Annotated in this window: 116 protein-coding genes, 1 pseudogene and 5 riboswitches (2 of these 122 cut by a window edge); of the genes and pseudogenes, 40 read left to right on the forward strand and 77 right to left on the reverse strand. The window is 40.8% G+C overall.

The window, feature by feature from the left end; genetic code table 11:
* The 4 genes from cydD to IEW76_RS05960 form a co-directional block, all read right to left on the reverse strand.
* Window positions 1-799, reverse strand: the 5' end (the start) of a protein-coding gene (gene cydD / locus IEW76_RS05945; protein WP_188651850.1) for a thiol reductant ABC exporter subunit CydD. Its footprint begins 935 nt before the window's first position; only the first 799 of its 1734 coding nucleotides appear in the window; the start codon lies at window positions 797-799; its stop codon lies beyond the left edge, outside the window.
* Window positions 800-1085: 286 nt separating this feature from the next.
* Window positions 1086-1295: a helix-turn-helix transcriptional regulator gene (locus IEW76_RS05950; RefSeq protein WP_188651852.1), complete on the reverse strand. Its 210-nt coding sequence runs from the start codon at window positions 1293-1295 to the stop codon at window positions 1086-1088.
* Window positions 1296-1463: 168 nt separating this feature from the next.
* Complete coding sequence (locus tag IEW76_RS05955) at window positions 1464-2372, reverse strand: ketopantoate reductase family protein (RefSeq protein ID WP_188651854.1); 909 nt, start codon at window positions 2370-2372, stop codon at window positions 1464-1466.
* Between the two features lie 18 nt (window positions 2373-2390).
* Entirely contained in the window at window positions 2391-3383 is a 993-nt protein-coding gene (locus IEW76_RS05960) for a zinc-binding dehydrogenase (protein ID WP_188651856.1), read from the reverse strand.
* 130 nt (window positions 3384-3513) lie between these two features.
* On the opposite strand from IEW76_RS05960, the gene IEW76_RS05965 reads away from it, so the two are divergent.
* The 4 genes from IEW76_RS05965 (at window position 3514) to IEW76_RS05980 (ending at window position 7793) form a co-directional block, all read left to right on the forward strand.
* A complete protein-coding gene (locus IEW76_RS05965; protein WP_188651858.1) occupies window positions 3514-3651 on the forward strand; it encodes a hypothetical protein in 138 nt (45 codons plus the stop codon).
* 97 nt (window positions 3652-3748) lie between these two features.
* On the forward strand, window positions 3749-4708 hold the full coding sequence (locus IEW76_RS05970) for an MBL fold metallo-hydrolase (RefSeq protein WP_188651860.1): 960 nt from the start codon (window positions 3749-3751) through the stop codon (window positions 4706-4708).
* Window positions 4709-4723: 15 nt separating this feature from the next.
* On the forward strand, window positions 4724-5656 hold the full coding sequence (locus tag IEW76_RS05975; RefSeq protein ID WP_188651862.1) for an aldo/keto reductase: 933 nt from the start codon (window positions 4724-4726) through the stop codon (window positions 5654-5656).
* Between the two features lie 847 nt (window positions 5657-6503).
* The gene (locus IEW76_RS05980) at window positions 6504-7793 is read left to right on the forward strand and encodes a GntP family permease (RefSeq protein WP_188651864.1); all 1290 of its coding nucleotides are present in this window, start codon (window positions 6504-6506) and stop codon (window positions 7791-7793) included.
* A gap of 732 nt (window positions 7794-8525) precedes the next feature.
* Here the strand turns inward: IEW76_RS05980 and IEW76_RS05985 are convergent.
* Window positions 8526-9302 (reverse strand): 3-hydroxybutyrate dehydrogenase, encoded by a 777-nt coding sequence (locus IEW76_RS05985; RefSeq protein WP_188651866.1) that lies wholly within the window; start codon window positions 9300-9302, stop codon window positions 8526-8528.
* 172 nt (window positions 9303-9474) lie between these two features.
* Window positions 9475-10503, reverse strand: a complete 1029-nt coding sequence (locus tag IEW76_RS05990) for an LLM class flavin-dependent oxidoreductase (RefSeq protein WP_188651868.1) — start codon at window positions 10501-10503, stop codon at window positions 9475-9477.
* 344 nt (window positions 10504-10847) lie between these two features.
* Between IEW76_RS05990 and IEW76_RS05995 the strand changes: the two genes are divergently transcribed.
* Entirely contained in the window at window positions 10848-11423 is a 576-nt protein-coding gene (locus tag IEW76_RS05995) for a TetR/AcrR family transcriptional regulator (RefSeq protein ID WP_188651870.1), read from the forward strand.
* A 73-nt stretch (window positions 11424-11496) separates the two neighbouring features.
* A complete protein-coding gene (locus tag IEW76_RS06000; protein WP_188651872.1) occupies window positions 11497-13704 on the forward strand; it encodes a YhgE/Pip domain-containing protein in 2208 nt (735 codons plus the stop codon).
* Window positions 13705-14325: 621 nt separating this feature from the next.
* Here the strand turns inward: IEW76_RS06000 and IEW76_RS06005 are convergent.
* The 8 genes from IEW76_RS06005 to IEW76_RS06040 all read right to left on the reverse strand — a co-directional run bounded on the left by IEW76_RS06005 (window position 14326) and on the right by IEW76_RS06040 (window position 24387).
* On the reverse strand, window positions 14326-14733 hold the full coding sequence (locus tag IEW76_RS06005; protein ID WP_188651873.1) for a hypothetical protein: 408 nt from the start codon (window positions 14731-14733) through the stop codon (window positions 14326-14328).
* A gap of 184 nt (window positions 14734-14917) precedes the next feature.
* A complete protein-coding gene (locus IEW76_RS06010) occupies window positions 14918-16084 on the reverse strand; it encodes an iron-containing alcohol dehydrogenase (RefSeq protein WP_188651875.1) in 1167 nt (388 codons plus the stop codon).
* A gap of 261 nt (window positions 16085-16345) precedes the next feature.
* On the reverse strand, window positions 16346-17449 hold the full coding sequence (menC, locus tag IEW76_RS06015) for an o-succinylbenzoate synthase (RefSeq protein WP_188651877.1): 1104 nt from the start codon (window positions 17447-17449) through the stop codon (window positions 16346-16348).
* Window positions 17446-18939 carry an o-succinylbenzoate--CoA ligase gene (locus tag IEW76_RS06020; protein ID WP_188651879.1) on the reverse strand — a complete coding sequence of 498 codons (1494 nt, stop codon included), beginning with the start codon at window positions 18937-18939 and terminating at the stop codon, window positions 17446-17448. The genes menC and IEW76_RS06020 overlap by 4 nt, the downstream gene beginning before the upstream one ends.
* 657 nt (window positions 18940-19596) lie before the next feature.
* Entirely contained in the window at window positions 19597-20418 is an 822-nt protein-coding gene (gene menB / locus IEW76_RS06025) for a 1,4-dihydroxy-2-naphthoyl-CoA synthase (RefSeq protein WP_036782719.1), read from the reverse strand.
* Window positions 20419-20449: 31 nt separating this feature from the next.
* Window positions 20450-21259 carry a 2-succinyl-6-hydroxy-2,4-cyclohexadiene-1-carboxylate synthase gene (menH, locus tag IEW76_RS06030; RefSeq protein ID WP_188651881.1) on the reverse strand — a complete coding sequence of 270 codons (810 nt, stop codon included), beginning with the start codon at window positions 21257-21259 and terminating at the stop codon, window positions 20450-20452.
* Window positions 21260-21268: 9 nt separating this feature from the next.
* Window positions 21269-23002 (reverse strand): 2-succinyl-5-enolpyruvyl-6-hydroxy-3-cyclohexene-1-carboxylic-acid synthase, encoded by a 1734-nt coding sequence (gene menD, locus IEW76_RS06035; RefSeq protein WP_188651883.1) that lies wholly within the window; start codon window positions 23000-23002, stop codon window positions 21269-21271.
* Complete coding sequence (locus IEW76_RS06040; protein WP_188651884.1) at window positions 22999-24387, reverse strand: isochorismate synthase; 1389 nt, start codon at window positions 24385-24387, stop codon at window positions 22999-23001. The genes menD and IEW76_RS06040 overlap by 4 nt, the downstream gene beginning before the upstream one ends.
* A gap of 940 nt (window positions 24388-25327) precedes the next feature.
* Here IEW76_RS06040 and IEW76_RS06045 point away from each other — a divergent pair.
* From IEW76_RS06045 to IEW76_RS06065, 5 genes are all read left to right on the forward strand, one after another.
* Window positions 25328-26275, forward strand: coding sequence for a 1,4-dihydroxy-2-naphthoate polyprenyltransferase (locus IEW76_RS06045; protein ID WP_188651886.1), 948 nt, complete (start codon window positions 25328-25330; stop codon window positions 26273-26275).
* A gap of 258 nt (window positions 26276-26533) precedes the next feature.
* The gene (locus tag IEW76_RS06050; RefSeq protein WP_036782707.1) at window positions 26534-26926 is read left to right on the forward strand and encodes a hotdog fold thioesterase; all 393 of its coding nucleotides are present in this window, start codon (window positions 26534-26536) and stop codon (window positions 26924-26926) included.
* Window positions 26927-26959: 33 nt separating this feature from the next.
* Window positions 26960-27334: a TraR/DksA C4-type zinc finger protein gene (locus tag IEW76_RS06055; RefSeq protein WP_229721136.1), complete on the forward strand. Its 375-nt coding sequence runs from the start codon at window positions 26960-26962 to the stop codon at window positions 27332-27334.
* Between the two features lie 94 nt (window positions 27335-27428).
* Window positions 27429-27917, forward strand: a complete 489-nt coding sequence (locus IEW76_RS06060; protein WP_188651888.1) for a TspO/MBR family protein — start codon at window positions 27429-27431, stop codon at window positions 27915-27917.
* A gap of 237 nt (window positions 27918-28154) precedes the next feature.
* Window positions 28155-28460: a YkvS family protein gene (locus IEW76_RS06065; RefSeq protein WP_229721137.1), complete on the forward strand. Its 306-nt coding sequence runs from the start codon at window positions 28155-28157 to the stop codon at window positions 28458-28460.
* Window positions 28461-28801: 341 nt separating this feature from the next.
* On the opposite strand, the gene IEW76_RS06070 is transcribed toward IEW76_RS06065, so the two are convergent.
* Both IEW76_RS06070 and IEW76_RS06075 read right to left on the reverse strand, forming a co-directional pair.
* A complete protein-coding gene (locus IEW76_RS06070) occupies window positions 28802-29389 on the reverse strand; it encodes an ECF transporter S component (protein WP_229721138.1) in 588 nt (195 codons plus the stop codon).
* Between the two features lie 163 nt (window positions 29390-29552).
* A riboswitch (FMN riboswitch) is annotated at window positions 29553-29707 on the reverse strand.
* A gap of 186 nt (window positions 29708-29893) precedes the next feature.
* On the reverse strand, window positions 29894-30277 hold the full coding sequence (locus tag IEW76_RS06075) for a YolD-like family protein (protein WP_188651890.1): 384 nt from the start codon (window positions 30275-30277) through the stop codon (window positions 29894-29896).
* Window positions 30278-30472: 195 nt separating this feature from the next.
* Here IEW76_RS06075 and IEW76_RS06080 point away from each other — a divergent pair.
* Window positions 30473-31234 (forward strand): annotated as a pseudogene (locus tag IEW76_RS06080) (SDR family oxidoreductase).
* Between the two features lie 50 nt (window positions 31235-31284).
* Here the strand turns inward: IEW76_RS06080 and IEW76_RS06085 are convergent.
* From IEW76_RS06085 to IEW76_RS06100, 4 genes are all read right to left on the reverse strand, one after another.
* On the reverse strand, window positions 31285-32343 hold the full coding sequence (locus IEW76_RS06085; protein ID WP_188651892.1) for a M20/M25/M40 family metallo-hydrolase: 1059 nt from the start codon (window positions 32341-32343) through the stop codon (window positions 31285-31287).
* A gap of 60 nt (window positions 32344-32403) precedes the next feature.
* Entirely contained in the window at window positions 32404-33261 is an 858-nt protein-coding gene (locus IEW76_RS06090) for a DMT family transporter (protein WP_188651894.1), read from the reverse strand.
* A 703-nt stretch (window positions 33262-33964) separates the two neighbouring features.
* Window positions 33965-35260 carry a nucleobase:cation symporter-2 family protein gene (locus IEW76_RS06095; protein ID WP_188651896.1) on the reverse strand — a complete coding sequence of 432 codons (1296 nt, stop codon included), beginning with the start codon at window positions 35258-35260 and terminating at the stop codon, window positions 33965-33967.
* On the reverse strand, window positions 35257-35847 hold the full coding sequence (locus IEW76_RS06100) for a xanthine phosphoribosyltransferase (RefSeq protein WP_188651898.1): 591 nt from the start codon (window positions 35845-35847) through the stop codon (window positions 35257-35259). The genes IEW76_RS06095 and IEW76_RS06100 overlap by 4 nt, the downstream gene beginning before the upstream one ends.
* A gap of 127 nt (window positions 35848-35974) precedes the next feature.
* Window positions 35975-36076: riboswitch (purine riboswitch) on the reverse strand.
* Between the two features lie 207 nt (window positions 36077-36283).
* Here IEW76_RS06100 and IEW76_RS06105 point away from each other — a divergent pair.
* The gene (locus tag IEW76_RS06105; RefSeq protein WP_188651900.1) at window positions 36284-36676 is read left to right on the forward strand and encodes a VOC family protein; all 393 of its coding nucleotides are present in this window, start codon (window positions 36284-36286) and stop codon (window positions 36674-36676) included.
* Between the two features lie 113 nt (window positions 36677-36789).
* Window positions 36790-37800, forward strand: a complete 1011-nt coding sequence (locus tag IEW76_RS06110) for a potassium channel family protein (RefSeq protein ID WP_188651903.1) — start codon at window positions 36790-36792, stop codon at window positions 37798-37800.
* Here the strand turns inward: IEW76_RS06110 and IEW76_RS06115 are convergent.
* Window positions 37789-38193 (reverse strand): YugN-like family protein, encoded by a 405-nt coding sequence (locus tag IEW76_RS06115; protein WP_188651905.1) that lies wholly within the window; start codon window positions 38191-38193, stop codon window positions 37789-37791. The two genes, IEW76_RS06110 and IEW76_RS06115, sit on opposite strands and share 12 nt — an antisense overlap.
* 118 nt (window positions 38194-38311) lie before the next feature.
* Window positions 38312-39592 carry a GntP family permease gene (locus tag IEW76_RS06120; RefSeq protein ID WP_188651906.1) on the reverse strand — a complete coding sequence of 427 codons (1281 nt, stop codon included), beginning with the start codon at window positions 39590-39592 and terminating at the stop codon, window positions 38312-38314.
* Between the two features lie 303 nt (window positions 39593-39895).
* On the opposite strand from IEW76_RS06120, the gene IEW76_RS06125 reads away from it, so the two are divergent.
* The gene (locus IEW76_RS06125; protein WP_188651908.1) at window positions 39896-40672 is read left to right on the forward strand and encodes a 3-hydroxybutyrate dehydrogenase; all 777 of its coding nucleotides are present in this window, start codon (window positions 39896-39898) and stop codon (window positions 40670-40672) included.
* A 480-nt stretch (window positions 40673-41152) separates the two neighbouring features.
* Here IEW76_RS06125 and IEW76_RS06130 read toward each other — a convergent pair whose 3' ends face one another.
* Window positions 41153-42505: a glucose-6-phosphate isomerase gene (locus IEW76_RS06130; protein WP_188651910.1), complete on the reverse strand. Its 1353-nt coding sequence runs from the start codon at window positions 42503-42505 to the stop codon at window positions 41153-41155.
* Window positions 42506-42668: 163 nt separating this feature from the next.
* Window positions 42669-43835, reverse strand: a complete 1167-nt coding sequence (locus IEW76_RS06135) for an iron-containing alcohol dehydrogenase (RefSeq protein WP_188651912.1) — start codon at window positions 43833-43835, stop codon at window positions 42669-42671.
* A 276-nt stretch (window positions 43836-44111) separates the two neighbouring features.
* Here IEW76_RS06135 and IEW76_RS06140 point away from each other — a divergent pair, with 276 nt between their 5' ends.
* Window positions 44112-44348, forward strand: coding sequence for a DUF378 domain-containing protein (locus tag IEW76_RS06140; protein ID WP_188651914.1), 237 nt, complete (start codon window positions 44112-44114; stop codon window positions 44346-44348).
* A gap of 109 nt (window positions 44349-44457) precedes the next feature.
* On the opposite strand, the gene yugI is transcribed toward IEW76_RS06140, so the two are convergent.
* The gene (gene yugI, locus IEW76_RS06145) at window positions 44458-44862 is read right to left on the reverse strand and encodes a S1 domain-containing post-transcriptional regulator GSP13 (RefSeq protein ID WP_036782662.1); all 405 of its coding nucleotides are present in this window, start codon (window positions 44860-44862) and stop codon (window positions 44458-44460) included.
* 293 nt (window positions 44863-45155) lie between these two features.
* On the opposite strand from yugI, the gene IEW76_RS06150 reads away from it, so the two are divergent.
* The 4 genes from IEW76_RS06150 to map all read left to right on the forward strand — a co-directional run bounded on the left by IEW76_RS06150 (window position 45156) and on the right by map (window position 48760).
* Entirely contained in the window at window positions 45156-45512 is a 357-nt protein-coding gene (locus IEW76_RS06150) for a helix-turn-helix domain-containing protein (RefSeq protein ID WP_188651916.1), read from the forward strand.
* A 259-nt stretch (window positions 45513-45771) separates the two neighbouring features.
* Window positions 45772-46632, forward strand: coding sequence for an alpha/beta fold hydrolase (locus IEW76_RS06155; RefSeq protein ID WP_188651918.1), 861 nt, complete (start codon window positions 45772-45774; stop codon window positions 46630-46632).
* 110 nt (window positions 46633-46742) lie between these two features.
* Window positions 46743-47924 carry a MalY/PatB family protein gene (locus IEW76_RS06160; protein ID WP_188651920.1) on the forward strand — a complete coding sequence of 394 codons (1182 nt, stop codon included), beginning with the start codon at window positions 46743-46745 and terminating at the stop codon, window positions 47922-47924.
* An 83-nt stretch (window positions 47925-48007) separates the two neighbouring features.
* Window positions 48008-48760 (forward strand): type I methionyl aminopeptidase, encoded by a 753-nt coding sequence (gene map, locus IEW76_RS06165; RefSeq protein WP_188651922.1) that lies wholly within the window; start codon window positions 48008-48010, stop codon window positions 48758-48760.
* Between the two features lie 48 nt (window positions 48761-48808).
* Here the strand turns inward: map and IEW76_RS06170 are convergent, their stop codons facing one another.
* A complete protein-coding gene (locus tag IEW76_RS06170) occupies window positions 48809-49393 on the reverse strand; it encodes a superoxide dismutase family protein (protein WP_188651925.1) in 585 nt (194 codons plus the stop codon).
* 177 nt (window positions 49394-49570) lie between these two features.
* On the opposite strand from IEW76_RS06170, the gene IEW76_RS06175 reads away from it, so the two are divergent.
* Window positions 49571-50053, forward strand: a complete 483-nt coding sequence (locus tag IEW76_RS06175; RefSeq protein WP_188651927.1) for a PCYCGC motif-containing (lipo)protein — start codon at window positions 49571-49573, stop codon at window positions 50051-50053.
* A gap of 459 nt (window positions 50054-50512) precedes the next feature.
* On the opposite strand, the gene IEW76_RS06180 is transcribed toward IEW76_RS06175, so the two are convergent.
* Window positions 50513-50728, reverse strand: coding sequence for a hypothetical protein (locus IEW76_RS06180; protein WP_188651929.1), 216 nt, complete (start codon window positions 50726-50728; stop codon window positions 50513-50515).
* A gap of 161 nt (window positions 50729-50889) precedes the next feature.
* Between IEW76_RS06180 and kapB the strand changes: the two genes are divergently transcribed.
* On the forward strand, window positions 50890-51270 hold the full coding sequence (gene kapB, locus IEW76_RS06185) for a kinase-associated lipoprotein KapB (RefSeq protein WP_188651931.1): 381 nt from the start codon (window positions 50890-50892) through the stop codon (window positions 51268-51270).
* Window positions 51271-51312: 42 nt separating this feature from the next.
* Here kapB and IEW76_RS06190 read toward each other — a convergent pair whose 3' ends face one another.
* Window positions 51313-52488 (reverse strand): cation:proton antiporter, encoded by a 1176-nt coding sequence (locus IEW76_RS06190; RefSeq protein ID WP_229721139.1) that lies wholly within the window; start codon window positions 52486-52488, stop codon window positions 51313-51315.
* Window positions 52489-52493: 5 nt separating this feature from the next.
* On the reverse strand, window positions 52494-52982 hold the full coding sequence (locus IEW76_RS06195) for a cation:proton antiporter regulatory subunit (RefSeq protein WP_188651935.1): 489 nt from the start codon (window positions 52980-52982) through the stop codon (window positions 52494-52496).
* A gap of 261 nt (window positions 52983-53243) precedes the next feature.
* Here IEW76_RS06195 and deoD point away from each other — a divergent pair, with 261 nt between their 5' ends.
* Window positions 53244-53951 carry a purine-nucleoside phosphorylase gene (deoD, locus tag IEW76_RS06200; RefSeq protein WP_188651937.1) on the forward strand — a complete coding sequence of 236 codons (708 nt, stop codon included), beginning with the start codon at window positions 53244-53246 and terminating at the stop codon, window positions 53949-53951.
* 680 nt (window positions 53952-54631) lie between these two features.
* Entirely contained in the window at window positions 54632-55006 is a 375-nt protein-coding gene (locus IEW76_RS06205) for a YuzC family spore coat inner layer protein (RefSeq protein WP_188651939.1), read from the forward strand.
* A gap of 158 nt (window positions 55007-55164) precedes the next feature.
* Here IEW76_RS06205 and IEW76_RS06210 read toward each other — a convergent pair whose 3' ends face one another.
* Complete coding sequence (locus IEW76_RS06210) at window positions 55165-56655, reverse strand: leucyl aminopeptidase (protein WP_188651941.1); 1491 nt, start codon at window positions 56653-56655, stop codon at window positions 55165-55167.
* A 325-nt stretch (window positions 56656-56980) separates the two neighbouring features.
* Here IEW76_RS06210 and IEW76_RS06215 point away from each other — a divergent pair, with 325 nt between their 5' ends.
* Window positions 56981-57457 (forward strand): divergent PAP2 family protein, encoded by a 477-nt coding sequence (locus tag IEW76_RS06215; RefSeq protein WP_188651943.1) that lies wholly within the window; start codon window positions 56981-56983, stop codon window positions 57455-57457.
* 199 nt (window positions 57458-57656) lie between these two features.
* Here IEW76_RS06215 and spsC read toward each other — a convergent pair whose 3' ends face one another.
* From spsC to IEW76_RS06230, 3 genes are all read right to left on the reverse strand, one after another.
* Window positions 57657-58343 (reverse strand): stationary phase survival protein SpsC, encoded by a 687-nt coding sequence (spsC, locus tag IEW76_RS06220; RefSeq protein WP_229721140.1) that lies wholly within the window; start codon window positions 58341-58343, stop codon window positions 57657-57659.
* A gap of 545 nt (window positions 58344-58888) precedes the next feature.
* Entirely contained in the window at window positions 58889-59206 is a 318-nt protein-coding gene (locus IEW76_RS06225) for a YuiB family protein (RefSeq protein WP_308422051.1), read from the reverse strand.
* Window positions 59207-59376: 170 nt separating this feature from the next.
* Window positions 59377-60600, reverse strand: coding sequence for an NAD(P)/FAD-dependent oxidoreductase (locus IEW76_RS06230; protein WP_188651947.1), 1224 nt, complete (start codon window positions 60598-60600; stop codon window positions 59377-59379).
* 321 nt (window positions 60601-60921) lie between these two features.
* On the opposite strand from IEW76_RS06230, the gene IEW76_RS06235 reads away from it, so the two are divergent.
* Window positions 60922-61911, forward strand: coding sequence for an NAD(P)/FAD-dependent oxidoreductase (locus IEW76_RS06235; protein WP_229721141.1), 990 nt, complete (start codon window positions 60922-60924; stop codon window positions 61909-61911).
* 39 nt (window positions 61912-61950) lie between these two features.
* Here IEW76_RS06235 and IEW76_RS06240 read toward each other — a convergent pair whose 3' ends face one another.
* Together IEW76_RS06240 and IEW76_RS06245 are read right to left on the reverse strand one after the other, a co-directional pair.
* Window positions 61951-62115 carry a hypothetical protein gene (locus IEW76_RS06240; protein ID WP_188651952.1) on the reverse strand — a complete coding sequence of 55 codons (165 nt, stop codon included), beginning with the start codon at window positions 62113-62115 and terminating at the stop codon, window positions 61951-61953.
* Window positions 62116-62337: 222 nt separating this feature from the next.
* Entirely contained in the window at window positions 62338-62700 is a 363-nt protein-coding gene (locus tag IEW76_RS06245; RefSeq protein ID WP_188651954.1) for a HesB/IscA family protein, read from the reverse strand.
* 171 nt (window positions 62701-62871) lie between these two features.
* Here IEW76_RS06245 and IEW76_RS06250 point away from each other — a divergent pair, with 171 nt between their 5' ends.
* Window positions 62872-63591, forward strand: coding sequence for a DUF2225 domain-containing protein (locus IEW76_RS06250; RefSeq protein ID WP_188651956.1), 720 nt, complete (start codon window positions 62872-62874; stop codon window positions 63589-63591).
* Between the two features lie 43 nt (window positions 63592-63634).
* On the opposite strand, the gene lipA is transcribed toward IEW76_RS06250, so the two are convergent.
* The 4 genes from lipA to IEW76_RS06270 form a co-directional block, all read right to left on the reverse strand.
* The gene (gene lipA, locus IEW76_RS06255; RefSeq protein ID WP_036782610.1) at window positions 63635-64582 is read right to left on the reverse strand and encodes a lipoyl synthase; all 948 of its coding nucleotides are present in this window, start codon (window positions 64580-64582) and stop codon (window positions 63635-63637) included.
* A gap of 39 nt (window positions 64583-64621) precedes the next feature.
* Window positions 64622-65440, reverse strand: coding sequence for an octanoyltransferase LipM (gene lipM, locus IEW76_RS06260; RefSeq protein ID WP_188651958.1), 819 nt, complete (start codon window positions 65438-65440; stop codon window positions 64622-64624).
* A gap of 165 nt (window positions 65441-65605) precedes the next feature.
* Window positions 65606-65902 (reverse strand): YuzB family protein, encoded by a 297-nt coding sequence (locus IEW76_RS06265; RefSeq protein ID WP_052114962.1) that lies wholly within the window; start codon window positions 65900-65902, stop codon window positions 65606-65608.
* Between the two features lie 104 nt (window positions 65903-66006).
* Window positions 66007-66336 carry a YuzD family protein gene (locus IEW76_RS06270; RefSeq protein ID WP_188651960.1) on the reverse strand — a complete coding sequence of 110 codons (330 nt, stop codon included), beginning with the start codon at window positions 66334-66336 and terminating at the stop codon, window positions 66007-66009.
* 245 nt (window positions 66337-66581) lie between these two features.
* Here IEW76_RS06270 and IEW76_RS06275 point away from each other — a divergent pair, with 245 nt between their 5' ends.
* On the forward strand, window positions 66582-66803 hold the full coding sequence (locus tag IEW76_RS06275) for a NifU family protein (RefSeq protein ID WP_036782805.1): 222 nt from the start codon (window positions 66582-66584) through the stop codon (window positions 66801-66803).
* Between the two features lie 636 nt (window positions 66804-67439).
* Here IEW76_RS06275 and IEW76_RS06280 read toward each other — a convergent pair.
* The 3 genes from IEW76_RS06280 to yutH all read right to left on the reverse strand — a co-directional run bounded on the left by IEW76_RS06280 (window position 67440) and on the right by yutH (window position 70989).
* On the reverse strand, window positions 67440-68684 hold the full coding sequence (locus IEW76_RS06280; protein ID WP_188651963.1) for a dicarboxylate/amino acid:cation symporter: 1245 nt from the start codon (window positions 68682-68684) through the stop codon (window positions 67440-67442).
* A gap of 291 nt (window positions 68685-68975) precedes the next feature.
* The gene (locus tag IEW76_RS06285; RefSeq protein WP_188651965.1) at window positions 68976-69947 is read right to left on the reverse strand and encodes a 2-hydroxyacid dehydrogenase; all 972 of its coding nucleotides are present in this window, start codon (window positions 69945-69947) and stop codon (window positions 68976-68978) included.
* 64 nt (window positions 69948-70011) lie between these two features.
* Window positions 70012-70989 (reverse strand): spore coat putative kinase YutH, encoded by a 978-nt coding sequence (gene yutH, locus IEW76_RS06290; RefSeq protein ID WP_188651967.1) that lies wholly within the window; start codon window positions 70987-70989, stop codon window positions 70012-70014.
* Between the two features lie 156 nt (window positions 70990-71145).
* On the opposite strand from yutH, the gene IEW76_RS06295 reads away from it, so the two are divergent.
* On the forward strand, window positions 71146-71643 hold the full coding sequence (locus IEW76_RS06295) for a phosphatidylglycerophosphatase A family protein (RefSeq protein ID WP_188651969.1): 498 nt from the start codon (window positions 71146-71148) through the stop codon (window positions 71641-71643).
* 87 nt (window positions 71644-71730) lie between these two features.
* Here IEW76_RS06295 and nucF read toward each other — a convergent pair whose 3' ends face one another.
* A complete protein-coding gene (gene nucF / locus IEW76_RS06300) occupies window positions 71731-72504 on the reverse strand; it encodes a 5' nucleotidase NucF (protein ID WP_188651971.1) in 774 nt (257 codons plus the stop codon).
* A 22-nt stretch (window positions 72505-72526) separates the two neighbouring features.
* On the reverse strand, window positions 72527-72964 hold the full coding sequence (locus tag IEW76_RS06305) for a DUF86 domain-containing protein (RefSeq protein WP_188651974.1): 438 nt from the start codon (window positions 72962-72964) through the stop codon (window positions 72527-72529).
* A 144-nt stretch (window positions 72965-73108) separates the two neighbouring features.
* Between IEW76_RS06305 and glpX the strand changes: the two genes are divergently transcribed.
* From glpX to IEW76_RS06320, 3 genes are read left to right on the forward strand one after another with little or no spacing between them, the layout of a single operon-like run.
* A complete protein-coding gene (gene glpX / locus IEW76_RS06310; RefSeq protein WP_188651976.1) occupies window positions 73109-74080 on the forward strand; it encodes a class II fructose-bisphosphatase in 972 nt (323 codons plus the stop codon).
* Window positions 74081-74111: 31 nt separating this feature from the next.
* Complete coding sequence (locus IEW76_RS06315; RefSeq protein WP_188651978.1) at window positions 74112-74381, forward strand: DUF3055 domain-containing protein; 270 nt, start codon at window positions 74112-74114, stop codon at window positions 74379-74381.
* Window positions 74382-74437: 56 nt separating this feature from the next.
* Window positions 74438-74722 (forward strand): cytosolic protein, encoded by a 285-nt coding sequence (locus IEW76_RS06320; RefSeq protein ID WP_188651981.1) that lies wholly within the window; start codon window positions 74438-74440, stop codon window positions 74720-74722.
* A gap of 48 nt (window positions 74723-74770) precedes the next feature.
* Here IEW76_RS06320 and IEW76_RS06325 read toward each other — a convergent pair whose 3' ends face one another.
* Window positions 74771-75046, reverse strand: a complete 276-nt coding sequence (locus tag IEW76_RS06325; protein WP_036782576.1) for a YutD family protein — start codon at window positions 75044-75046, stop codon at window positions 74771-74773.
* Window positions 75047-75202: 156 nt separating this feature from the next.
* On the opposite strand from IEW76_RS06325, the gene IEW76_RS06330 reads away from it, so the two are divergent.
* Together IEW76_RS06330 and IEW76_RS06335 are read left to right on the forward strand one after the other, a co-directional pair.
* Window positions 75203-75877 (forward strand): YhcN/YlaJ family sporulation lipoprotein, encoded by a 675-nt coding sequence (locus IEW76_RS06330; protein ID WP_188651983.1) that lies wholly within the window; start codon window positions 75203-75205, stop codon window positions 75875-75877.
* Between the two features lie 199 nt (window positions 75878-76076).
* Window positions 76077-77045 carry a M23 family metallopeptidase gene (locus IEW76_RS06335; RefSeq protein WP_188651985.1) on the forward strand — a complete coding sequence of 323 codons (969 nt, stop codon included), beginning with the start codon at window positions 76077-76079 and terminating at the stop codon, window positions 77043-77045.
* A gap of 43 nt (window positions 77046-77088) precedes the next feature.
* Here IEW76_RS06335 and IEW76_RS06340 read toward each other — a convergent pair whose 3' ends face one another.
* The 18 genes from IEW76_RS06340 to IEW76_RS06425 all read right to left on the reverse strand — a co-directional run bounded on the left by IEW76_RS06340 (window position 77089) and on the right by IEW76_RS06425 (window position 95566).
* Entirely contained in the window at window positions 77089-77184 is a 96-nt protein-coding gene (locus IEW76_RS06340) for a MetS family NSS transporter small subunit (protein WP_188651987.1), read from the reverse strand.
* 2 nt (window positions 77185-77186) lie between these two features.
* Window positions 77187-78701, reverse strand: a complete 1515-nt coding sequence (locus IEW76_RS06345; RefSeq protein WP_188651989.1) for a sodium-dependent transporter — start codon at window positions 78699-78701, stop codon at window positions 77187-77189.
* A gap of 611 nt (window positions 78702-79312) precedes the next feature.
* On the reverse strand, window positions 79313-80881 hold the full coding sequence (locus IEW76_RS06350) for a Na+/H+ antiporter NhaC family protein (protein ID WP_188651991.1): 1569 nt from the start codon (window positions 80879-80881) through the stop codon (window positions 79313-79315).
* A 235-nt stretch (window positions 80882-81116) separates the two neighbouring features.
* Window positions 81117-81300: riboswitch (Lysine riboswitch) on the reverse strand.
* A 61-nt stretch (window positions 81301-81361) separates the two neighbouring features.
* Entirely contained in the window at window positions 81362-82150 is a 789-nt protein-coding gene (yunB, locus tag IEW76_RS06355; RefSeq protein ID WP_188651993.1) for a sporulation protein YunB, read from the reverse strand.
* Between the two features lie 57 nt (window positions 82151-82207).
* Window positions 82208-83308: an HD-GYP domain-containing protein gene (locus IEW76_RS06360; protein WP_188651995.1), complete on the reverse strand. Its 1101-nt coding sequence runs from the start codon at window positions 83306-83308 to the stop codon at window positions 82208-82210.
* A gap of 102 nt (window positions 83309-83410) precedes the next feature.
* Window positions 83411-83725, reverse strand: coding sequence for a YunC family protein (locus IEW76_RS06365; RefSeq protein ID WP_188651996.1), 315 nt, complete (start codon window positions 83723-83725; stop codon window positions 83411-83413).
* A 56-nt stretch (window positions 83726-83781) separates the two neighbouring features.
* Window positions 83782-85173 carry a bifunctional metallophosphatase/5'-nucleotidase gene (locus IEW76_RS06370; RefSeq protein WP_188651998.1) on the reverse strand — a complete coding sequence of 464 codons (1392 nt, stop codon included), beginning with the start codon at window positions 85171-85173 and terminating at the stop codon, window positions 83782-83784.
* Window positions 85174-85185: 12 nt separating this feature from the next.
* Window positions 85186-86010 carry a sulfite exporter TauE/SafE family protein gene (locus IEW76_RS06375; RefSeq protein ID WP_188652000.1) on the reverse strand — a complete coding sequence of 275 codons (825 nt, stop codon included), beginning with the start codon at window positions 86008-86010 and terminating at the stop codon, window positions 85186-85188.
* 635 nt (window positions 86011-86645) lie between these two features.
* On the reverse strand, window positions 86646-88043 hold the full coding sequence (sufB, locus tag IEW76_RS06380; protein WP_188652002.1) for a Fe-S cluster assembly protein SufB: 1398 nt from the start codon (window positions 88041-88043) through the stop codon (window positions 86646-86648).
* A gap of 38 nt (window positions 88044-88081) precedes the next feature.
* Entirely contained in the window at window positions 88082-88522 is a 441-nt protein-coding gene (gene sufU, locus IEW76_RS06385) for a Fe-S cluster assembly sulfur transfer protein SufU (protein WP_188652004.1), read from the reverse strand.
* Complete coding sequence (locus tag IEW76_RS06390; protein ID WP_188652005.1) at window positions 88512-89732, reverse strand: cysteine desulfurase; 1221 nt, start codon at window positions 89730-89732, stop codon at window positions 88512-88514. Before IEW76_RS06390 ends, sufU begins: the two co-directional genes overlap by 11 nt.
* Window positions 89732-91042, reverse strand: coding sequence for a Fe-S cluster assembly protein SufD (sufD, locus tag IEW76_RS06395; RefSeq protein ID WP_188652008.1), 1311 nt, complete (start codon window positions 91040-91042; stop codon window positions 89732-89734). The genes IEW76_RS06390 and sufD overlap by 1 nt, the downstream gene beginning before the upstream one ends.
* 18 nt (window positions 91043-91060) lie before the next feature.
* Window positions 91061-91846, reverse strand: a complete 786-nt coding sequence (gene sufC / locus IEW76_RS06400) for a Fe-S cluster assembly ATPase SufC (protein ID WP_036782542.1) — start codon at window positions 91844-91846, stop codon at window positions 91061-91063.
* Between the two features lie 321 nt (window positions 91847-92167).
* Complete coding sequence (locus tag IEW76_RS06405; protein ID WP_188652317.1) at window positions 92168-92308, reverse strand: YuzK family famiily protein; 141 nt, start codon at window positions 92306-92308, stop codon at window positions 92168-92170.
* A gap of 236 nt (window positions 92309-92544) precedes the next feature.
* The gene (locus tag IEW76_RS06410) at window positions 92545-92904 is read right to left on the reverse strand and encodes a carboxymuconolactone decarboxylase family protein (protein ID WP_188652010.1); all 360 of its coding nucleotides are present in this window, start codon (window positions 92902-92904) and stop codon (window positions 92545-92547) included.
* An 87-nt stretch (window positions 92905-92991) separates the two neighbouring features.
* On the reverse strand, window positions 92992-93861 hold the full coding sequence (locus tag IEW76_RS06415; RefSeq protein ID WP_188652285.1) for a MetQ/NlpA family ABC transporter substrate-binding protein: 870 nt from the start codon (window positions 93859-93861) through the stop codon (window positions 92992-92994).
* A gap of 15 nt (window positions 93862-93876) precedes the next feature.
* Window positions 93877-94545 (reverse strand): methionine ABC transporter permease, encoded by a 669-nt coding sequence (locus tag IEW76_RS06420; protein WP_188652012.1) that lies wholly within the window; start codon window positions 94543-94545, stop codon window positions 93877-93879.
* Window positions 94535-95566, reverse strand: a complete 1032-nt coding sequence (locus tag IEW76_RS06425; protein ID WP_188652014.1) for a methionine ABC transporter ATP-binding protein — start codon at window positions 95564-95566, stop codon at window positions 94535-94537. The genes IEW76_RS06420 and IEW76_RS06425 overlap by 11 nt, the downstream gene beginning before the upstream one ends.
* 118 nt (window positions 95567-95684) lie before the next feature.
* A riboswitch (SAM riboswitch) is annotated at window positions 95685-95790 on the reverse strand.
* A gap of 198 nt (window positions 95791-95988) precedes the next feature.
* Window positions 95989-96092: riboswitch (SAM riboswitch) on the reverse strand.
* 83 nt (window positions 96093-96175) lie between these two features.
* On the opposite strand from IEW76_RS06425, the gene IEW76_RS06430 reads away from it, so the two are divergent.
* The gene (locus IEW76_RS06430; protein ID WP_188652016.1) at window positions 96176-96586 is read left to right on the forward strand and encodes a TlpA family protein disulfide reductase; all 411 of its coding nucleotides are present in this window, start codon (window positions 96176-96178) and stop codon (window positions 96584-96586) included.
* Between the two features lie 179 nt (window positions 96587-96765).
* Here the strand turns inward: IEW76_RS06430 and IEW76_RS20945 are convergent, their stop codons facing one another.
* From IEW76_RS20945 to IEW76_RS06475, 9 genes are all read right to left on the reverse strand, one after another.
* A complete protein-coding gene (locus tag IEW76_RS20945; protein WP_188652018.1) occupies window positions 96766-97077 on the reverse strand; it encodes a thioredoxin family protein in 312 nt (103 codons plus the stop codon).
* 14 nt (window positions 97078-97091) lie between these two features.
* Window positions 97092-97451 carry a ribonuclease M5 gene (locus tag IEW76_RS06440; protein ID WP_188652020.1) on the reverse strand — a complete coding sequence of 120 codons (360 nt, stop codon included), beginning with the start codon at window positions 97449-97451 and terminating at the stop codon, window positions 97092-97094.
* A gap of 185 nt (window positions 97452-97636) precedes the next feature.
* Window positions 97637-97810: a DUF2553 family protein gene (locus IEW76_RS06445; RefSeq protein WP_188652022.1), complete on the reverse strand. Its 174-nt coding sequence runs from the start codon at window positions 97808-97810 to the stop codon at window positions 97637-97639.
* A gap of 58 nt (window positions 97811-97868) precedes the next feature.
* Window positions 97869-98252: a glycine cleavage system protein GcvH gene (gcvH, locus tag IEW76_RS06450; protein WP_036782518.1), complete on the reverse strand. Its 384-nt coding sequence runs from the start codon at window positions 98250-98252 to the stop codon at window positions 97869-97871.
* 80 nt (window positions 98253-98332) lie between these two features.
* Complete coding sequence (locus IEW76_RS06455; protein ID WP_188652024.1) at window positions 98333-98689, reverse strand: arsenate reductase family protein; 357 nt, start codon at window positions 98687-98689, stop codon at window positions 98333-98335.
* Window positions 98690-98850: 161 nt separating this feature from the next.
* Window positions 98851-100635 carry an acyl-CoA dehydrogenase FadE gene (locus IEW76_RS06460; protein WP_188652026.1) on the reverse strand — a complete coding sequence of 595 codons (1785 nt, stop codon included), beginning with the start codon at window positions 100633-100635 and terminating at the stop codon, window positions 98851-98853.
* Between the two features lie 14 nt (window positions 100636-100649).
* On the reverse strand, window positions 100650-101825 hold the full coding sequence (locus IEW76_RS06465) for an acetyl-CoA C-acetyltransferase (protein WP_188652027.1): 1176 nt from the start codon (window positions 101823-101825) through the stop codon (window positions 100650-100652).
* A 19-nt stretch (window positions 101826-101844) separates the two neighbouring features.
* Window positions 101845-104244, reverse strand: coding sequence for a 3-hydroxyacyl-CoA dehydrogenase/enoyl-CoA hydratase family protein (locus IEW76_RS06470; RefSeq protein ID WP_188652029.1), 2400 nt, complete (start codon window positions 104242-104244; stop codon window positions 101845-101847).
* A 190-nt stretch (window positions 104245-104434) separates the two neighbouring features.
* Window positions 104435-105352, reverse strand: a complete 918-nt coding sequence (locus IEW76_RS06475; RefSeq protein ID WP_188652031.1) for a proline dehydrogenase family protein — start codon at window positions 105350-105352, stop codon at window positions 104435-104437.
* A 204-nt stretch (window positions 105353-105556) separates the two neighbouring features.
* Here IEW76_RS06475 and IEW76_RS06480 point away from each other — a divergent pair, with 204 nt between their 5' ends.
* From IEW76_RS06480 to IEW76_RS06490, 3 genes are all read left to right on the forward strand, one after another.
* Complete coding sequence (locus IEW76_RS06480) at window positions 105557-105838, forward strand: hypothetical protein (RefSeq protein ID WP_188652033.1); 282 nt, start codon at window positions 105557-105559, stop codon at window positions 105836-105838.
* A gap of 19 nt (window positions 105839-105857) precedes the next feature.
* Complete coding sequence (locus tag IEW76_RS06485; RefSeq protein WP_188652036.1) at window positions 105858-106187, forward strand: spore coat protein; 330 nt, start codon at window positions 105858-105860, stop codon at window positions 106185-106187.
* A gap of 432 nt (window positions 106188-106619) precedes the next feature.
* Window positions 106620-107222, forward strand: a complete 603-nt coding sequence (locus IEW76_RS06490) for a lytic transglycosylase domain-containing protein (protein ID WP_229721143.1) — start codon at window positions 106620-106622, stop codon at window positions 107220-107222.
* Window positions 107223-107270: 48 nt separating this feature from the next.
* On the opposite strand, the gene IEW76_RS06495 is transcribed toward IEW76_RS06490, so the two are convergent.
* The 5 genes from IEW76_RS06495 to IEW76_RS06515 all read right to left on the reverse strand — a co-directional run bounded on the left by IEW76_RS06495 (window position 107271) and on the right by IEW76_RS06515 (window position 112494).
* A complete protein-coding gene (locus IEW76_RS06495; RefSeq protein ID WP_268235052.1) occupies window positions 107271-108731 on the reverse strand; it encodes a catalase in 1461 nt (486 codons plus the stop codon).
* 273 nt (window positions 108732-109004) lie between these two features.
* A complete protein-coding gene (copZ, locus tag IEW76_RS06500) occupies window positions 109005-109211 on the reverse strand; it encodes a copper chaperone CopZ (RefSeq protein WP_036782491.1) in 207 nt (68 codons plus the stop codon).
* A gap of 26 nt (window positions 109212-109237) precedes the next feature.
* The gene (locus IEW76_RS06505; RefSeq protein ID WP_188652038.1) at window positions 109238-111625 is read right to left on the reverse strand and encodes a heavy metal translocating P-type ATPase; all 2388 of its coding nucleotides are present in this window, start codon (window positions 111623-111625) and stop codon (window positions 109238-109240) included.
* Window positions 111626-111637: 12 nt separating this feature from the next.
* A complete protein-coding gene (locus tag IEW76_RS06510) occupies window positions 111638-111958 on the reverse strand; it encodes a metal-sensing transcriptional repressor (RefSeq protein WP_188652040.1) in 321 nt (106 codons plus the stop codon).
* Window positions 111959-112107: 149 nt separating this feature from the next.
* On the reverse strand, window positions 112108-112494 hold the full coding sequence (locus tag IEW76_RS06515; protein ID WP_188652043.1) for a DUF302 domain-containing protein: 387 nt from the start codon (window positions 112492-112494) through the stop codon (window positions 112108-112110).
* A gap of 266 nt (window positions 112495-112760) precedes the next feature.
* On the opposite strand from IEW76_RS06515, the gene IEW76_RS06520 reads away from it, so the two are divergent.
* Together IEW76_RS06520 and IEW76_RS06525 are read left to right on the forward strand one after the other, a co-directional pair.
* On the forward strand, window positions 112761-114314 hold the full coding sequence (locus IEW76_RS06520) for an MFS transporter (protein WP_188652045.1): 1554 nt from the start codon (window positions 112761-112763) through the stop codon (window positions 114312-114314).
* Between the two features lie 520 nt (window positions 114315-114834).
* Window positions 114835-115343: the 5' portion of a metal ABC transporter solute-binding protein, Zn/Mn family gene (locus IEW76_RS06525; protein ID WP_229721144.1), read on the forward strand. The gene runs 442 nt beyond the window's last position; 509 of the gene's 951 nt are visible here — the first part of the coding sequence; the start codon lies at window positions 114835-114837; its stop codon lies off the right edge, out of view.

Raw genomic sequence — 115343 nt, forward strand, 5'->3', positions numbered from 1 at the left:
GAAATAACACAAGTCTTAAACCAATTTCTAATGCAATTAAACCGATACTAAGCATAGAAATGAGTTCTAGCATAAGAGAAGATACAAACGCGATTTTTAAAACTTCCATGGTTGAATCTCTAAAGTCTAAGCTGCTCTTCTCGATTAATTCTTTTTGCTTACGAGATTGACCGAACAGCTTCAGTGTTGATAATCCTTGAAGGGTATCTAGAAAGCGACCAGAGAAAACAGCCATTTTATCTAATTGTTCTTCAGACTTTTTCTTTGTCATAATACCAATAATGATATAAAAAAGGGGTATAAACGGAGCGGTAATCATCATGATAAGTCCTGAATAGATGTGCTCCATAGAAACCACAACAAGAATCATCACGGGTACAATGGATGTTTGAATAACTTGTGGAATGTATTGGCTGAAGTAGCCGTCAATTTCATCAACAGCGTCTAGTACGGTACTTACTTTCTGCCCTGATTGCCCTTCCATAGATGTTTGGAGTGGATTTTTAGAGAATTTATATACAAGTTGTGATCTAAAATATTCCTTTACTCTGGATGCCATCTTAACCCCGGCTCGACCGTTCCAATAGGTTAATGCCGAACGAGCAACTAAAACGAACAATAACCCAATAAGATCAGGGATAATGTCCTCAAAACTTGCACCTTTGAGAAAAATTTGATCAACAATGGATACAAAGAATAATGCTTGAGCAATAACCGTTATCCCTAACAGAAGAGAAGAAACAATAAGCAATAACCTGGTAGCCTTTTGTTTCTTAGCATGTTGTTTTAATACATTCATAGTGATCCCGTCTCCTTGCATCTCTCTTTCAGTTCTTTATGTGAATAATTTCACATTTCCTCTTTTGTATTATAAAAGAAATATCCTTACTATGCATGAATTTTGCCTATATTTATTGTAAAAATAGGAGTATTACTCCATTAGTGTTTATTAAGCCTCCCCGAACTATTCACCAAATAAAAAAAGCCCCCTTCGTTAGAAAAGATACTTTAACAAACTAAAGGGTGCCAGACACCCTTCAGTTCTTTATCGCAATAAAGGATTTAAGCAATAGATCTTGCGGGAGTTACTTTATATTCTCATCATCCTCAAAGATAAAGAGATCCTCGATCGTACAGCCGAATACTTGTGCTAGTTTATGAGCCAGTACAAGTGAAGGCTTATACTTCCCTTTCTCGAGTGATATTATGGTTTGCCTGGATACTTGAAGCTGTATAGAGAGGTGTTCCTGAGTGATCTGGTTAGCTTTTCTTTTTTCCTTAATCAAATTTTTCATTCCATCACCTTTAAGGTTTATCGTACTTTACGTAAAGTGTACGTGAAACCGCTCCCCTACGTCAAACTCACTTTACCTTTTCCATGCTCTTTTTTCCTGTACAAATATAAAAGGGTATTAAAAAATGAGCATTCTATTAAATGCCCATTTTTTAAGGATCTTTGCTATTTATGAACTATAAACCATTAAATTGCCATGGATGGCTGATAATAAAGGAGAATCTATGGAATGCGATTCCGCTGCTTCTAACAAATAACCATAGAAATGCTCTGCCTCGACTGGTTGCCCTTTTTCCATATCCCTTTGCATCGATGATTTCATACGATAATCCATTTGGTGCATCTTATCTAAAAGTGATGTTTCAACTTGATCTTTAATAGGTGCATTTAGATCTCTCATAATTGCAGATATATTATATAAAACGTCATTCATCACTTTTAATCCCTCTTCACTCTCGCGAATAGGTCCGATTGGGGAGCGAAATAGTGATGTCACACCCGACATCGTGGAAATAAACAAGTATTTATGCCACATTTCCTGTTCAATAGTAGAAGACAATCTAAAGTTCGCTTTAGTACCACTAAAAGCCTTCTCTAATTCCTCTATCCGTTCTGTTCTTTCTCCATTTCGCTCTCCAAAGACAAGGTCGTGAATGGGACTGGTTTGAACCACTTTTCCACTTGCATCTAATGTCGATTCAATAAAACATAGTCCTCCGAGAACATTGGTAGCACCAAATGCTTGGTCAAGCTTTTCCATATGCGCCATACCATTCAATAGTGGTAAGATCATTGTGTCGTTTGAAGCAAAAGGCAACAGATCTTCCATTACCGCTTCTAAATGATACGCTTTTGTAGATAATAGAATCACATCAAACGGCTCTACCTGTTCCTCTTTGGTAATGATTGAAGGATGGAGATCAACGTCACCATGCACACTTTCAATCTCTAATCCACTTCCAAGTATCTGCTCTTTCCTTCCCTTACGCACAAGAAAAGTAACATCTTCCCCCTTCTCAAGTAGCCGTCCTCCGAAATAACCCCCTACTGCTCCTGCTCCTACAACTAATATTCTCATACGATCCCCCTTGTCCTTTTAGCCTATTGTAAAACCAATCTTACCAAAGTTTTTCGAGTCTCTTATATACGCAAACGCCTCTTGATAATCAGATAGAGCAAACATTTTATCTACTTCCGGTGTTAAGCTATGATTGGTAATAAAGTCTAGCATGTCTTGAAATTCCTCTCGACTCCCCATGGTTGAACCAAGTAAATTATATTGTCCATAAAAGAATTTGCGAATATCAATCTCGACTTTATCTTCTGTCGTCGCACCAAATGTGACTACCGTACCGCCTCTTTTCACAACTCCAAGCGATTTCTCAAACGTCGCTTGTCCGATACTTTCGACTACCACATCCACTTGTTCCTCAGCTAACTCTTCTTCCCAATCAGAAAGGGTTGGAATAGCAAGGTCAGCTCCTAACTCTTTAGCGGTTTCAAGCTTCTCTTCGCTTCGTGACGTTACGATTACCTTAGCTCCTATTGCTTTGGCAAACTTTAAAGCAAACGTCAAAACACCACTTCCAATACCAGGAAGAAGCACGGTGTCCCCTTCTTTCACTTTCGCTCTTGTAAATAAAACCCGGTATGCTGTAAGTGCAGCAAGCGGTAGAACACCCGCTTCTTCCCAGGACAAATGTTGAGGTTTCTTTTCAATATTCTCTTCCGAAACTACGATATATTCTGCAAATGTACCGTCATCAGGCAGCCCTAAAATTTCAAATCCTTGTGGGGGCGCATCGCTATTATGCTTCCACCCTAAACCGGGGTTAATGACTACCTCATCCCCAATGCTCCATCCTGTTACACCTTCACCAAGCTCTTCAACTACACCAGCACCGTCTGAACCTAATATTAAAGGAGGCTGCTCGATCTTGTGGCGACTTGTTACTGCAAGATCTCGTCGGTTCAAGCCTGCTGTTTTAAGTCGCACCTTCACTTTCCCTTTATCTACGTGCGGCGCCTCACACTCTTCATAATGTAATCCGTCTAATCCTTCTATTTCTTTATGTATAATCGCTTTCATAAACTGTTCACTCCTTTTCGAATGTGTATGACTCTTTTTATCATAACAATTTTACTGAAATCTAGAAAAACATTTCCCTTCATACTTTTTGTAAAACAACAAAATCTATCCCTATACTGGAGGTGATACTATGAATAAGGATAAAGAAACGAAGAAACCTGCACGTAAAGAGCAGCCCACCTCTCTTCATGAACAATTTATTAATAAAGCAGAAAAAACCGATCGTAAAACCTTTGACCGTGAAGGATTTTTAGGAAAAGGGTATTAGCCAAGATAAGAACTCACCTCTCTTTGAAAGCGTTATACTGTTCAATAATCTGAATGTTTTGTAAAATGAAGATACTATTCAGAGAGAGGTGACATTTATGGAAGAAAAAGCTCCAATCTATCTTGGACACCGCACTTACGTAATCGATGGTTTTGACCTGGGCATGCCTGGGCGTACGGGTATATATGTTATTGATGATAAAGACCTTACCCTGGTAGAAACCGGCCCATCCCCATCTGTACCTTACATAAAGAAAGGGCTCGAAGATCTTGGGTTTAAGCTAACGGATGTAAAGAATATTATCCTGACCCACATTCACCTTGATCATGCTGGTGGTTCCGGTTTATTGCTACAAGAATGTCCTCAAGCCACCGTCTATGTCCACCCGAAAGGGAAACGCCATCTAATTAACCCTTCTAAACTCATTGCTGGAGCGAAACAAGTATACGGGGATCAGTTCGAGCCCTTATTCGCTCCAATACTACCTATCCCTGAAGATCGGATTAAGATTGTTAATGAGCAAGACGAACTACAAATTGGCCCAACTGCAACTTTAACCTTTTATCATACACCAGGGCATGCAAACCATCATATCTCTATATATGATTCTGAAAGCCAGGGGCTTTTCACCGGAGATGCTTGTGGCATTCGTTACCAACATACGGAAGAACACAACGTTTCTTTATATTTGCCTTCTACCTCACCAAATCAATTCGATCCATTTGTAATGCTTGAAACGATAAAAAAATTAAGCCTTCTCCCCATAACTCGCATTTACTTTGGTCACTTTAGTATGTCAGATCAGCCTAATGAAGTGTTTAAATCTGTTGCAAAGTGGTTACCTATCTTTATGGAAGCAGGCCATGAATCTGCACGTGAAGGCGAAGACCTGACTAAGTTAAAAAAGCGTCTTCATGAAAAGGTTGCGGTTTACTTAGATTCAAAAGGAGTTCCAAGAGATCATGCCATATATAGTGTTCTAGAACTTGATTTTGAAGTATCAGCTATGGGGATTGCAGATTACTTGGAGAAAACACAAGCCCTTCCAACTAATTAAAAGGAGCGACTCGTAATGGAAACACAAACTAAAATCGGGAAGACGAACCTACTTGTCAATCCAATCGGCTTAGGTACGAATGCGGTTGGGGGCCATAACATCTACCCTGACCTAGATGAACAAGTCGGGAAGGATTTAGTTAAGACTGCATTAAACAATGGTATAAACTTTTTAGATACTGCCTTTATCTATGGTCCTAAACGTTCTGAAGAGCTTATAGGTGAAGTTCTAAATGAAACTGGCAAACGTGAAGAAGTTATTTTGGCTACAAAGGGTGCTCACCAGTTCGTAGGAGAAGATGTAGTATTTGATAATTCTCCTGAGTTCTTAAAGGAAGCTGTTGAAAACAGTCTTAAACGACTTCAAACAGATTATATCGATTTATTCTATATTCACTTCCCTGATGAAAACACCCCAAAAGATGAGGCCGTAAGAGCACTTAAAGAGCTGAAAGATGAGGGAAAAATCAGAGCAATTGGAGTTTCGAATTTCTCACTAGATCAATTAAAAGAGGCCAATAAAGAAGGACATGTGGATGTTGTTCAGGGAGAATATAACCTGTTACAACGTGACGCTGAGAAAGAATTACTCCCTTATATACAAGAAAATAACTTATCTTTTGTCCCATACTTTCCATTAGCTTCTGGTCTTCTTGCTGGTAAGTATGATAAGAACACAACATTTAACGATATTCGTGCTAACATGCCACACTTTCAAGGTGAACAGTTCGAAAAAAATCTAGAAAAGGTTGATCAAGTTCGAACAATTGCAGAGAACCATCAAGTTGAAGTAGCCCATGTTGTACTAGCTTGGTATTTAACTCGAGATGGGATTGACACCATCATTCCAGGAGCCAAACGATCAGACCAAGTTGTGAATAACCTAAAAACACTAGATGTTCAGCTATCACAAGACGAAATCAATACAATTGACCGCATCTTCTCCTAACCAAAAGCATGCACAGGCTCCTTAGCCTGTTCATGTTTTTTTATTTGCTGAATTACCATGCAATTATCATCTATTCCTCAATAGGGCAGGATTGTTGAAGACTTGAAGTAGAGGCTGAGTGTAAATGGGGCCGTTATTTTGTTGAGAGCTTGGGGTATCTGGGGAACGACTCGCTTTCCGCGGGCGGCCCCACACGATGTGGGATCGTTCGACGTTGGCTATTGACGTGACGGTTTTAATCGAACTTCCTCTTTCTTTTTAGAGCTTCCTCGGGAAAACCACCCTGCGGGCTCTCGTCGACCTCTTTCTCCCGCAGGAGGCTCCCCGTTTCCCAGAAACCCCTTATCAGAATATGAATAACGTCCCCTCAGCTCGAGTATGGAGGGACTTCAATAATCCATCCCCCCTAATTTAGCATGCTTTCGTTCCTTCTATATATGGCAAAGGTGGTTCGGGAAATTGCGAGACTCCTGCGGCAGTAGGAGCGAGTCTAGTTCCGGCGTGGAGGACCTAGCATGATAAGTCATCTTTTTTCCAAAGGCTAAACGCCTTTTCCAAAAAGCTGCCTTATCCGTACGGTCCTAGGCACCACGCCTGCACTTTTCAATCTAGGGGAGACCCCACAGAGAGCGAAAGCGAACGAGGAGGCTCCCCAGCTCGCCGCGGAAAGCGAGTGATTTCCCGAACCACCTTATTCTCATGTTGAGCCAACGGAAGCATTCTCTCAACTTCGTGTCTACTACATAAGGAGGGTATATGGAAAAAACTTAATTCCACAGCGTGATCGATAAAATGCAAATGAATGGGACATAGTAAAACAGATAACTTAAACATCAGGAGGTTTACTATGCTCAGTATTATTATTGGTCTTATCCTCTTAATGGCTCTAGCATACTTAGGCTGGTCAATTATATGGATCGCCCCTCTTGTGTCAGGAATCGTAGCCCTCTTAAGTGGGATGAACATACTCGATGCCTACACAGGAACGTATATGGAAGGGTTTGTAGGATTTGCAAAGGACTACTTCCCTATTTTCTTGTTCGGTGCGATCTTTGGGAAACTTATGGAAGATACAGGAGCAGCTCAATCTGTTGCTTATAAAATCTCAAGCGTAATCGGACAAAAACGCGCCATATTAGGAATGCTTCTTTCAGCAGCTATCTTAACATACGGTGGAGTAAGCTTGTTCGTTGTTGTATTTGCTGTATATCCTTTAGCTGTTGCGATGTTCAGGGAAGCCAATGTCTCTCGTAAATTAATACCTTCTACCTTTGTATTAGGAGCATTCACTTTTACGATGACGGCCATCCCAGGGACACCGCAAATTCAAAACATCATCCCTATTAATACATTTGAGACGGATACGATGGCAGCCCCTATTCTCGGCATAGTTGCTGGATTAATAATGGCTATAGGTGGCTATGCGTACTTAAAATTTCGTCAGAAGCAACTTGATGCTAAAGACGACAAATTCACAGAACCTGAAGGAGATAATCAGGTTAAAGAAATTAATGAAGATGAACTTCCAAATTGGATTTTATCTGTCATCCCACTTATTGCGGTTGTGGTAACATTAAATGTTTTTAAAGACCTTAGCATCTTAGTGGCTCTATTATTCGGGATTATCCTTATCATGCTCTTTAATTTTAAAGACTATAAAGATTTCATTCCTGCTATTAATGGGGGAGCATCTGGATCCGTAATGGCTACTATTAATACAAGTGCTGCCGTAGGATTTGGATCTGTCGTTACTGCTTCTCCTGGATTTGAAACAGTAAAAGAATTAATCTTTGATATTCCTTTAAGTCCATATTTCTCTGAAGCGTTTGCGGTGCAATTGCTCGCTATGATTACAGGTTCCGCTTCTGGAGGTATGGGAATCGCACTTGAAGCATTGGGTGAAGAGTATTATGACATAGCGGTTGAACAAGGACTAAGCCTAGAAGCTTTCCACCGCATTACCTCTGTAGCATCAGGAGCATCGATCCTGCCACATAACGGAGCGCTTCTCACCTTATTTACGGTTACAGGTTTAACACACAAAGATTCTTATAAAGACGTTTTCGTCGTGGGACTCCTCATCCCAATGGTCGCAACAATTGCGATTATATTCCTAGCCATGATGGGGATTAATTAATCACTAAGTATGAACAAGAGCTTGAAGTCCAAGCTCTTGTTTTTTGTATTCACTAATAGTGATGTTTGGATTAAATGATAACCATCTGCTCCAAAAGGACAATAATCTTGATTATTCGATGCTGAGAGAATGTTTCCGTTTGCTTTAATTGAGTTTAAGGTGGGCCTGGAAACCACTCGCTTTCCTGCGGGGAGCTGCCTCCTCAACCGGCAAAGCCGGTCTCCGGGGTCTCACCTAGATTGAAAAGTGCAGGCGTGGTGCCTAGGACCGTACGGATAAGACAGCTTTTTGTAAAAGGCGTTAAGCCTTTGTAAAAAAGATGACTTGTCTCGCTAGGTCCTCCACGCCAGAACTAGACTAGGCTCTTCTGCCCACGGGAGTCTCGCAGTTTCCAGGCCCACCTTTCCCATATAAGGACGAACGAAAACATGCCACATAGGAGAGCTTTAAACCTTCTCATACAACGTGTGGGGCCGTTCATCTCTTTTAAGCCAGGGCTTGCTCGGGGACTGCGAGACTCCCGCGGGAAAAGGAGCCTAGGGAAGACCCCGCAGAGAGCGTAGCGAATGAGGAGGCTTCCCAGCTCCCCGCAGGAAAGCGAGTTGTCCCCGAGCAAGCCCAAGCACTCATAAGCGTAACGGCCCCTTCCACATTTGCGGGAATATATGGATATATTCAGAAATAAATAATGCCCTAGAGCTTATATACTCTAAGGGCATAAGTATTAAAGTTTTATTGAACCGTGTAACCGCCATCAATAACAGCAGCTTGACCGGTGATACTTTTTGCTTTGTCGCTTACTAAGAAAATAGAGTAATCTGCAATTTCTTGTACTTGAAGTAAACGCTTCTGTGGTACAAGAGGGTAGATAACTTCTTCTAATGCTTTTTCTTTATCAATATTTCTAGTCTTTGCTAGGTCTTCTAACTGATTTTGAACAAGTGGTGTGTCTACATAGCCTGGGCAAATGGCATTGACCGTAATGCCGTGGTCTGCGCCTTCTAAAGCCGTAACTTTTGTGAGTCCAATTACACCATGTTTTGCACTATTATATCCGGCCTTACCTGCAAATCCAATTAATCCATTGATGGAAGCCATATTTAGTATGCGGCCATAGCCTTGTTCTTTCATGTGAGGGAACGCGTATTTGATTCCGAAGAAAGGTCCCTTCAACATAATGTCCAAGATTAATTCATATTTCTCACTTGGAAATTCTTCAACTGGAGCTACATGTTGAATTCCAGCATTGTTTACAAGGATATCAATAGAACCAAACTTCTCTACGGTTTTTTCAATGGCGTTCTTAACGTCTTCTTCCTTAGCTACATTCGCCACTACACCTTCAACAGTATGACCTTGAGACCTCAATTCCTCTACAGATTTATTAAGTGTTTCTTCATTGATATCATTTAACATAACCTTTGCACCAGCTTTTGCAAACTCAGTCGCAATTTCAAAGCCGATTCCCTGACCAGAGCCAGTAATAAGAGCAGATTTTCCTTCAAGCATTCATACTTCCTCCTTTAAATGTACTCTAGATTACTTTGCCCAAATTTCTCAATTCAAATAGATCAATCACAAAAAATTATATTTCACCTTAGTAAAGGGATGAAGCGTGACTGGCACCCTTCATCCCTTTACTACATAAAAAAAGAGCAGACGATTGTCTGCCCTTTTACTCTTATACTCCTTTAAACAGTTCAGCTACAATTTCATAAGAACGACGACGAGCTTCATGATTGTAAATCTGGGATATCACCATGACCTCATCGGCACTAGTCTTTTCAATAAATGACTCGAGCTGATGTTTTACAGTTTCCTTACTCCCTATAATGGAAGAACCTAGTTGTTGCTTTAATGCTTGCTTCTCCCACTCCGTCCAAATGCCTTCCATTGAATCAACAGGCGGAGGTAATGGAGATTCATTCTTACGTATTAGGTTTAAGAACTGCTGTTGAAGCGTTGTGGCTAACCTTTCTGCTTCTTCATCCGTTTCAGCAGCAATTACATTTACTCCTACCATAGCATGTGGTTTCTCTAAAGCGCCTGATGGCTTGAAGGTTCGTCTATATAAATCTAAAGCTGGCACTGTGTCTTGAGGAGAAAAATGACTCGCAAAAGCGAATGGCAATCCTTCTTCCCCTGCTAGTTGTGCACTATAGCCACTTGAACCAAGTAACCAAATTGGAATATCCAACCCTTCACCAGGATAAGCACGGACGTGAGGATTCGCTGGACCACGAGAGGGATCGAAGTAACTTCGAAGCTCTTCTAATTGATCCGGAAAATCATGAGGACCGCTTTGACCACCGCGTCGCAAGGCATGAGCGGTTAACTGGTCTGTACCTGGCGCTCGTCCTAACCCTAGATCAATGCGCCCAGGGAATAAAGACTCAAGTGTTCCAAACTGTTCCGCAATAACAAGAGGGGCATGGTTTGGAAGCATCACTCCCCCTGAACCCACCTTGATTCTAGATGTTTGAGAAGCTACATGGCCAATTAAAACAGAAGTCGCAGAGCTAGCAATAAACGGCATATTATGATGTTCAGCAAGCCAGTAGCGATTGTAACCTAGGCTTTCAGTATGCTGAGCTAAATCTACAGTTCTTTTGAAAGAATCAGCTGGTCCTCCGTCTTCACGTATTGGCGCTAAATCCAATACGGAAAAAGGAATAGACTGCAACCGACTTGTTTGATTTTGTTCGCTCATTGTTTCATCTTCTTTCTTTAAAGTATGATGATGGTAAGCATAGTTCCCTTACCCAGTATGAGACAGTGTAACAAGATTTCTTTCGTGTGCCTAACGACTTGCTCACTCCCCCACTATTTTAGACGGGACCGATATGTTATTGGAACTAGAGGTGTCTTTGAAACGGACTCGCTCCTAAGCCTTGCGGTGGTCACTTTAACCTACACACTATCTTAAATTCACCTTTTTAAATAAGAGGAGGAGTAAAGTCAACACTATAAAAAGGACTTGCATGAAAAATTAAAAGGTGTATAATCAAATTTAGACAAAATGACTAAATCGTTCAAATGGTCAGGTGATAAAAAATGTCCAATGAAAGAAAACAACAAATCATTAAAGCGGCAAATCAATCGTTCGCTACATTTGGGTACAAGGCAACGACTATGGATCACGTAGCTAAAGCAGCCAATGTAGGGAAGGGAACAATTTATAACTTCTTCAAAAACAAAGAGCAACTCTTCCAAGAAATCATATCCAACCTTTTGTTAGAGATGAAAACGCAAGCTGAATCGGTTATTGATGATCAAAAGCCACTAAAGGAAAACGTTCATCTAGCTTTATACGAGCTACTTCAGTATCGACGTAGTCATCAGCTTACAATCCAAATGGTACAAGAGGCAAAGGAAATGGGTACAGCTGCCGTTCAAGAGGCTCTGGCAAATGTAGAGGGCTTAATTACAGCTTACCTTAGGGAAAAGATTGAGCAAGCTATCGAACGTGGTGATATACGTCCTTGCCATCCAGAAATGACAGCCTTTATGATGTTCAAGCTCTACACAGCATTTATTATTGACTGGGAAGAGCGTCATCAACCACTTGAAAAAGAAGAAATCATGCACTTATTTGATGAATACGTGTTTAAAGGGTTATCACCATCTTGATGATCCTTTTCTTTTTTTGCCACAAGATGACCAAATGAACGATTTAGTCATTTATTATTTAGGAGGAATTTAAATGAATGGTTTTAGACTATGGCTATCTGAGCTAAAGCATATTGGTAGCAATAAAAAGATACTCATTCCATTTATAGCGGTATTAATGATCCCGCTCATATATAGTGGTATGTTCTTATGGGCCTTTTGGAATCCCTATGGAAGCATGGATCAACTCCCGGTTGCTATTGTCAATTCAGATGAAGGGGCAGATTTTAACGATGAACCTCTTACGGTAGGAAAGGAATTTGTTAATAATTTAGAGGACAGTGGAGATTTCAAATATGATGTTGTGTCAAAGGAAGAAGGGTATGATGGGTTAAAGAACCATGAATACTACATGCTAGTTGAAATCCCAAAGAATTTTTCCGCTTCTGCTACAACCATCTTAGACGAGAATCCTGAGAAACTTCAGTTAAAATATGTCCCGAATGAAGGATTTAACTTTCTCTCTGCACAAATTGGTGAATCAGCAACGGAACAAATGAAAGGTAAGTTAGCAGACGAAATGTCCGAAACATATGCTAATGCTATGTTTGCTCAATTTAATGAATTAAAGACCGGCCTAGCTGATGCTAGTTCAAAAGCAGGTGAATTGAACAACGGAGCAAAGGATCTTGATTCAGGAGCACAAGAATTAAAAGATAAGCTTAAAACATTTACTGATAAGCAGCTCCAGTTCACTGATGGAACAAAAGAATTACGTCAGGGCACTGCTCAAGTAGCAACGGGGGCAACAGACCTCAATCAAGGTCTAACTGCTCTCCAGGATGGATACAGTGAAATCATAAATGGAGCTGATGCGTCTAAAAACGGAGCTATTCAGTTACGAGATGGGCTCTCCCAGTCGAAAGATGGTGCTGCTCAACTTGAGCAAGGACTAGATCAGCTTGTTCAACAATCTGGCGGACTAGAGCAATCTACCAAAGACCTTACTGCTTCTTTACAAACTCTTAAACATGGCGCACAACAAGTAGACCAATCTGCTGCAACCCTCTCTGAAAAAGTGGGCGGACTGAAAGACGGATTGGCACCTGTTATTGAACAAATGCCAAAAGAAGAACAGGAAAAGATTTTAGCTCAGCTTGAACAATTAAATCAAGGAGCTCAACAACTAGCAGGGGCTACAGGACAATTAGCATCTGGTTCACAGAAAATCGTAGACAAAACAGCTGCTCTTCCCAATCAAATGGCTTCTCTTTCAGAAGCTCACACTACGTTAAAACAAGGAGCTACAGCTCTATCAGCTGGCCAGACAGATTTGTTTAACGGTGCTTCTGATCTAGTTCAAGGGGAAGAGAAACTTGTCGCTGGTATCCAAACATTCAACGATAAATTAGGTAATGCAAATGCTGGTGCTTCTGAATTAGCAACTGGCGCGAACCAGGTCAATCAAGGGGCTAATGAACTCTTTACTGGTTCTTCTCAATTAGCAGACGGATCTCAAAGATTAGCAAAAGGTGCGAACGATCTCTCAAGCGGTACCAATGAATTGACGACTGGAACAAGTGAATTTGAGAACAACCTTTCTGAAGCAAGTTCAAAAGCACAAGACGTACAAACGAGCATGAAGACAGAAGAAATGCTCGCTAAACCAGTCGGTCTGGATAAAAACAGTGTAAATGAAGTCCCTAACTACGGGACTGGATTCACTCCTTATTTCTTATCTCTTGGTTTATTTGTTGGAGCTTTAATTATTACCATTGTTTATCCCGTGAAAGAACCATCAGCTGCGCCACGAAATGCATTCAGTTGGTTCTTTGCAAAATTCGGAGTTCTAGTAAGCGCAGGTTTGATCCAAGCTGTTATCGCAGCTAGTGTGATCCTATATGGATTAGGCCTTGAAGTAGCAAGCGTTCCCTACTTCTATCTCTTTAGTATTCTTACGAGTCTTACCTTTATGGCAATGATTCAAGTCCTTGTTACCACACTTGGAGATCCAGGACGATTTATAGCCATTTTAATCCTAATCATGCAATTAACAACAAGTGCTGGAACATTCCCACTAGAACTGATTCCAGAACCATTACAAATGTTTAATCCAGTGTTACCTATGACGTATTCTGTTGAAGGATTTAAAGCTGTAATATCCGAAGGTGATTATAACCTAATGTGGCAAGACAGTAGTATCCTAGCCATCTTCTTACTCGGATCCGTAATCATAACAATCAGTTACTTTATAGTAGCTATGAGAAGAAAACGACTCACTTCTGTAGAGAACGTTGCCTAATAAAAAAGCTATGTTAAAGCTTAATGTTGTTATTCTTTATAACAAACTTGTTCAAGAATAGGACAAATTGTTGAACTCGAAGCTGAGACACTTTTATTGTGTGTGGGGCCGTTACGTTTATTGAAAGCTAGGGGTGTCTGGGAAACAACTCGCTTTCCGCAGGCGAGCTGTCGAGCCTCCTCGTGAAAACCACCCTGCGGGGTCTCGTCGACCTCTTTCTCCTGCAGGAGTCTCCTCGTTCCCCAGACACCCCTTATCAGAATATGAATAACGTCCCCTCAGCTTGAGTATGGCGGGGATTTAACTTCCCATCCCACATTATGTAGCATGCTTCCGTTCCCTCTATATGTGGCAAAGGTGGTTCGGGAAATTGCGAGACTCCTGCGGCAGTAGGAGCCTAGGGGAGACCCCGCACTGAGCGGAGCGAACGAGGAGGCTTCCCAGCTCGCCGCGGAAAGCGAGTGATTTCCCGAACCACCTTATTCTCAATTTAAGCAAACGGAAGTATTCTCTCAACTTCAATTGTTCAACATAATGGGGCATATGGAACAAAATCAACACTAAACAGTAACAGAGCCAATAAAAAAAGCAAAAGGATCACCCGTAAAGGGTGATCCTTTTTTATTGCTGTAGTGATGCCTGATAATCTTTTAACTTCTCAGTGGTCTCAGGAATTAATTTTTGAATTTTTTTCATGTCTGGGGATGGCTTCTGTGCTTCTCCTATTAAAGGATAGAGACTCTCTTCAATATTTTTATAAGCTTCTGGGTTCTTTTCTTCAACTTGCTCTTCGATTAAATCCCATGCTTCATCTATCTTTTTACCTGCTTCGTTGACCTTAATAAGTTCCCCATTACCTTGTATAGCTTTTTGTAATGTGTCAATCTCTGCTACCACCTTGTCTATACCTTCTTGTACGGAAGTATCTTGTTCTGTGATCTCTGCTGCTGAAACTTGATGAATGACAGGCGTAATCAGCATACTAAAAGCTAGCACTAAACTTGGAATCATCCAATAAACTCTCTTCATTTCATCGTCTCCTTTTTCATAGTCTCGGGGTTTACCTTTTCCAAATTTATACTTGTTTATGCAAAGTGTTCATTACATTCATTATTCAATGCAGTAAATGAATACAAAACTCCCCCATTACGACATCACAAAACAACACAAAAAAGCCACCGTCTTTAAAAAACGGTGGCTATATCCTATACCTTTAGAACGTTACCTCTTTACCATAATAAGCGGCTTCAAATAGCTTTTTCATTTCTTCTTCAGAAGTTTCACGCGGGTTCGTACCTGTGCATGGATCATCCATTGCATTCTTAGCCATTTGGTCAACGTGCTCCTTGAACAAGTCTTCGGAAACACCAAACTCTTTAAGGGTATTTGGCACACCCATTTCACGATTCAACTCACGAACCCATTCGATTAGAGAGTCTACTAGCTGCTCTTCTGTGTCGCCTTTTAATTCTAGACGTTTAGCCATTTTAGCAAAGCGATCTCCAACTACACTTCGGTTAAATTGAATCACATACGGAAGATAAATACCGTTTGCACAGCCATGTGGAACTTCAAATGTTGGACCACTCTTATGGGCCATGCTGTGAACGTTACCAAGTACCGCATTCGCAAATGCCATACCTGCCATCGCTTGAGCATAGTGAACTTTCTCTCTAGATTCTTGATTCCCTTTATAAGAACTAAGCAAATGCTCATCTAGAGTTTCTAGAGCCTCAATAGCTAGAGAATCTGTAAACGTCGTACGTGGTTTAGCCACATAAGCTTCAATACTGTGTGTGACAGCATCCATACCACTATAAGCAATGACTTTTTGCGGCATAGATTCTACCATTACTGGATCAATCACAGCCAAGTCTGGCGTAAGTTCGAAATCAGCAAGAGGGTGCTTCACACCTGTTTCTGAATCCGTAATAACGGATAAGTTTGAGATCTCAGAAGCTGTACCACTTGTAGTTGGGATTCCAATGAATTTAGCCTTCGTACGAAGACCAGGCAGGTTAAATGGTTGCATAGCATCTTCGAATGAAAGGTTTGGACGTTCATAGAAAATCCACATTGCTTTGGCGGCATCCATTGGAGAACCTCCACCAATGCCGATGATCCAATCTGGTTCATATTCATTTAATGTTCCCAAATGATCCTGGACAAGCTGAGTAGAAGGCTCTTCCGTAATGCCTTCAATCACTTTAGTTTCTATATTAGCTTTCGCTAAGTGACTTTGTATTTTATCTAAATTTCCATTCTCCTTAACGGAACCACCGCCAATGACAAGAACGGCTTTCTTACCTTCTAAGGATTCTAATGTCTCTAACGCATTTTCTCCGAAATAAATATCTCTTGGAATAGTAAAACGATTCATTTCTTATAGCCTCCAATACGATCAGATAGTGGAGAAATAGCCGTTTACTAAGAAATATAAACCTAAATCTAAAGGAATGATCATTTTTACTCATGCAGTTAAACAGATTAACCGCTTACAGATTATACCTTTAGAACTAGCACCTTAAGTCGGCCACGGAAACTTGAGACAGGATATAAATTTCTTGGTTCAAGATAAGGTAGAGGCATCACTAATAAGTAGTTATTCATGAAATAAGAGCATCCGCTATGAGGGATACTCTTACAACAGATAGATATACGTTTCTTGTGTGATCCGATTCACCTGTTGCCGATTTACCTCATACCCAATACCTGGCGTATGTCGGGGGACCTCCACCCTTCCATCTTGCAACTCGACTTCAGGGGTAATGACGTCTTCATGCCAGTAACGTTTTGAAGCCGATATATCTCCTGGAATCGTCATGTTTGGAAGGGAGGCAAATGCTATATTGTGCGCCCTTGAAATCCCAGTTTCAAGCATCCCACCACACCACACATCTACACCTGAAGCTACACATAAATCATAAATGTTCAGTGCTTCGGTTAATCCACCTACACGACTGATTTTGATATTCATGGTCTTACAGCTTCCTAGTTGGATCGCCTGATAAGCATCATGATAGCTTTCAATACTCTCATCAAGACATATAGGTGTGTCCATCCGTTGTTGCAGTTCTCTGTGCAAATAGAAATCACCAGACACAAACGGCTGCTCAATCATCAGAAGGCCCAGGTCATCTAATGACGCAAGGTGCTCGAGATCCTCTTCACCATAAGCTCCATTTCCATCAAACATTACGGAAATGTTAGATGATAAACGTTTAACCGCTTCAATGTCCTCCCTTTCATACCCTTTTCGAACCTTCACTTTTACACGCTTGTACCCTTGACTCTCATAATACGGAACTAGTTCACCAAGATTCTCTGATAAGCTCACGACAACACCGACAGGGATAGAATGCTGAGCACCTCCAATGAGAGAAGCCAGGGATTGATTTTGTTGCTTTGCATACAAATCCCACACAGCCCCTTCTAGAGCCGCTTTGGCCATTTGATGCCCCTGCTCCTTCTCTACTATCTTAGGTAAATCTGCAGGATGGTGAATCAGGCTCTCTTGAAGCATAGGGAGAAAATGGTTTTTCATCATAATCCACGAGGTTTCCACCGTCTCAGCAGTATAAAAGGGAGTTGAAAAGGCTACCCCCTCTCCCCATCCTGAGCGACCACTTGAATCAATCGCTTCTACAAGAATGCCCTCTCTCTGTTTAACCGTACCTGCATGTGTCGTAAAGGGCGTAACAAGATCCATCTTATATCGATGTAGCTTCACAGAAGTCAGGTTCATTGTACATTTCTCCTCTGTTTTAGCCAGTTGGCAAGCTCCCTGCGTAAAAGCTTGTTCGTTGCATTACGAGGTAAATGATTAACAAAGTAAATCTCTTTCGGCTGTTTGTAAGAGGCTAGATGTTCTTTCTGGAAAGCTGCTATATCTTCCCTTGTAAGCGCCATTCCTTCTCTTACTACAATAAAAGCTACTGGGACGCTCCCCCACTTTTCATCTTCCTTGCCAACAACTCCAACTTCTTTCACTTTTTCGAGGCTGCTTAAAACGCCTTCTATTTCAGCAGGATAGATATTCTCCCCTCCTGATATAATCAAATCTTTTCGACGGTCAACTACATATAGGAAGCCATCCTCATCTTTAAACCCTAGATCACCAGTACGAAGCCACCCTTGTTGAATCGTATCTTCATTGGTTTCAGGCCTTCTATAATAACCGGCCGTCACCATTGGACCTTTCACAACAATTTCTCCTATTTCATGGGCACTTGTTGGTTTACCATCTAGTTCAATTGAAAGTTGAGCAGGAAATAAAGGTTTACCAGCCGATCCAATCTTGTCTAAGGCATAATCAGGACTAAGTGTAACAATTTGAGAAGCCGTCTCCGTCATACCATATGTTTGAAAAACAGGAACAGATTTTTCTGCCGCTTTATGTAACAACACTTCTGGAGCAGGGCCGCCTCCTAGTAACATTCCTCTAAAATTAGCGGGATAACGTTCAGAGCCTAATCGGTCTAAAAGGCCATCAAGCATAACCGATACAACTGAAACCGTTGTAACCCCTTTATTCATGATGGCATCATGCACCGCTTCAATATCAAATGAGGTGTGTAAATGAACTGGCATTCCATAAATCACGCTTTTCATAAGAATAGACAGCCCACCGACATGGAATAGAGGAAGCGCAGCCAACCATTGGTCTTTTTCTGTTATACCAAGGTTCAAGGCTGAACTTACTGCACTCCACCAGTGGTTACTGTAAGAAAGCATAACCCCTTTTGGAGAACCTGTAGTCCCAGATGTATAAAGGATCGTATAAGGAGCGTCCATGATGACCTCTTCAAACATCGAAGAGGGAACAGTTTGATAACCTTTCAACTCTTCAAATGATAAAGATGGGGTTTCTGTTTGCTTTCCTATTTCTTTTAATGTGTCCTTAAATGAATCTTCTCCTATAATGTAAGCACAACTGGAGTCGGTTACTTGAAAAACAAGCTCTTCGATCGTTAACCGCGTGTTCAACATCACCCCAACAGCACCCAAATAGGAAAGAGCATGTATCATTTGAACCATTTCAACAGAACTCTTAGCATAAACAGCAATATGCTCATCCTTTTGAATTCCAAGGGAAGATAAGCGTGATGCCATCTCTTTTGTTCGTTTTTGGAGTTCGGAGAATGTCAGGATCTCATCTTCTGTGACAAGAGCTACACGTTCTGGTGTCAAAAAAGCACGCTGGTCTAACCAATTCGGCATTGTTTGTTCGCTCATATTTCTCACCCTTTCCACTATTAACATCACCAAAAATTATGATTATCTAACAAGTTTGTTCAAGAACATGGCAGGATTGTTGCAGACTCGAAGCCGAGAAAATGTTTCCGTTTGCTTAAATTGAGGGTAAGATGATTCGGGAAATCACTCGCTTTCCGCGGCGAGCTGGGGAGCCTCCTCAGTCGCATCCGCTCCCTCCGGGGTCTCCCCTAGGCTCCTTCTGCCGCAGGAGTCTCGCAATTTCCCGAACCATCTTTTCCATATTAGATTTAACGTAAACATGCGCAATGTGGGCTCGCTGCAAACTACCCCACACAAAAGCTACAGGGTCGTTTGTACAAACTAGAGCCAGGGGTGTCTGGGGAACGGGGAGACTCCTGCGGGAGAAAGAGGTCGACGAGACCCCGCAGGGTGGGTTTCCCGAGGAGGCTCGACAGCTCGCCCGCGGAACGCGAGTCGTTCCCCAGACACCCCCAGCACTCAACTAACGTAACGACCAAACCAGACAAAGATAACTCAGTTTCAAGTGTTCCATATAACAAACTTATATAGAACATAATAATCAACAATATCAGACAGCTAATAAAAAAAGGCTGCCTGTGGAGCCCCCATTAGGAGGGGGAGCTCTTCACAGGCACCCTCTAAACAACAATCGGCTTATGGGAAACGCGGGAACTGTTTGAAGTTCGGTTTGCGTTTTTCTTTAAAGGCATCGCGACCTTCTTTTGCTTCCTCTGTAGTGTAATAAAGAAGCGTTGCGTCGCCTCCCATTTGTTGAAGCCCCGCAAGACCATCGGTATCAGCGTTAAAGGACGCTTTCAAGAAGCGTAGAGCCGTAGGTGATTTCTCAAGCATTTCCTGACACCACTGTACGGTTTCTTCTTCAAGCTTCTCTAATGGCACAACCGTATTTACCATACCCATATCTTCTGCTTCTTTAGCAGAATATTGGCGGCATAAGTACCAAATTTCGCGAGCTTTCTTATGACCAACCATACGAGCTAATAATCCAGCTCCGTACCCTGCATCGAAACTTCCAACTTTTGGTCCAGTTTGTCCAAAGATTGCATTGTCCGCTGCAATTGTAAGGTCACATACTACGTGAAGAACGTGGCCACCACCAATCGCATATCCAGAAACCATTGCTACAACCGGCTTTGGAATAACGCGAATTAAACGTTGTAAGTCTAATACATTAAGACGTGGTACTTCGTCCTCTCCTACATAACCGCCGTGACCGCGAACTTTCTGATCTCCTCCTGCACAGAATGCATCATCTCCTGCACCAGCAAGAACAATTACACCGATTTTAGAATCATCGCGTGCGTAAGAGAACGCATCTAATAATTCTTTAACCGTGTGAGGGCGAAAAGCGTTTCGTACTTCAGGTCGGTTGATGGTAATCTTTGCAATTCCATCATGAGTTTGATAAAGGATGTCATCATAATGACGTTCATTAATCCATTCTACTGCTGACATATGTAAATTCCTCCTTTTAATTATAGCGCTTTCATTCAGTTTCACTTGAAACGATGAAGTCATATACTATTTTAGCAAAAGTTTGCGCTTGTTCCACATGAATTGCATGACCAGTTTGTGGTATGCTTTCATGGCTTGCATTCAGAAATTGATCTTCCATTTGTTTGGCAATGGATGTGAACTTCTCATCCCATTCACCCGTAACAAGTAGAACGGGCTTTGTAAATGTGGATAAGCGGTCCCACCAAGATGGTTGTACACCTGTACCCATACCACGTAAAGAAGCAGCTAATCCTTTTGGTGTCTGACTCAAACGCTCTCTACGAATTCTGTTCTGGATATCTTCTGATAAACCTTTTTGGCTTTCAAACAAAGGGAGATCCTCCCATTTGTCCACAAAAGCTTCCATACCCTCTTGCTCTAGAGATTGTGCTAACCCTTCATCTTTCGTTTGACGAGCAAGTTGATCTTGTGTGGAGTGAAGTCCAGGACTTGCACTTTCAAGCGTTAAACTTCTCACCATTTCAGGGTAGGCCATGGCAAATGAAAGAGCTGTTCTTCCACCCATAGAATAGCCTATTACATGGGCAGATGACAAGGACAACTGTGCTAGAAGTTCGCTAATATCCTTGCAAACAGACTCCATCGTAAAATCTTCTGTAACCTCTGTTTTTCCATGCCCAGGAAGATCTATTCTAATCCACTGCATTTCTCCTTGATGGGTGCTTACTAGTTCGTCCCATGTGGAGTGAGACCCTGTAAAACCATGCAAAAGCAATACAGGCTCTCCTTCTCCTATTATATCAACCCAATAATTTTGTTCGTGTACCTTTACATACATCGTCAATCATCACCTTTCTAATAAGGCACGTTCAATTTGTTTCCACTTTTGACGATGCCAAGCAGCATTTTCTTCCCTGTTTGTTTTTACTTCAATGACGGACAATCCTTTAGCTTCAGAAGTTCTACCTAAAGAATCTCGGAATTGCTCCCATGAGGCTACTTCTTCATACTGTCCACCGTACATCTCAATGACTTTACTGTAGTCAAGGGCTAAAGGCGTTCCAAACAAAGGCTCAAAGTGTTTCTTATGCTCAGCTTGAGGCAAGAAAGAGAAAATGCCTCCCCCTTCGTTGTTGATCACCACAATTCGAAGATCTAAGTCAAACTGTTTCGCTGCAAATAGACCATTGAGATCATGAAAGAACGATAAATCACCCAACACAAGAGTAACCTTCTCACCGTAGGCAGCTGCTCCAAGTGCACTTGAGACAACTCCATCTATGCCATTAGCACCTCGATTAGCTAGTGTTCGAATCGATTTTGGCGTGGTAAGCATAAAAGTATCTAAATCGCGAATCGGCATACTGTTTCCTACAAAAAGAGAGCCTTCTTCAGGGAAACTCCTTAAGATCTCCGTAAAGACGTGACCTTCTGAGAGGGTCCCCTCTTCATCTTCTATTAGCGATGCTTTAGCAAGTTGATTGGCTTCTTGCCATTTCTTTAGCCATTCAACATCAAAGAAAGATGACTCAAAATGATTAACCCAAGTGTCACAGAAGTGTTTGCCATCAGCAAATATAAGAGAAGCTGCATTTCCACTTGGTTCTCGGAAGCCTTCATAAGATTCTATAACGTACTGTTCAATTTCAGGATGGTCCTGGAGCATAAGCCAATAAGGTTTCGAAACAGGCATAGCTCCAAAGCGAATAATAAAATCAGGAACAAACTGCTCTCTCACGGTTGGACTTTTTAATATTGCATCATAGCTTTCAATTACATGGTCCTTCTCATGTTGACCAGAGCGAACTTGAGATAGCGGGTCTGCTAGTACCGGAAGCTGTAAATATCGAGCAAGCTGCGTTATCGAAGCTGGTAAATCTTGATCCGTTTGAGGGCCACATACAATTAAACCTTTTTGATGCTTGTCTACCCTTGATTTAATCTCCGCAATGACCTCCGGTTGAACCGTCCTTTCCCCTTGATAAGCATGATGAAACGATCGTGCAGAACCTTCTCCCCATAAATGATCGAGTGAGAAATCAGGAATCAAGGGTGAACGAAACGGAAAGTTCAGATGGACAGGACCAGGGTTATGATCAAGGGATGTGTAAAACGCTCTCGCAGCCTTGCTGCGTACGTACCTAAGCATTTCTTCACTGCTCTCAGGTAGCGCCATCTCCTCGAACCACTTTACGTACTGACCAAACATATGAATCTGATCAATTGCCTGAGGAGCTCCTACATTCCGAAGTTCATGAGGTCGGTCAGCCGTTAATACTAATAAAGGAACACGGCTGTAATAGGCTTCAACAATCGCTGGATAATAATTGGCAGCTGCTGTTCCAGATGTACATACAAGCGCAACTGGCTTTTGCTGTTCTTTCGCTATACCCAACGCAAAAAAAGCTGCCGAACGTTCATCTACATGTATCCAATGGTTCACCGCTTCGTGTTCTGCGAAGGTCATGGACAATGGTGTGGACCTCGATCCAGGAGAAAGGACCACATCGGTTAATCCTGTCTGGACGAGCTCATCTACAAAATTGGCCACATATCTAGTAAGGGTTTCTGTATGTGTCATTCTCTTCCTCCTAAAGCATGAATCATAGGTAAGAACTTAACAGCAGTTTCTTTGTATTCTTCATCAGGATCAGAGTCTTCTACAATTCCACACCCTGAGAAAAGAATGGCCTGATCTTTCTTTAATAACGCTGAGCGTATAGCAACAGCAAATTCACCATTTTGATAACTATCAAACCAACCTACCGGTGAGGCATACCAACCTCTATGGAAAGGTTCATAATCTCTGATAAACTGAAGAGAATCCTCTCTTGGATACCCACCTAAAGCAGGAGTCGGATGGAGCTTCTCAACGATTTCTAATAACGATACACCTTCTTTAAGCGTTCCACTCACAGGTGTATAAAGGTGTTGCAAGTTACGAAGCGGATATAAAACAGGCGAATCTGGTACGTGAACATTTTCACAACAACCTGTTACAGCTTTTTTTATCATTTGTACAACAAAGTCGTGTTCCTGCAAATTTTTCTCATCACGGATCAGCGCTTGGCCTAAAGCTTCATCTTCTTTTGGAGTTCTGCCACGTGGCACCGTTCCTGCCAAGCACGTTGATAACAGTTCATTTTCTTCAACTTTAACAAGGCGTTCAGGTGTCGCTCCCACAAAACAAGAGTCTCCACTTTCAAACGCAAATATATAACTTTGTGTCTGCTCTTCTTTCAATTGGCGGATTACAGAAGAAGCCTTACGATCATCTGAAAATGACAGAATCATCTCTCTGGCCAAAACAACTTTCCCTAATCGTTTACTTTTTATATGATCCGTCGCTTTAGATACAATTTCTTTGAATTCAAAAGGACGAACTTCTTCTTGATTCGTAACCCTCACATCATCTTCATAAGTGAACGTTCCAGCAAGTAATTTCTGGTATTCTTCTGTAACAAGATTAAATAGTTCATCCTCGTTATCGTTTGGATGAATCATCATATTAATCGTTAAATAGGTCTCTTCTCCCCACTCAGTCAACAAATACATTGGAATTAAGACTTTACTGTTAGGAAAATCACTCCATGTTCCATTCTCTTCCTTTAAAGGATCAAACGAAAACCCACCTAAAGCAACAGGCCCTGTGCCGGGAACTTCGTATGGGTTGTCAATTATAGCCTCTTCTAGAACATCATTCCACATTTGCCTAGTCGAGAAAAAGCGATTTTGCTCAGCCTCAAAGGTATAAGCCGACCCGACACCTACAAGAGTGAACACTGTATCAGCACTTGTCCAATATACCCGTTCCCCCTGATAAACTTTCCCCGCCTGGAAAAAACCAAGGGAATCAACTGAATCTAACCTAGTGGTTACACTTATAAGCTGAGGCGTGTCTATATGCTTTCTATTTGAAAGAGCTTTATAAAGCTTTTCATGATAAAACGAAGTTGTTTCAATCAAATGAATGCCCTCCAATCATCAGGGACTTTGTCACTATATATTTTGGCACAACAGTACTATTATATCGAAAAATCATTATAAATCATAAAATCCCATCTTTATTTTATTCCCTTTTTTAATATAGAACAAGTAAAAAGAAAAGCACAGGCGACTGTTCAGCCCCGTACGCATAAGCAAGCTACTGCAAGTCTGCGCAGCAGACTGGAGGTAGATTGCTTATGACGCTAGGGGCTAGGAGCCGGAGCTAGATCTAAAGAAAAGCGCAGGCGGCTGCATAAGAGGAAGTTCGACTAAAACCGTCACGTCCTGTGACAACGTCGAACGACCCCACCTCGTGTGGGGCCGGATAAGACAGCTTTTCGGAAAAGGCGATTAGCCTTTGGAGAAAAGATGACTTATCACGCTAGGCCCTCCCCGCCGGAGCTAGATCAAAGAAAAGCACAGGCGACTGTTCAGCCCCGTATGCATAAGCAAGATAACGGAAGTTCGCGGACCGGACTGCAGTTCTCTTGCTTATGACACTAGGGGCTAGGAGCCGGAGCTAGATCTAATGAAAAGCGCAGGCGGGTTGGTCAAGGGCGTACGGATAAGTAAGCTGCTGCAAGTCTGCGTAGCAGACTGGAAGTAGATTACTTATCTCGCTAGCCCTTACCCGCCGGAGCTAGATCCAGAAAAGCACAGGGGGCTTGGTCATATGAAGAGGAAGTTCGACTAAAACCGTCACGTCCTGTGACAACGTCGAACGACCCGCATCCTGTTATCCCAATAAAAACAGTAAATTCAATACTTTTATATAGAGAAGTTTTAACAAGCATAACTACCCAATACAAGCACCTATATGGTAGCTCCTAAAGGCTCTTTCCGTATTGACAGTGTCATACAGTTTGCCTAAACTGAAATAGGACTATTATAAAATAGTCATAATTAAGGAGAGAAAAAGATGCAAAGCATGAACAAAAAAGATATACAAACAGCCTTGAATGAACGTAAAGGTTGGCAAGTTTGGTGGCGATTGTTACGACCACATACGTTAACTGCAGCGTTTGTGCCTGTATTCATTGGTACTATGTTGGCAGGACTTGATGGTTCGTTTCATTTAGGTTTATTTCTCGCTATGCTTCTGGCTTCAATCCTCATCCAGGCAGCTACAAACATGTTCAATGAGTATTATGACTATGTGCGTGGTTTAGATACAGAGCAATCTGTGGGAATCGGCGGAGCTATTGTTCGTGATGGCATACCTCCCAAAAAGGTATTAGCACTTGCGCTCAGCTTCTTTGGTGTAGCAATGATTTTAGGTGTTTATATCTGTATCTTAACGACTTGGTGGATTGCTGCAATTGGCATTGCTTCTATGTTATGCGGCTATTTATACACAGGAGGCCCTTACCCAATAGCTTATACACCTTTTGGTGAGCTTGTTTCTGGATTCTTTATGGGGACCGTCATTATAGGAATCAGTTACTACATTCAAACGAATATGGTAACATCTCAAGTGATTCTTATTTCCATTCCTGTTGCCATTTTAATCGGCGCAATTTTACTTGCTAACAACATACGTGATCTAGAAGGAGATCAAGAGAACGGACGAAAAACACTGGCCATTCTCTTTGGACGTAAAGGAGCCATTCGCTTCCTTGCCACGTTGTTTGGGTTAGCTTACGTATTAACAATTATTTATATTGCAATTGGCTTACTTCCTTTATGGTCTCTAATCGTATTGATCAGTTTAGCTAAACCCAAAGGAGCTGTTCAAACATTCTCCAAAAATTCTACTCCTTTGGCAATGATGCCAGCTATGAAATATACAGCTCAGACCAATACAATCTTTGGCTTTTTACTTGGCCTTTCGCTATTATTTCAATTTATTATACCCGTATCATGGTAAAAGGAAGCAGAATAATGGAACATTTCACTTTGAAGCGCACCCATCGTTCTGTCTAAATGAAATAGGTAACCAAAATAGTTCATCATTATTCAAATGCTCCCCTCTAAGTAGACAGTTTAAATTAATAACTGTTGTCTTTGGAGGGGAGCATTTTTATTCAAAGGCAGGATTGTCCACATCATAAGAGGAATACAGATAGAAGTACCGTTATGTTTGATTCTAGATTGAAAAGGAAATAAAAAAGAAAGGAACGATGATATGAATTTAACAGCTAAAAATACATTATTGGGAGCTTTAGGGATTGAAGAGGTTGAGATGAAAAAGGAACGTGTCGTTTTGTCTATGCCTGTAGATGAGCGTACCCACCAGCCTCTTGGTTTTTTACACGGAGGGGCAAGCGTCGCTCTTGCGGAAACAGCAGCAAGTATTGGTTCTATTCTCCACGTTGATATGGAAGAATATAATGTGTTCGGCATTGAAATTAACGCCAACCATATTAAAGCGAAGCGAAGCGGTACGGTTTACGGCATTGCTACTCCAACACACATTGGGAAAAGTACAATGGTATGGGAAATCAAAGTAGTGGATGAAGAAGATGAACTGATCTGCCTTTCGCGCTGTACCGTCGGTGTTGTTCCAAAAAAGAAATAGTCTCTCCTCCTCCCTCATTTGAAAGGAGTATTCATGATGTTAACTGATCAGCAATTACAAGAACTTAAAAAGCAACTACATGTTATGAAAGAAGAAGCGGAAAAGGAACACCATAATCATGATGGTTATGTAAATGAAGAAGAGGACCAAGGAAACTCAGTCGGTGAATTATCAAATGTAAATAGCCACCCCGGCGACCTTGGCACTGAGAAATTTGAACGAGAAAAAGCTTACACTCTTAGCGAACATGCGGAGGAACAGCTTGAGGAGATTAATGCAGCACTCGAACGTATAGAAAAAGGAACATATGGCTATTCCGAACATTCAGGGAAACCCATCCCCTATGAGCGACTACAGGCGATGCCTACTGCTCGATACTTGGTTGAAGAACAAGAAGAATCCTCTTAATGGAAAAGGCACATATGAGGCAAGCTATATAACAACATATGTTGTGTAGCTTGCCTTCCTCTTTGTCTAATTCATTGGAAAGGAGCAGGAGATCATGAACAAAGTAGTAAAAGGAACTCTACTTTTCTTACTTATTTACGGGTTATTTAGCATATCAGGATTCTTGTTTCCTATTGATCAAGAATGGTATAACAGCTTAGACAAGCCTTCCTGGACTCCATCAGGATCAATAATCGGAATCATTTGGGCTGTACTTTTCGCCTTTATCTCACTATCTATTGTGTTGGCGTGGAATTCAAAGGGAGAAGAGCCATTTTCCCCACTGTTTTGGATCATCTTTATTATTAATTATGTAACGAATCAATTATTTAGCTTCTTCCAATTTGAGATGAAAGACTTACTACTTGCGACGGTAGATACTTTTTTAGTAGCCGTTACAACCGGCATTCTAATCATTTTAATCCGGAAGTACAATAAGGTTAGCCCATGGCTCCTTGTGCCATACCTCCTTTGGACAACGTTTGCTACCTATTTAGCCTTTACTTTTTATAGGTTAAACCCAACGGAAACATTCCTGATGTAGGGAACAAAATCCTCATTACCTTTGTAAACGTTTAACAAATCCATTAAAATGTATGAAGAAGTTATTGATTCTATTTAAACTTCTTGTTTAAATAGAAAAAAGAATCATGTTAGAGTAATACTCTAGGGAGAATGACGGCCTTTGAATAAGGGTATAGATAAGGAAACCCTTGGCCTGAATCTTGACACAAACGAAAAACAAAAAACAACTACATTTCACTAGGAAGGGGAACTTCTCATGGCTGATGAAAATATGAGCAAAGATTTAGTAAATGCTGCGTTTGAAAAGAAAAATGCAGAAGAAGAACAGCAACAACAAGAGGAAGAAAAAGTAAAAGAAGAAGATAAAGCAACCGAAGGCGATATTATCACCTTCCAAAGAGACGGCCAACAGTTAGAAGCTGTCGTAACTTCTTCTAAATTAGAAAACTCGGTTGTTTGCGACATGACAATCATGGATGATTTTCATGAGCGTAATTTAGACTTCGAGAAAACCGTTGTCGCTCATACAAAATACAGCATTAAAAAACGCCGCGACGTTTAGGTTCAACCATAAAGAGCATCACACTTCTAAAGTGTGATGTTCTTTTTATCAAACACCCCAACCCCATACCCCTATTTAATATAGAATATTATTGAATAGCAGGAACTTTTATGTAGATAGGGTCGTTACTTTTTTTGAGTGCTAGAGATGTCTGGGGGACGACTCGCTTTCCCGAACCACCTCACGCTCCAACAACGCAAACGGAAACATTCTGTCAGCTTCGAGTCTTCAACATCACTACCATATTCTTGAGCAAATATTGATAAACATTAAGTACATATTCAAGAATACAAAGAAGTCCCCTGCACATTAGTGCAGGGGACTTCTTTATATATTTATTGCTATGCAGCTTTAATTGATTTCGTTTGTTTCTGTTCAAACCATGGCCTCATTTTTACGAATAAAGGAACAAAGAGCATTCCAACGATAATGCCTTTTACAGCATTAAACGGCATGATAAATGCTGTTACATAGGCCATTTTTGATCCTGCTACTTCAAAGCCCATCAACCATGTATAAGCTGGTAGGATGACAAGATAGTTTAATACAGACATACCGAGTGTCATTACGATCGTACCTGTCACAAGACCAGATACAACACCTTTTACACTCTTGAAACGGTGATATAACAAGGAAACTGGCAAGATAAACATAACTCCAGCTAAGAAGTTAGCACTTGCACCAATAGGGTCTCCACTTCCAAGCATGAAGTGAAGGCCATTTTTCATAGCTTCCACAATAATACCGGCTACCGGTGAGAATATTAATGCCGCAAATAAAGCTGGAACATCACTGAAATCCACTTTTAAAAATCCTGGCAAAAATGGAAGCGGAAAGTCCAACAGCATTAATAATAGTGATATGGTGCTCATTAACGAGAGCGTAATGAGCTTGAATAATTTGGATGACTGACCTCTTGGTTTCATCATCGATCTCCTCCTTCATCTTTACTCTCGATTCACATCCCAGATGAAGGTGAGCGAATAAATCGCTATAGTGCATTCCATCAAAAAATCCCTCAAGCATATAGTTGCTTCAGGGTTGATAAAAGACCATAGAGAAATAAAGGTATCATATATACCTATTTTCGCTCTACATCTTCTCCCATCCAGACTGTAACTGTCGGTCCCGGATTCTCACCAGGTCCACCGATCGGCACATATATGCGCCAAGCGGGTCACGGACTTAGAACACCAAGTGGGTCCCTCACCGTCGGTCGGGAATTTCACCCTGCCCCGAAGATGGAATCGTATTTAGTTGAGTACAATTCTCATTATAACTTCTAATTGAGAATTTGAACAGTAAAATGTTTCACAAAATGAACATCCATTCATTTTTCTTTCTCATTCTCTTTTCCATTGCTATTCTTAAGGTACATATGCTCAGCTTTATAGTATGTACCAGCTTGCTATATGGTGAGCATATATTGATTATTATAGTATTTTAATATCTGTAATCGCACGAATGTCTATCGATAATTCAGACTTACATGCTAACTTTATAACTCTAATTTTCTTATTCGCCGCCTCAAGAGCAGAAATTTTTACCCTTTCTTCACACAACGAATCTCCATAAAAGTAACGAAGTTGAACTGGAAGAGAATCGTTCAAGGCTCTCCTTACTAAAAAATCAACTTCGACAGCCTTATCCATTGCGATCAACCCTTTCTTCACCCGTTCATCCTCTTTCCAGACTTTTTTCAACGTCGCAATGTGCTCTGTTAACATCAAGCTGGTCCACTTAATCGTTCCCTGGTTTTGTCTATTACTTTCTTTCTCCACAACTACCCCTCCAATAAAAAGAACGTACGTTCCCATTATACACATACTCCCTTTAAAAGAACACCTGATTATGAAATTTATAGCTAAGATTAATAGGAGCGGAATGAATCGAAGAAAAAATATTTCAATATTCACAAACGATAAAGAAAGGATTTTTCTCCACTTTCAGCGAAGTTGCATATATAGGGTTTTGTAAGCGCTCTATCAATGATACATAAAGGAGATTTTTTGATGAGTTATGATTTATTTAACTTAGAAGGAAAAGTAGCTGCCGTTACTGGTTGCACGCGAGGCATTGGACGCTCTGTCGCTACAGCATTAGCTGAAGCAGGAGCAAATCTAGCGTTACTGCAAAGAAATTGAGATAAAACCGATCTAAAAGAGGAAATAGAACGCTTAGGACGAAAATGCGAAATTATTCCTTGCGATCTAAATAGACAGGAAGAGGTAGAACGCGCTATACCTGATGTTGTGGAACGTTTTAGTCAAATCGATATTCTTGTCAATGCAGCAGGGATCCAGAGACGATCTCCGGCTGTGGATTTTCCTCAATCTGATTGGGATGACGTGTTGAATATCAATCTAAAAACAACATGGATACTATGTCAGCAGGCCGGACGGTATATGGTTCCACAAAAAAGCGGAAAAATCATCAACTTTGCTTCCTTGCTTTCTTATCAGGGCGGTATCAATGTTCCTGCATACGCAGCTTCAAAAGGCGGGGTTTCACAGTTAACGAAGGCGTTATCCAATGAATGGGCCCAGCATCATATAAATGTAAATACGATTGTTCCTGGTTATGTAGCCACAGAAATGAATACTGCATTAATCAATGATGAAAACAGGAATCAACAAATACTAGACCGCATCCCTGCCGGAGACTGGGGGAAACCGGATGACTTTAAGGGGACTGCAGTGTTTCTTGCTTCAGAAGCTTCGAATTACGTCCATGGTCATCAATTAGCCGTTGACGGCGGATGGTTAGGTAGATAAGAAAGCCCCCGAATCATTTCCGATTCGGGGGCTTTTTTCCTTCTTCTTGATTAATCTTCTAACGGATTAAGACTTTCCTGACCTGTCATACTTTCAATCATCGTAACTAGAAGCTCAATTTCTTCATCAATGTCCTGTATGCTCGCTGTTTCAACTGGCGAATGCATGTATCGTAGCGGCAATGATACGAGACTAATTGGGACGCCCTTCCCTGTTAGACGCATTTTATCGGCATCGGTACCCGTCATACGAGGAGTAAGTTCATATTGAACGCTCATCCCTTTAGACCTTGCCGCTTCTTCTAGTAAACGATTTATCTTAATATTGATCGGCGCACCTTTCGCTAATACAGGGCCACCTTCTAGTTTAATATCTCCATGCTTGTTCTTATTCACATAAGGATAATCCGTCGCAAATGTTACATCAACAGCAATCGCCATAGTCGGTTCAAGACCAGCAGCTGCGAAATAGGCACCGCCCATATTCGTTTCTTCGTTTACAGTACTCGCTGCATACACACCTACATTAATATTCTTCTGAGACAATTTCCTCAATACTTCTGCTACAATAAAAGCGCCCGTACGGTTATCCAACCCGCGACCTGATATGTATCTGTCCATCATAATTTCCGGTTCACGCTTATATACAGCAAGATCACCAATCTGAACGAATTTCTCCATTTCCTCTTTAGATTTAGCTCCACAGTCAATAAAAAGGTCATCAATGCCAAAATCACCTTTTAACCCACCATGGTGCTGCGCATTTACACCAATTACGCCCGTAATCGTTCCTCCTTGTCCCAGAACAGTCACTTTCATGCCAACAGCCGCTTTCGGATTAATGCCCCCCATTTTGTCAAAATGTAAGAAGCCATGATCATCCACACGATTCACGACTAGCGCAATTTCATCACTGTGACCCGCCAGAAGGATTTTAAACTCCGCTTCAGGGTTCAACACCCCGATGACATTTCCAGCGTTGTCTGTACGAATTTCATCCGCATATGGCTTCACGTATTCGATCCATTTCTTTTGGATCTCCATCTCCATACTCGACGGAGATGGGGTTTGTAATAATTCCAATAAAAAGTTTTGTTCTGATTGTTCCATCCACTATTCCTCCCTAATCGTTTCCTTCATCTTATCAATTTCCTCGCCCATAGACCAATGCTAGGACGCTCCAACCTTTTTATTCTTCCAAAACATATAGAAAGAAGCTCCAAAGATGATCGCATAACCAAGAAAACTTAATGCATCAGGTACTTGATTAAATACCACGATACTGATGACCGCTGAAAATAAAATATTCGTATAGAAAAAGATCGAAATTTCTTTGGCGGGAGCAAATTTATATGCAAGTGTGATTCCAAACTGGCCTACTGTCGCAAAGACACCAGCCAACAGCAAATACAAGGTTTGCTGTAGAGACATCGGCTCATAAAATAGTGCCACAAATGGCAGTAATACGACGGTGGAGAAGAATGAAAAATAGAAAACAATCGTATAATACTCTTCTTTATCACCTAAAAAACGAAGAACTGTATAGGCAAGGGCGGCAAAGATAGCAGATGAAAGACCTGCCATATAAGGAATTGTCTCCACCGAGAACTGCGGTTTTATAATAAGTAATGTGCCTAAAAAAGCAATGATAATCGCAACAACCTGAAACTTCCTCGCCTTTTCATTTAGAAATAGTGCTGAAAAGATAATAAGAAGAAAAGGGCTCAACTTATTCAACATATCGGCATCTGACAATACAAGATGATCAATAGAGTAGAAATAGAGCACCATTCCAAGTGTTCCAAGCGAAGATCTTAAAATTAAGTATTTCTGGTGTTCCTTTTTACCAAAGAATCGTTCTTTGTTATATAAAACAAAGCCAAATGCTATAAATGCAGAAACAATGTTACGAAACATCGTCTTTTGTACCGCTGGTAGGTCTCCGGAAAGTTTAACGAACGTAGACATTATCGCAAATCCGAAAGCAGCGCTTAATAATAGTAGTATTCCTTTATTTGTATTGCTCATAATATTCCTCCAACGTATGTGCTTCTTGATGATTTCAAACGTTCGTATCGTATCCTCAACACGCCCCATTGTCAACTATCTTGCCCCTCACCAAACCCTTTTCATGCACATGAACACGGTGTATCCTCTGAACCATCCCCCATAAAAGCTCCCTTATATGGAAGATTTGATGCTGAGACACTTTTGTGTGGATAGGGCCGTTACATTTGTTTAGTATTTGGGGTGTCTGGGGAACGACTCGCTTTCCGCGGGCGAGCTGTCGAGCCTCCTCCTTCACTTCGTTCTGTCCGGGGTCTCGTCGACCTCTTTCTCCCGCAGGAGTCTCCCCGTTCCCCAGACACCCCATGCTATATTCTGCACAAACGGCCCAGCCGCTTAAGTGTAAGAAGCGAACTTGCGCCGTATACGGTATGTTTCCGTAAAGTCTAATATGGCAAAGGTGGTTCGGGAAATCGCGAGACTCCTGCGGCAGTAGGAGCCTAGGGGAGACCCCGGAGGGAGCGAATGCGACTGAGGAGGCTCCCCAGCTCGCCGCGGAAAGCGAGTGATTTCCCTAACCACCTTACTCTTAAATAACTTAAACGGGAACATTCTCTCAGTTTCGAGTTTTCAACGATCCTGTCCTTTTATTGAACAAATGAAAACGAACAAGTTTAGTAGACCATAAAAAAGACCAAATCAAGGGATTTGGTCTTTTCCTATTTTAGGATGCTATTGACTGTGATCTTTCTGGTTGTTCACGTTTCATTTTGTGAGGGACAACATTTAAAAAGAGATTTAACAGAATAGCGGTTAAACTACCTGCTACAATACCATTATCCGTTAAAATTTGAACCTGTTCAGGGAGTTTGGCGAATAAGTCAGGGGCGACGGTTACACCTAATCCCATACCGACAGAACAAGCGATAATTAATAGGTTTTCTTGCTCTTTTAGGTCAACTTGACTTAACATTTTAATTCCGTAAGCGATCACCATTCCAAACATCGGGATCATTGCTCCTCCTAGAACGGGTTCAGGAATTAATGTAGTAATGGCACCTATGACAGGAAATAGTCCGATTCCAATCAACATAGCGCCTGCAATGTAAATGACGTTTCTTGATTTTACGCCTGAGAGCTGAACAAGCCCAACATTTTGCGAATACGTAGTATAAGGGAAAGCGTTCATGAAGCCGCCGAACAGAATAGCTAATCCTTCTGCACGGTATCCTTTTGTAATGTCTTTCTCTTCAATCTTTCTATTCGTTATATCACTTAGTGCAAAATAAACTCCTGTAGATTCTACAAGACTGACGATCGCTACTAGAATCATCGTTAAGATTGGAGTCACTTCAAATGTTGGAGCACCGAAATAGAATGGAGTTGGAATTCGGAAGAGTGCAGCATCTGCTAAAGAAGATACGTCTATTTTTCCCATGAAGATCGCAACAAGACTTCCAGCTACCAATCCAATTAAAATAGAAACAGACCGGATAAATCCTGTGAACGCTCTTTGCAGCACAATGATTAAAAGGAGTACACCAAAGGCAAGGAGAAGGTTTGAGATACTTCCGAAATCTTCACTCCCTGCACCTCCAGCTACATTATCCATTGCGACAGGGATGAGAGTAATTCCAATAATCGTCACCACAGAACCTGTAACGACAGGAGGGAAGAAAGAGACAAGCTTCCCAAAGATCGGTGCACACACTAACACGAATAAACCTGCTGCAATGATTGCCCCATAAATAGCTGTAATCCCTGAGCTACTTCCAATGGAGATCATCGGGGCTACTGCTGTAAACGTACACCCTAAAACAACCGGTAAACCTATGCCAAAGAATCGATTGCTAACAGCTTGAAGGATCGTTGCTACACCACACATAAGTAAGTCAATAGATACAAGATAAGCTAAATCCTCCGCGTTCAAGCCTAAAGAGCTACCGACAATTAAAGGAACGATGACAGCTCCTGCATACATAGCTAATACGTGCTGCAACCCAATTGTTATGTTCTTCATGCATGAACACCCGTTTCTTCATAGAATGTGACACAACCATTTTGAAGGGATTGAATACGAGCTAAGGATTCAACTTTTATTCCTTTTGATTGTAAGATGTCCCTCCCTGATTGGAACCCTTTTTCTATTACAATTCCGATTCCGGCAACTTGTGCACCAGCCTGTTGGACGATATCCATTAATCCAAGAGCTGCTTGGCCATTTGCTAAGAAATCATCAATAATGAGTACACGGTCCTCAGGGGATAAGAATTCGGATGATAAACTGATTTCGCTCCACTCTTGTTTTGTAAAGGAATATACTTTAGAGGTAGCAAGACCATCTTGAAGCGTTAATGATTTTCTTTTTCTAGCAAAAATCACCTTCACCCCCATAGCCAACCCTGCAGTTACAGATGGAGATATCCCTGAGGATTCAAGCGTAACGATTTTCGTTATTCCTTCTTGTTTAAAACGTTCTCTGAATGCTTCCCCTATTTCCATCATTAAAAGAGGGTCCACCTGATGATTTAAGAATGAATCAACTTTAAGCACCTGATCACTTAAAACTTTACCTTCTCCCTGAATTCTTTGCTTTAACAATTCCATAATCTATTCTCCTAACACAGACGCACCCTGAATAAAAAAACCTCACAAAAGGCACGAGTATCGCGCCATTTGTGAGGTTTCATTCTACAAGCAGTAAGAAAGGGAGTTAGCCTTTAAGCTAACTTCCACAAATGTATGCAATACTCATAGTCAGACCATTTACGGTAGCCTGGTAGAAACTTGCGAGCCATATCCTCGCCCTTATATGAGTACGTCTTAAATATTTTGTTGAGGTTAATTATAGGGGACTACTCCAAAGAATTCAACCCATTTTTTACCCTGTCACGAATATAAATCACAAAACACCTATGAATGTTCGTATTTTTAAGAGGAGTTTTGATTTCGCTATAAAGGGAAGTCTATAAAATATACACCAAGAACTATTCTATTTCGATCACCTACTCATCAAACTACATTTTTCAGGAGGCGAATTATTTTGAATATATGTGCAATTAATATTTATGTAAGCGATTTGGACTTCGCCATTCAATGGTACAATGAAGTACTAAACTTAAAGAAATCAAGTGAACATGACAATTATCCTACTTGTATAGACTTATTACACGATCACAACATTCGATTAACACTTCATAAAACAGAGCGTGATACAGATATTGATATCTGGAAAGAAGCATCTACCATTATTACATTCGAAGTTGAAAACATTCGCGCTACCATGAAAGACCTGAAAGAACGCGGAGTGCGCTTTTATGACGAGGAGCCCGTGTGGTTCCCGGATGGAGAACGTATTGCGTTTAGCGACCCTTTCGGTAATGTTCATGAGCTAGCTGAATCCAGAGAAAATGCAAGTGAAGAGAAACCATGCTAAAAAGAACCTATTTATAGGTTCTTTTTTTATTCCACCTAATTCCCTAAGAAGGCGAACATGGTTTATAAAAAAATGGTGTCAGGGCATACTGGTAGAAAAAACGGAGGTTTCAGATGAAGGTTCATTTACACCAAGCCATTCAATGGTATTTCAGAACTCCAGTCTTCCTACGCCTGTTTCTGACTGTAGCCTTTTTTATGATCTTCTTTGGGGCTGTCATCCATTGGGTGGAACCTGATGCCTTTCCAACCATTTTTGACGGGATTTGGTGGGCAGTTATTACAGGCTCTACCGTCGGATACGGAGACTACGTTCCATTATCGACTTTTGGCAGAGTGATTGGCATATTTCTCATAATTGCCGGCGGGGGTCTTGTTACCTTTTATATGGCAACAGTATCTGCATCTACTGTCAAATATGAACGAAACCTCTCAGAGGGGAAAGTAGATTATAGAGGAAGCAATCACATTATTATCGTTGGCTGGAATGAAAGAACGAAACAATTACTCAATATGATTACAGATTATATAGATGAGGAGAATATCGTACTGATTGATAAATCATTAGATCAATTAGGGTATCAGGAATATAAGCTGCATTATGTTAATGGAGATGCTTCTGAAGACAAAACACTGAAGAAAGCACGCATATCAGATGCACGCTGCATGATTATCACGTCAGACCCATCTAAAGAAGAGCACCAGGCCGACCAAATCAGCATTCTTACAACCGTAGCAGCAAGGGGCATGAATCCTGACCTATTTATCATCACAGAGATTTTGTTAAAGAATCAAGTGACCAACGCAAGAAGAGCCGGAGCTGACACGGTCATACGTTCAAATGATTTCATGAGTACATTGTTTTTCCATGAATTATACCGTGAAGCACATATTAAACCATTCGATACACTTGTAGCCCAACTTTCCTCTCAGCAATATAAACAAATAACTGTTCCAGATGAAATGGTAGGAGAAACCTTTAAGTACTGTGCTTTATCCTTTTTAGAACAAGAAGAATTACTGTTAGGAATGGAACAAAACGGAGAGCTTTATATTAACCCTCCGTCTCAATCCATTTTAAAAAAGGAAGATCACCTAATCGTCCTCTCGAATTTAAGTGAGTAAAATCCGATCTAATTCTTCTACAAGCTCTTTCCCAGTATCGATATATTCTTCAGGGAATTCTGCGTCAGGGTCTTGAGGTTCTGAGAATTGGTCAAATGATGCACTGAAGTTCCCAACATGCACATTGTCGTCTAGACCTCTTTGATATTTATGAGACAGTAAATAGGGCTCACCAAGCCTCACTGTAACCTCTTTATCGTCTAGCTGGCCATTTACTACAGAAAAGGGAACTCGCAAAAACTGATAACCCACCTCGTCAGAAATCTTATAATCAAACGAGCCATGGTCATAATCCCAGTTACCACCGATATCATAGCCACGGGGCTTTAGTTTCTGCTCAAGATCAAATAACGAAAAGACTTGCCCTTGTATCCCAGAAGGAATCGGAATCATTTTATCCCGCCTTTCTTTTTTCTTAGCTTACCCCAACCCAATCAGCCGATATGCACAGAAGAGATGAATAAAAAACGGCACCCTATTCAATAGGGTGCCGTTTCATCTTTTGTGCGATTTATACAATACCTACATAAGACATAAGAATACCTACTACGGTTGCGATAAATGGAATGAGTAGTCCTACAAAGAAAATATCCTTATAAGAATCTTTGTGCGTCATTCCCGTAATAGCAAAGACTGTTAGAAGAGCACCATTGTGAGGCAAAATAGACGCCCCAGAAGCTAATGCTGTAACGCGGTGTAAAATCTCAGGATTTAACCCCATATCTAACGCTTGCTGATAGTATTCTGATCCAAGGGCATTTAGCGTGATGTTCATACCACCTGAAGCTGATCCTGTAATCATAGCCAGAACTTGTGTAGACAATGCATCAGAAATGGTGAGACCACCTTTGATATTTAATAATGCCTCTTTAATAGCAGGGAATGCAGGAGCATTCTTTACGACAGCACCAAAACCAACAGCAGCGCCTGTATTTACAACAGCGGTAACCGCTCCTTTAGCACCATCATTCATAGCACCTGTAAACTTCTTGAAAGATTTAAAATTCAGTATAAATGTAAGAACAATTCCGATTAAAAGTGCGCTTAGCATTTCTAAATTCAGTACGTTTATAGAGATCACAACAGCTAGAAGGGGTAAGAAAGAAAGGAAAACGTTTGGATCCTTGCCTTCCTCTTCTTTCTTTTCCTCACCACCTGGCTCCGTAAATCCCTCACCTGCTTTAGTTAACTTGTTCGCACGGTAAGACAGATAGAAATATCCCCCTACAGCCATAATAAGACCTGTTACAATCCCCATAATCGGAGCTGCCATCATGGTCGTATTAAAGAACTGTGTCGGGATATAGTTTTGCACTTGTGCTGTTCCCGGTAATGCCGTCATCGTAAATGTGAAAGCTCCAAGAACAATCGTTCCGGGTATTACTTTACGGCTAATGTTAGCCTCCCTAAATAAATTCAATGCTAAAGGATACATAACAAAAACAACAACGAAAAGACTAACTCCTCCGTATGTAAGAATCGCAGCACCTAAAAGCACTCCTAAAATAGCTCTCTCTTTTCCGACGATCTTAGAGAGAAACGAAGCTACCGTTCTCGCGCTTCCAGTAACCTCCATCAATTTCCCGAATACAGCACCAAATAGGAACACCGGGAAGAAATCTCTTGCAAATGACGCAAATCCAGACATAAAGTCAGATGTAAAAGCTGAGTAAATATCCATGCCAGAAAGTAATGCGACGATAGCTGCTGCCACAGGAGCAATCCATAAAATAGACCAACCTAAGTACGCCATTACCATTAGGGCAATTAAACCTACAATAATTGCAATCACGCTTTCGACCTCCTCTTTCATTTTTTGTTAATTTTTTTAGATATAATTCCATAAAAAATCAATATAGAGAATTACCCCATATTACTCCAAGATAATCCTAAATCCTATTAAGGCCTTATTTCCAACGATATGCTTCAATCTCAAACATTCTTTTTCTTGCTAAAATAAAGAAAATTTTGCGTATTCTCATGTTAATCAAAATTTTTGAGTTACTCATGCAACTACCTTATACTTTCTTTAGGTCGTAAAAGGACGATCATTCTAATGAATATAAAAACACATTGAATTGGGGAGGAAATAATCATGGTCGAAAACCAAGTAGTATTTATTACAGGAGCCGCACGCGGTATTGGTTACGAAATCGGGGAAACATTTGCTGAAAATGGAGCAAAAGTTGTACTTTCTGATGTAAATGATGAAGGTGTACAAGAAGCAGCAAAATCCCTTACAGAAAAAGGGTTAAACGCGATTGGCGTAAAAGCTGACGTAACAAGTGAAGAAGAAATTGAAGCTGCTATCGATAAGGCTGTTGAAACTTACGGTCGCCTTGACGTTCTTATTAATAACGCAGGCCTTCAACACGTCTCTCCAATCGAAGAATTTCCAACAGACAAATTCCGTTTAATGCAAGATATTATGCTTACAGCACCATTTATCGCTACGAAAAAAGTATTTCCAATTATGAAAGAACAAGGTTACGGCCGTATTCTAAATATGGCTTCCATCAATGGACTAATTGGCTTTAGTGGCAAAGCGGCATATAACAGTGCTAAACACGGTGTAATTGGCTTATCTAAAGTCTCTGCCCTAGAAGGCGCAGAACACGGCATCACAGTAAACGCCATTGCTCCAGGCTATGTAGACACACCTCTTGTAAGGGGTCAAATGGAAGACCTTGCGAAATCACGTGGCGTAGAATTAGAAAAAGTATTAGAAGAAGTCATCTATCCTCTTGTTCCACAAAAACGCCTTCTACAAGTAGAGGAAATTGCAGACTACGCAATGTTCTTATCTAGTGAAAAAGCGAAAAGTGTAACAGGACAAGCGATTGTCATTGACGGCGGGTATACAGCTCAGTAACTCTCTGCTATCTATAGAAAAGGAGGATCCTCAATCGGATCCTCCTTTTTTATTTATGAAATATCTCTCGTCCAATTAGTCAACTTGATCTAGTACGATCTAACTTGAGACTCGCAGCAACCTTCCAGCATACACTTGAGCCGCTTTTGATGAATCTTAAGTCGATTCCCCTTCAACTAGAGTCAGAATTACCTAACTTGAGTCACCTCCTCTTAACTTGAGCTGGATTTCGAACGACTTGAGTCAATGTTGCCGAATGTTGAGCCAGTTCACCACCTGCTTGAGCCACTTCCCACTAACTAGAGCCGCTTCCTCCTCTACTCGAGCCCTCTTATCCCCCACTTAATTCAATCCCCAACCTTGCGCCCTTCCTTCCACGACTTGAGCTAATAAGCTCCCTCCACACCCTACACCTATTTCCACCAACAAAAAAAACGAGCACCCTAAAAAGGTGCTCGTTCTCAACTTCATCATTTTATCTTATTTGTTCAAGCGATTTTCTAATTCTGCTTTTTGAGCTTCGAAACCTGGCTTACCTAGTAAAGCGAACATGTTCTTCTTATAAGCTTCTACTCCTGGTTGGTCAAATGGATTAACACCCAGTAGGTAACCACTAATTGCACAAGCTTTTTCGAAGAAGTAAACCATGTAACCGAATGTATATGCATCTAATTTCGGTACATGCACGATTAAGTTCGGTACTTGACCATCTGTGTGAGCAAGCATAGTACCTTCATAAGCTTTCTCGTTTACAAAGTCAATTGTCTCTCCTGCAAGGTAGTTCAAACCATCCAGGTTCTGCTCATCTTCTTTAATCGTCACATCACTCTTTGGTTCTTCAACATGAAGAACGGTCTCAAACAAGTCACGGCGACCATCTTGAACATATTGTCCCATTGAGTGAAGATCAGTCGAGAAGTTCGCGGAAGATGGGAAAATTCCTTTTTGGTCTTTTCCTTCACTCTCTCCAAATAATTGCTTCCACCACTCAGCAAAGTATTGAAGTGCTGGTTCATAGTTTACAAGCATCTCAATCGTCTTACCTTTGCTATAAAGAGCATTACGTACTGCTGCATATTGGTAAGCTGGGTTCTTCTCAAGATCCTCTTCACTTAACTGTTGTTGGGCAAGTTGAGCACCCTCCATCATTTCTTGTATGTTAATGCCACTTGCAGCAATAGGAAGAAGTCCAACAGCTGTAAGCACAGAGAAGCGTCCACCAACATCATCTGGGATGACGAAACTTTCATAACCCTCTTCAGATGCTAACGTTTTAAGTGCACCTTTTTGCTTATCTGTAGTCGCATATATACGCTTACGCGCTTCTTCTTTACCGTACTTGTTCTCCAAGAACTCACGGAAGATTCGGAAAGCAATAGCAGGTTCAGTTGTTGTACCACTCTTTGAAATAACGTTTATAGAAACGTCCTTGTCCTTGATTGCATCAAATAGGTCGTTAACGTAAGGAGCACTGATGCTGTTCCCTACGAAAAAGACTTGTGGTGTTTCACGCTGATCTTTAGACAGTTCATTATAAAACGAATGGTTTAGCATTTCCAAAGCCGCACGTGCACCGAGGTATGATCCTCCTATACCAACTACAAGTAATACATCAGAGTCTGATTTAATCTTGTCAGCCGCTTTTTGAATACGAGAGAATTCTTCTTTGTCATATTGTTCAGGAAGGTCTAACCAACCTAAGAAATCGTTTCCGGCACCTGTTTTATTGTGTAAAGAATGGTGTGCTAGCTTTACAGTTTCTTTTATATTCGTTAATTCATGTTCACCAAAGAACGGTAACGCTTTTTCATAATCAAAACGAATGTGAGTCATTATGTATCCCTCCAACTTATCTTTCTAAACTTCACTTTATCGAAACGCTTACAGCAAATCAAGCGCTCTCACCCATGTAAGCGAATACAGGGAGCAATTTTTATAAAAAATCATACAAAAGAAATAGAAAGCAGGCTGAGAACAGCCTGCTTTTGATTCATGCTTATAGAGACATTTCTAAAATAGCTTTCACATCTTCGTCATGAAGTTCTTTGAAGTTACCAAACGGACCACGCTTCATTGCACGATCTACGATAAGATCAAGTTGATCATTACCAATATCGTAGTCAGCAAGACGTTCCGGCGCACCTAGAGATGTCCAGAATTCACGAAGTTTATCGATACCTTCAAGCGCAACTGTTCGGTCATCTTTGCCTTCTGGATCCACTTCAAAGACGCGCACAGCTAGTTGCTTAAAGCGATCTACATTGTGGTCTACGTTATGCTTCATCCAGTTAGGGAATAGAATCGCAAGTCCGCCTGCGTGCGGGATATCATAGACAGCAGAAACGGCATGCTCAATATTGTGAGTTGCCCAGTCGCCACGGTAACCCATTTGAAGCATACCATTTAAAGCGATTGTTCCAGCATAAAGAATCGTTTCACGATGCTCATAAGACTCAAGGTCTTCTAACAACTTCGGTGCTGTTTCAATAACCGTTTTTAAAACTCCTTCAGCCATGCGATCTTGTACAGGCGCATTTGTTGGCTGGTGGAAGTATTGTTCGAAAATGTGACTCATCATATCTACCATACCGTAAATCGTTTGATCGCGAGGAACGGTTAAGGTGTTAGTTGGATCTAGAATAGAGAACTTAGGATTTGTGAACGGTGGCGCACCCCAACCGTACTTTTCGTTTGTTTCCCAGTTCGTTATAACAGAACCAGCATTCATCTCAGAACCTGTTGCTGCTAATGTAAGAACGGTACCAAATTCAATCGCATCTTCAGGTGTCGCCTTACGCGTAACAAGATCCCATGGATCCCCATCGTATTTTGCCCCCGTTGCAATCGTTTTGGTAGCGTCAATTACACTGCCGCCCCCTACTGCAAGTAAGAAGTCTATATTATTTTCCTTAGCAAGCTGTACACCTTTCTTAACTGTAGCTAAGCGAGGGTTGGGTTCAACACCTGCTAATTCTGTAATCGTTACATTCATATCGTTTAATTTATTAACAACCTGATCATATAAACCATTCTTTTTGATACTGCCGCCACCATAAACAAGTAGCACATTTTTTACATCGGAAGGGATTTCCTCTGATAATTTTTCTAATTGATCTTTACCAAAGATTAATTTTGTCGGATTGTGAAATACAAACTGTTCCATGTTGGTAAATTCCCCTTTCAGAATTAAGTCCAGTGTCTATTATGTCCAACATAATCCCAAAGATCAAAAAATCAGCTTAGAATCATAATTCAGTTCATTCCTTCTCACCCGCGCAACCGATTAATGAAAAGCCCGATCAGCTTTCAAAAATTCTTATTAAAAAAATCCACTTCAAAACCTTAAGCTCCCTTTTATACCTAACATTTTTGTATACTTCATCAAAAACTACAAAAGCTACTACAGAATCATATTCAAATTATGAAGGAGGAATAGATCATGAGTACTCTACAACGTATTGCTTTGTTGTTAGTAATCATTGGAGCTGTAAACTGGGGACTTATTGGATTGTTTCAGTTCGATTTAGTGGCAGCTTTATTTGGAGGCGGCGAACAGAGCGGCGCATTTGCACGTGTGATCTATACACTTGTAGGAATTAGTGGTCTTATTAGCCTGAGCTTACTATTCAAACCAAGTGAAGAAATGGCTGATCGCACTGAACCAGAGACTGAATAATTACTTTGTTTAAGGTCAGAGAGGATAATGACACTGCTAAGAGCTTTTCATTATGCTGATGACAACATAAAAAAGAGGCTGCCCTATATAGGGCAGCCTCTTTTCGTTATTACTTACGGAAAGTATTTTCGCGCTCTTTAGACTGGTTAATCCACTCGTCAAGCTTATCCTTAAGCGTGTTGAAGCCAGCTGGTGTACCTTCTTCTTGTTGAACAGCAGCTTGTTGCTTTTGCTGTTGAGGCTTACGCTGTGGTTGCTTCTCTTGCTTAGGAGCTTCTTGAGTCGCACGGATTGATAAAGAATACTTACCTTTTTCTTCATCGATGTTTAGGATTTTTACATTTACTTTGTCACCAACGTTTAGGTGCTCGTTAATGTCTTTAACGAAACCATGAGTAACCTCAGAAATGTGTACTAAACCTTGTACTTCTTCGTCTAAAGCAACGAATGCACCATATGGTTGAATGCCTGTTACTTTACCTTCCAATACTTGACCTGTTTCGAACTTTGCCATTGCTATACAACTCCCGATCTGTTTATATTCGTTTTAATTTCACGCAATATATGATTATAGCACAAGACCTCGTTTTTCGCAAAAGGAAGTCGCACTTAAATCCTATTAAATCAACATCTACGAGCTCTCCCAACACAAGGGTTTTAAAAGGCGCAATACGTTCCTTAAATTATAAGATATATTGAATTTAAAGTTTCAAAATGTTGTTACATATACGGATTATTTTAGAATTTATGTATGATAAGATAAAGGGAGTATACTACATTTTGGAAAAGGGATAAGGAGGCGTTCTAATGAGTTTAGGTAAACAAATTCGCACTCAACGTGAACAACTAGGTCTCTCTTTAGAAGACTTTGCTTTCCGCGTTCGAACTGGACAACAAACAATGGAAAGAATTGAAAATGACGAACACACCCCTGAATTACAAACGATCCTGAGAATATCCACTGTTCTTGATATGCCTGCATCTGAATTGTTAGAGAGTACAAACACGGCAAACGAATCAGAAGTTGATGATGAATTAAAGAATTTAATTATGGAAGTTGGAGTAAAGCGAACAAAACTATTTCTTCGCCATGTAAAAGAGTTTACAGAAGACGATGTGTTAAAAGTTATGGAGATGCTAAAAGAAATTAAATATAAAAAATAAAAAAAATGTGGTTTAACATTACTTAAAAGCGGTAATATTGAGTTATGTAAGACTTTCTCGTATTCCCCCTGTGAGGCAAAGCGTACTCGGCGCTTTGCTTTTTTTTTTGCCTCTTGAATGAAACCCTCTCTTTCGTACAACCTAACCTCATGTACGTTTATATTCCAACCGACTCAAATGTTTAACCAATTATTTTAAAAGGAAAAAGCCTACTACTACTCATTTCCTTAGACAATCTAATGATGGAGGTTAATGGACAGTGAACGGATTACACATCCACGTAGATGATGAATGGCTAAAGCATAACGGAGTTAATATCGCCTACCAGCGTTACACCTCCCCATCCTCTGGCAGAAAACCGGCCCTTGTCTTTGTACACGGATTTTTATCTTCTAAGTTTTGCTACCGCTTTATGATACCAGAATTACTTGAACACTTTGATGTCTTTTCCTTCGACTATCCACCTTTTGGTAACAGTGACAAGAATTGGTCTTACAAATTTTCCTACTCAAACTTCGCACACATTATCATTGAATTAATGGACCAGCACAATATTCAGAAAGCCTCTATTGCCGGGCATTCAATGGGAGGTCAAGTTGCACTCACATGTAGCCATCTCTTCCCTGAACGAATCGATAAACTTATTCTCATGGCCCCGTCAACCTATATGAAAAAACTAGGTTTCTGGTTACAGCATGCTAGTCGATTACCTGTATTTCCTTTCCTGTTAAAACGGCACTTGTACAAGAAAGGAGTTTATCACTCTCTTCTTGATTGTGTACACGATCCCCACATGATCAATAAAGAGATGATTCAAGGATATATGAAGCCTTTTTTCAAAGAAGAGATATTCAGATGCCTTTCCAAAATGATTCGCGATCGAGAAGGAGACTTAGCATCTCAGTATTTAAGAGAAATTGAAGCAAGTTGTTTGGTATTCTGGGGAAAAGAAGATAAGGTCCTACCTGTTTCACTCGGGTATCGATTGGTAAAAGATTTGCCGTCAGCTGAACTAGAAGTTTTCGAACAAAGCGGGCATTTACTTCCAGAAGAAGTTCCATCTGTGTTAACTGAAAAGATTAAACAATTCTGTTTACCAACAAGGCAAGCGACCTCTTAAAGGGTCGCTTATTCTTTTTCTCTCTTTTTTCTCATACGGATTGTTTCGTTTTTACGGGAATTTTTTGTATCATACTAATAGAAATGGATCTATATTAGGAGGGGAACAATATGACATTCAATGAAGTTGTAGATAGACGAAACACGCGCTCTGTTAAATGGGACCTTACAGAGCAACTTTTTAAAGATAAAGAAATCCTGCCTATGTGGGTAGCTGACATGGACTTTCAAACACCAAAACCTGTTGTAGATGCTCTCGTTGATCGCGCTAGTCACGGAATATTTGGTTACACAGTTACAGATGAAGCGATCCATTCGATTATAAAAGGATGGCTTTCTAAAAAACACAATTGGGAAATCAACACCGATTGGCTTTCTTATAGCCCAGGCGTTGTTCCTTCTCTTCACACAAGTGTAGAGGCACTTACAGAACCAGGAGATTCAATTTTAATTCAGACACCTGTTTATCCTCCGTTCTATGATGTTATAAAAAAACATGATCGAAATATAGTTACAAGCTCTCTTCAACTACAGGATGGACGATATGAAATCGACTTCGAGGATTTTGAAGAGAAGATTCAAAACGTGAAGGCTTTTATACTCTGCAACCCTCATAATCCAGTAGGCCGAGTATGGACAGAAGATGAATTACAACGAATGGCTGACCTTTGTGTCAAACACGATGTCCTCATTTTTTCTGATGAAATTCACGCTGACCTGGTATATGCCGGGCACAAACATATACCAATCGCTTCTTTATCGGATGAGGTAGCACATAGAACGACAACCTACTTCTCACCAACGAAGACGTTTAACATTGCTGGCCTACAAGCATCCTATATTGTAACTCCTGATGAAGATATGAAGAAGAAGATTGATGCTCAGTTTGGCCTTCAAGGACTTAATATGCTAAACACCATGGGAGTAACAGCCATCGAAGCTTCATACGAACATGGTGAGGAATGGCTAAATGAGCTGGTTGAAGTGTTGGATGCAAATAAAGACCAGCTGATGAAACGAGTTCATGAAGAAACAAATCAGATTCAAATTATTGAGCCTGAGGGAACCTACCTTGTTTGGATGGATTGTCGGGGGCTTGGTCTTTCACATAATGAGTTAAAAGAATTTATGAGAACGAAAGCTAAAGTTGGTCTAAATGATGGCGCATCTTTCGGAAAAGAAGGCGAAGGATTTATGCGTATCAATATTGCTACACCTCCCCAAACCTTGAACGAAGGAATCGATCGAATTGTTCAAGCAGTGAAGAACCAAAACGAGACTGATTCGAATTAAATCGCAATCCATGGTATCGTTATGGGTAGGTCTCATAAGATAGTAGCAAGACCCTTTCAGTTCTAGAAGGTAAGGTGAGAAACATGATTAATCGTAAAAGTAAGCGAGAAATTGAGTTGATGCACGAAGCCGGAAAACTGCTGGCATCTGCACACAAAGAAATTGCCAAAATGATCAAACCTGGTGTAACGACAATGGAGATCGAGAACTTCGTTGATCATTACTTGGCTAAACATGGTGCTACACCAGAACAAAAAGGCTACCAGGGCTATGAATTTGCCACTTGTGCATCCATTAATGATGAAATTTGTCACGGCTTCCCTCGTAAAGAAGCACTAAAAAACGGCGATATCGTGACAATCGATATGGTTGTAAACCTAAATGGCGCCCTTGCCGACTCTGCTTGGACATATGCAGTCGGAGAAGTTTCAGAAGAAACACAACGTCTTGTAGATGTTACGAAAACAGCTCTCTATAAATCAATTGAGCAGTGTCAGGTTGGTAAACGCTTAGGTGATATTGGTCACGCCATCCAATCTTACGTAGAAGGTGAAGGCTATTCCGTAGTACGTGACTTCACAGGACACGGTATAGGAAATTCTATTCACGAAGAACCAAACATTCTTCATTACGGAGAAGCGGGGAAAGGCCAGCGCCTGAAAGAAGGCATGGTGATTACAGTTGAACCAATGGTGAATACAGGTACTTGGCACTCTCAGATGGATGAGAATGGATGGACAGCTCGAACTACAGATAAAGGGTTATCCGCTCAATTCGAGCACACAATCGCCATTACAAAAGAAGGACCCATGGTATTAACAGAACAAGATATCTAATAAAAAAGGCTGCCTCATATGAGGCAGCCTTTTTCTTATGATCGTTCTTTATTCCTTCTCTTCCTCTCCCACATCTTCTGAAGGATCAGATGGAGGGTTCTTATTAGCTGCTTCTTCTAGCTGAATCACACCACATGCAACCCTGTCTCCCGCATCACCAGCAGGCTGAGTCAGACCATCATCCACACCTTCATGAATGACTAATGAGGTCCCTTCATCTTTCAGTAAAGACATTTTTCCATCCATTAGCGTTGCCCCTTGGACTGCAAGTTCTGCATTTACTTTTCCAGATGAATCCGCCTCAACATTAGGCATATCTCCTAAATGAGTTCCCTTCGGATTCATTGCTCCATGTTCTTTATTGTCAGGATTTAAGTGATTACCTGCTGATTTAAAGTCAGGCCCCTCACATACCGGGTACTCATGAACGTGTATGCCATGAAGCCCAGGAGTTAGACCCGTTAACGATAACTTAATAGCTACAGAATCATTTTCTTCTGATAATTTAGCCGTCCCTAATGCATCCCCTGCAGGATTATACATCTCTATTTCAAAGGATGAACGATTTTGACTGGAACACCCTGCTACAAATAAAGCAAGCGCGAAGATTGCGCCAAGTTTCCCTACTCTCATGTTACCTCTTCCTTTCAAGCATACTTACTATACAGTGTTGACTAGTTCTAATCGTTTTAATCCTGATCCTCATCCTCAGTCTTACTCTATTCTTGTCTTTTCTGTGAAGCCAATTGAACTCCCTATATGAAAGCGGTAAACTAGAGAAAAATAAAGGTTATTGAAGGAGAAAATGGCATGCGTAAAATTTCCATGGTCTTCATTGGACTATTGCTAATGAGTATAGGGTTAACCGGATGCGGAAATGAGGAGAGCAACCATGATAAAGGGGATCACCAGGTTGTTATGGGTGACATTCAGGAAACTACAGTTAGTAAGGAAGCTTTACCTTCTTTCCTAGATGAAAAACACGAGGACATCAAGACCATCTATCAAGGAGCCGCTCAACATCAAGATTTACTTGAACAAATGCCTTGTTACTGTGGATGCGGCGAAAGCGTCGGACATATGAACAATTACGATTGCTTCATTCATGACCAAGATGAACAATCGATCGTATGGGATGACCATGGTACGAAATGTAACGTTTGCCTTGAGATCGCAGCTAAAGCGATGATCGAGTATAGCAAGGGAGAGTCTGTTGAAGATATACGCTCCATGATTGATGAGACCTACAAGGAAGGCTATGCGAAACCAACCCCAACACCTCCAGTTTCCTAACAAGCTCTTCCATATAAAGCCCCCTTATATGGAAGACTTAAAACTATGATAGTGATGTTTTGCGATAGATGGAGGGAGGGAGGTTTCCGTCAGCTTTAATGGAGCGTAACGGAAACACGCCATATATGGGAGTGGGTGCTTAAGCACCAGAGTTGAATGAGGTGCGTTCACTACCTATGGGCAGGGCTTGCTCGGGGACTGCGGGACTCCCGCGGGATAAGGAGCCTATCCAGCTCCCCGTAGGAAAGCGAGTTGTCCCCGAGAAAGCCAAAGCACTTTTACAGCAACGGACCTAGCCCCCTCAAATGTCTCAACTTCTAGCATTCAACATTTCTATCCTAATCTTAAACAATTATAAGGACAATCGAGGGGAAGGGAATAAAAAATGAGCAGGGACCCTTTGGGATTCCTGCTCATTTTCATGCTAATTATTTTTTCACCTTTATCCAACACCGATTGTTACTTGCTGTCCTCATGTTCTCTGCCTTGTTGATCCTTGACAGGTGAGTACTCTACAGATTCACCAAATTCGTCCTTAGCTCTCTGCTCTTGCTTTTTATTTACATTTATAATCCATCTCATAACTACTACAGCACCAATAGCAAAGATTAACAGTGAGATGACAGCTGGGATATATTCTGTTTTGTCCTCAGGGAAATACAGAAATTCCATCATGATGCATGCACGTCCTTTATCATGTCATAAGTCCATTCATTACCTACGATGATAACGATTTCCTAATTCAATAGCAATAGATAATCTGTGACAATTCCTTTTCCTACTTCGATTTGATACCATGAAGAAAAGTGAATTTTTGAAAGTAGGAGGGAATCGATATGGCCGAATTTGAAACCGGATCAGTCGTAAAAGCTCATTACAAAACAGGGGTCTACGCCGGTGAAATCGTAGAAGACCGTGGTTCGATGTACTTAGTAAAAGTACTAGCTGTGTTAAAGCATCCTCAACAGGGTGACTTACATAACCCTGGCCAGACGGAAAATGTTTTTTTCCATCAACGAAAAGCGCTAAGCCAATATGAAAAAGCGAATGTATCCAAATCAGCCGTTCACTTATATGAAGATGAAGTACCCTCATACGAGGATTCACTAAAGCAGGCTCTAAATAACTTAAAAGAGAAACTAAATAAGAAAGATGATGATTTTTCAAAGCTTGCTTTACAACGAGTGGATGAGTTGGAGCACCAGTATTTCTCATAAGAATCCCTATAAAAAACGGCTCTTCTTAAAGAGCCGTTTTTACTATCCTGGAACTTTTAAATTCTTTTTCTTTTTCTTTGGTTTCCCGTAAATTAAGTTTGTAATTTGCGGGGCTCTTTCAAATAGCATCATCCCTATGAAAGCTGCAATGACAATGTAAATCCCGCTAAACACTTTAATTACACCCGTTGCTAAAGCAGCAATAACTACAGAGAACTCTCCCCTTGAACAAATCGACAAACCAGCCCGAAACGATACCCTTTTTGAGAGACCATAGAGCCTTCCGCCGATCATACCCACAAGAATTTTGGCCACTAGTGACCATCCAATTAACGTTATGAGCAGACCTACTTTCGGAACTCCATCGCCAAATTCTATTGTCGTCCCAAAATATATAAAGAACAACGGAAGCATCAAATCTTTTACAGGAAGAACCGTTTGTTCAACACGCTCAATCTTACCGATTTCAGCAAGCATCATACCAGCCAGAAAAGCCCCTAATACCTCTGAAAGGCCTAAATATAGAGCAAGTCCCCCATAAGATAAAGCAATCCCGATTAATAGGGCAATCTTAAAGTCTTCATCATCAATCTTCTCAAGCAATTCTTCAAATCGTTTAAACAGTGTCTTCCCTAGAATAATGGCCCCTACTGTCAAGCCAATGATCTTCCCAACAAGAATAAGTAAGTCAACAGTTTGGAATTCTCCACCACTTGTAACACCCATTAGAACTGCTACAATGACTGGCGCTACTAAATCTTCAAAAATGAGAAGCGCGAGAATAAACTCTGTTTCCGAGTTCGCCATACGGCTTGTATCATCGAGTAATTTGGCTGTAATAGAGGAGCTTGTCGCATATGTAACGCCCCCAATTAAAAAGGATGTCAGAAGATCCAGTCCGAATCCTAAACAGATTAGTAAAGAGATGCCCAAACTTAAAGCAACGTCTAACAAACCTGCCGGCCAGATCTTCTTGGCGATCCCACCTAACCGCTTGATGTTGAATTCTAGCCCTAAAAGAAAGAACAGCAACACAATTCCAATCTCACTCGCAAAATGTAATATTTCATTACCATGAATGGCGTCTGCAAGGACAATACCCAATAAAATATATAAAATCACATTTGGAAATTTGATCTTGATACTTAAAAAGCCAAGCCAAAAAATGAGCAAAAGAACGAGCCCGGCTCCAAGCAAAGTGGGCACTTCAACATGCACAGGAATCATTCCTCCCCTTTACACAAAGCTGTTAGCGAAGAAATTTGATCTTTCTTTCCAATTGCCATCAACACATCTCCGGCCTGTAGCGTTGTATAAGCTTCAGGTATAGCGATGATATCGTCTCCTTTTACTAATCCAATAATAGTTGCCCCCGTCTTGTTACGGATTTCTGATTCTTCTATTGTCTTTTGAGTTAATGAGGAAGCAGCTCTTATTTCAATCCAATCCATCACAATTTGATTATTAAACATTTTCAGTTTATCTGCATCAACAGGTTGATAGGTTGCACCTAGCAACTGCGCACCAAGCTCCCTTGTTTCATCAGCTGTTAAATCCATTCCGAAATCAGCTTCATCACTATCCGCTTCTTCAAAAAAGTAGAGTTCTCGTTTGCCAGTGTGATGCACGATTAACACAAGTTGACTATCTTCAGCTGTTGTAAGTGATATCTTTTGGCCAATACCTGGTAGTTTAGAAATAGAGATATTCATTGCCGTAAAGCCCCTTTCCTATCTTCGCATCATTTCTATGGTGGATGAGAAGTATAAGCATAGTGTATTAGAACCCATTCTCTTTCGTGATAAAGAGAGGCTCCCTATTAGTTTTTCCATTTACCCTTTATTGTACCAAGAGATGATTGGAAAACCTAGCCACTATACAACTTCTTACTGAAATCGTTACCATTTGTTTTGTAACCACTCTTGTGGTACCTTTGAAACGTAAGAATTGAGAAACTAAGGAGGCATGATCCGATGAGTGTACATATTGGTGCAAACAAAGGAGATATAGCAGATAAAATCTTATTACCTGGCGACCCACTTCGCGCAAAGTATATCGCAGAGAACTTTTTAGAAGATGTAACTTGCTACAATGAGGTTCGTGGCATGTATGGTTACACAGGTACTTATAAAGGAGAACGTATATCTGTACAAGGTACAGGCATGGGTGTTCCATCAATCTCTATTTATGTAAATGAGCTAATACAAGAATATGATGTTCAGAAATTAATCCGCGTCGGTTCCTGCGGTGCCCTTCAGAAAGATGTAAAAGTACGCGACGTTATTTTAGCGTCTACTTCTTCTACAGATTCTCAAATGAACCGCATGACGTTTGGCGGCATAGATTATGCCCCTACAGCTGACTTTGGTTTATTGAAAGCTGCCTACGATGCTGGAGAGAAACAAGGCCTTGAACTTCGTGTTGGTAACGTCTTTACTAGTGATAGCTTCTATCGCGACAACGCAATGGAATTATTTGATCAACTAGCTAATTACAACGTATTGGCCGTTGAAATGGAAACGACAGCACTCTATACGCTTGCAGCGAAATACGATCGCCAGGCTCTTTCTGTTCTGACAGTAAGTGATCACATAATCACAGGCGAAGAAACGACTTCAGAAGAGCGTCAAACGACTTTCAATGAAATGATCGAAGTAGCTCTAGAAGCTGCTATCCAGTAATACCTTACAAAACCTGAATCCTAAATGGATTCAGGTTTTTTATTTTATTGGCTCTGTTAAAGTTTAATGTTGTTTCCTCATAACAAGCTTGGTCAAGTATAGGGCAGCAATCTTGAAGTCTCGAAGCTGAGAGACTGTTTTCGTTAACTTCAATTGAGCATAAGGTGGGCCTGGAAATCACTCGCTTTCCTGTGGGGAGCTGGTGAGCCTCCTCAGCCGGCACGCCGGCTTCCGGGGTCTCACCTAGGCTCTTCTGCCCACGGGAGTCTCGCAATTTCCAGGCCCACCTTTACCATATAAGGGTGAACGAAAACATGCTATATAGGGTGAGTCCCCCCTGATACGACCTACTGGGCCGTTCATCTCTTTAAAGCCGGGGCTTGCTCGGGGACTGCGAGACTCCCGCGGGGGAAGGAGCCTAGGGAAGACCCCGCAGAGAGCGAAAGCGAACGAGGAGGCTTCCCAGCTCCCCGCAGGAAAGCGAGTTGTCCCCGAGCAAGCCCAAGCACTCATAATCGTAACGGCCCTTCCCACACTAAAGTGTCTCAGCTTAGAGTCTTCTGTATAAGGGGGCTTGTTTATCGTTAAAGGAGAACCACTCTACGAACAATTTATATAGAGAAAGCGCACAGATCCTCTTTCTTCTTCATATAGTGTTTGTGTGAAGAAGGAGGGTTTTTATGTATCGACATTCATATCCCTTGTGGATACCCTACGCTCCCCCCGTGTATGGATCATACCCTATACCACAATTTCGCCCCACCTATCCAGAAGTTGATCCTTCAACATTAACAGACTCAGCAAAAGCCTTTCAGTCACTTATGTCTGACGCACATATTATCATCGAAAAATTCGCCAGTTCTCCAAGCTTTTCTCAGAAGGTAATGAAAGCTGCTCAACAGTCTAATAAGGAGAAAGTAAAACAATTAATTCAAGGAACCGGCATTCAACATCCAATAGAAATACGCTACAACCCTGACGGCATTCACCTTACACTAACTGCTCAATCTCAAAATCAAGACTGCTGCAAAATGGAACTCGCTTTTCATTGGTAGAAGCGAGTTTCTATTTTACATATACTCCCCCCATTTCTAAGAAACAAGTGCCACCCTCCTATAATGGAGAAGTGGCACTTCTAATTTTTCTTATTTATAAGGATTAAGTTTTACAGAAGACGATATCACGCCAGAATAAACTCAAATGCTCCAAACTCTTATAAGTTCATAATATAGGTGGCTAATGTACGAGCCATAACACCTGTTGGACCTTTTGGGCCGAGGTCGTAAGCTGTTTCAGCCTGCGACGTACCTGCTATATCTAGGTGCACCCATGGTGTGGATTCTGCGAATTCGGCAAGGAAGGACCCAGCCATAATAGCATGACCTTTTCGACCCGGTGAATTGTTTAAGTCAGCAAGCTCACTTGAACGAACGCGCTGTTTATACATTTCGTTATACGGAAGTTGCCAAATAAGTTCATCTACTTGTTTGGATGCTGTATCAACCTTTTCATATAAATCGTCATTATTGGTCATAGCTCCCGTCATCGAGTCCCCAAGCGCTACTACGACTCCTCCTGTGAGGGTGGCTACGTCAATAATCCGGTCCGCTTTATGGTGCTTTGCGTACGTAATACCATCAGCCAAAGCTAAACGACCTTCTGCATCTGTGTTTAAGACTTCTATGGTTTTGCCACTTAAAGATGTGATAACATCGTCAGGTTTAAAGGCATTTCCACTAATCATATTGTCTGTAGATGGGATTACGGCGACGACATTTTGTTTAGGCTTTAACCGACCGACAATTTCCATCGCGCCTAAAACCGCTGCAGCTCCACCCATATCCCCTTTCATACCTACTATACCGTCTTTAGGCTTAATGGAGTATCCTCCTGTATCAAATGTAATCCCCTTCCCTACAAAGCCAACTACGTCTTCCCATTTTTCTTTACCTTGATACTTCAGGACAATCATTTTAGGAGGTTCTGTCGAGCCTTGGTTCACAGCTAAGAGTGCACCCATACCAAGACGCTCCATATCCTCTTTTTCTAATATTTCTTTTTCAAACCCATAATCCTCAGCCATAGATACAGCGTACTCCGCAAGATCTGTAGCGGTCAATAAGTTGCCAGGCAGCTGTACAAGGTGACGCGCTGTGTTAGCACCATGACCAAGTGCGTACCCCTTTTCTAGACTTCCTTTTAAGCTTGATTCTTGTTGATCGGATAAAAGCGTCACATGCTCCATTTTTGTAACAGGTTTCTTATTGGTTGTTTTATAATTCTCGAATTGGTAAGGAGCAATTACCATGGCTTCAGAAAGCACTTCAGCTGCCGCTTCCTCTGAAATTTGGTCTGTCTGAAAACTATTAAGCACAAATGTGGAATTAGACTGGCCGTCGGCTTGAAGTTGTTTGAAAAGTCGACCGAACGTTTTCTTAAGTTTCTGGGAAGTTAATTCCTTCTTCTTCCCAAGTCCTACAACATAAATACGCTTTGCAGTTGTTTGGTTTAACGTATACACCTTAGAAATTTTATTATAATCATTAGATAAATCCCCGTCTTTTATGTACTGGTCTAATGCTCCACCAAGAGCTTCATTTAGCTGTCCATATACGGGTTGGTGTTGTTTGTTCTCATGATAAAGTCCAAATATAAGCGCGTCCGTTTCTGAAAATAATGCTGTTGTTGGTTGTATTGTAAACATTGCATCCACCTCCAGTTCCATTATACAAAAAATATCGACTATTGAGTAAATTCCCGTTTATTCAATTTTTCTCTTTCCTAAACGGTATATCATGGCCCCTTTCGTACAAGACTTAAAATAATGGATATGTTATAATATTGAAACATTCAAAATTAGAAGATAAGAGAACTTTTCTCTTTTCCACCTTCTTTACAACCTTTTACACAAAATTTACAACCCACTTTAGCCCTATTCAACTGTCTAGTTTAGAATCATGGTAAAATATAAAGTACTAAAAGAACTAATACATGAAAGTTTCAAAATGCAGAAAGGAAGGACTACACACATGGAGATCTTCAGCAACTTTCCTCTATGGGCATCGCTATTTGCAATTGTCTTCGCCCAACTCGTTAAAATTCCAATACAATTCATCGCAATGAGAGAATTCAATCCAGGTCTCGCGTTTGCAACAGGAGGAATGCCAAGTAGTCACTCAGCTGCTGTAACAGCCCTTGCAACAGGGATTGGCTTACAAGAGGGCCTTGGCTCTAATATATTTGCATTGGCTTGTGTCTTTGCTATTATCGTAATGTTTGACTCTACAGGGGTAAGACGTCAAGCTGGTGAACAGGCGATTATGCTAAATCAACTGTTAAAAGACTTTTCTCACTTTGTTGAAGAAGCTCGTCTATGGAATTCAAAGGCAGAATACCAAAAACGCGAAGAATTGAAAGAGTTACTAGGCCATCAACCAATAGAAGTATTTTTTGGGGGGCTAACGGGAATCTTGTTAACAATCGTCCTACATACATTGCTTTTCTAAAAAGTTGATTTAAGATAGCTCAATTAAACTTTACGAACGATTACATACTCTATTGCCTTGATTCTCCTCAGGACAATAGAGTATTTTTATTAGGTCAGCCATCTTAATAGGACTGACCAGTTTACATTACATTGATATACATAAAAGAGCATAGAGTAATGACTCTATGCTCTTTGTTTGGGATGATCCCTTAACCAAATTATCCTTTATAATCTTGTCTAAATACTTGCAAGGCTTCATTATCGTTTAGCATCGCTAACGTTTCCTCACTCACTTGCCCCTCACCACGTTCAATGACGTACACGTCGACATGCTTTTTACCCCATTCTTCGTAGACATCTTTTACTGTTTCATAGTAAAGATCAATCCTATTTCCCTTAATGGCAGAACCTTTATCCGCTACAACACCAAATCCATAACCCGGAATGTATAGAATAGTCCCTAGTGGGTATACAGATAGATCAGCCGCTATTGTGGAATACATGTCACGTTTTACTTTAACACCTGAATAAGTAATCCCGTACGTAGGATGGGATGCGTCTTTCCCGGTTGACTCAACCCCAGCTGTATAACCAGTAGCCAAGACCGTTTCCTTTGGATATTGAGATAATTCAATCGCCTCTTCTATACTAGTCGGTCCCTCAACTTGCTGACTAGAAATATATCTTGTTTTCGCAGCGAAATAATTCACCCCTTTCTTAGCCAAGCTAATATCCCGAAAGTGTCCTTGCTCATATTCAGATTGATAATGGAATAACGAGTTCGTTTGATCTTGAAGCCAGTTTGATATTTCTTTAGCCGACACGTTCGTAATGGACATAAAAGTTGTACTAAGTGCACCAAAAAACAAAACTACCATCAGCATTCGTTTCATTGTTTTTTTCATTGTTTGTAAACACCTCTCTAGATGTCATCTTTTCCAAACAATTCAGTGATTATTCACAACAAACGAGCTTTCCGGTTTTTAGCTTTAGTTGAGTGTAAGGAGGGCCTGGAAACCACTCGCTTTCCTGTGGGGAGCTGGTGAGCCTCCTCAACCGGCAAAGCCGGTCTCCGGGGTCTCACCTAGGCTCTTCTGCCCACGGGAGTCTCGCAGTTTCCAGACCCACCTTTGCCAAATGTACAAAGACTCAAACGAGCCATATATGGGGTGTGGTGAGAGAGCACCTACAGTAAGCGGTCCGTTCACCTAATTCACATCAGGGCAAGCTTGGGGACTGCTAGACTCCCGCGGGATAAGGAGCCTAGGCAAGACCCCACAGAGAGCGATAGCGAACGAGGAGACTTGCCAGCTCTCCGCAGGAAAGCGAGTTGTCCCCAAGCCTGCCCTTCCACCACATAAGATAACGAACGTATCCTTACCTAAATGTCTCAGTTTTTAGTCTTCAAAAATTACTCCATAAAAAAACAAACAGGTATTAACCTGTTTGCTTAGAACATTTGATATCCTCTTACGCGTAGCATCCGTATTACAACCCCTGAGCAAATAGCACCTGCTAAGCCAGATGACAGGATAACCATGTCGATCACTTGCAGATTGACGAGATGACTCATAGCTGTTTCAAGTGACTCATTAAAGGCTGTGAAATAATTGAATGTTGAGATATTATCAACAATAAACACAATAATAATTGGATATAAAAAGGCGATCAGCCATGTTTTTCTTAACAACATATTCACTAGAAAGGAAATCCCAAAAAACAAAACAAAGAATAACAAAACAGATACAATAGCCTGAAAAATAAACACCGATGCTTCCTCCTGTCTGATCAATCTATCCACATACCCTATTGACCACGTAGTAAAACGGTTTCTTACCATATTTTATTATGTTCTATATAGAAAAACAAGCTATATCAGCAGAAAGAGAATCATAAAAAAAGCAAGGAAGAGTTCTCTTCCTTGCTTTTTACCTTTATTTATTTCGTGAAGATGTTAAATTTACCTTTTTTAAGAAGTAATCCAACTCCACCTAATTTAAGAAGGTAACGGTTATCGATAATCTTCTTCATAACAGAAGCTGTCCAACCGAATAGTTTCTTGTCACCAAATACCACGCCAATTGCTTGTCCTTCACCAAGAGAAGCAACCGTACCTTTTAGGTCTGGTTTAAACGTTTCAAGATTGTCTTCGCCGTTCACAACCTTTTTCACGTTACGAGCTGTTGTTTCAGCTTCCTGAATGGCAATCTGAGCTGTTGGAGGATAAGGGCGATCATTTTCAGGGTTCATAATTAAAGCACAATCCCCTACGATGAAGACATCATCATATCCGTTTGGACGAAGATCGTCACGAACAGGTACACGGCCACGGTTTGTTTCAAATCCAGCTTCTTCAACTAGAGAGTTACCGCGAACACCCGCTGCCCAAACAACTGTATTCGTTGGGATTTCTTCTTGCTGTTCGTCTTTCTCAACAAGAATTTTATGTTCTTCTACTTGTTTAATCATTGTACCTACCTTGAATTCAACGCCTTTTCCTTCAAGAAGGTTCATAGCATACTCTACAAGCTCTTCGTCGAAACCTGGAAGAACTGTTGGAGCAGCCTCTACGTTAATAATACGAACTTTCTCACGAGGAATGTCGTATTCTTTACATAGCTCTGGTACTTTGTTGGCAATTTCTCCGACAAATTCGATACCTGTGAAACCAGCACCACCAACAACAATGTTAAGCAAGTCTTGGCGCTCTTCTTTTTCATTGTTGTAGCGAGCAAAGTTGTACTCGATGTGCTCACGAATTAAGCGAGCAGAGTTAATGTTACTGATTGTAAATGCATGTTCTTTCAAACCTTCGATTCCAAATGTAGCAGCTTCGAATCCAAGTCCAATTACAAGATAATCATAAGTTAATTCGCCGTTCTCAAGTTGAACCTTTTTACTTGATGGATCAAGGCTTACTACTGTATCTTGAACGAAATTAACACGGTTAAAATTAATCACGTCACTGATTTTAATGCGTGTACGATCGTGGTGAAGCGTACCAGCAGCATTTTCGTGAAGCCAAGTTGTTTGGTAATGGTAATTATGTTTGTTCACTAACGTAATGTTCGCCTCATTAGAGCCCAACATCTTTTGCAGTTTAGCAGTCGTGATCATTCCGCCATACCCAGCACCAAGTACAACAATATTTGGTCTGTTCATACATATCACTTCCATTTACATAAATTTTTCTAAATACACTGCACATATTTTCTAAGCCTAAATTGTGACTTCCTTCACGAATTTCGGCATAAAAAAAGACACCTATGATAATAGAATTGTCATAATTTCGTAAAATATTTTCTAAAAATCATCATAGTCTTTTTTTCTACAATTTTCAACCCTAAAATCACAAATCATCGACATTCAGACATTTCAAATATTTTTCCCCTGGAAAGGATTTTTGATATGATAAGGAGAAGGCAATCATAAGTATGATAAAATAGAAACCGGAATGAAACTCTTAGAATGGGGGAATTTATTGTGTCAGAAAAAGTGTATGACATTACCATTATTGGTGGTGGCCCAGTTGGTCTTTTTACTGCTTTCTACGGTGGTATGAGACAAGCTAGTGTAAAAATTATCGAAAGTCTTCCTCAACTCGGTGGACAACTCTCCGCTCTTTACCCAGAGAAATACATCTACGATGTGGCAGGATTTCCTAAAGTACGTGCGCAGGAGCTAGTGGACAACTTAGTTGAACAAGCTAACCAATTTGACCCAGCCATCGCACTTAATGAAGCTGTCCAAGAAGTTGAGAAACTTGAAGATGAAACCTTTAAACTAACCACAAATAAAGGCGTACACTACACAAAGACCATCATTATAACAGCTGGAAATGGTGCCTTCTCTCCACGTCGTCTTAAAATTGATAACTGTCAGGAGTTTGAAGAATCAAACTTGTTCTACCATGTTGATAATATGGAACGATTTGCAGGACAGAAAGTCATGGTCTGTGGTGGTGGAGATTCAGCAGTGGACTGGGCACTTATGCTTGAGCCAATCGCTGAACAAGTTACACTTGTACACCGTAGAGATAAATTCCGTGCCCACGAGCACAGTGTTGAACAACTTCATAACTCTAGTGTGAACATTATGACTCCATATAATCCAGAAGAATTAATTGGAACTGGTTCTATTGATCAGGTAGTCTTGAAAGAAGCAAAGGGTGATGGTATAGAGACCCTTGATATCGATTCCTTAATTGTGAACTACGGCTTCATTTCATCTCTTGGTCCTATTAAAGACTGGAGTCTAGACATTGAGAAAAACAACATTGTTGTTAACTCTCGTATGGAAACGAACATCAAAGGCATTTACGCAGCTGGTGATATTTGTACATATCCTGGTAAAGTAAAACTTATTGCTTCTGGATTTGGTGAAGGTCCAACTGCTGTAAACAATGCAAAAGCATATATTGATCCGAAAGCAAAAGTGCAACCGATGCACTCTACAAGTCTCTTCGGTTCTTAACTTAGTTAAGATAGTCTCTTACCCTGAGGCTATCTTTTTTTATCTCCACATTTCACCGATGACTTCATCCTTAAAGAAGAACTCTGGATTTAAATCCTCCACAGTGAATAGCCCTGCTCTTGAGTCATTCTTCGTTTGTCCACACGCATTAAGTATAATTCCCAATATCCCAAGCACCATCAAAAAGCTTTTGCAATACTTCAAATATGAGCCTCCCATATGGTTATCCTTATAAACCCTTTAACCCATTCTCCAACACTTAAACATCAAGAACACACCCTTTACTACAATACCGAAATAACGTATTAAATGGTGTCTGGCACCAGTTATTGCTCTAAAGCACTAAAGAGTGTCTGGCACCCTTCATTGCTGTAAAGCGAAAAAACCCGCAAGCCTTTTATCAGGCTTGCGGGTTAATAAATGTTATTAACAATCTTTATCTGGTGCACCGGCATTTGCAGCTGTTCTGAACGAGGATCCACAACCACAGTTAGCGATGGCATTTGGGTTATCAATCGTAAACCCACCACCCATCATGTTCTGCTTGAAATCAATTGTTGTTCCTTCTACTACAGCCATGTCTTGTTTATTCATTACTACAGGGATGTCATTTGCTTCAAAAGTTGTATCTAGTTCTTCGTTAATTTCACTCTCAAAACCCATTGCATAAGATAGACCGCTGCAACCGCCGCCTTTTACGCCAAAACGAAGGCGAACATTCTGATTCTCTTCATCCTTCATCATTTCTTGGATCTGCTGGCTAGCACTATCGGTAATGTTAATTGTCATACATGTACCTCCTTACGTCTTTCTTACCCTCAGTATACTAACAAATGGGATACTCTTCAATTTTTCAAACCAGAATAGGATAAACCTTTTTCTGTTATGAGCAAAAAGACTTGAGAGTATCGCAAAATTTTAGTACATTTGAACCAAATATCGATCTTTAGGAGGGCTGTTATGAGCGAATCGATTCATCCTTTATATGACAAACAGTGTCAATGTCCATTTTGTACCCATTCATTCACAACTAAAAAAGTACGCTCTCGATTCACTCGCCCTATAAAGACAGATACAGACTTTTACACGCTATACAAGCACGAGCAATACAGTCCACTCCTATACGTCCCTATGGTTTGTCCAAATTGTGGATATTCCTATACTGATCAATTCTCTAGTCTCTTGTCTGAGCCGTCTCGTGATGAAATTACAGAAAAACTTGTAAAGCGCTGGACACCTCAGAACTTTTCTGAAGAACGAACCGAAAGCAATGCTCTAAATGCTTACAAACTGGCCATTTATACAGCTCAATTAAAGAAAGAAAAAGCCATTGTCATAGCAGGATTATACTTAAGAGTTGTGTGGTTATATCGTAAAAGGAAAGATGCTTTTGAAGAAGCCAGATTCATGAGATTGGCTGAAAAAATGTATAAAAAAGCTTACGAAGAAGATGACCTCTCCTTTACAGAGATGAACGCACTACGCGTACTCTACTTAATCGGGGAATTGAACCGTCGCCTCGGACGTAATGAGGAAGCCATTAAATATTTCTCCCTTGTAGTTGAAAAGAAACAGCTAGCTTTTGATCCTAAAATCATTAACATGGCTAGAGATGGATGGTATCAAGTTAGAGAAGATCAAAAGAAAACCGCTAACAGACTTTTAAATACAGGAAATTAAAAGACCTGCAGTATAGCTCTGCAGGTCTTTTCAGTAAAATGAATTAGAAGTTTAGAGTGTCTAACTTCTCATTTGAAGTCTCTTCATAGCCCTTCATGTATTTAATACGACGTTGTAGGGAAGTTTCATTCACTTGTTCATCCGCATGGTAAGAAGAACGAACCAATGGTCCTGCCTGACAGTGTTGGAATCCTTTCTCCATAGCGATCTGACGAAGCTCTTCAAACTCGTCTGGATGATAGTATCTTTCTACTTTCAAGTGTTTTTTCGTAGGTTGTAGATACTGACCAATTGTCATGATATCAACGTCATGAGCAAGTAAGTCGTCCATAGCTTGAATGATTTCTTCTTTCGTTTCACCAAGACCTACCATGATGCTAGACTTCGTTGGCGTGTTTGGAGCTACTTCTTTTACGCGTTGTAAAAGTTCCAAAGAACGGTCGTACGTTGCTTTTGAACGAACTCTTGGCGTCAAACGGCGTACGGTTTCAATGTTATGGTTGAAGATATCAGGACCTGCGTCCATAAGCATACGAAGACTGTCATAGTCCCCAGCCATGTCAGATGGAAGCACTTCTACAGTACAACCAGGTTGACGACGGTGGATCGCTTTAACGGTTTCAGCAAATACAAACGCACCGCCATCTTTTAAATCATCACGCGCAACAGCAGTAACAACGGCGTGCTTAAGGTCCATAAGTTCTACTGACTCTGCAACTTTTTCAGGTTCTTGCATATCAAGTTCATTCGGAAGACCCGTTTTAACGGCACAGAAACGGCAACCACGTGTACATGTATCACCTAGAATCATAAAGGTCGCTGTTTTACGTTCGCTCCAGCACTCGTGAATGTTTGGACATCTTGCCTCTTCACAAACTGTATGTAGGCCGCGCTCACGCATAATTTTCTTTAAGCGATTATAAGATTTATTAGTCTTGATGTTAATTTTCAGCCATTCCGGCTTACGTACGTGTTCTTCTTTCTTCGCCATGTTTACACATCCTTATACCTATTATTTCAAGCAAAACATTTAACGAGAGTAAGTCCATTCATCTGTCTGATACCTTGTACGAACAAGCTCCTCTACTTCTTCTCGTTGTTCATCTGTGAGGGTGTATGGTATTAATTCTACATCTAGTCCTTGTTCAAAGCCAGCTTTAAAAGCACTCTTCACTTCTTCCATTGGTACATCACGATCAGCCACTTCATTGATTGCGACCGCTTTCCCACCAAAGGCTTTACGAGCTCTCTCTTTCACACGCTCATTTGGATAGATGAACATATCAAATAATGTAACATCATCCATTGCTATGGGGATTGAACCGTGTTGAAGAATAACACCTTTTTGTCTTGTCTGAGCGCTCCCTGCAACTTTTCGACCTTCAACAATTAATTCATACCAAGAAGGTTCATCAAAACAAACTGCTGAGCCCGTTTGTTTAATCTTCCCTTCTGGAATTGAGAATTCCGCATCTACTCCCAAATTTCTGAATCCTTTTAATAAACCTTCAGAAATAACTCGATAAGCTTCTGTTACCGTAGGAGGCATAGAAGTATGATTCTCAGAAACAATTACACTATAGGTCAATTCATTATCATGCAGGACGGCTCTGCCACCTGTAGGGCGACGAACGATTTCAAATCCATGCGCTTTCACAGAATCAAGATCAATTTTTCCATCTATCTTTTGAAAATATCCTACTGACACAGCAGCCGGTTCCCAACCATAAAAGCGAATTACAGGAGGGATCTCACCCTTACTATGCCATTTTAAAAGCGCTTCGTCGAGCGCCATATTATAAGCAGGGGAGGCATAACCCGAATCTACATAACACCATTTTTCTTTCATGCCTGAGCCTCTTTTCTATACGTAAGAAATCCTTTATCTAGGTAAATGAACAAAGTACATTTTAACAAGCTACCTAATACTTGTAAAACCCCCTGCATATTCTATGTATGGAAATAAAAGAAAAACGCAGGTAATTTGGCCCGCGCTTTTCTTTTAATCGTGAAGTTAGAACAGGGGATTCTCTTCGATGTGTTGGTACACATTCTTCACTAACTCTTCTGGCGTTTCACCTGTCACTCGGTCACCGTTAACGAGTGCAAATAGGCTTTGGGCACATAAGCCACAATGGCTAAGACATCCATATTCTATGACATCAAGTTCGAGATCTTTTTCGAGCTCTTCTTTGGCTTTTTGAGATCCGCTTGCTAAATTATTAATACAAAATTCGATTATTGGGTTCACAAGATCCACCTCTGCTTTTCTATTATGGTGAATCCCCTCTTCAAAAATACATGCTACCATATTCTAGTCCAAGACGACAACGGACTTAACTCATTGTTTTCTCTAGTCAAGAAATGCCCAAGCATTCATCTTCTGTTATACGACAGACAAAATGGAGGCGCTATCTACCCTGTTGGCTGAATTCCTTTCTCCTCAATCGCTTTGAAAACAGCTTTCAGTCGGGGCGCACCTTCGTCTATAACCTCTCCGTCCATGACGATTAGTGGATAAAAAAATTCTTCATCTAATATGCGTTGTGTAAAGTCTTTATATTCTTCCTCAACATGAGACTTCATAATATCGACATATTGATAATGAAATTGATCATTAGAATACTTACGTCCAATTGCTGCTTGCAACCATTCAAACGTCTCTTTAGAACCCGGAGCATTTACACAACTTGCACAGCGCTCCTCTGCCCCATATACCGTAATTACCACTTTGCTCAAATCCATTCCCCCCCCCACTAGAACTTCTACTACCTTTCATTTTACAAAATGTTTCGATAAATATAAAATTATTTTTGAAATCGACTATTTATTTGTAAAACTAATCAAACTTTAAAACCATGTTAAAATAAACGTACTTCATACGAACACAATAGTGAAATCAAGTTTCACAAAGATAAATTCAGTTTGCACAATAGATTTTTTTGCTTACACGCATTATAATGGATGTATAGGAAAGGAGAAGATGGATGATGGAAAATGAAGTACAAGAAGTATTGAATAAACTTCGTCCCTTCTTACTACGTGATGGTGGAGACGTTGAATTAGTAGATGTAGATGAAGGAATTGTTCGCCTTCGTCTTATGGGTGCTTGCGGTAGTTGCCCAAGTTCAACAATCACCCTAAAAGCCGGGATCGAACGTGCACTCGTAGAAGAGGTACCTGGAATTCGCGAAGTAGAACAAGTCTTTTAATTTGTAGCGTGTATTTGGCTATTCACTATATGAAACAGCTTGTAGATCATTCTACAAGCTTTTTTTATGCCTTCCTTTTCGAGCAGGATTATTGAAGACTCGAAGTTTGAGAGAATGTTTCCGTTAACGTTAGTGTTGAGTAAGGTGGTCCGGGAAACTACTCGCTTTCCGCGGGCGAGCTGTCGAGCCTCCTCACTCGCTTCGTTCGCTCTGGGGTCTCGTCTACCTCTTTCTCCCGCAGGAGTCTCGCAGTTTCCCGGCCCACCTTTGCCAAATACGAAGGAACGGAAACATGCCATTTAGAGAGAAGTGACCTTTCCTTATCCCATATGCGGGCCGTTCACCTCTTTAAAGCCAGGGCTTGCTCGGGGACTGCGAGACTCCCGCGGGAAAAGGAGCCTAGGGAAGACCCCACAGAGAGCGAAAGCGAACGAGGAGGCTTCCCAGCTCCCCGCAGGAAAGCGAGTTGTCCCCGAGCAAGACCAAGCACTCATCAAACGTAACGGTCCCTTCCAATTAAAATATATTAGCTTCAAGCGTTCCATATCAGTAAGCTTATATGGATCAAACAAAATACAGTTAAAGAATATGACATAAAAAAAGCAGTTCTTCCTGATTAGGAAGAACTGCTTTTTATTAAGCATGTTTTTGCTCTTGTACAACTGGAATTTCGTCTTCGCGTCCTGCTTCAGAGCGGGCAATAATGACTGCTGCTGTAGCATCACCGGTAACGTTTACCGCTGTACGGCACATGTCGATTAGGCGGTCAACGGCAAGCACAAGAGAGATCGCTTCTACAGGAAGTCCAACTGATGTTAGAACCATTGAAAGCATAATCAGCCCTACTCCGGGTGCTCCTGCTGTTCCGATACTTGCAAGTGTTGCTGTTAGAACAACTGTTACAAGATCGCTAAAAGCAAGGTCAACACCGTACATTTGTGCGATGAACATCGTTGCGACACCTTGCATAATGGCTGTACCGTCCATGTTAATCGTGGCACCGAGTGGTTGGACGAAACTACTAATCGGTTTTGGTACATTTAACTTATTTTGCACTGTTTTCATAGAGACTGGCAATGTACCTGAACTACTTGATGTACTAAACGCTACAACCATTGCTGGAGAGAAGTTTTTGAAGAACTGAATAGGGTTCATCTTCCCTAATAAAGCAATAGCTGATCCGTAGGTGACAACAAGGTGTATGAATAGTGCTAGTAGAACAACGGCCAAGTACTTCACCATTTTTAATAAAGAATCACTACCTTGCGATCCAATAGCGTCTGCAATTAAAGCAAATGCACCATAAGGAGCAAACTTCATAACTAGCTGAACAAGATACATCAAGACTTCATTAGCTTGTTCCACTAATCGGTATAAGTCTTTTCCGCGAGTCCCAATGCGAGAAAGTCCAATTCCGATAAAGATAGAAAATGCAATAACTTGAAGCATATCTCCCTTAACCATGGCATCAAGTGGATTTGATGGGATAATGTTGATAAGCGTATCCACAACTGGTGGGGCCTCACTTGCTTCAAAGTCTCCACCTTGCATAGCAGAGCCTCCAGCGCCCGGTTGGAAGAGCGAGCCCAACCCTAACGCTAGCGTTAAGGCAATCGCTGTTGTAACTAGGAAAAACAGTACCGTCTTAATCCCAATTCTCCCTAGCTTTTTCGGATCACTAATTCCTGAGGTCCCAAGAATTAATGAAACGACAACGATCGGTACAACGAGCATCTTGATCAAGCTTACAAACAATTGCCCGACTGGGTACAGAACGAATTTCTGCGCGTTATCATAAATGGAAGGATCCAAGTTATTTAGTAATAATCCAACTAAAACACCTAGTCCCATTCCGAGTAAGATTTTTTTCGTTAATGACATCTCTTTCCTCCCCCTCATGCTAGTATACTATTGTATATATAAACACCATTATAAAAGAGAGAGTTCATATAATTCAATAATAGTTCGAAAAATCTAATACAGACAATAACCACCAACTGTATAACACCGCGCCAAATCAATCTTGTTAAACCTAATTTTTTTATCATTTACTCCTCAGAACAAAAACCTCCTCTCCCTTGTATAAAAATCAACCTTCTATAAAAAGAAAAAGGCATGTAGATTTGGTTCAAATCTACATGCCCTTTCCAAACGATTCATTTTATATTGTTCTTACACTCGTGTTACTGGAGTCTTAGCCTCTTCCTCATTCATCACTCGCTGGATATTCTCAAGGCAAAGTGTCATCATTGTTTTCCTAGTTTCTTCAGATGCAGAGCCAATATGAGGAGTAGCCACAACTTGATCAAAACGAAGTAGTGGGTGGTCAGATGAGATGGGCTCATTCTGGAACACATCTAATCCTGCTCCTGCTATTACATGTTGCTCGATCGCTTCATAAAGTGCCCCTTCGTCTACCAATGCTCCGCGAGAAGCATTAACAAATATAGCGCTATCCTTCATTCGTTCAAATGCATCTTTATTAAACATGCCTCGTGTTTCTTCTGTAAGAGGGGTTAAACAAACCACGAAATCAGACCGTTCTAATAGCTCTTCAAACCCTACATAAGTCGCTGCTAGCTTTTCTTCAGCTTCGATCTTACGACTACGATTATGATAAAGGATCTCCATTTCAAATCCAGTCGCTCTTTTAGCAACAGCTTCCCCTATACGACCCATCCCAACTATGCCAATTGTTTTATGATGAACATCTTGTCCAGCCATCAATAGAGGGGCCCAGTTTTCCCAGGCATTATTTTTTACATACCGTTCAGCTTCCATTAGTCGCCTTGCTGTAGATACTAGTAATCCAAAAGTTAAGTCAGCCGTTGTATCAGTTAAAACATCAGGAGTATTTGTGACAATTACATTTGCGTCTTCTGCAGCACCCAAATCAATGTTGTCATATCCTACGGCTAAGTTCGCAATGACTTTAAGGTTCGTTTGTTGTTCAAAAATCTCGCTATCAATTCGATCACTAAGCATTGTCACTAGTGCATCAGCTTGTTGAGCTTTCTCTAGCAGCACTTCCCTCTCAACAGGCTTCTCTTCTTCTGGCCACATTTCAATCGTATAGTTAGACTCAAATGGTTCAACTACTGATTTAGGTAGTTTTCTTGTAATATAAATAAATGGTTTAGACATCAGGCTCCTCCTCTATAGCTATAAGTATTGCCCATTATAGCATGAAGTTTCCCTGATTTTGGGTTCACCAATCTAATATTGGAATACGGAGTCGTTTATAGTCCATATGAACAGCGTCGAAAAATTCTTTAAGCTGTTTTTCATACTGACCTTGCTGTTGAAGCAGGGAGCGATATTCTTTTTCAAGCTTATTTTGTTCTCCCTCTCCAGCTTGTAAAGTCTGCTCTAGAACGTCATATAAATGAACAGGGTATATGAGTCTAGCATAAATTAAGCGCCAACTAAAAACTGAAAGAGGCCTATTACGTTCATATTCATCAAGCATTGTACGTATAGCAGGATACGCATTTGTGCCTTGATTTAACAACGAATACCGAATCCATTCAGCCAAATCCCTTGCAGGGTGATCATACACCAATGTATGAGGCCAAATCATTTGGGACATCATGGATGGATGAAGACGCTTTAAAGTAAATGTGCCCTGGTCGTTTTGTTCATATCTCCAATCTTGCTCACTTTCTTGCAAATATTGAATTGCATTTTCAGATATACCCTCAAGATAAGGAAACGTCTCAATAAATAACCTTCTCATAGAAGAGCATGGTCGCTCATTCCATTGGATTTTATATTGTTCAAACCAAGCATCTACTTTAGATTCCCAAAGTGATTTCCATTGACCATACCTAGAAATTTGTTGGGGTTGATAAGGGTAACGATTCCCAATGTCGTGAAGAGTCGCAAGCCATTGCCCCTTAGAAACTTCCGAGGAAGTCCAAGGAACTTGGACGAGCATGTATGATTGATTGTCTTTTTGGGTATACAATTTACCTTCTCTTGTGAATAAAGGCATGCCAATCTGCACAGTATCTTGGTTACGTATATATTCGCTAATTGAACGTTGTTCATACGCCTCTTCATCTAGTTCTTCTTCGTAAGGAATCAAGAAATAATGACCATCATTTCCTTCGAAACCATACAACCCATTATCATGAATCTCTTTACCTAAGTACACCTGATATTCTTGTTGCAGTTGGTCTCTCATATAACCTACCACCCTTTTAGTTGCTCTTATCTATATAGATATGTATGATAACGATAAGCATGATTGGTTCTCATGCACGTTTTTCATTTAGTTTCATACTATACGATATAGGTAATAGTATGGATATACTCGATACTTAAGAAATAGGTGATAATCATGGCAAAAGAAAAAATGACAGAGTTAGAGCAAAAAGCACGAGAACTTTTAAAAGAACGTGGTGTGACACTTAACGATATCGCTGAACTGGTACACTATCTTCAGGCTAAGTATCATGACAATCTTGAGATGGAAGAGTGCTTACACAATGTAAACCGAGTAATTGCAAAGAGAGAAGTACAAAATGCGATCCTAACTGGGATTGAATTAGATATAATGGCTGAGAAGAAAATGCTTCAGTCTCCTCTTCAGGAAACGATTGAAACCGACGAAAGTCTATATGGCATTGACGAGGTTATTGCTTTATCCATAGTCAACGTATACGGCTCGATTGGATTTACAAATTACGGATACATTGATAAGCAAAAGCCTGGAATCTTGGAGAAGTTAAATGACAAGGCAAATGGTTGTCATACTTTCTTAGACGACATTGTGGGTGCTATTGCAGCTGCAGCATCAAGTCGTTTAGCTCACAGTGACGCAAATGCAGAGGCCTAACACTGGCCTCCTCTCTCCTACATAAGAATAGAACAAAAAAGGCAGCTCCCCTTAATCGGTAAGCTGCCTTTTTTATATCCATCTGTATTATAAATTAGGAATCCATTGATTTAATGTTGAAATCGTATAAGTTGGTTGCTGATTATATTGAGACAACTGTTCTTTTGTCGTAACTCCTGTTTGAACGTGCAAGGTATCCATCCCGGCGTTCATTCCTGCTAAAATATCTGTATGGTAGTTGTCACCCACCATTAGTGTATCCTCTTTATTTAAACCAATTGCAGCCATGGCTTGTTCCATAATAATGGACTCTGGTTTTCCTATAAACGTAGGCTCAACACCGGTTGATACAGTTACAACAGAAGTGATTGAACCATTCCCTGGCAACATGCCTCTCTCAGTTGGTATGGCAACATCTCCGTTTGTTGACAAGAAGGTTGCACCTGCACGTACATTTAAGCAAGCTTTTGTGAGCTTCTCATAATTCAACTCATGATCCAAGCCTACCACGACATAATCACAATCTTCTTCTGCTAGTGTTAGTCCAGCATCCTTTAAAGCGTGCAACAGACCTTCTTCTCCCATTGCATATACTTTTGCCCCTGGTTTTTGCGCTTTAATATAAGAGGCAGTCGCCATACTAGTTGTATAAATTTGTTCAGGTTGAGCGGGGATATCAAACGTGTTTAATTTATCCGCCACCTGATCTGGACGACGTGATGAGTTATTCGTTACAAACAGATGGGGAATCTCTTTCTCTCGGAGTGTCTTGACGAAGTCAGATGCAGCTTCAACTCGCTCTGTTCCTCTGTACATTGTTCCATCGAGATCGATTAAATATCCTTTATATGTCTTATTCATTGCTGTGTCACCTCTTTAATGTTTAGGAGTTTGAAAACGCTGAAACGGGACCCAATTCATGATGTAAATAATAGCGAACATGTTCACTATAATGAATAATTGCCGGCCTACTCTTTTCAAGCGTTTCACGAATCGTGTCGGGTTCTATATTGACGTAATCTTGAACAAGAGGCTTCCTTAAAGAAATAAGTGTTTTATAACAGTCTTCATCTTCTTTAGGAATTACTTTCTCGTCGACCAAAATATCAATGATATCATTATAACTTCCCGGATCTCTCATTATAAAACCGTCAATCATCATATTACCCACATCAATAACCGATTCTATACTCATCTGCGCCAGACGCTCAAGCGCTAATGCTCCCAAATCACCGTCAAAGTTTTGGCTTTCATATACTCTCATTAAGCCATCCAAATGCTTGAGAGTAGCTTCAATTTTACTTCGATCTACAAAATACATAAGTATGTCCTCCTCATTTCATACTACAAGAACCAAATGATCTTATTTCATGATATCACAAAACGCTAAAATACAAATTTCATTTAAATTATGTTGGGATTTTGCTATGATATAAAAGGAATTTAAAGTATCGGAGGAAATGAAATGGATCGCGAATTAGCTCTAGAACTTGTACGTGTAACCGAAGCCGCAGCAGTGAGCTCAGCTCAATGGATGGGAAGAGGTAAGAAAGATGAAGCAGATGATGCAGCCACTTCCGCCATGAGAAGCATGTTTGATTCCATTACGATGCAAGGTACGGTTGTAATTGGAGAAGGAGAACTAGATGAAGCCCCAATGTTATATATCGGGGAAGAACTAGGGAATGGACAAGGACCTGCCGTGGACATCGCTGTTGATCCTTTAGAAGGAACGAATATCGTAGCAAAAGGACACAACAACGCTATGGCTGTTATCGCAGCTGCTGATCGCGGTGCCCTTCTTCACGCTCCTGATATGTATATGGAGAAAATTGCAGTCGGAAAAAATGCAAAAGGAAAAATTAGTTTAGATGATCCAATCGAAAAAACGATTGATATTGTGGCAAAAGCTAATAATAAACGTATCCGCGACCTTACTGTCATTATTCAAGAACGTCCAAGACACGAAGACCTTGTCGAACGTGTCCGCGCCAAAGGTGCCCGCGTTAAACTGTTTGGTGATGGTGATGTAGAAGCATCTATAGCAAGCTGTATACCTCACACTGGTGTTGATATCTTTGTCGGTACAGGCGGCGCGCCAGAAGGTGTTATTTCTGCAGCTGCCGTTAAATGTCTTGATGGCGACATGCAAGCTCGTTTAGTTCCTCAAAATGAAGACGAAGCAAATCGTTGTATTGAAATGGGTCTAGCAGATCCTCGTCAGCTTTTGACACTCGATGATTTGGTAAAGAGTGATGACGCAATCTTCGCTGCTACAGGTGTAACAGAAGGCGAATTGCTACACGGTGTGAAATTCTTAGGCAATGACCTTACAGAGACAGATTCAATTGTTATGCGCGCTAAAACAGGTACCGTTCGTTTCATAAAAGCGAATCATCATTTAGATCGTAAACCACACTTATTAGTAAAAGAATAATAAGATTTGTTAAGAAGGAAGGAGTACAAGCATGAAAGAAGATCGACTTTTTCTTACTGATGAAGAAGAAAGCACTTCTACACGCTTTGTAAGCTTTATGGGAGAGAGCCATCGGTACGACTTGGCTATTACAACCTCGAAGAAATACGAAGACAAGAAAATGGTCATAAATTTACAAAGCAACCATTACGCTCTTTTGAACCAATCGCAAGTAGAGGAAGATGGACACCTTGAGCATGCCTTCAATTTAACAGAAGTGGAAGCCGAAGAACTAAGAGCCTTCTTACGTAAAGTCGTATAAATGAATGAAATCCCCCTCCTATTGGAACACTACGTTGCAATAGGAGGGGGATTTTTATGTCTGAACAAGATAAAGAGAAATACTCTGATTTCGCAAATGTTGAAGCCATGAGAAATTATGTAACACCTGAGCAAATGCCCGAGGGACCTTATGGGGCTCCTCGCAATAAAGATAAGCCCGTAGAAAATAAAAGCACACCGTGGCGACCAGGACAACGGTACTATAGCGCTTTTAACTATGAGAACAAATCACTTCATAAAGACTTACAGCGCTTAGACCCTGCCTCACACCCAACACATGATCACCCAGACAAAGAAGTAAAGCCATCTGAAGAACAATAAAAGAGCAGGGCAAAACCATATCAGGTTTCGCCCTGCTTCTTTAAAGCTTTACTTGTCTGTTTTCTTTAATACGAAATGAGCGCAACCAAAGTTACAGTATTCGTACATATAATCATCTAGCGTGCTGATCTTAGTATCGAATGTAGACTTAGGATTCTGATCGTCATAAAACCCTTTCAAACGAAGCTGTCCGTATCCCCAATCTCCAACGATAAAATCATACTTACTTAAAATATCGCTAAATCGTTCCTTAACTGCTTCTTCCTGGAAGCCCTCTTTTTCGTCTAGAACAACCTGATAATTCTTTCCTTGAATTTCTACCACGTCGATCACCTCTTAATAGTGCTTTTAGTGTATCATATTTTGGATATTTTGACTTTTACTTTTCTTCTTTGATCAATATTTTCTAGCATGAACTTTCCATATTGACTAAAGCTATAGGTGAGGGAGAGACAATATCATGCTAGAGGAGGGTTTCCATTGAACTACAAATCATGGATTGCGGCATCTGCTCTTGCAACAACATTAGTTGTAACGGGTTGCGGTGCTGAAAACACAGACCAGGGCGCAATGGATATGAATAACGATGGGTACGGCACCAATGTAAGCTACGACAATGCCGACCGCAATAAGAACAAGAACTATAATTACCAAAACGTTGAGGACATGAATACCAATAATAATTCATCTCAACGCCTTGGCTACAACCGCTACTCACGCGGTGAAGTCGACAAGCTTGACGAAGTCCGCTACGGAATTATGGATCGAGAAGCTGTTAGTGACTTAATCACTCGTTACATGCTCCAAGCTAACGCATTTAAAGATGCGGCTACGCTTGTAACGGATTCAGAAGTTCTCGTTGCCTATACGAAAGAAGACGATGTAGATCGAGATCGTGCTGCTGACATTGCGAAGAAAACCGCAATCTCGACCGTTCCTCGTTACTTTGAGGTATATGTAACAGACCAGAAAGACATGTATAAAGACTTGGCTTCTTTAAGCAATATGAAAACAAGCGATAAAAACTACCGTAACATGCTTGAATCAACAATTAAAGAAATGCGTAAATCTCCACAGGGAGAAGCCATGTACAATGATGAAACAAAGTCTAAAAGAGACAAGCGAGACGTTCAAGATCAAGGGATGAACCAGTAACTTTTTTGCTTAGACGATATCAGCAAAAACCATTGGTTACCCCATAGAGGTAATCTGTAGGGAGGGACTGTTTTTAGTAGACAGTCCCTTTCTCATGGACTTTTAAGTCATTTCACTTATTATTAACATTTACCACTTATGTTTCACCCAAGGGTTCCGCAAACTATTGTTATAATCCATCACTTGGAGGTGAAATTATATGACACGTATAGTAGCATTCATCTTGCTGCTAGCCCTCCTTCCACAACATACAACATGGGCAGAAGAGAAAACAGATGTCACAGCACAACGTATGAACCTTTATAGAACTATGGAATCCCTCACTCAAATTCCGTGGTACTACCTTGCAGCTGTCGATCAATATGAACGCAATATTCAAAAAGAGCCTGCATCTGAAGGAATCATTTCGATTACCATTCCTAAAGAGATGTGGAACGGCGCAACGAATCCAAGTCAAAAAGATGTTCTTCCTGTTTCAGAAATTGCATTCTTTGAAGGAATGGGCCAAGACGGAGATGGAGACAATCTAGCTGACCGCACAAATGATGCCGATATTCTTGTTTCCTTTTCCCAATGGATGAGTGAATTTGGTACATCTAAACAAGATATAAAAATCGCTCTTTGGAATTATTATGAAAGAGATTTATCCGTTCAAACGATTGTTAATACTGCTGAAGTCTTTAAATCAGAAAAAACAATTGATTTAGATCAACATATATTCCCTGTCCCTCTTCATCATAACTATAGCTATAAAAACACTTGGGGAGACCCTCGTGGATTTGGTGGAAGACGAATCCATGAAGGAACCGATATATTTGCTAATTACGGAGTTCCTGTCCGTGCTACCTCCTATGGGGTAATAGAGATGAAAGGATGGAACAAGTATGGTGGATGGAGAATTGGTGTAAGAGACATCCATAATATTTACCATTATTTTGCTCATTTAAACGGCTTTGAGAAAAATGTTAACGTAGGACAAGTGGTTAAACCGGGTGATGTTATCGGATATGTTGGTGCATCTGGTTATGGCCCGCCTGGAACATCAGGAAAATTCCCGCCTCACCTGCATTACGGAATGTATAAAGATAATGGTCACTCAGAATGGTCTTTTGATCCGTATCCTCATTTAAAACTATGGGAACGCCAAACACGTCAAATGAAAAAATAAAAAATCCCTCTAACGCGATTGCGTAGAGGGATTTTTGGTAATTTTATGATTTAGACGCTTTAACAGCCCGCATAATGCTGGCTATTAAACCACCCCAAATGACAGTAGCTCCGATTACAAACATTACAATCCAACTCATGTTTAGCCAACCTCCTTCTCTTCTGACTCTTTTGGCATCGCTAATTCATTATTTGGCCACTTTCGAACCGTCATTAAGGCTCCAACGAACATGGCTCCAATGGCAACAACCCAGCCGAAGTAGAATAAGAATTCAATCGGATATCCTTCATAGTTCTCCATAAGTTCAACACGTAAGTTTTGTAATAACATATACCCCAAGACAACTGGAGTAATTACACCTAGACAAATCCTCCACCAGGTACCTAACATAATGTCAGACAGACTGTTGGCATGAGCCTGAAGATTTTTAAGTTCTTTCGCAAACCAAGCAACAGCTACAACTTCAAACAGACCAGCAAGCGCAACACCGTAACTATTAATAAAGTGGTCAACCGTGTCTAAGAAGAATAATCCTCCATTTGTTGCGTAAAGAAGGGATATAATTGCTGAGAGTCCCCCACCGATTGCAACCGCCGTTACGCGTGATAGATTAAACTTCTCTGCAACACCTGCTACATATGTTTCGGTAATGGAGATTAACGAAGAAAGACCAGCTAATACAAGCGAAGCAAAGAATAAGAAACCAAAGAAGCCGGACAATACAGGCATTTCATTAATAATTTGTGGGAATACAACAAATGCTAAACCAATTCCTCCTGTCACCACCTCTGTGACATCCTGGCCTGTTTGCATGGCCATAAAACCAAGTGCAGCAAAAACACCAATACCAGCTAATAATTCAAATGATGAATTCGCAAAACCTGTGATAAAGGCATTGTTTGTGATATCAGATTTCTTCGGTAAATATGAAGAATACGTAATCATAATCGCAAAAGCGATGGATAAACTGAAGAAGATCTGACCGTAGGCTGCAACCCAAACACCAGGGTCCCCTATTGCATCCCAATCTGGTTGGAAAAATGCTTGAAGACCATCGACTGCTCCCTCAAGCGTCAAAGCACGTACAACTATAATTAAGAATAATACCACAAGCGTTGGGATAAAGATTTTATTCGCTAATTCAATCCCTTTCTTAATACCAATTCCAAGAACTGTTAAGGTAATTATCCAAACAATCGCTAGCGGAATAAGAATCTTCATATTCATTCCACCAACAACTCCAGGTTCTGTGATATTCAGGAAATCTTCCATCAAGAATGTACCTGTATCACTTCCCCAAGCTCCATTTAAAGCATACCCTGCGTAAAGAATCGCCCAGGCAATAATAACTGCATAGTAAGTAGAAATAATAAATGAGATCGCAACTTGCCACCAACCAATCCATTCAAAACCTTTTCGCATTCTGCCAAGTGACTTAGGTGCAGATCCGCGATACTTGTGACCGATGGTGTATTCCATGATTAAAAGCGGGATCCCGGCAGTTAGAAGTGCGAATAAATAAGGTAAGAAAAAAGCACCTCCGCCGTTTTCGTAAGCAGTCGCTGGGAATCGCCAAATATTCCCTAATCCAATAGCTGAACCCATTGCCGCAAGCAAAAAGCCAACCCGTGTCCCCCATTGAGAACGTTTTTCCATGAATAGCCCTCCCCTTCACCAGTCTTCTCCTGCGTTACAAGCATATGCTTATAATCCCAGGAGAATGTGTGGTTCTTTTTCTTTTTTCAGACTTTTCTTACTAATAAGCTGTCTTTATTCTAACCAGTCCGCCTCAGCTTGTAAAGCAATATTTAAAATTTTCAGATATTTACAATTAGGCTTTTTATCCTACGCCTATTTTTCTAAACAAACCTGTTCCCCACTTTCATTTAAGTGCCCGTATGCGGAAGCCTGGAAATCTGGAGGGACGGAAATGCACCATATTTGGGAGGAAGGCTTAAGAGCAACTATAATTAGCTGGTCCGTTCACCTCATTAACGTCAGGGCAGGCTTGGGGATTGCGAGACTCCCGCGGGATAAGGAGCCTAGGGGAGACCCCGCAGAGAGCGAAAGCGAACGAGGAGGCTTCCCAGCTCCCCGCAGGAAAGCGAGTTGTCCCCAAGCCTGCCCCTGCACTTATAAACGTAACGGTCCCAATCACACAAAGTGTCTCAACTTCGGATCTTCAATAGTCCTCCCCTTATATAGAATTAAGTCTGAGCTGAGCACTAAAAAATCCCGTTATGCGTTACATAACGGGATTTACACAACTATGCAGTTTTGGATTCGTTCACTTCTGAATGATTGCTTTTTGGATTAATCGCAAACACCACAAGCACTACAAGCAAGAGTGTAATAGCAAGAGATAACAATGCACTAGATGTCATGCCATAAACCACATAACCAACAGAAGTGGCCGCGGCACTAATTAAGGCATAAGGCAACTGTGTCATGACGTGATCAATGTGGTTTGATCCCGCTCCTGTAGAAGATAGGATTGATGTGTCTGAAATCGGTGAACAGTGATCTCCAAACACACTTCCAGCTAATACAGCTGCTAAAGCAGGTAAGAACATGCTAACGTCTGTGTTTGCTGCGATATTACCTGCAATCGGGAGCATAATTCCAAATGTTCCCCATGAAGTTCCTGTTGCGAAAGCCATTCCTCCTGATACTAAGAAGACGAGTAATGGTAAATAAGATGGCGCAATGTTTAGAGATTCAAATTGAGCTGCTAAAAACTTACCTGTCTCAAGCTCACCAATTATAGCCCCAATCATCCAGGCAAAGACTAAAATATAAATAGCTGGCATCATTGCTTTAGAACCTTCAAGGCTAACTTTGCTAAGCGATGACTTCTCGCCAGATTGGGTTACATAAAGAACAAATCCACTTAGTGCGGCAAATAAGCCACCAGCAAATAATGAGCGATTTACATTTGTATTCTTGAAGATCTCAAGGATGGTTACGTTTCCTTCTGTCCCTTGGATTCCCGTAATTACCATGGCAATAACAGTAGCCGCAATTAAAACAACAATAGGAACAATCAAGTGATAGACACGTCCATTATGAACATCTTTAAATTCATTGTTCAAGTCCCCTGGAACGTCTTTCGTCTGGTCAACAAGTTCCCCTTCAACTTCAGCTTTTTGCTCATGTTTCTTCATAGCTCCAATATCGAATTTGCGATAAATGGTTAAGAACACAAGTAGAATAGCTGCGAATACATATAAGTTCATTGGAATCATTTTAACAAAGGCTTCTAAGCCACTAAACTGAGTTAATTCATTTGTTGCAATAATAGTTCCAATTGTACCAATAATATAAGCACCCCAGCTTGAAATCGGTGAAATAACCGTAATTGGTGCTGATGTGGAGTCAATAAGATACGCTAGCTTCGCTCTAGAAACTTTATAACGATCTGTTAATGGGCGAGCTACTTGTCCTATTGCCAGACTATTAAAGTAATCGTCAATGAAAATAATAATACCTAATACAGCTGGCATAGTTTGAGCACCTTTACGTGTTTTAACACGTTGGATCGCCCACTCTCCAAATGCACGACTTCCACCGGAAGCGGTCATAAAGGCAGTTGTAATTCCTAACAAGATTAAGAAACTGAGTAAGAATAAATTTCCTAAATTAAGCGCGCCATCTACATAGAATATCGTATAGAATTGCGTCCATACTTCAGATAATGTCGCGGGTATAGAAAAACCATGGAGCATGAAAGCACCAAGTAAAATTCCTACTCCTAATGAGATAAGCACTCGTCTTGTAACTAAGACTAAGACAAGCATAACAAGTGGTGGAATAAGTGAGTAAATCGTACCTTCCATCTTTTCGTTCCCTCCGTTTTTTGTAATGATCTCCTTCGTGTTTCAGCCTTGATGTTATTGAAGGAAAGGAACGATGGACATGACGATGCAAGTACTGTCGAGCGCAGATTGGTGTGGTAATCTGGCTTTAAAATGCAGAAGAGTAAGAGGAAATAAAAAAACAGCAAATAATGATAGAGAAAATAACCTATCATTACTTGCTGTTTTATCGCAAATAATATTGTTATCCTCCATCTCGATCAGTAGCGCATCATGCAATCCAACGTTCGGTTTGCATGACAGTACATTCTCTATTTGGGAATGCACCAGCGTAAGGAAGGGGACCCTTCGTTACACTTCGGCAAGTAGCCCTTTCTCCAGTTCTCATTGTTGTCATCCTCAAACTGGGTACTAATGCTAAATGCGCCTCTACCTCATCGATATGATAAGGGTAGATGAAATTCAATTTTTGTGTAAGACAAATATTATCTTAACAATTTTTTATGGTCCTGGCAAGGGGTTTGTTGGAACTTCAATAGATGGATTCATTCCACCGCCACCACCGTTATAAAAATCAGGTACTTTCCCAATAATCACATTATGTGCAATAGGAACTTCGGTATTTACTGTAATCAGTTTTGTAGAAAAAGGCAGTAGTACTTGTAGATTGACTTCAACTCTTAAATCAATATCAACAACAAGCATATTAATACCGTACTCTTTCTCTTCTTTTATAGCATCTGCCTTCACATTTCCAATGTAAGTGAAATGGACAGGGATCTCTGGTCCTAAGTTTGATAATAATGTATTCCCAGTAGCTTGCCCTAAAGGAATTCGGGCAATGGTTCGTTTGTCTTGTACAATATCAGTATTCGTCTCCTCAGGTTGGTCAATATCAACATCATAGGATATACCAGGGTCAGGGTCCTCGCCTTCACCTAATCTTGTTAAGTATTGATTTACGCGAAATAATGTATCACGGGTAACTTTATTGATCGCTGCTGAGTTGAAGCCAGCAGACACTACATTACCCTGATCATCGTAAGTATACTGGACTAAATCATTCACATTCAGGTCTTCTGCCATCTTCTTACTGACCGTTTCTGCAATGGCTTCTTTCGCAAATTGTTCAGTTCTCGCCTCTGCGATTTCCATAATCTTCGGCTCGATCCCTTTATTTATAATCCATAAGCTTACAAAAGTGCTTATGAGAAAAAACATGAACGTTATAATAAAGATTTGTCTGGCTGGAGGTGGTGCCATTGAACCTTTTCTTCTATTTCTCCCCATAATAAAACCCCCTCTCCTCAATCTTATGCAAGATGAGGACAGGGTTTGACTGTTTTATTACGTTTTTCCAGCCAACGTGGTATCGCATTCTGTAATGACAATATTCAGGGCTTTGCTTAAATCTAATTCATAATAGGAATGTACGGACTGTCCATTTTCTTCTAAAATCCTTACGTGTGGACGGTCACTTATGTTCGAATTTTGCCTAGACACAATACCTTTTCGTCCATCACTTAAACGAACACTCAAGCCATTTGGGTACACAGCAACGCTTCTTCTGAAGGCTTGAATCATATGTAAATCAAACTTCGTTCCCGCACCTGCGTACAGAATCTCAAGACCTTCGTGAGGCAGCATAGCTCTTCTGTACACTCGGTTACTTGTCACTGCATCAAACACATCTGCAATTGCCAAGATTTTAGCGTAGTAATGAATATCTTTATCGCAAAGTCCCCTTGGGTATCCAGAGCCATCTAGCCGCTCATGGTGTTGAAACGCACAATGGGCTGCCACCAAGGGAACACTGGGTACTGATCGAAGCATATTGAAACCAGCTTCTGAATGCTCTTTAATAAGCTCAAATTCATCATCACTTAAAGAACCTGGTTTAAACAGTACTTCCCTTGGAACTTGAACTTTACCAACATCGTGCAGAATAGCTCCAAACCCTAGTTCTTCAAGTTTCTTCGGATGTAAACCTAGTTCTGTCCCCAATGCTAACGTATAGATCGTTACATTTAGAGAGTGTGTAAAGATATAATCATCGTATGTAAACACGTCAGATAATAAAGAAATAGCTCGATCGTGCCTCTGTATGTCCGATAATATCTTTCGAACAACTTCTTTCATCTTCTCCCCAGTACGATCGAAAATAAAAGAATCTTGTAGAGTATTTGATGATTTGACTTTATCAAACGTATCCGTAATACGATGGATAGCTTGATTCCTTACTTGATCTGTAATCGGAAATTCAGTCACGATATCATCCGTGACTTCGTCTTCTATGTAAACATATGTAATCCCCATGTCGTTTAATCGTTCGATCATTTTTAGAGTCAACGACACACCTGAATGGATTAAGACCTTACCCTTTTCGTTATGGATCGGTTTTGCCAATTCATGACCAGGTTTTAAGGAAAACGTTGATAGCAATCGCATTATACCCCAACCTTATACCAAACTTAACTCCCGTATTCTTGATAGCTATGTACACCGAGAGAATTTGAAGTAGATATACAAACCCCCTCGCACCGGTTATAGTTAAGACCCTTCTCTTACCAATCTTAACATAGCTTCTTTCCCAATCATTCCTTCTTCCCAACCAAAAGCTTTTGATCCTATTGTAACCTTTTCTAAAGGCGCTTCTAGTAGATCTTGTATACTCCGTACTCCTACTGCTCTCCCAGCTACAATGTTTCGATCAGCTAACTTCTCATTTAATAGGTCCACATCTAATGCCCCACACATAATGTATCCTTTTTCATGAGTCACAACTAACAAGTTCGTTTTTGGTAAAACAACAGAAACAGCTGTGAACGGAACACCCTCAATCCATACAGGCTCCACCGTAACCATCGTAATCCACTCCCTTCTGCTACAATTTATGAAAATGACAGAAGAAAGTGCATTATTTATGGCATTTGTTTAAGAGTTTCAAGCAATAAGTCGCGAAGCAATTCAGGCATAAAGTATTCCTTTTTTGGGCTATTTGCAATTTCAGGGAGCAAACGACCAAACGTAAAGGTGTCAGCAGTAGCTACAGAGTACGTACGAGATGGATCAATTTTTTCCCCATCAATGATGACTTTTGTAACGTACTCCTGACCATCTTGAGCTTTTTTACTTTGTACATCTACTCCATCAAACACCATGAGTCCTATAACTTCGCCCCTAAACCCAAAACCTTTGAGCTTTAGCTCCATAAAGCGCTTCGCATGAGATTGACGGATGACTTCCATAAGCTGATCACCTTTAAGTTCCACCTTACAAGGATTCATAGGATGCGGACATTTCCGGTGTATATCTCCTCTTGTAACAGGACCTTGAGGAAACCCTTCCAACAGCACGCCAGCATTTAACATGGCTACATCAGCATCTGTCCAGTCCTTGAGCGTTTTAACGAAATTCTTCATAACCTCAGACGTTTCGAACCATGTTGCATTCTGATCTTGGCTTAATTGTGCTACTGTTTCATGCAACATACGAGAAGCTTCCTTAGTATAATTTTCTACAAGCTGCACTGTCTCCTTATCTTCATCCTGCATCTCTAGCGAGTAGGCGCTAGCAGATTTTTGGGTTAGCTTCCGGTTAGTCTTGTCCCACTTTAAAGCCACCTGTCCAACATACATACCATGCTTACCAGCAGCCGAGAGCAGGGTACCATTAATATACTCACCATCTTTAAATAAATGATGGGTGTGACCACCGATAATCACATCAATCGAATTATAGCGATTGGCAATTGCTTCGTCATCGTTAATCCCAAGATGGGATAATAACACAATAATGTCTGCTTTCTTTTCGATCTCTCCTAATAATTCATCCAGCTTATCGAAAGGAGAAGCGACTTCCCATCCCATTTGCTTGTAGAACGTATAGAAAGGTGCCGTAAGTCCGATTACAGCAATCTTTGTTCCATTAGACGTTGTCTGAATAGAATAAGGCTCTAACCATGTAGGGTCAGGGGCATTTATGGTTGATAGATTTGCACAAGCCACATCAAATGCGGCTTCATCATATAAAGTATACAAATCTTCGTGTGTAAGAGTAATCCCTTCATTATTCCCCAAAGTGACCCAGTTATAACCTGCTTTATTTAGTAAATCAATATTTGCTTTTCCCATCATCGCTTCTGAAATTGGATGAAACCGATCTACGTGATCCCCTACATCCAACAGAAACATATCTTCTTTCATCTTGTTATGGTGATTCCGCCGTTCTTTCCAGTGGCCTACAATTCGGGGCCAGTTTTCGAAATGGCTATGTAAATCATTTGTGTAGTAAAGATAAATATTTTCCGTCATCTAATCGACTCCTTACCCAAATCCATCCCAAATTAAGCGAACACCGATTAAAATGAGAATGATTCGTAATATCCATTCAACCGTTTTCCCGTTCATTCGTTGATTAACCTTTGCTCCAATCGTACCACCCACCCATGCACCAGGTATGAAACATAGTGTATAAAGCCACGGAACATGTCCCAATAGAATATGAGTGCTAGAGCTTGAAATACTTAGGAAGAATATAATAAACATTGAAGTTGCAGTAGCCACATGTGGAGGTAATCCGAACAAAAGAATCATAGCAGGAACCATCAATGAACCACCACCGATTCCAAATAAACCGGATAATGATCCTACAAAGAACGCCAAAAGAAAACCACCAATAATGTGGATTTGATAATGATACGTTTTCTGATCCAATGTGAATGACCGATTAATATATAGCCAATTAGTGGGTTTAGAATTTTTAGAACGATTGGGTCTCGGCAAAAAGAACAATAAGGATATGACAATCATTATAGCCCCAAATGCAATAGAGAACGTTTTAGTATCCACGAACTGATTAAACCACGACCCAAATACTCCACCAGGAAGACAACCAATCAAAAAGATTAGTCCAGTCTTATAGTCAATTCGCTTGCTTTTCCAATACGCAATTGTTGAAGATAGACCAGTAAAAATCATCACCACTACTGAAATACCTACAATCTTCTGAGGAGTAGCCCACTCAAAAGAGCCAGATACATTATGCAAAAAAAGCATAGAAGGTACTAAAATGGTTCCTCCACCAATGCCAGCGATGCTACCAACAAAGGCTGTAAAAAACCCTATAATTAACATGATAAGAGCAACCAAGATACACAATTCCTTTCCATAAACAATTCCTCATTCTATCATTATCTTACCATCTTTTTCAGTTTAAAAACATGAAGAAAGCCAGACCTACCACATAAGGTACCTTATGTGGCAGAAGCGAAGCTAATAGCTCTGTTACGGATGGGGCCGTTACGTTTGTTGAGCGCTAGGGGGGTCTGGGGAACGACTCGCTTTCCGCGGGCGAGCTGTCGAGCCTCCTCGTTCTCTAACGCTCACTGTGGGGTCTCGTCGACCTCTTTCTCCCGCAGGAGTCTCCCCGTTCCTCAGCCCCCCCCCCTTGCTATGTGAAGTAAGAACGGCCCCGCTGCTTGAGCGTCCCTGATGCCTACTTGAATCTACATGTGGCATGTTTCCGTATCTCCCGATATGGCAAAGGTGGGCCTGGAAACTGCGAGACTCCCGTGGGCAGAAGAGCCTAGGTGAGACCCCGGAGCCCGGCTTTGCCGGGTGAGGAGGCTCACCAGCTCCCCACAGGAAAGCGAGTGGTTTCCAGGCCCACCTTACGCTCATTTAGAGCAAACGGAAACATTCTCAACTCTTGTGCATACAAAAAGAGGACGAAATCGGTGATTTCGTCCTCTTACTATGCGCAATTCGTTTATAACGAATGCAAATTAACCGATTGAACCTTCCATTTCGAATTTGATCAGACGGTTCATTTCGACTGCGTATTCCATTGGAAGTTCTTTCGTGAACGGCTCGATGAAGCCCATTACGATCATTTCTGTAGCTTCTTCTTCAGAAAGTCCGCGGCTCATTAGATAGAACAGCTGCTCTTCAGAAACTTTAGAAACTTTCGCTTCGTGCTCAAGGGAAATGTTTTCGTTCATAATCTCGTTGTAAGGGATTGTATCTGATTTAGATTTGTTATCCATAATCAGCGTATCACATTCAACGTTTGAACGGGCACCTTCCGCTTTACGTCCGAATTGAACGATACCGCGATACGTTACGTTACCACCTTGTTTAGAGATGGATTTTGAAACGATTGTAGAAGACGTATTTGGTGCTAGGTGGATCATTTTCGCACCAGCATCTTGGTGTTGTCCCTTACCAGCAAGTGCAATAGAAAGAGTCATACCACGTGCGCCTTCGCCTTTAAGAACAACAGACGGATACTTCATCGTTAGCTTAGAACCTAAGTTACCGTCAATCCATTCCATTGTTGCATTCTCTTCAGCAACCGCACGTTTTGTAACCAAGTTATAAACGTTGTTTGCCCAGTTCTGAATTGTCGTATAACGGCAGTAACCGCCTTTTTTGACATTAATCTCAACAACTGCACTGTGAAGAGAGTTTGTTGTATAAACAGGTGCTGTACAACCTTCTACATAGTGTACAGAAGCGTCTTCGTCAACAATAATTAACGTACGCTCAAACTGACCCATGTTTTCTGAGTTAATACGGAAGTAGGCTTGTAGTGGTGTGTCAACTTTTACGCCTTTTGGTACGTAAATGAAAGAACCACCAGACCATACTGCAGAGTTTAGTGCAGAGAACTTGTTATCTGCAGGCGGAATCACTTTACCAAAGTGCTCACGGAAGAGTTCTTCATCTTCTTTAAGAGCTGTATCCGTGTCTTTGAATATGATTCCTTGTTCTTCTAAGTCTTCTTGCATGTTGTGGTATACAACTTCAGATTCATACTGAGCGGATACACCTGCAAGATATTTTTGTTCTGCTTCAGGGATTCCTAATTTATCAAATGTTTGCTTGATTTCATCAGGTACTTCATCCCAAGAACGCTCAGACTTTTCAGATGGTTTTACGTAATACGTAATCTCATCAAAATCAAGTTCATTTAAGTCGCCGCCCCATTGTGGCATTGGCATCTTATAGAATTGTTTAAGAGCTTTCAAGCGGAAGTCAAGCATCCACTCTGGCTCTTCTTTCTGTCTAGAGATCTCACGTACAATTTCTTCAGTCAGTCCACGCTCTGTGCGGAAAATCGAAACGTCTTTGTCATGAAACCCGTACTTATACTCGCCGACCTCAGGTGCTTTTTTAGCCATCGGTCAAAACCTCCTTTAGGTGGTATATCACAAAAACTTTATTCCTTTTCGTCTACACCTTTTTCCATCGCTTTCCAAGCTAATGTTGCACATTTAATTCGTGCAGGGAACTTAGAAACGCCTTGTAACGCTTGAATATCGCCTAATTCTTCTTCCATCTCTTCACTTATATCTTTCCCTTGCATGATATCAGAGAAAACATGAGACATCTTAACGGCTTCATCTACGCTTTTACCTTTAATGGCTTGCGTCATCATCGAAGCAGAAGACATAGAAATTGAGCAACCTTCTCCGTCAAATTTAGCTTCTTGAACAATACCATCTTCTACTTGCAACTGAAGCTGAATGCGATCGCCACAAGTAGGGTTATTCATATCTACAGTTAAATGGTCCCCTTCAAGAGCCCCTTTATTACGAGGATTCTTGTAGTGATCCATAATCACTTGTCTGTATAGCTGGTCGAGATTATTAAAAGACATCTCCGAAAAACTCCTTTGTCTTTTGTAATCCATCGACAAATGCATCGATGTCTTCTTCTGTATTGTATACATAAAAGCTGGCGCGAGCCGTAGCTGATACATTTAACCATTTCATTAATGGTTGAGCACAGTGGTGCCCAGCGCGAACAGCGATACCTTCTGCATCTAATACAGTAGCAACATCATGTGGGTGAACATCATCTAAGTTAAACGTGATCAACCCAGCACGATCCTCTGGCCCATATATGGTAACACCTTCTATCGTTTGCAGGCGATCCATTGCATATTGAGCTAAACGTTTCTCATGAGCTTCAATTTCATCAAGTCCCACTTCTTCTAAGAAATCAATTGCAGCTCCTATTCCAATAGCGCCTGCAATAATAGGTGTTCCACCTTCAAATTTCCAAGGGAGCTCTTTCCACGTAGAATCATACAACCCTACGAAGTCAATCATTTCGCCACCAAATTCAACAGGTTCCATCTCTTTAAGAAGAGATTTCTTACCATAAAGGACACCAATGCCTGTTGGGCCTCCCATTTTATGACCGGAAAAGGCGAAGAAATCACAATTTAAATCTTGCACATCGATCCGCATGTGCGGTGCACTCTGCGCACCATCCACTAGCATAATTGCTCCATGGTCATGTGCAATACTAGCGATTTCTTTAATTGGATTGATAGTCCCAAGTACATTTGAAACGTGCATCATTGCTACAATTTTCGTTTTATCCGTAATGGTTTCTTTAGCATCCTCTAAAGATATTGTTCCATCTTCTTGGAGAGGAATGTACTTAAGCGTAGCTCCAGTAGCTTTTGCCGTTTGTTGCCAAGGAATAATGTTGCTATGATGCTCCATTGGGGTAATGACGATCTCATCACCTTCCTGGAGGTTATTTCGTCCGTAACTATAAGCTACAGTGTTAATAGAAGTTGTTGTTCCTCTAGTGAAGATAACTTCTTCGGTACTGTTTGCGTTAATAAAGCGACGGACTTTCTCACGTGCACCCTCGTAACCATCCGTAGCTCGCGTACCTAGTGTATGAACTCCACGGTGTACGTTAGAGTTATAGCCTCGATAGTACTCATCCAAAGCCTCAATAACGGATTGAGGCTTTTGGGATGTTGCAGCACTATCTAGATAAACCAGTGGATGTCCGTTTACTTCCTGATCTAGAATCGGGAATTGCTTACGAACCTGGTTGATATCCATTAGTAAACTTTCCTTTCAATCACATCACGTAATTGATTCTTCACCGCTTCAATTGGAAGTTGATTCACAACAGGTGCTAGGAAACCGTGAATAACAAGACGTTCTGCTTCATGTTGTGGAATACCGCGACTCATTAAATAGTAAAGCTGCACAGGATCAACGCGACCTACAGAAGCAGCGTGACCTGCTGTTACATCATCTTCTTCAATAAGAAGAATCGGGTTTGCGTCTCCGCGAGCTTTATCACTTAGCATTAGAACACGAGATTCTTGTTCTGCGTTCGATTTAGAAGCGCCGTTTTCGATCTTACCAATTCCGTTAAAGATCGAGCTAGCACTTTCCTTCATAACGCCGTGCTGAAGGATATACCCATCTGTGTCTTTACCATAGTGAACAATTTTAGCAGTGAAGTTCTGCTTTTGCTCACCGCGACCAACGGTTACCGTCTTCGCATTGGCATGAGCGCCATCACCCATTAAATACGTTACGTTTTCAGATACCGTGTTACCATCGTTCATCTGACCAAGAGCCCACTGAATCTGTGCATCACGTTCAGCTACACCACGACGGTTTACGTAGGTCGTTGTACCTTTTGCAAAATTATCAACTGCGCCAAAGGAAACCTTAGCGTTACCTTTTGCAATGACTTCTGTAACAATATTTGCAACCGTTTCTTCTGCTTCATTGTCACTGATATAGTTCTCAACGTACGTTACAGAACTTCCTTCTTCAGCTACTACAAGAATATGATTATAAAGCGCTGCTTCATCGTCTTCTTGCCAGAAAATAGACTGAATTGGTTCTTCAATGACTACGTTCTTTGGCACATATACAAATACGCCACCGTTCATAAGTGCTGCATGAAGAGCTGTTAGACGATTCTCATCTACCATAACACCATCTGTCATGTAGTATTTTTGAACAAGCTCACTATGCTCAGATAGTGCAGTGAAGATATCTGTAAATACAACACCTTTATCTTTTAAATCTTGAGATAAAGAAGAATAAGCAACCGTATGATTACGTTGAATCACAAGGTTTTGATCTTTTTTCTCTATATCAAGGAAACTTTGGATTTTCTGTGGTAATTCTTCTAGTGAAGAAATAGTTTGACCTTGTGCCTCATGTTTAAAACGAGAAAAGTTCCATTTATCAATTTTCGTTTTATCTGGCTTTGGCATTGGGAGCGCATCAGCTTGTTCCAACGCATTTACACGAAGGTCTGTCATCCATTTAGGTTCATTTCGTTTCTCTGAAAATTGGCTGACATATTGTTTATCGAATGGAAGTTGTTGTGTTTCAACAGTCATGATATCCCTCCTAACTGATTACGCTTCTTGACCTACTGTTTCGTCTTCAATGCCTAATTCTTGCTTAATCCAGTCGTAACCTTCTTCTTCAAGACGCTTAGCTAATTCAGGACCGCCTGATTTTACTACGCGACCTTGCATCATTACGTGTACTTTATCTGGAGTAATATAATCTAACAGACGCTGGTAGTGAGTAATAATCAGGCAACCAAATGCTTCGTCGCGCATTTTGTTAATTCCTTTAGAAACCACTTTAAGTGCGTCGATATCAAGACCGGAGTCAATCTCATCAAGGATTGCAATCTCTGGCTTAAGCATCATAAGCTGAAGAATTTCATTACGCTTCTTCTCACCGCCTGAGAAACCTTCGTTTAGGTAACGCTGAGCCATGTTCTTATCCATTTCAAGTTCATCCATATTTCCGTCCATTTCTTTGATGAACTTCATAAGGTTAATTTCATCGCCTTCTTCACGACGAGAGTTGATTGAAGAACGAAGGAAATCTGAGTTTGTTACTCCGCTAATTTCACTAGGGTACTGCATTGCTAGGAAAAGACCAGCCTGAGCGCGCTCGTCCACTTCCATTTCTAGTACGTCTTTGCCGTCTAGGTGAATGCTTCCACCTGTGATCTCGTACTTAGGATGACCCATGATTGCAGATGCAAGCGTAGATTTACCTGTTCCGTTTGGACCCATGACAGCATGGAATTCGCCACCATTTATTGTAAGGTTTACACCCTTTAAGATTTGTTTACCTTCAATTTCTACATGAAGATCTTTAATTTCTAGTGTTGATCCTGCCATTTTGATACCTCCAATATGGTTTCTAACTATCGTAAATTAAGGATACATAAAATGTATCTATTCTCAATCTATTCTCATTACAATTTTAAATCATTTCGAAAGTAATATCAACTTTTTACCACACGCTATAATAAGTTCTTACTATTATGATAGTAGAAACCTAACCCGTGTTACACGCATTGGTTTGCCAATTAACTTCCTTATATATATGGTAACAACAAATCCATAAGAAAGAAAACCACCTGCGCAGATTGAACAAAAAATAAGCAGGCGAAAGGTACGCCTGCTTCAATTTATTAAGTAACACATTATAAACAATTTTTATCGATGGATTTGCCGATCAACTTCTGCTACAATTTGCCGACTTGCTTGATACTCTGCTTCCCTACGTTGTTCCACTTTCAAACGTTGGTCGATTCGGCGACTATACTCCTGATAGCCCATTCCGTGAGATTGATGCATAGCCTTTTCCATCTCACTCGTGTAGTTTAAGTTCAGTTGGTCACTAATAGTGAATCCATCCCTTCAATTGTTTTCCATTTTACTTTAGCATAAAGCTTATTCCCAGAACAAAGGGCATATAAACTCAATTTGGATGAATGGATAACAATTTCTAGAAGGTGAATGTGATATCTTTCCATACCCTATAATACATCGAATTTACTTCTGATTGCTCAAATTTATTCAATATTTAAATATTAGTGTAGTTCCTGAATACTCTCATTAACAAGGGTTACTGCTTGACTGAGCGCTGCTCCTCCACCAAAGGCTGCTGCCACGCCACATGCTTCCATCATCTCTTCTTTTGTAGCTCCATTGTCGAGACATCCCTTTGAATGGTAAATCATACAATACTCATCTTGAGCAACGACAGCAATAGCTAAAGCCATTAGCTGCTTATCTTTCTTAGAGATTTGTCCTTCTTTAAAACAAGCCTCTGAAAACTCACTAAAATGATGAGCTAAGTCTGGCATTTCTTTTTGGAATAGCCCCATCCCATGTTTGTACGTAAATAGCGCTTTTTCTGTTGAGTTTTGTGGTTGATGCTGTTGATCCATGAAAAATCCCTCCCAGGATAAAAGTAACTACCACTATTATGAGCGATGAGTTTACTTTCTATCCAAGGAGGGACAGGATGATCATAATTATTTCACAGGTACGATAGCACCTTTGTATTCTTCCTTGATAAAGGTACGGATTTCTTCAGATTGAAGAACTTCTAAAACGGTTTGTAGTGCTTCACTATCCTTGTTTTCCGTTTTGGTAACAAGAAGGTTAGCGTATGGAGAGTCGTCCCCTTCAATAAACAAGGAATCTTCAGTAGGATTTAAACCTGCTTCAATTGCATAATTCGTGTTAATGGCCACTAGAGCATCTTCTTCACGCTCATAGTTCTGTGGAAGAAGTCCTGCGTCTACATCCGGACTGAATTTTAGATTTTTAGGATTTTCAGCAATATCGTCGATTGTTGCTGATTTCTTTTCAACGCCTTCTTCTATCGTGATAAGGCCTTGTTTTTCAAATAAGGAAAGGATGCGACCATGTTCAGATTCCGAACGACGCATGATGACTTCTGTTCCTTCTGGAATCTCATCTACGTTTGTAATATTTTTAGAATAAACACCCATTGGTTCATTGTGAACGGGTCCAAGGCTTGTGAAGTCATAATCAAACTCTTCTTTTTGCTCGTTTAAATATGGTGTGTGTTGAAAGTAGTTAGCATCAATAGCGCCACTATCTAAGTCTTTATTAGGGAGAATGTATTCTTGATAGGTTTCAATCTTCAGGTCAATTCCTTTATCTTTCAGGATCGGTTTAGCTTTCTCCAAAATCTCTGCGTGAGGAGTACTAGATGCACCAATAACCACTTCCTCCAGTTTATCCTCAGAATTGCTTTCCCCACTCTGGTTCTCTGTTTCTGATCCGTTGCTACTTGATTCATCCTCTGCTGATCCACATGCCGCTAGCGCGAATATAAATAATGCGCTAAGAAAAAGTGTTAAGAATTTTTTCATCATGTAACTCTCCTTTTATCGTTTGTCTAATTTGTTTGATATAAAGTCTCCAACGAATTGGAATATGAAAACAATAATTACGATTAAAATTGTTGCTAAGAATACAACATCAAAGTCCCAGCGTTGGAACCCTTTAAGATAGGCCAGATCACCAAGACCACCGGCTCCTATGACACCGGCCATAGCAGAGTAGCTAATTAAGTTAATAGAAGTAACGGTAATACCTGAAACTAGGGCTGGCATCGATTCTGGAAGTAAAACCTTAAAGATAATTGTAGAGGTCTTAGCTCCCATCGATTTAGCTGCTTCTATTACACCTTTATCTACTTCTTTAAGAGCAATTTCAACGAGACGACCATAAAATGGTGCTGCTCCGATAATTAAAGCAGGCAATGCTGCATTAGGGCCCCTTATTGTCCCGATCAAGAATTCCGTGAACGGGAATAAAAGCAAAATTAAAATGATAAATGGTATGGCCCGGAACACGTTCACAATCGTTGCCACAATGAAATTTAATGGTTTGTTAGCCCATATATTTTGCTTTGATGTTAAATAAAGTAATAAACCTAGTAACAACCCTAAAATAAATGTCCCGATTACAGACAGAGCCGTCATGTACAACGTTTCTTCCGTAGCCGTTACCAGGTCCTCTACATTTGCGTTTGGAAACAACTTATGAAACATGATGATTCACCTCTACTTGCACGGACGTTTCGGAAATATATTCGATCGCCTTATTGATGTCTTCTTCTGTCCCATCCATGTGAACATAGAGCGTTCCATAAGCCCCTTTACTGGTTTGGGTAATCTTCCCTTGCAAAATGTTAAAGCTCACAGAAGGAAATTCTCTCGATACCTCACTAATTAAAGCTTGGTTTGTTTTCTCTCCAACAAAATGTAAACGAACAACTTGTCCAGTTTGATACTGAGCTAAGATCGTCTCCACTGCTTCATCTTGGTCTTGATCTCCCATAATTTGTTCTACAAATCGTTTCGTTACTTTCTCTTTTGGATGAAGAAAGACATCTAATACATCGCCTTCTTCTACAACTTTACCTTCTTCCATCACCGCTACTCGATGAGAGATTTTGCGTATAACGTGCATTTCATGAGTGATTAAGATGATCGTTAAGTCTAACTTTTCATTGATATCAACCAACAAGTCTAATATCTGATCGGTTGTTTCAGGGTCGAGTGCAGATGTCGCTTCATCGCATAACAGAACTTTTGGTCTGTTAGCAAGCGCTCTTGCTATACCTACCCGTTGCTTTTGTCCACCACTTAGTTGGGATGGATATGCATCTTCCCTGCCAGCTAGGCCGACTAACTTAATCAGTTCATCAACTCGTTCTTGTCTTTCCTTTTTTGGAGTTCCTGCAATTTCTAAGGGAAAGGCAATGTTTTCTCTTACAGTCCGAGACCAAAGGAGGTTAAAATGCTGAAATACCATTCCAATCTCTTGTCTAGCCTTACGGAGACGTCCTGCTTTTAAACTTGCTATATCTTCACCATCTATGACGATTTCACCGCTCGTAGGATCCTCTAATCGGTTAAGCAATCGAATAAATGTACTTTTACCAGCACCGCTATACCCGATCACTCCATAGATTTCTCCTTTTTCGATGTTCAAATTAACATCATCAACCGCTTGAACTTGTGTGGTCCCAGATTTGAATATTTTCTGTAGATTCTTGATTGAAATCACGGTTGTTCCTCCTTTTCAAATGCGAAAAAGTTTCAGGATTCTTTTCTATAAGCTTCCCTAAACAAAAAACCTTACTATCCCCCAAGAGGACAGAAAGGTTTATATAAACCGATTCGTCCTCTCATCTGTCTAAGCCATGCTTAGCAGGATTTGGCACCTTTCAAACATAGTTTGATGGTTGCCGGGCTTCAAAGGGCCAGTCCCTCCACCTCTCGTGATAAGAGTAAAATCCTTTATTCAATTAACGCTTTAACTCTTTTAAGTCTAGAAAGAATTCTAGCACGCGCCTTAACATTCAGTCAATATAAAACTTTCACTCAATTCTTTCATCTAAAACATTCTATAAGCAAACTAATATAAAGGAGCTCTATGCCTATAAAAAAAACGTCTCCCAAAGAGAGGGAAACGCTGGTACGCACACTCTCTTATCACTCAAAGCTCACGCCTTGCAGGAATTAGCACCGTTCCTATAAAGGATGGTTGCTGGGTTTCAAAGGGCCAGTCCCTCCACCTCTCCAGATAAGATCTGAAATCGATTTTAAGTTAAATCATATGTTAGCATGGTGATAATAAAGTAGTCAATTCAATTTAATTAAGGAGGCAACGAACATGCAAGCACCTCACTTTGAGCTCCCTGCTATAGATGGCAGCCATTATCATTTGGAACAAGACCTTGGAAAAATCATCGTACTAACCTTTTGGGCTTCTTGGTGTCCCGACTGTTCAAGGGATCTTCCGAAGAAAGAGCATTTCTCTCAATCCTTAAACCGTGAAGACCTCAAAATGTTGACGATAAACGTAGCCGGGAGAGAAGGAAACCCGGAAGAAGGTGTGGCATTTGCCTACAAATTTCTTACTCAACCTACCCTAATAGATCGAGGTACTGAGGTATTTGACCTTTACCAAGCTACAAGCTTACCCACAACAGTGGTCATAAACAAACAAGGCCAGATTGAAGCCAAATTTGGAGACAAAGCAGATGTAATGGAGATTATGAAAACGATCGGTACGTTATTATAACTAAATGGCAATAGCTTGAATAAGGACTCTCTTTTGTGGAGTCCTGCCATCACCAGACAAAGTTCGATCTTCTCTCTACATTTATTTACATGATTCACTAAATTATTTCTCGGGAAATCATCATTCGCCACCATTTTCATTCAGAAATAAAGGCTGTCCTACTATAGGACAGCCTTTATTTATTGATATTGATTCACTTTCTCATAGAGATAAGATACTGATTGAAATGCATAGATTTTTTCAAGAATCAGGCCTTTTTGGACGATTAGAAAGCATGGAACACTCTCTATTTCATAATGGTTCATAAAATCAGGGTGGATGGCTGCATTCAACTCTCTAAAATCAGTTCCTTTTAATGCCTCTTCCAATGTCTCCAGCATCCTTCTCGCCAAATGGCAGGTCCCACAAAAAGGACTATGAATAAAAAGAAAATCAACATGGTTTTCACTCTGATTTAGCTGCTCTAAAGGCCTGTTGGATAAAGTTTGCAAAGAATACCACCTAACTATGTTAAGAAGATAGGATCAACCGATATGCTTCTGCTTACCAAAGCTTGGGCTAATTCGGGCTCAGGCGTCGCAGCCACTTCTCTAAACGAACGATCTATATAAATATGCTCAGCGTGGGGAAGTTCGAATGATAATTGCTTCCGTAACTTATGACCTGAATGATCTTCATCCACTAATATAAATACATCTTTATGATCCAGATCATAATCAAGAATGAGCTGTTCCAGCCGCTCTACCCCTAGCGTTCCATTTGTGCATATGATCTCAACATCTTCATTAATCACTTTTTGAATTTGTTGTTTATCAGTTTTACCCTCTACGATAATCACTTTTTCAAGTGCACTGATTTCGTTCATCGCAACCACCTGTCTTTTTCCAACGTAAGTGTTTCTTATTACTATATGTGATTCAGTCCGGAAATTCTCACTTCATAATAAAAATAATAATAAATAGGCCACAATTGATATAAAAACTCTCTCTATTTTGAAAAGGGGATAAATTTATATAAAGAAATGGCAGTGGAACCCCACTGCCATTACCCTTAACACCAACCATTTTCATCATCGCAATCTACATACTTATCAACTCGGGAAGGATTACTTGTCCCTCTCCAAGACTGATTTTGCTGTACCTGCTTAGTGGTGTTTGTAACCTTCATATCCGTTCTTGATGCAGAACGGCTTCTCGCTGAAGAAGACTGGCGTTTTTTCTCCATCTTAGTTCACCCCTTACACATAAGGTGTCCTAGGATTGTGCAGAGTATTATACCAAAATTAGTCTTCGGCGATCATTTCTTGATATTTGTCAGCAGTCATCAATTTCTCAATTTCAGATTGATCAGATGGTTCTACAATGATCATCCATGCTTTATCGTAAGGAGCTTCGTTAACAAATTCTGGGCTATCATCCAGCTCATCGTTGATCCCAACAACTTTACCAGAAATCGGTGCGTAAAGTTCAGAAACGGTCTTAACAGATTCAACGCTACCAAAAGGCTCATCTGTTTCAATTGTATCTCCTACTTCAGGTAGTTCTACGAATACGATATCGCCTAGCTCTGATTGTGCGTGATCCGTAATACCGATACGTACTTTGTCTCCTTCTACTTTCACCCATTCGTGTTCTTCTGAATAATACAATTCTTTTGGTACGCTCATTCATAACCCTCCATTATACTTTTACATTCTTAATGTATTAAACACGGCTCAAAGAGCCAAATGTTTTGATGATCAGCGATTTACTTCCAAGTATTTTCAAACGTTTCCTCTTTAAACCCAACTGTTACTTGATTTCCATCTGTAACAATTGGACGCTTAATTAACATACCATCAGAAGCTAACCAAGATCTAATCTCAGCTTCACTCGCGTCTTGAAGTTTGTCCTTCATGCCGAGTTCACGATATTTCTTGCCACTCGTATTGAAAAACTTCTTTGGTGGTAAACCACTCTGTTCGATTAACGTTTTCAATTGCTCTTCAGATGGCGGATGTTCAACAATATGTACTGTTTCGTAAGAGATGTCTTGATCATCCAACCATTTCTTTGCTTTTTTACACGTACCACATTGTGGGTACCAGTAAACCGTTAACGCCATAGAAGGACCTCCTTTTCTATAATATGTGCCCTCATTTTATCATATTTTTCCGCAGCTTCCTAATTATTAGACACACAAATATGAGGAGGATGTTAAGCAAAACCCATATTAAAACCCTCCCCTAGGTTCGTACATAGGAGAGGGTTTTATGGGTTTAAAAATTAAAGGACGTATTTCTCTTCTTGAATAACTTTTGCTGCAACTTCACGCTTTTTCTTAATAACGTTTGTTGGAGTATGGCGCGTTAGTTTGCGAAGTGCTGATAGCATCATTCGTAAAGAATCGCCTTCTTCGCTTGCAATTAATGTTTCCTTAGCATGAGCTTCAATGCGATTAAATGATTCTTGTGTGTAGACTTGAGTCATAGCTAACTTATGCATACTTTTCTCTTTACCGCTTGATTGGATCGCTTTCTCTGTCCGGAGAATAGCAGATTCCATATTGTAGATCTCACCTACGATGTCTGCAATATTAACAAGCAATTCTTGTTCTTTATCAAGCTTTTCGCCAAATTTCTGAGCAGCTAAACCTGCTGCTAAGAGGCCGATTTTCTTGGCGTTCTTCAACAAGTATTTCTCTTGCTCTAACGTTTCTGTTCCTGGTTCTTCTGGCATCATCATCATAAGCTCTTCCTGAAGGGTTTGAGCTTTCTGAAGAAGAGGCAGTTCACCTTTCATTGCTTTTTTCAAAAGGGTACCTGGTACAATCATACGGTTGATCTCATTTGTACCTTCGAAAATACGGTTAATACGAGAGTCGCGATACATTCTTTCCACTTCATATTCAGCCATAAATCCGTACCCGCCATGGATTTGGACCGCTTCATCCGTAACGTAATCCAGTAGCTCTGTGCCAAATACCTTAGTCAATGAGCACTCAATCGCATACTCAGCAATGGCTTCTGCTATTGCCTTTCCGTCTTTTAATTGTTCGTCGCTTAGTTTACCCATTCGCTGTTCAAATAAGCCGACTGTACGATAAACAGCACTTTCGTTCGCATACGTATTAGCGGCCATTGTTCCAAGCTTTTCTTGAGTTAACGGGAAGCTAGAGATTGGGGTTTTAAACTGCTTTCTTTCGTTAGCATATTTAACAGCTAGTTCAAGGGCACGCTTGGAGCTACCTACTCCACCAATCGCCAACTTGTAGCGTCCGACATTTAAGATATTAAATGCAATTACATGTCCACGACCGATTTCCCCTAAAACATTTTCTACAGGAACTTCCGCATCTTCTAAGATTAGAGTGCGGGTACTTGAGCTCTTAATGCCCATCTTCTTCTCTTCAGGCCCTGTTGAAACTCCTTTATAATCTCTCTCAACAATAAAGGCTGTAAATTTATCTCCATCAATCTTAGCATAAACAACAAATACATCAGCGAAGGCTGAGTTTGTTATCCACTGCTTCTCTCCATTTAACACATAGTGTGTACCTGCATCATTTAACTTAGCCGTGGTTTTAGCGCCTAACGCATCAGACCCAGAGCCTGGTTCAGTCAAGGCGTAAGCTGCTATTTTTTCACCTGTTGCTAGAAGAGGCAGATACTTTTGTTTCTGTTCTTCATTACCAAAGAAAACGATTGGCAAAGAACCGATCCCTACATGGGCGCCATGTGTGACTGAGAACCCACCAGCTCTAGAGAATTTCTCTGTAATTAAGGAAGAACTAATTTTATCTAGATTAAGCCCTCCATATTCTTCAGGTACGTCCACCCCTAGTAAACCCAATTCTCCTGCTTTCTTAAGTAAGTTCACGGAATGCTCAAATTCATGGTTTTCAAGGTTCTCGATTTTAGGAACAACTTCTCCTAAAACAAAATCCTCTGCTGTCTTAGCAATCATTTTATGCTCATCTGTAAAATCTTCCGGCGTAATAATATCGTCTGCCTGTAAATCTTCAACTAAAAAGCTTCCACCTTTAAATACTCTTTCCTTCGTTTCACTCATCTTGGTTTCCCCCTTTAAATAAGTTCAAAGACTCCGGCAGCACCCATTCCGCCACCGATACACATTGTGACAACACCAAACTGTTCATTTCGACGCTTCATTTCGTGAATCAAACTAAGTGTTAACTTAGTGCCAGAACACCCTAGAGGGTGACCTAACGCAATAGCCCCACCATTAACGTTTACTTTATCTTCATCAAGACCAAGTTCACGAATAACTTGAATGGATTGAGAAGCGAATGCCTCATTTAATTCAAACAATCCAATGTCTGACTGACTTAATCCAGCAAGCTTAAGAGCTTTCGGGATCGCTTTCACAGGCCCTACACCCATAATCTCTGGCTCAACACCAGCAACAGCGAATGAATGGAATTTGACAAGAGGCTTTAACCCTTGTGCTTCTGCCTTTTCTCGGTCCATAACTAGTACAGAAGCCGCTCCGTCACTCATTTGAGAAGAGTTTCCGGCTGTTACAGAACCTCCTATTGAAAAGGCAGGTCGCAGCTTAGCAAGAGCTTCCATACTAGTGCCGCTACGCACACCTTCATCAACACTAAAAGTTACTTGCTTCTCGTGCTGTTTGTTATCAGCGCCTACAAATCGTTGCAAAACGTCAACTGGGACAATTTCATCTTCAAACTTTCCTTCTTGAATGGCCCGAGCTGCTCGTTCATGACTTCTAACGGCGAATGCATCTTGTTCCTCTCTTGATATACCGAAGCGCTTTGCAACCTCTTCTGCCGTATACCCCATGCCCATATAATATTCAGGTGCATTTTCGACAAGTTTTACATTAGGCTTTACAACATGCCCCGGGACGGGTACTAGACTCATAGATTCTGCTCCGCCAGCGATGATCGTATCACTATAACCAAGCATGATTCGCTCTGAAGCATAGGCAATTGCTTGAAGACCACTTGAGCAATAACGATTAATCGTTATACCAGGCACATCATTAGGCAATCCTGCTAAACCCGCTATGTTACGTGCCATGTTCGTACCTTGCTCAGCCTCTGGGATGGCACATCCTATAATAACGTCATCGATATTGCCATCGTATCCTTCTGCACGCTTAAGCGTCTCTTGAATTGTTAGAGCGGCCAGGTCATCTGGGCGCGTATTCCGAAGCGTTCCTTTATTGGCTTTTCCAACAGGTGTCCTGGCACCTGCAACGATTACAGCTTCCTTCACAATACTTCCCCCTATCTGTTTAGTTGCGTAGTGGCTTTCCTTTTACTAACATGTGTTGCATCCGCTGCTGAGATTTCGGCTCTCCAACTAAACTTAAAAATGCTTCTCTTTCCAAATCTAATAAATACTGTTCATCAACAAGAGTCCCTTGCGCAACCGTTCCACCAGCAAGCACGTAAGCAAGCTTTTGGGCAATCTTGATATCGTGTTCAGAAGCATATCCACCAAAGCCCATCGTTTTAGCTCCTAGGAGCATCGTTGCATAGCCCGCTTCACCTACTACAGGGATTTTCTCGCGCTTAGGAGCTTTATAGCCCGCTTGTGCTAAACCTAGAACTTTTTGTTTTGCATCGTGAATCAAGTGATCCCCGTTTACACTGATTGCATCTAATTGGTTAAGAAAACCTAGCTCTCTAGCTTCCTCTGCGGAGGTTGAGACTTTAGCTGTAGCAATCTTTTGGAAAACATCATTAGTGACTTTTTGTAAATCAAAGTCTACTGATTTTGGAATGCCTTGCAGATGTTTAATGTAAAGCTCTTTATTTCCACCGCCACCTGGGATTAGGCCTACTCCTGGTTCAACTAGACCCATATACGTTTCTTGGGATGCTTGAACTGCACTTGCTGGTAGCGTAACCTCTGTACCCCCACCAAGCGTCATACCAAATGGTGCTGCTACTACTGGTTTATTAGAATATTTGATATTCATCATGGCTTGTTGGAATTGACGCACGACCATTTCGATTTCAATAAAGTTATAATCTTGTGCCTCCATTAAAATCATCCCAAGGTTTGCACCCACACAGAAATTCTTCGCTTGGTTCCCAATAACGAGCCCTTTGTAATTTTGATCAACTTCTTCAACAGCGTAGTTGATCATTTGAATAATATCTAAGCCAATTGCATTACTCTGTGAGTGGAACTCAAGAAGCGCAACGTCATCTCCTATATCAATAAGACTTGCACCTTTATTGCTCTTGATGACACCATGAACTTCCTTATGACGTTTTAGATGAATTTCTTTATCATTGAATGATTGTTGTTTGTAGTCTCCATTATGATAGAAGTAAACGTTTCCATTTTCTTGTTTATAAAACGACGAGAGGCCTTTAGCTAGCATGTCTTCCACCCATTGCGGGACCTCTTCACCTTCTTCTTTCATGCGAGCTACTGATTTTTCAACACCGATTGCATCCCACATCTCAAATGGCCCTAGTTCCCAGCCAAATCCCCATTTCATTGCATCATCAATAGATGGGATATCATCAGCGATCTCACCGGCTAATTGAGCGGAGTATATCAGAACAGGTTTGACCACATTCCAAACGAGATCACCAGCGCGATCTCCTTTAGCTGAAACAAGAGCTTTAAGTTTCCGTTTCGGTCCTTTTTCTTGCTTCACCATTTCTGTTGCTTTTGTCTTTAATTTCTTGCGATCAACGTATTCCAGGGTTTCAGGATTTAACTCATATATAGCGCTCCCGTTTTCCCCTTTTTTCTTCACGAAAAATCCTTGACCTGCTTTAGCACCAATCCATCCTTTTTCTTGCATCGTCTTCATGAATGCCGGAGGGTCAAAGACATCTTTTTCTTTTCCTTCTACTTGATCGTACACATTTTTAGCTACATGTAAAAAGGTGTCGAGTCCTACCACGTCAAGAGTTCGGAATGTAGCACTCTTAGGCCGCCCGATCATAGGGCCTGTTACAGAATCAACTTCACCCACACTGTATCCACCGTTTATCATTTCTCTTACCGTAACGAGCAAACCATATGTCCCAATTCTGTTTGCGATAAAGTTTGGGGTATCCTTAGCTTCTACGACCCCTTTACCTAAGACGTCTTCTCCAAACGTTTTCATAAATTGAAGAACCTTAGAGTCCGTATCCTTTGTTGGAATAACCTCAAGTAATTTTAAGTAACGAGGAGGATTAAAGAAGTGTGTCCCAAGGAAATGCTTTTTGAAGTCCTCTGATCGCCCATCTGCCATAGCCTCAACTGAGATTCCGGATGTATTCGAACTGACAATTGATCCTTCTTTACGATATTGATCTACAGAAGTAAAGACTTTTTGCTTAACCTCTAAATTCTCAACAACAACTTCAATAATCCAGTCCACTTCTCCTAAACGTTCTAGGTCATCTTCAAGGTTGCCCACCTCTATAAGATCTAAATTGTTTTTACTCGTTAAAGGAGACGGCTTTTGCTTTAATAGACCTTGTTTACCAGATTGGCTTATTCGGTTTCTTACTTGACGATCTTCTAATGTAAGCCCTGCACTCGCCTCTTTAGCTGTTACTTCGCGAGGTACAATATCGAGCATTAGTGTTGGAATTCCTACGTTTGCCAAGTGAGCAGCAATGCCAGCTCCCATTACACCTGAGCCTAATACAGCTGCACGCCTGATTGTTCGATTCATTTCAGCTCCCCCTATCATTTGAATGAATACTCATTCATTTTACGGCGAAAAAATAAATAGATCTTCATTCGATCTAATTCTACTTTTACTATAAATTATTTTCAGACATTTCGCAATCCTTTTTGCCGACTTATTTCTATCTTTTTACAAAGGTTCGGACCGGCTCTATAAATACCGGTCCACTTTCCTTCTATTTGCCCATAACACCCTTCACAACGAAAGCTACGTTAGCAGGTCGTTCAGCTAACCGTCTCATAAAGTATCCATACCAATCATCTCCATAAGGAACATAGACCCTCATTCGATAACCTTCAGCCACCAGTTCTTCTTGGCGCTCCGTACGAATTCCATATAGCATTTGGAATTCAAATTGTTCTTTAGGAATATTATATTCCTTTTCAATCTGTTTCGTGTATTCAATCATTTGATCATCGTGTGTAGCAACTGCTGTGTAATTCCCGTTTAACATATGCATTTTAATAATCTTCTTAAAGTTTTGATCTACGTCTTGTTTAGCCGGAAAAGCAACTTTAGGAGACTCTTTATAAGCTCCCTTAACCAATCGCAAATTCGGGCTATATGCATTCAATTCTTCTATGTCTTCTACGGTTCTATATAAATATGCTTGCAGTACTGTACCGATCCCATCATACTCGGATTTTAGTTGCTTAAAGATATCGAGCGTTTTCCCACAACGCTCATAATCCTCCATATCAATCGTGACAAACACATCATACTTTTTGCCGGCATCTAAAATCTTGCGCATATTTTCAAGAACTAAATCTTCTGAAACATCTAACCCCATTGAAGTCATTTTCAAGGACAACTGAGATTGTAGATTTTGCTCTGCTATGACTCTAATCGCTTCTATACACTCTTCAGTTCTCTGTTTCGCTTCTACTTCATTATCGACAAATTCACCAAGGTGATCGATCGTAACATCCATCCCTTTAGCGTTTAATTCCTGAATTACCTTGGCTGTATTACTCATTGTCTCGCCAGCTACAAAGCGACCAGCTCCAAACCTGAGCCCGTATTTTCTAGCCATCTTCGTAAATGCCTTGTTTTTAGAAAGGAATAAAAAGAAATTACGCATGATCTGTTCCATTTGATGCCCTCCTACTATTCAACCTCATGAAGCCATTATCCAAATATGCCTATTTCCATTTTACCATTCACCCCTTAAAACGTGTAGAATTTTCGCCCAATTCCGACACATCCGTATATACTCAGACCAGAATTCATGGATAAGACTCCGAATCTGTGGAAATCTAATCTTGAAAAATATGTCTTATGTAAGGAGGTACCTCTTATGCAACAAAACCAAACCAATGCACAGAATCAAGCAAACATTATGCCTCAACCACCAACAATGGTGAGCACCAAGGATCAGCTGTATATTTCAGACATGCTATCTTGGAACTTAATGGCTTCAAAGAAAGCCCATTTCTATGCAGGATTTTGCCAAAACCCAGAACTAAAGGCAGCACTAGAACAAGCGGGACAAATGCACCAACGTCACTATGAAAAAATGCTGCAACATTTAAATGAAAATCCCGCCCCAAACCAAAACAATAATCAACCTTTAAACTAGAAAGGAGGATCTAATCATCATGAATCAACAACAAAGCCAAAAAGTACAAAACCCTGAAACGACTGTACCTAAAAATGCACAAATGAATGAACGTGACTTCATAAACGATATGTTAGCCACTGAAAAATACATGACCGATGCGTATTGCACAGCTATGAACGAAGCAAGCTGTGATCACCTTTACCAAGACGTATCCACAATCTTCAACGAATCCCAAGACTGCCAACGCAACCTATACAACCTAATGTTCAAAAACGGCTGGTACAGCATCGAAGCAGCAGACCAACAAAAAATGCAACAAACCTATCAGCAATTTAGCGGATATACGAATCAACTGCCTTATCATTAAGAAAAGCACAGGCGGGGTGGTCAGGGCCGTACGGATAAGCAAGCTACTGGAAGTCTGCATAGCAGACTGGAGGTAGATTGCTTATCGCGCTAGGCCCTCCCCGCCGGAGCTGGACATTAAGAAAAGCACAGGGGGCTCGTCCAGGGGCGTACGGATAAGCAAAATGCCGGAAGTGGCGATTAGCCACTGCAGGTAGTTTGCTTATCTCGCTAGCCCCTAGCCCCCGGAGCTAGACACAGAAAAGCACAGGCGACTGTTCAGCAAAAGCAGAAGCTAGACTAAAACCACCAACAACCCGCGAGGCCGGGCTATCCCAAAAGATCATACTCTTTTGAGATAGCCCTAATTTTCGTGCTTCACTAAATTATTTTCCACATAATTCTAGAAATCCTTTATAATAAAGATACAAGTTTACATACAAGAGGTGGTTTTTTGAACGTAAAAATGTGGCAACAACTTGCTCAGTTGCAAGCCATCCGATCATTAGGTAGTGGGTCTTCCTCTACTTCCTTTTCTGCTTCAACGCTTTTCACTCAACTACTCGAAAGTGAGCTAACTAAGTCATCCACTATAACGCCTATTACGCAAAAAGGGAACGGACCCCCTCCATTGGCTTCCGCTCCTTATAGCTCTCTCCCTATCAATAAAGGGAGCTCTGAAAACTATCAATCCTATATCGAAGAGGCGTCTAGACAATATAATATAGATCCAAATCTGCTTCACGCAGTAATAAAACAAGAGTCTAACTATAACGCAAATGCAGAGAGTCAAGCTGGCGCTAAGGGGTTAATGCAACTCATGCCTTCGACGGCTGAAGGGCTTGGGGTTCAGAATATTTTTGACCCAAAAGAGAATATTGATGGTGGTGCTAAGTACCTTCGCCAAATGTTAGACCGATATAACGATGACACTGAATTAGCTCTTGCAGCTTATAACGCCGGCCCAGGGAATGTGGATCAGTACGGAGGCATTCCACCTTTTCAAGAAACAAAAGCCTATGTACCAAAAGTAATGGAGCATTATCTAAACGCATAACAAAAAGTGCCCGTGATTCCCACGGGCACTTTTATTTATAGCCAATGCTTATTTTACTTCTTCTGGTACTTTTAATCCTAACGCCTGTGCTACACGCTCGCCATAATCAGGGTCTGCTTTATAGAAGTGTTCGATTTGGCGTAATTGAATTTCTTCTTTACGCACTTCCTTCATTGAACCGACAATGTTGGATACTAGACGTTGCTTCTCATCTTCACTCATAAGACGGTACAGATTACCAGGCTGAGTGTAATGATCATCATGATCATAAGGGGTACTATCTGCTAATCCTGAAACAGGGTAAGTAGCCTGCTTCACACTAGGATCCTCAACTGGTCCATCATAACTATTGGGTTCATAGTTTTTAGACCCTCCCCCATTATCGTCAAATCGCATTGCACCATCACGTTGATAATTATTCACTTCTACTTTAGGGCGATTGACAGGTAGAGTTTCATAGTTCGCACCCAAGCGATAGCGATGAGCGTCTGCGTATGCAAAGAGACGTCCTTGGAGCATCTTATCTGGTGATACATCAATCCCTGGTACAAAGTTACCAGGACTGAATGCAGCTTGCTCAATATCTGTGAAATAATTCTTCGGATTTCGGTTCAGAACCATTTTACCTACTTCAATTAAAGGGTAGTCGTCATGTGGCCACACTTTAGTTACATCAAACGGATCAATGTCGTACGTATCAGCATCTTCTAAAGGCATTATTTGTACATACATTGTCCAAGAAGGATGATCCCCTTCTTCAATAGAAGTGAAAAGATCTTCTGTTTTATAATCAGGGTTTTCACCTGCAATTTTCACAGCCGTTTCTTCATCTAAGGTCTTATATCCTTGATCTGTACGGATGTGATACTTCACCCAAACAGATTCCCCTTCTGCATTCGTCCATTTAAATGTATGACTACCATACCCGTGCATATGGCGGAAAGTAGCCGGTACACCTCGATCAGAATATAAAATGGTAACCTGATGAAGAGATTCTGGAGAAAGAGACCAGAAGTCCCATGCCATATCAGGATCTTTTAAGTTCGTTTGTGGGTCACGCTTTTGAGTATGGATAAAATCAGGGAATTTGATTGCATCACGAATGAAGAAAACGGGTGTATTATTTCCAACAAGGTCGTAGTTTCCTTCCTCCGTATAAAATTTAAGAGAAAAACCACGCGGGTCTCGGGCTGTATCTGCAGAACCTTTCTCTCCACCTACTGTAGAAAAGCGAGCAAGCATTTCCGTTCTCTTTCCGACTTCAGATAAAAAGTCTGCTTTTGTGTACTTGGAAAGGTCATTTGTCACTTCGAAATACCCAAATGCACCTGCTCCATTAGCGTGTACCACACGCTCTGGAATGCGCTCACGATTAAAGTGAGCAAGCTTCTCGAGCAAATGAACATCTTGAATTATGGTAGGGCCACGGTAACCAGCTGTCATGGAGTTCTGATTATCACCTACAGGAATTCCACCTTCAGTCGTCAATCTTTTTCTCTTATCACTCACTATGTAACATCTCCTTTTTACGGGCTAACCCGATTCTGTTTATCCTATTCCCAACAATAAACATTTGAAAACGTTTTTCGCCTGATTAATTATACTCGTTATTAAAAAAATACTCTTATAAATAGGAGGCGCAGAATTCGGTCAGTGAGACTTTCTAATATACTTGTTTTCTTTTCAGACGCGCAGATGCATATTTAACTTATGTACAGAAAAAGGGCGAAATCATTTAAGATTTCGCCCTTTTTCCTTACGAATCTAAGATCTGTAAACTAATTATGAAACAACATCGTATCCTTGCTCTTCAATAGCTGATTCAATTTGTTCTTTTGATACGTAAACATCGTCATACGTAACGTCTACTTTATTCGTGTCTAAATGTACTTCTACTCCTTGAATACCGTTTAGTTCTTCAACGGCTCCTTTAACTGCTTTTTCGCAATGACCACAAGTCATGCCATGAACGGCTAATGTAATTTGCATTGTTCATTCATCCTTTCACTTTAGTTTTATATTTTAACTCTCTTCAATCGAAGGGAGTTAGAAACAACACTTACTGAACTAAATGCCATAGCTGCTCCTGCAATCCAGGGAGCTAATAAGCCAAGCGCAGCTACCGGAATCCCTGCAGTATTATAGGCAAGTGCCCAGAACAGATTTTGACGAATATTCTTCATTGTTTGATGGCTGATTCTAATCGCCTTTGGTATAAGGGTCAGTTCCCCGCCAAGAATGGTCACATCAGCCGCTTCAATTGCTACATCTGTACCAGTACCAATGGCGATTCCGATATCGGCAACAGCTAGAGCTGGCGCATCATTGATCCCATCTCCAACCATAGCCACGGACTTTCCGCTTTCCTGCAGCTTTCGAACTTCTTCTGCCTTTTGTTCAGGTACCACTTCTGCAATGACGCGATCAATCCCAACTTGCGAGGCAATCGCTTGAGCAGTTCGTTCATTGTCGCCTGTCAACATGACAAGTTCAATGCCTTGTTCTTTTAATTCAGCTAAAGCGTTAGCAGCTGACTCTTTCACGGTATCTGCTACCGCTATAATACCACTAGACTTTCCATCTACACTCAAGAGCATAGCTGTCTTCCCGTCATTTTCGAGATCAGCCATTGTGTCCTTGTAAGGGGTATATTCCACATTTTCTTCCTCAAATAACTTCCGAGTACCAATTAATACACTTTTGCCTTCTACAACGGCTTTGATACCATGTCCCGGTATTGCCTCAAAAGAATCTGCCTTTGGAATATGAACTCCTTTATCTTTTACATATTGGACGATTGCTTGAGCTAATGGGTGTTCAGAACTGTTTTCAGCAGCAGCTATTAAACGCAATGCGTCTTTATTACCCTCGAAATCAGTTACGACTGGCTTTCCGTTTGTAATCGTCCCTGTCTTATCAAATACGATCGTTTGAACATGGTGGGTAGATTCTAAGTGTTCTCCACCTTTAAATAAGATACCTTGTTCTGCCGCTTTTCCTGTCCCCACCATTATAGAAGTTGGTGTAGCTAGCCCAAGCGCACAAGGACAAGCAATCACGAGAACAGCTATAGACGCTTCAAGCGCTACAGGAAGGTTACCTGGATTAACGATCGCAATCCAAATAACAAATGTAACAAGAGCAATACCTACAACGATTGGAACAAAGTAACTCGAAATAACATCAGCCATACGTTGTATGGGGGCCTTAGACCCTTGCGCCTCTTCAACTACTTTTATAATACCAGCAAGGGCTGTGTCTTTGCCCACTTTTGTAGCTTCCACTGTAATGGTCCCATTCTTATTTATAGTAGAACCGATCACAGCTTCTCCCTCACTCTTTTCAACAGGGATCGACTCACCTGTAATCATAGATTCATCAATCGATGTACGACCATCTATAACGCTGCCATCTACAGGAATTTTCTCGCCTGGACGTACGAGAATATGATCGCCCACGACTACTTGATCAATTGGGAGCTTTACCTCTTCTCCATTTCTTATTACCGTAGCTTCTTTAGCCTGTAAGTTAAGTAAAGAGGAAATAGCTTGCGTCGTTCTCCCTTTTGCAATGGCTTCAAAGTACTTTCCTAAAAGAATAAGTGTAATTAATACTGCGCTTGTTTCAAAATACAAGTGAGGGGTATCCGTTGCCCCTACTGTTGCCTGAATGGCTTCGGCCAGACTATAAAAATAAGCGGCACTTGTACCAAGAGCAACTAATACATCCATGTTTGCTGTTTTATTCTTAAGGTTCTTATAAGCCCCTTCGTAAAACTGCCAGCCTATAATAAACTGAACAGGTGTTGCCAAGGAAAACTGTACCCAAGGGTTCATGATTAATGAAGGAACAGGCAGGCCAAATAAGTGCTCAAACATTGTATATAATAAAGGCAAAGAAAGAAGTGCTGATAGGAAGAGCTTCATTTTCTTTTTCTTCAATTCCTGCTCTTTTTGTGATGATTTTTCATCAGCATCAACACGTGGTTCTGCATCATAACCAAGCTTTTGGATCTTTGCTATGATCTCATCGAAACCTTGCAATCCTGATTGATATTCCACAACCCCTGTTTCATTAGCTAGATTCACTGTTGCTGTTTGAATACCATCCATCTTATTGAGTACTTTTTCAATTCTGGATGAGCATGCAGCACAGGTCATTCCGTATATGTCTAATTCAACTTTTTCCGTTTGTACACCGTAGCCTAGTTTTTCGATCTTAGCCGTAATATCTGATGTACTCACTTCATCTGAATTGTATTCAATTTGGGCTTTCTCCATCGCGAGATTCACCCTTGCTTCGACTCCATCCATTTTATTTAAGACTTTTTCAATTCGAGTCGAGCATGCAGCACAGGTCATCCCTGTAATCCCGACATTCATTTGTTTCTCTTCGTTACCCATAGAAGACCCTCCTTAGGACTTGGAGAACTGTTCCATTACTTTAATAAGTTCTTGTATGGCTTCGTCACCGTTTCCTTTATGAATTGCATCAGCTACACAATGGTTCGTATGACGTTCCATCAGAGAGAAGCCCACTTTTTTCAAGGCTGCATTAATCGCTGATATTTGTACGAGAACATCGACACAATACCGATCTTCTTCGATCATCTTTTGAATTCCGCGAACTTGCCCTTCAATTCGCTTTAAGCGATTGAGTACCTTTTGTTTTTCTTCATCTGTACGTGGCATTACGGGCTGTTTTCCACTATCTTCTGGTAATATGGAATGATCCATTCGCTCACTTCCTTATTTTGCTTGATTTTAATTTTACTATACCCCCGTTACGTATTTAAGTCAACTCCCTTGCACGCAAAAAAGGTTAGCAAATTAAACTTTGCTAACCCTCATCACCATTTATTAACCATATACTTGCCCAGGGTATACTACTGAGCAACCTTGTCCATGCAAGCTGCCATACGTTCTTCAATATCTTTAGCTTGATCGTTAAGTTCGGCATCCTCTAAGAATCCAATTAAGGCTGTTGGTTTTGGCATACCGATCTTCGTTTGACCTTCTTGTTCATATACAACAATCTTACAAGGAAGGAAATAACTTGCGAGTGCATTCTTTTCTAAAATCGCCTTCGCCTCTCCAGGATTACAAACCTCTAAAATTCGATAAGTGGTATCGAAGTCAAAACCTTTACTCTGTAACGTATCTTTCACATTGAAATCCCAAAGGACTCCGAACTTCTCCTCTTTCAACTCAGCCTGAAGCGCCTCTACCGCCTCATCCAAGGTTTTAGATGTTTCAACTGTGTAATGGAACATGGTAATGCCTCCTTCATGAAATATGCTCTACTATTTACATACCCTTATTGGTATAACCTAAACAAGAGATTTTATGCCATCGTTTAACAGAGAAAGCTTCAGAGATAACCTCAGAAAGTAAGTGATTTCTTGGCTCCCCTTCCTCTATTCTCAGACACCTGAAATCTACCTTTAATGACCGCATTGATTTCACCCTAAATTATTGCTACTATTTGCTATAGTTGAGTAAAACGCTTTCGTATTACATAGTTACTAGGAGGAACTACATGAACCATCAACTAAAAGGGGCACTTTTTGTATTTGCAATCGGAGTCTTTATGGCTGCATTAGATAATGGCATTATCACTGCTTCACTCACAACACTCATCTACGCCTTCGATGTTAGTGCAACCTGGGGTTCGTGGACGATTACATTATATACATTAGGTTTAGCGATCTCTGTTCCTATTATAGGAAAGTTATCAGATCAGTTTGGCAGAAAACGTCTGTTTATGATTGAAGTTACACTTTTCGGTATAGGTTCTTTATGTGTGGCTTTAAGCCCTACCTTCCCTCTTTTTCTCGCTTCTAGATTCTTGCAATCATTAGGGGGTGGGGGGATTTTCATTATTGCAAGCTCTTATGTATTGAACACATTCCCACAAGACAAGCAAGGTCGAGCACTAGGACTAATCGGTGGGATGAACGGCATCGCTGCCATACTTGGACCAAATCTGGGTGCGCTTATTTTACAAGCAACTGGGAGCTGGAACTGGTTATTTCTGATTAATATTCCAATCTCGATTCTCCTCTTGTTATTTGGAGGACATTTCATTAAAGAAGAAGAACAAGAGCCTGTTAACGAAAAAATGGACTGGGCAGGCATTCTATTCCTGACCACAGCCGTTCTCTCCCTTATGTACAGCTTAACTCTGTTAGAAGGAGAAGCTTTGCTAACCAGTCTTTTAAAGCCGACATTTTTTACTATCTTCTTATTATCTGTTGTCTTATTCATTGCCCTGTTCCAAGTTGAAAAACGCGTAGGACCTGGTCGCGATCCAATTCTGCCATTGAATTTGATTAAAACACCTACTTTTCGCTGGACATTATTACTAGCTTCATTCTCTGGTATGATTCTTGCATCCGTGATCTTTATTCCAGGGTACATTGAGCAATATTTAAACATACCTCGTGAACAAGCAGGGTTTTGGTTTACTCCTCTTGCCCTTGCATCAGGAGTAGGTGCTGGCGGAGGCGGGACGCTTGTCGACAAGAAGGGACCGATATACACACTAGTTACAGCCAGTTTATTATCTATAACCGGATTCTTACTATTTCCATTATGGGTCGATACGTTATGGCAAATGGCGATCGCTAGTTCATTCGTAGGGGCAGGTTTTGGTATGATGCTCGGGGCTCCAATTAATGTCCTGGCTACAGAAAATACGTCAAATCAAAAGGGAGTAGCTCTTGGAACAACTTCCTTGTTCCGCCAACTAGGTATGACCATTGCCCCTACCATCTATGCTGGATTTCTAGCCAGGTCTCTTACGAATGTAGAAGAAAAGGTCTCAAACAATCTCTCAGAAGAAGCCATACCAGCTCAAGCAGTAGGAGGAGCACTCTCCTTACCTGAAGGAGAGGATTTAGATGAAAAAGATTTTGAGTCGATTAAGAGCACGTTTGAATTGATCCAGGATGAAAAGTTACGTGAATCCATGCTTTCTAGTCTGCATCAAGTTGTTGGAAGCGGCTATAACGGACTGTTTATCTCATCCTTAATCATTAGTGCATTTGCGCTCTTTGGAACTCTACGTTTGCGGAAGTTACGTAAAAATTAATAAAACTGCTTTAAGAAGAGGGTGACTAACATCCTCTTCTTTTTATTCGGCTCTGTTAATGTTTAGTATTGATTTTGTTCCATATAAGCCCTCTTATGTGGAAGACTTGAAGTTGAGATATTTCAGCAGGAAGGGCCTTTACGTTTAAGAGTGCTTGGGCTTTCTCGGGGACCACTCGCTTTCCTGCGGGGAGCTGGGAAGCGAGTGGTCCCCAAGCCTGCCCTAGCACTTATAAGCGTAACGGCCCCACACACAGTAAAGTGTCCCAGTTTCGAGTCTTCAACAATCCTGCCCTTTTCTTGAATAACCATTGTTCAAAATCACCACTATAATTGAATACTTTTATAAAACAAGCCAAGAGTGAAATCACTCTTGGCTTATTTATCGTCACATGTATTTTGAATGATAAATTCATGGTTCCGCGTTAAATCGGAATCATTCTTATTTACAAATCGGAATCGTTACGATACAATGACTAAGGTTTTGTGTAAAGGAACCGTTCAAAGGAGAGAATATGAGAATGAAGAAACAAATTACAAGTCTTGCTATGGCTAGTGTGTTACTCATAGCTTCCGCTTGTTCATCCAATAATAACAATGACTCATCTATAGAAGATCTGACAATCTATACATCCATTTATCCAATAGAATACTTCACAGAAGAAATTGGTGGAGAAACGGTTGATGTCGAGTCCATTTACCCACCAGGAGCAGATGCTCATACATTTGAGCCTACTGCTAAAACGATGGCACAATTAGCTGAGAGCGATGCGTTCTTTTATCTGGGAGCTGGGTTAGAAGGCTTCGCAGAGAGTGCAGCTGAGTCTTTAAATGACGAGAGTGTTTCACTTGTAGAACTAGGCACACATGAGTCCTTATTTGCTCATGTCGAGAATAAAGAGGAAGATCACGAAGAAGATCACCATGAAGGTCATAGCCACGGTGATAAAGACCCTCACGTATGGCTTGATCCCGTTCGGGCTAAGGAAATGGCAAGCTACATCAAAGAAGAATTAATAGAATTAAACCC

The sequence above is a fragment of the Pontibacillus salipaludis genome (assembly GCF_014642405.1).
Taxonomy (GTDB): domain Bacteria; phylum Bacillota; class Bacilli; order Bacillales; family BH030062; genus Pontibacillus; species Pontibacillus salipaludis.

Bases quoted from the DNA above. Each gene is read 5' to 3' on its own strand.
- IEW76_RS05950 (WP_188651852.1), bottom strand. From the start codon at position 1,295: ATGAAAAATTTGATTAAGGAAAAAAGAAAAGCTAACCAGATCACTCAG.
- IEW76_RS05955 (WP_188651854.1), bottom strand. From the start codon at position 2,372: ATGAGAATATTAGTTGTAGGAGCAGGAGCAGTAGGGGGTTATTTCGGA.
- IEW76_RS05960 (WP_188651856.1), bottom strand. From the start codon at position 3,383: ATGAAAGCGATTATACATAAAGAAATAGAAGGATTAGACGGATTACAT.
- IEW76_RS05965 (WP_188651858.1), top strand. From the start codon at position 3,514: ATGAATAAGGATAAAGAAACGAAGAAACCTGCACGTAAAGAGCAGCCC.
- IEW76_RS05970 (WP_188651860.1), top strand. From the start codon at position 3,749: ATGGAAGAAAAAGCTCCAATCTATCTTGGACACCGCACTTACGTAATC.
- IEW76_RS05975 (WP_188651862.1), top strand. From the start codon at position 4,724: ATGGAAACACAAACTAAAATCGGGAAGACGAACCTACTTGTCAATCCA.
- IEW76_RS05980 (WP_188651864.1), top strand. From the start codon at position 6,504: ATGCTCAGTATTATTATTGGTCTTATCCTCTTAATGGCTCTAGCATAC.
- IEW76_RS05985 (WP_188651866.1), bottom strand. From the start codon at position 9,302: ATGCTTGAAGGAAAATCTGCTCTTATTACTGGCTCTGGTCAGGGAATC.
- IEW76_RS05990 (WP_188651868.1), bottom strand. From the start codon at position 10,503: ATGAGCGAACAAAATCAAACAAGTCGGTTGCAGTCTATTCCTTTTTCC.
- IEW76_RS05995 (WP_188651870.1), top strand. From the start codon at position 10,848: ATGTCCAATGAAAGAAAACAACAAATCATTAAAGCGGCAAATCAATCG.
- IEW76_RS06000 (WP_188651872.1), top strand. From the start codon at position 11,497: ATGAATGGTTTTAGACTATGGCTATCTGAGCTAAAGCATATTGGTAGC.
- IEW76_RS06005 (WP_188651873.1), bottom strand. From the start codon at position 14,733: ATGAAGAGAGTTTATTGGATGATTCCAAGTTTAGTGCTAGCTTTTAGT.
- IEW76_RS06010 (WP_188651875.1), bottom strand. From the start codon at position 16,084: ATGAATCGTTTTACTATTCCAAGAGATATTTATTTCGGAGAAAATGCG.
- menC (WP_188651877.1), bottom strand. From the start codon at position 17,449: ATGAACCTGACTTCTGTGAAGCTACATCGATATAAGATGGATCTTGTT.
- IEW76_RS06020 (WP_188651879.1), bottom strand. From the start codon at position 18,939: ATGAGCGAACAAACAATGCCGAATTGGTTAGACCAGCGTGCTTTTTTG.
- menB (WP_036782719.1), bottom strand. From the start codon at position 20,418: ATGTCAGCAGTAGAATGGATTAATGAACGTCATTATGATGACATCCTT.
- menH (WP_188651881.1), bottom strand. From the start codon at position 21,259: ATGTATGTAAAGGTACACGAACAAAATTATTGGGTTGATATAATAGGA.
- menD (WP_188651883.1), bottom strand. From the start codon at position 23,002: ATGACACATACAGAAACCCTTACTAGATATGTGGCCAATTTTGTAGAT.
- IEW76_RS06045 (WP_188651886.1), top strand. From the start codon at position 25,328: ATGCAAAGCATGAACAAAAAAGATATACAAACAGCCTTGAATGAACGT.
- IEW76_RS06050 (WP_036782707.1), top strand. From the start codon at position 26,534: ATGAATTTAACAGCTAAAAATACATTATTGGGAGCTTTAGGGATTGAA.
- IEW76_RS06055 (WP_229721136.1), top strand. From the start codon at position 26,960: ATGATGTTAACTGATCAGCAATTACAAGAACTTAAAAAGCAACTACAT.
- IEW76_RS06060 (WP_188651888.1), top strand. From the start codon at position 27,429: ATGAACAAAGTAGTAAAAGGAACTCTACTTTTCTTACTTATTTACGGG.
- IEW76_RS06065 (WP_229721137.1), top strand. From the start codon at position 28,155: ATGGCTGATGAAAATATGAGCAAAGATTTAGTAAATGCTGCGTTTGAA.
- IEW76_RS06070 (WP_229721138.1), bottom strand. From the start codon at position 29,389: ATGATGAAACCAAGAGGTCAGTCATCCAAATTATTCAAGCTCATTACG.
- IEW76_RS06075 (WP_188651890.1), bottom strand. From the start codon at position 30,277: ATGGGAACGTACGTTCTTTTTATTGGAGGGGTAGTTGTGGAGAAAGAA.
- IEW76_RS06085 (WP_188651892.1), bottom strand. From the start codon at position 32,343: ATGGAACAATCAGAACAAAACTTTTTATTGGAATTATTACAAACCCCA.
- IEW76_RS06090 (WP_188651894.1), bottom strand. From the start codon at position 33,261: ATGAGCAATACAAATAAAGGAATACTACTATTATTAAGCGCTGCTTTC.
- IEW76_RS06095 (WP_188651896.1), bottom strand. From the start codon at position 35,260: ATGAAGAACATAACAATTGGGTTGCAGCACGTATTAGCTATGTATGCA.
- IEW76_RS06100 (WP_188651898.1), bottom strand. From the start codon at position 35,847: ATGGAATTGTTAAAGCAAAGAATTCAGGGAGAAGGTAAAGTTTTAAGT.
- IEW76_RS06110 (WP_188651903.1), top strand. From the start codon at position 36,790: ATGAAGGTTCATTTACACCAAGCCATTCAATGGTATTTCAGAACTCCA.
- IEW76_RS06115 (WP_188651905.1), bottom strand. From the start codon at position 38,193: ATGATTCCGATTCCTTCTGGGATACAAGGGCAAGTCTTTTCGTTATTT.
- IEW76_RS06125 (WP_188651908.1), top strand. From the start codon at position 39,896: ATGGTCGAAAACCAAGTAGTATTTATTACAGGAGCCGCACGCGGTATT.
- IEW76_RS06130 (WP_188651910.1), bottom strand. From the start codon at position 42,505: ATGACTCACATTCGTTTTGATTATGAAAAAGCGTTACCGTTCTTTGGT.
- IEW76_RS06135 (WP_188651912.1), bottom strand. From the start codon at position 43,835: ATGGAACAGTTTGTATTTCACAATCCGACAAAATTAATCTTTGGTAAA.
- IEW76_RS06140 (WP_188651914.1), top strand. From the start codon at position 44,112: ATGAGTACTCTACAACGTATTGCTTTGTTGTTAGTAATCATTGGAGCT.
- yugI (WP_036782662.1), bottom strand. From the start codon at position 44,862: ATGGCAAAGTTCGAAACAGGTCAAGTATTGGAAGGTAAAGTAACAGGC.
- IEW76_RS06150 (WP_188651916.1), top strand. From the start codon at position 45,156: ATGAGTTTAGGTAAACAAATTCGCACTCAACGTGAACAACTAGGTCTC.
- IEW76_RS06160 (WP_188651920.1), top strand. From the start codon at position 46,743: ATGACATTCAATGAAGTTGTAGATAGACGAAACACGCGCTCTGTTAAA.
- map (WP_188651922.1), top strand. From the start codon at position 48,008: ATGATTAATCGTAAAAGTAAGCGAGAAATTGAGTTGATGCACGAAGCC.
- IEW76_RS06170 (WP_188651925.1), bottom strand. From the start codon at position 49,393: ATGAGAGTAGGGAAACTTGGCGCAATCTTCGCGCTTGCTTTATTTGTA.
- IEW76_RS06175 (WP_188651927.1), top strand. From the start codon at position 49,571: ATGCGTAAAATTTCCATGGTCTTCATTGGACTATTGCTAATGAGTATA.
- IEW76_RS06180 (WP_188651929.1), bottom strand. From the start codon at position 50,728: ATGATGGAATTTCTGTATTTCCCTGAGGACAAAACAGAATATATCCCA.
- kapB (WP_188651931.1), top strand. From the start codon at position 50,890: ATGGCCGAATTTGAAACCGGATCAGTCGTAAAAGCTCATTACAAAACA.
- IEW76_RS06195 (WP_188651935.1), bottom strand. From the start codon at position 52,982: ATGAATATCTCTATTTCTAAACTACCAGGTATTGGCCAAAAGATATCA.
- deoD (WP_188651937.1), top strand. From the start codon at position 53,244: ATGAGTGTACATATTGGTGCAAACAAAGGAGATATAGCAGATAAAATC.
- IEW76_RS06205 (WP_188651939.1), top strand. From the start codon at position 54,632: ATGTATCGACATTCATATCCCTTGTGGATACCCTACGCTCCCCCCGTG.
- IEW76_RS06210 (WP_188651941.1), bottom strand. From the start codon at position 56,655: ATGTTTACAATACAACCAACAACAGCATTATTTTCAGAAACGGACGCG.
- IEW76_RS06215 (WP_188651943.1), top strand. From the start codon at position 56,981: ATGGAGATCTTCAGCAACTTTCCTCTATGGGCATCGCTATTTGCAATT.
- spsC (WP_229721140.1), bottom strand. From the start codon at position 58,343: ATGAAAAAAACAATGAAACGAATGCTGATGGTAGTTTTGTTTTTTGGT.
- IEW76_RS06230 (WP_188651947.1), bottom strand. From the start codon at position 60,600: ATGAACAGACCAAATATTGTTGTACTTGGTGCTGGGTATGGCGGAATG.
- IEW76_RS06245 (WP_188651954.1), bottom strand. From the start codon at position 62,700: ATGACAATTAACATTACCGATAGTGCTAGCCAGCAGATCCAAGAAATG.
- IEW76_RS06250 (WP_188651956.1), top strand. From the start codon at position 62,872: ATGAGCGAATCGATTCATCCTTTATATGACAAACAGTGTCAATGTCCA.
- lipA (WP_036782610.1), bottom strand. From the start codon at position 64,582: ATGGCGAAGAAAGAAGAACACGTACGTAAGCCGGAATGGCTGAAAATT.
- lipM (WP_188651958.1), bottom strand. From the start codon at position 65,440: ATGAAAGAAAAATGGTGTTATGTAGATTCGGGTTATGCCTCCCCTGCT.
- IEW76_RS06265 (WP_052114962.1), bottom strand. From the start codon at position 65,902: ATGGTAGCATGTATTTTTGAAGAGGGGATTCACCATAATAGAAAAGCA.
- IEW76_RS06270 (WP_188651960.1), bottom strand. From the start codon at position 66,336: ATGGATTTGAGCAAAGTGGTAATTACGGTATATGGGGCAGAGGAGCGC.
- IEW76_RS06275 (WP_036782805.1), top strand. From the start codon at position 66,582: ATGGAAAATGAAGTACAAGAAGTATTGAATAAACTTCGTCCCTTCTTA.
- IEW76_RS06280 (WP_188651963.1), bottom strand. From the start codon at position 68,684: ATGTCATTAACGAAAAAAATCTTACTCGGAATGGGACTAGGTGTTTTA.
- IEW76_RS06285 (WP_188651965.1), bottom strand. From the start codon at position 69,947: ATGTCTAAACCATTTATTTATATTACAAGAAAACTACCTAAATCAGTA.
- yutH (WP_188651967.1), bottom strand. From the start codon at position 70,989: ATGAGAGACCAACTGCAACAAGAATATCAGGTGTACTTAGGTAAAGAG.
- IEW76_RS06295 (WP_188651969.1), top strand. From the start codon at position 71,146: ATGGCAAAAGAAAAAATGACAGAGTTAGAGCAAAAAGCACGAGAACTT.
- nucF (WP_188651971.1), bottom strand. From the start codon at position 72,504: ATGAATAAGACATATAAAGGATATTTAATCGATCTCGATGGAACAATG.
- IEW76_RS06305 (WP_188651974.1), bottom strand. From the start codon at position 72,964: ATGTATTTTGTAGATCGAAGTAAAATTGAAGCTACTCTCAAGCATTTG.
- glpX (WP_188651976.1), top strand. From the start codon at position 73,109: ATGGATCGCGAATTAGCTCTAGAACTTGTACGTGTAACCGAAGCCGCA.
- IEW76_RS06315 (WP_188651978.1), top strand. From the start codon at position 74,112: ATGAAAGAAGATCGACTTTTTCTTACTGATGAAGAAGAAAGCACTTCT.
- IEW76_RS06320 (WP_188651981.1), top strand. From the start codon at position 74,438: ATGTCTGAACAAGATAAAGAGAAATACTCTGATTTCGCAAATGTTGAA.
- IEW76_RS06335 (WP_188651985.1), top strand. From the start codon at position 76,077: ATGACACGTATAGTAGCATTCATCTTGCTGCTAGCCCTCCTTCCACAA.
- IEW76_RS06340 (WP_188651987.1), bottom strand. From the start codon at position 77,184: ATGAGTTGGATTGTAATGTTTGTAATCGGAGCTACTGTCATTTGGGGT.
- IEW76_RS06345 (WP_188651989.1), bottom strand. From the start codon at position 78,701: ATGGAAAAACGTTCTCAATGGGGGACACGGGTTGGCTTTTTGCTTGCG.
- IEW76_RS06350 (WP_188651991.1), bottom strand. From the start codon at position 80,881: ATGGAAGGTACGATTTACTCACTTATTCCACCACTTGTTATGCTTGTC.
- yunB (WP_188651993.1), bottom strand. From the start codon at position 82,150: ATGGGGAGAAATAGAAGAAAAGGTTCAATGGCACCACCTCCAGCCAGA.
- IEW76_RS06360 (WP_188651995.1), bottom strand. From the start codon at position 83,308: ATGCGATTGCTATCAACGTTTTCCTTAAAACCTGGTCATGAATTGGCA.
- IEW76_RS06365 (WP_188651996.1), bottom strand. From the start codon at position 83,725: ATGGTTACGGTGGAGCCTGTATGGATTGAGGGTGTTCCGTTCACAGCT.
- IEW76_RS06370 (WP_188651998.1), bottom strand. From the start codon at position 85,173: ATGACGGAAAATATTTATCTTTACTACACAAATGATTTACATAGCCAT.
- sufB (WP_188652002.1), bottom strand. From the start codon at position 88,043: ATGGCTAAAAAAGCACCTGAGGTCGGCGAGTATAAGTACGGGTTTCAT.
- sufU (WP_188652004.1), bottom strand. From the start codon at position 88,522: ATGTCTTTTAATAATCTCGACCAGCTATACAGACAAGTGATTATGGAT.
- IEW76_RS06390 (WP_188652005.1), bottom strand. From the start codon at position 89,732: ATGGATATCAACCAGGTTCGTAAGCAATTCCCGATTCTAGATCAGGAA.
- sufD (WP_188652008.1), bottom strand. From the start codon at position 91,042: ATGACTGTTGAAACACAACAACTTCCATTCGATAAACAATATGTCAGC.
- sufC (WP_036782542.1), bottom strand. From the start codon at position 91,846: ATGGCAGGATCAACACTAGAAATTAAAGATCTTCATGTAGAAATTGAA.
- IEW76_RS06405 (WP_188652317.1), bottom strand. From the start codon at position 92,308: ATGCATCAATCTCACGGAATGGGCTATCAGGAGTATAGTCGCCGAATC.
- IEW76_RS06410 (WP_188652010.1), bottom strand. From the start codon at position 92,904: ATGGATCAACAGCATCAACCACAAAACTCAACAGAAAAAGCGCTATTT.
- IEW76_RS06415 (WP_188652285.1), bottom strand. From the start codon at position 93,861: ATGAAAAAATTCTTAACACTTTTTCTTAGCGCATTATTTATATTCGCG.
- IEW76_RS06420 (WP_188652012.1), bottom strand. From the start codon at position 94,545: ATGTTTCATAAGTTGTTTCCAAACGCAAATGTAGAGGACCTGGTAACG.
- IEW76_RS06430 (WP_188652016.1), top strand. From the start codon at position 96,176: ATGCAAGCACCTCACTTTGAGCTCCCTGCTATAGATGGCAGCCATTAT.
- IEW76_RS06440 (WP_188652020.1), bottom strand. From the start codon at position 97,451: ATGAACGAAATCAGTGCACTTGAAAAAGTGATTATCGTAGAGGGTAAA.
- IEW76_RS06445 (WP_188652022.1), bottom strand. From the start codon at position 97,810: ATGGAGAAAAAACGCCAGTCTTCTTCAGCGAGAAGCCGTTCTGCATCA.
- gcvH (WP_036782518.1), bottom strand. From the start codon at position 98,252: ATGAGCGTACCAAAAGAATTGTATTATTCAGAAGAACACGAATGGGTG.
- IEW76_RS06455 (WP_188652024.1), bottom strand. From the start codon at position 98,689: ATGGCGTTAACGGTTTACTGGTACCCACAATGTGGTACGTGTAAAAAA.
- IEW76_RS06460 (WP_188652026.1), bottom strand. From the start codon at position 100,635: ATGAGTGAAACGAAGGAAAGAGTATTTAAAGGTGGAAGCTTTTTAGTT.
- IEW76_RS06470 (WP_188652029.1), bottom strand. From the start codon at position 104,244: ATGAATCGAACAATCAGGCGTGCAGCTGTATTAGGCTCAGGTGTAATG.
- IEW76_RS06475 (WP_188652031.1), bottom strand. From the start codon at position 105,352: ATGGAACAGATCATGCGTAATTTCTTTTTATTCCTTTCTAAAAACAAG.
- IEW76_RS06480 (WP_188652033.1), top strand. From the start codon at position 105,557: ATGCAACAAAACCAAACCAATGCACAGAATCAAGCAAACATTATGCCT.
- IEW76_RS06485 (WP_188652036.1), top strand. From the start codon at position 105,858: ATGAATCAACAACAAAGCCAAAAAGTACAAAACCCTGAAACGACTGTA.
- copZ (WP_036782491.1), bottom strand. From the start codon at position 109,211: ATGCAAATTACATTAGCCGTTCATGGCATGACTTGTGGTCATTGCGAA.
- IEW76_RS06505 (WP_188652038.1), bottom strand. From the start codon at position 111,625: ATGGGTAACGAAGAGAAACAAATGAATGTCGGGATTACAGGGATGACC.
- IEW76_RS06510 (WP_188652040.1), bottom strand. From the start codon at position 111,958: ATGGATCATTCCATATTACCAGAAGATAGTGGAAAACAGCCCGTAATG.
- IEW76_RS06515 (WP_188652043.1), bottom strand. From the start codon at position 112,494: ATGTTCCATTACACAGTTGAAACATCTAAAACCTTGGATGAGGCGGTA.
- IEW76_RS06520 (WP_188652045.1), top strand. From the start codon at position 112,761: ATGAACCATCAACTAAAAGGGGCACTTTTTGTATTTGCAATCGGAGTC.